Genomic DNA, 115,343 nt, shown 5'->3' with positions numbered 1-115,343 from the left:
GGGTGGCAGCAGCAAGAATGTGGCGGGCTCAGCGCTACAGCAGGTGATCTTGAACTCTGTGGTTACGACTTTGTTGAGATCACTGCTGTTGATGTCGGAGGCACTAGCGGGTGATAATGTACGTGTTTGGCAACCCTCGGCGTTTGCGTCTCCCACTCCGTCTGCCCAGAAGCTGCCAGTGAATCCGTCGACGTTGCGGATCTTGACCTATTGAGGAAGTTGCCTTGCCGGCACTGAACAAGCTCTACGGCTTTGACTTGGCTGCTGCTTTCGCGGATATTGATCGTCCGCTAGGATGGCTTTAGCTGCATGCAACGGAATGCGTCGAATGAACGTTGTCGTCGATGGTCAGTTGTGTAGCTCGTCGGGGGAGGGGGATTCCGCGCACGCCAAGGCGAGGGCGATGATAACCACAAGTACCTCGACTACTCTGGACTATTAGTTCTGCACCAGCTCGTCTCAATTCCGACACATTACGGCCTTTTTGGCATTTGGCATAAGCGTAGGTACGGACGTGGCAATACGGTTATGCACCAATTCCGGGCTAGAGCCTCGAGCTGGTCGATCCAGCGGACGCTACTTGCTGTCGGACGGACCGTCACTCCGCCTCGACCACGTCTTTGATGCGCCGCAGCGTCTTGGTCATATCACGGATGTTGCGGCGCTTCCGCAGAAAACCGCCAAGCAACCAATACACGGTGAGCAGTGGCGAACGGTTGAACCGAAATGACTCGGTCACGTATGTGCCATCGCCAGACGTCACCAATCGGTAGTGCCAATTGTTTACCGGTTTGTTGCCCAACAGGACCGTGAAGCCGAACTCACGGCCGGGTTCGCACGCGGTCACCTTGCATGTTGTCCAATACACGGGTCCGATTTCATTTCGTCGAACATGACCACGGAATTTGGCGTTGAGGGCTGGGCCAGTCACATCGTCCAGCCACTCGGCCTCAAAAGTCTCCGGAGAGAACCGTCCGGTGTTGCGGACGTCCGCGATTAGATTCCAGACCTTGTCCGCGGGTGCCGCCATATGAACGGTCACCGAACCTTCCATGGCTTGATCTAAACACAGTTTTCTGTTCGTTCATAGGCCGTTGAGAGCGATCGCCGCTAGTGTGGTATCGCCCATTTGGATGATGTCGTTGATGATCTGCTTCACGCCCTGTGCGGGATGCGACCACAGCGTGATCGGCAGGTCAGAGGCGGCACCGCATTTCGGCCATGCGTCTAGCCCTTGATCAGCTAAAACTCGGTTGGCCACCGTGATTTGTTGCTCTCTGGACGCGCCGGCAGGATTGCCGACACCGCCGTATCGGGCCCAGATGGTTGGCTTAAATTGCAGTCCACCGTAAAAGCCGTTTCCGGTGTTAGCTCGCCAGTTTCTGCCGGACTCGCACTGCGCGACCGCATCCCAGTTAGGTTCCCTAGGAACGGCGTTCGCCATACCAGTGGATGTGGATAGTGCCATCGACGCCGTAACTATCCCGCTGACCACGGCGGACTTCACGAACAGCTTACAAAGTTTTCTCACGTCCAGCATTTCTCCCGGCATGTCCAAAACGTTACCCCTTTGCAAAGCTTGTGAGATAGCTTATATATCGAACCGGGATCGGCACCGTAAGCAGCTCAACGAGAGGTGGCCCGTGCATCAGGTCAGCGGGGAGCCCTAACAATGCGACTGAGTCGCCAACGAGAGGGTTTGCTGATAGAGGCCGGCGAGTTGGCTATTCCGGATGACGTCGTTTCGAGCGGCATCGAGTTGGATGACGCATGCTGGCGAATACAGCAAGTACCAGTTGAGCGCTATCTGGGTCGGTATTCGTTTCGTTGAAAACATCGATCAACGATCGCGACGTTGAAGGCTCCGGTGACGTGGTTGGCGCACTGGATGGATTGAACTTCTCAATCCATCACCGGCTGTATTCGACGGCCTTGGTAGCGTTGATCTGGTCACCGAAGGTCCGTGCAATGTACTCCGGATCGCTGGCAGTCACGTCTTCGCCGCGCATTTTGGCGAGTACTTGCTGGACGTGGCTTGGATCTTCAATGTCGCCGTGCTTGATCCATTTCAAGGTGGCCGGCCGGCTCGGCGACCACCAACCGCTGTGCGGCGCCGTCGGTCAATTCGATCAGCAGGTTACCGCCACCGGTGCTCGCCTGCGGTGAGTTGGCAATCAGCGTTACGACTAGCACGGCCAGCGTGCCCAAGCACTTCGGGCGAAGTGGCCCAAACGGCGCAGCGTCGATCTCGGTAAATGCGATTACTAGTGCTGCCCATCAGTATCGTTGGCTCCTTGTGATTGTGATTCTGGCCCGGATGGCCAAACTCTGTTGAGCGTGACCCGGGACCGTGCAGGATCCGTTGTAGGAGAGCTAGCTTGACTGACATACGGATATGTAGACACTGCAGTCGCGCCGACATTAACGGCAAACGCGAGCAATGATCCGAACGTGTGAGTGGTACGTCTCTACAGTCCAGTGTCGGAGCATGAACAACCAGCGCCATGCCAACAACACAACCGGATGGATTGATATCACGGGTAAATTCCGGGCGACTAGTTGGGCGGGCGATCGGTGCAAGGACCAACAGACAGGGCCAGGCTAACCGCTGCGGGGTACAGCCATCAAGGTGTTCTGTAGGTCGGGCTTCATGGCGTTGAGCTGGGCTCCCCAGTACTCCCAGCTGTGCGTTCCGTCGGCATTGAGGTTGAACACAGCGTTGTGGCCACCAGCACCGTTGTAGGCGTCCTGGAACTTTAGGTTGCTGCCGTGCACGAAGTTCTCCAGGAATTCCGCGGGTACGTTGGTTCCACCCAACTCTGACGGTGTGCCGTTACCACAGTAAACCCATAGGTGGGTGTTGTTGGCGACCAGCTTCCCAGCCTGCAGAATGGGGTCGTTTCGTTGCCAGGCCGGGTCATTTGGTGGTCCCCACATGTCCGCGGCCTTGTAGCCACCAGCATCACCCATCGCCAAGCCGATTAGCTGGGGTTCTATCCCCTGGGAGGAGTCCATCAGCGCCGACAACGAGCCAGCATAGATGAACTGATCGGGGTGATAAGCTGCCAGTATTAGGGCCGAGGAACCGGCCATCGAGAGGCCGACCACGGCGCTGCCGGTGGATTTGACACTCCTATTGGCGGATAGCCATTTAGGCAGCTCGCTAGTAAGGAATGTTTCCCACTTGTAGGTCGTGCAACCTGCCTTGCCGCACGCTGGGCTGTACCAGTCGCTGTAGAAGCTGGATTGCCCACCGACCGGCATCACGACCGAGAGTCCCGACTGATAGTACCACTCGAATGCGGAGGTGTTGATGTCCCAGCCGTTATAGTCGTCCTGCGCACGCAAACCATCCAGCAGATACACCGCCGGAGAGCCGTTTCCGCCGTTTTGAAACTGCACCTTGATGCTGCGCCCCATCGCCTCCGACGGCACCTGTAGGTACTCGACGGGTAGGCCTGGTCGTGAGAACGCGCTTGCGGTCGCCGCTCCGCCAGCAAGGCTGATTAGGCTCGGCAGAGTCGCAGCTGCACCCACCAAAAGCCAGCGCCCCCAGGCTCGGATCTTCCCGCTCACGTCAATCATAAACCTAATACCCCTTATCGTATGTTGTCGGTGCTCTCGGCAGAATTTACCCTGCGAATAGCCCAGATGTCGATCGAGACGCGAAGCGATCTCAGTTCTGTATCGGTTACCCGTCACGGATACCGCAACCGTTTGGTCGACGCACGGAAGCCGTTCCTACCAGCGGATTCTTGTTCGATGTGGGCCCATTTGCGTCGAACGTGTAGGCGCACATATCGGCTTTGATGGATTGTCATGGCAACTCGAAAAAGCTTTGCTGGTGCCGGTTTTTCCGCGGACCATGGCGCAGGTTACGATCGCACGAGGTGCCGCTCTGGCGGCGGTTCAGAGCATCGAGTTCACCGACGAGCGGCTGGTGGCATCCACCAGCTAACCCACCATGCCGGCACGGCCTCAGCGGTTGTCTTACGCCGGGGCTGTTACCGCTTTGGCCGCCGCCGCGGTTATTTTACGTAACTTTGCTGTACACTAGCAGTGGGCTTGCCAGCTGGCTTCGGGTGCGAATTCCACTGCACCTAAGCACGCGCGATGCGTTAAGTCGCTGCCACAGATTGCAGAAGCTGCTGTGTCTGCCATACCAGCGTTCGCCAGGCGGTGGCGTCCAGCACATCAATCCGTGTCATAGGTGCAGCCGTTGATCAGCCTCGCCTCCGTTGAATCGGGAACAGAACCGTTGAATCGGGAACAGAACCCACTGCGCTGCTGGAACAGCAAAGCGCGTTACTGTGTGATCCCGAACTGGATCCAAATGGTCAGCCACCGTACATAACGAGAGTTCTTAAGCACATCCCCGGTAGTTTACCGCGATCAAGCGACAGACGACCCGACAAAAACCTGTAAGTCTGAGTACAGACTCGAACGGCGGCAAAGCATACCGTCAATTCCTCAGCTATCTGTATTGAGCTCATTAATAACGAATCGGGCTTGATGCTATGGTCGGATTGGCGAACCGTGGACTGGGAGAACATTCGTTATGAGTTGCCGAGCTCTTCTGTGCGCAAATCGGTTACGTGCTCCCGCTATTTCTCCCGCACATACAGTCTCCCGGTGAGACGGTAGCTGTTGCCGATCTTGACAATCTTGTCGCTAGTGGTCAGCAACAAAGCGGATCTGGGGAAAGCGGCCGGCGTTCAGTGACCTCAGCGGTTTGCCCGAACCGGAGCTTTTGCCGGCCCAGACAGCCTTTTGACCCCACCCTGCGCTGTGCAGCATCTCGAACGAATTCGTTTCGACCGTAAGTTCCGCGGCTACCGGTTTGGCACTGGTCCAGTCTACCGTGACCCGCCAGCGCGTCATCGCAATGGTGAGACTATGACCCAGCTGCGCAACTTTTCCGGTGACGCAGGTCCAAACTAGCAATCACCGTCGGATGCGTCCATAATTTACATTACACCGTTAACTCTGTGGGTCACAGACCGGACTGTGTTTGGTATCGCACGAAACTTTAATTCCATGCCCGACACGACGGCGAAATTCATGGCCGCTTTGACATCGCGCGCCGTTCAGGAGGGATGGCCGGTAACGCTGAGCTCCGGCATGATCAGCTACACGGGACTGATCGGCAGCGGGTACATTGTGACATCGATGGCGACGAGTTCGTCTTGGGGTAGTAAGTCGCCGATTGTGTCTGTTATTGCCATGGAATTACCGGCAGTGCCCAACGTTCAGAATTACCGCTGCTTCGCCAAGGTGCGCATGGCTTCGGCGACGTCGTAATGGTGGAGTCGATGTAGTTTATGCGTGCCCAGTTTCCTAGCCTCCACAGCTTTGTCAGCGTCGCGAGCGACCGCAATGGTCTCGAGCCCATTGCCCGGGCAAACTGCACACCAAGATGGTCGAGTACACCAACGTTAAGTATTATAACCCGGCCAACCGGTCAATGCTTTGGTCTTGCGCAGCGCGTAGCAAGTGGTGAAGGCCGGAGTAGCCCATCGGAGTGGCTTCGACAAAGGATCGTTTGGTCGGGATCCGAGCCAGCGCATTGGCGGGTACTGTCACCGACTCCGCATATCCGCCGGGTTCATGCCAGCTAGGTATCTTTATGTTCGCATAGCAGATGCAAATGTCTTTGCGGTAGGGGGGGCAGTGGTTGCAGTGTCCTCCGAGCCAGTCGACAGTGACGTGGTCGCCAACCGTGAAATCTTCTACCACATCGTCGAATTCTTCTATGGTTAAAGCGATTTCGTTCCCGGTGGTTAACGGACACAGATGCTACACACCGAGACAGTTAGCTGAACTTCGTCTCGACCCGGTGACAGCATTTCGACATCAGGCCAACCGCAAGGGCGCGCTAGCAGTCTGTATGTGGACAGCCTTAGAGTTAGCCATCAACTCGCCTGTTTAAGTCTATGTCCTAATGGGCTACAGGGTATTATAGTTTAATCTTGGCTATGGTTTAGTCGACTTGCCAATGCTTGACCCCATTGAGCCAGCCCGACCGCAGCTACTTGGGTTTGCCGGTCGATTACAGATTCGGCATGGACTCGGCGATCGCATGGAACATCCGGTCAATGGTCATACGTGCTAGGTTGATCCCGATGCAGTAATGCACGTTGGTGTCATTAAATCCCGCGTGGGGGTGGGATTACGCATGATGCTACAAGGCAAACGGATCGTCAACACTTTCTCATCGAAGTTGGCTGAGCGGTAAATCACAACCACTCGCTGGCCCTTCTTGATCGATACGCTGGATAACTCGTACTACTTTAGCACCGTTCGCTGGAAAGACATGACCAGGGTGGCCTGTCGGATGATCTTGTCGGCCGTGGTGCCGGGGGCTTTCTTGCTTGTACAGCTCCCACTAATCAGGGAAGTTGGTAAATTGCATCATGCTCTGCATGATGCAATTTCTGGTGTTCTCTTTACCGGCCGCCGTCAGCATAATGACTGAAAGGAGCCAAACTCGTCTTTGGAGAGCTTGTGGCCCTCGATATCGGCCTCAACCAGGTTGGTCACGATGACCTGACCGAGAGGCTTGGCCCTATCGGCGGCGATCTGCATCGCTTACATAATCAATTTCACCGATGTGACCATGGGGTCATTCGTGGCGAACTTGGGATCCTGGGCACCAACTGTCTGGTTTGACCAATGGAATAGTTTCTTGCAGTCTTCCTGGGGTACCACTCGGCAGGCCGGCGATTGCGGCTTGCCGTGACAATTCGCAAGACACATGTTCAACGAAGTCGCCGGAACTCTACAGATGCCGTAGCCGCGACGATGCGGCAGGCCCACTCGAGTCAGGTCATCACGCAGTTGCTCAGCGGCTCAGGGAATGAAACCGGGCGAGATGATTTTGTGCAGCCGAGTGTACTGCGAGGCGTCTATGTTGAGCAGAACCAACTTGCCCCTGCTGATTTGCTCGTCGTTCATGCCTTCTTGGTAGCAGGCCAGGGCGGTCTTTTCCAGGTTGGAGAAGGTGCCGCTGTGACAGTGAAACGTCCTTGTGCTTGGACACCACGTCAATAATCATCGTCATAAAACCCGCTCCTTCCGATTGGCTGCTCGTTTCATTAAATCGTTTCGGCTTGGCACATCTCGGCGGGTTCCTACACCGACAGCTGTTCGGTGTAGATTTCTGGGTCAGGAAAATCGAATCCGGGAGATTAAGTTGAGGAATTGGTTGGGTGGATTACTTGGGTTGATAGTATAGCCCACTTATCGATAGAACAATTCTTATGCCAATAAATCTATTGTTATACCCGGCTGGCAAGCATCAGAGCAAGACTACCAAAGCAAATGACAAGCGTTGCCGGTGATTTTTGGGTACGTCGTCCGTATTCTCCGTATGCATAGAAAAGCTAGTTAACAGCACCACCCCGCCTACCGACGTCGTTGTGCCGGTGACCCGGTTCTACAAGTCGGTCTTGTGGTGTGCGGCGCACTCGATATGCTTGGTGCACGCCACCGCCGGCTTGGTGGGGGTCAGGTGACATTAGTGCGAAGGGTGGAAGCATGATTCGCGAACTACTCGCCATCTCTGCGATCGCGAGTGGCGCGGTCAATTCGGCGCCGCGCGCGGCGGCTAATCCGCATTACGATGGCGACGTACCGGGCATGAGTTATGATGCTTCGCTGAGCGCTCCGTGTTTTAGCTGGGAGCGATATATTTTTGGACGAGGCCCCAGCGGCCAGGCCGAAGCGTGTCATTTCCCTCCTCCCAACCAGTTCCCGCCAGCAAACACCGGATACTGGGTGATTTCATACCCGTTATACGGAGTCCAGCAAGCTGGAGCGCCGTGCCCGAAGACCCAAGCAGCGGCACAGTCAGCTGACGGTCTGCCCATGCTCTGTCTGGGTGGTCAAGGGTGGCAACCGGGCTGGTTCACCGACAAAGGGTTTTTTCCGCCTGCAGGCTAACGACCAGCCTATTTTTGGAGATATGCGCAACGGTTCACCGATCCCGAGATGGCTGCGCTTTGTGCTGGTGTCTGATTGATCTAGTTTGGCGTGGTATGTCGGGGCCATCTTCTTCGTGTCGATGCTTGCCGTGTTGTCCCCATGACCGATCGTCACAGCCACGTTGTGGGGAGTCATTGGGCTGGCAGGGTTATGGTCGAGTTTACTTGGAATCGCCATGGCCGTTCGGGCTGAAACAAATATTGCAAATCTTGCGCTACGGTGCCGAGTATGCCGGAAAAATACTGGCGCAACCTAGCAAACCCACTGATGTCAGCTCCGGACCGCGCCGAAAAACCCAGGTCTTTGCCAAAGCTACAGTCGTACCGAAGATCTTGCAGCCAAAGGAGACGCAGATGACCTTCGATCCTAAAAACGCAGTCAACGCGGCCAGGGACATTGCGACTAATTTCGTCGAGAAGGCTTCGGACATTGTCGAAAACGTTAGTGACATCATCAAAGGTGACATCGCGGGTGGCGCCAACGATATCGTCCAGAACTCTATTGACATCGCCACTCACGCGGTCGACAAGGCGAAAGAAATCTTCATCGGCAAAGGTGAATACGACGAATTAGAGTAGCTGATAGACGGCGGCAGTGGCGACATTGAGTTCGTCCACCCTCATCGTAGTCTACCGGGTACTCCTTAACCCACCGCGTGATGACTGTGGTCGTCTTCTCCACCTTGGTGAATTGTCCGATGACCTGCCTGACTGGCTTGAACGCCACGCCGACGATTTCGTTCGTGTATATTGTGCGTGGTCTTAACGGCCATATCGGAAACCATGCACTGGTAGTGGAATACACGAGCGGCTGCGGGTGTTCCAGGCCTCGGTCCAGTCGTTGAGCAGCATCCGAGTCGGTTTGTCGGTGAAAGAACAGCTGTTGACGGTGTCGTAGCTGGTGGTCTTTATATATTTTTATATTATGCCGTTTGCTGGATTAGGGTGTTCGCGGGTTCCCCAACCATCAGCTACTGTGAGCCCGTCCACGCGTCTTAGGTGCCCTACAGGACCAGGTCCGCAGCGATCTGTTGGCGGCTGTCGATACCACACGCAGCCAACATCGATCTTGAAGCGATCTCCTTGACGACTTGTGGCTACAGCACAATTTGAGTCCACTTCACCGCAGTGTCCAACCCGTCTCGCTGTTCTAGGCGATGATGATGTCGACGTGTTTTTGAGTCTACGTGGGGAAGCCGCATAATGCGGCTACTTTGCGACTAGAGTCGTCAATGTGCTTGATCATGTCGGTGGTTGGGGTACCGGGCGCGTTGGCAACCATCGTCATCTTCGGGTGCCGCAACGTCATTTTTCGACCTGGGGAATGGCGATCGCCTCGGTCCAGCCGAGCAGCTGCAAACTGTCCTTGTCACTATCTTTGACTGGGACACCATGATCTGCGAGCATTTTGCGTGTAAAATCCAAATGTCCTTGCGACATCATCGAGCGCAGCGTTCATTCGGCGAAAGGTGGGAATCCATGCTCTCCTACTTGTTCGGGGTGACGATATCGCGACCCAGTAGGGGATGGTTGCGGACGTGCTCATCAATCCAGTTGAGCTCGGACTTTAGTTGTTCGAGTGTGAAACTGACCGCCCCAAGCATCACGAAACCGTCGACCTTGCTGACAGCGACGACATTGTGGCAGTGGGTGGAGGAGCAAATTCGAAATTCGATACCGAGTTTGTCACCAATGGCAGTGTGCATGCCTGCCCCTGGGGCGTTGGATCGATGCTAACTGAACTGAAACACGTTCTAGTTGAATATGGAGTGTCCTGACGGGGCCAGTGATTTTTGTTCCAGTGTGTCAAGCGCTATGGCCCTAGTCATCTGGGGCTGCGTCAAATCACCGGAGGTATGCTCAAACCGGGTTTGGTCAGGCGGACTGTAGATTGCGGTATCCCGGTCAAACCGGTGGCCTGGATCCTGACCACGAACAGCCTGAACTCCTAAGCAATCTATGATAAAGGACCCTAACGGTGGGGGAAACTTCGTCATCGAGTTGCCGTTATGTATTGGGAGTGCATGAAACTGTCCATCTGCACATCCACGTCCGGCGGAGTCATTCCATAGCTAGTCTGCAGCTCCAGGGTGTTACGAACGGGCTCTACGGCCCATCCGTGCGCAGCCAACCATTGCGCCGAGTCAGTCTTTGGCTCATAGGTGAGAGCGGAGAAGTCTACGTCACCAGAAATATTCACCCCCGGATGGGTCGCTTCCAGCGCGGCGAGTTGTTTGCGGTCTAAACGCGACCCCAAAGCGCCTACGGCAATTCGGCTGCCCGGTGCGCACAACTCGCCGATCCGAGTGAATAGGGCGCTTTGCGCGTCGTTGGTCAAGTAGGGCAACAGCCCCTCGACTGACCAGGCGCTGGATCTTTGCGGATCGAAGCCGGCTGCTTTCAATGCTCTGGGCCAATCGGCGCGCAGGTCGGCTGCTACCTCGCTCCTACCGGCGTTGGGTATAGCGCCTTGCTCGGCTAGCACGCGAGCTTTGAATTCGAGGACTTTCGGTAGATCGATTTCGAAAACCGTTGCACCGTTTGGCCATTTGAGGCGATATGCTCGAGAGTCTAACCCGGCAGCGACGATCACCGCCTGTCGTATACCTGTGTCACCAGCGGAGCTGAAGAAGTCGTCGAAGAACCGAGTTTGCACGCCGTAAAGGCGAGGAAACGCGGTCTCATTGAGGGAAGTTCCCGGGTTGGCCAGCAGATTCATCAAATACGGGTCTCGTGAAGCGGTAATGAAATACTTCGCGTATTCGTCGCGAACCAATGGTTGCGGCCCTACCGCGTGCAGTGCGCGCCAGCCTGCCACCAGTAGAGCGGTGTAACCCACACTGCTGACGATGTCCCAATGGTCGTCGTCGGAACGAAGTGACCCAAATTCAGGTGTGGCTGCCATCAACCCTTGACCACCGGGACAAGTTTCTAGTGTCTAGCAACCTTTGGCCTTCTCTCCACGTATTCACCAACGCCTCCAACGGTAAGGTACGGTCACAGCTCCAGCAACAGGGGGACGGACTGTTGTTGACCAATTCGACCTGCATGTCGGCGCCGAACACACCAATTTCCACCTGAGCACCCAGTGCCCGTAATGTCGCAGCGACAGACGAAATCAATGGCTCAGCGGCAGCACCCAGAGCGGCTGTGTTCCATGACGGCCGACGGCCCTACTACAGTATCAGCGTAGAGGGTGAAGTAACTCACCACCAGGATCGGTGCGTTAACGTCGGCAGCGGACTGTTCGTCAGCGAGAATCCGTGGATTCCAGAGCTTATCTGCCATCCGTAGTCGCCGTGCTGGCGGTCCTGACGATCGCCATCGTCGCTGTGGGTGAAATCCACGAACGTGAAAAGGTTTTGGAGGTCGGGCTGGATAGCTCCGACCACCTGGCAATCGAACTACATCGCTGCTGACGACATGCGTTGTACCAGAACCCACATAGTGCTCGAATACTGCCAGGCCTTCCTCAAGCCGAGTACAGGGTTACTGGGTAGGTCATTAGGTCTCTGTGCTGGCCGTATGATCGAAGGTGATATCTGGGAGCAAGTCATGGGGTGGTGCAGCGTGCGGTGGAGGCCGTGGCTGCTTGTGCACCGCAGTAATCAAGGTCGACCCGCGTCCGGGGTTGCCGAGTGTTATGCCGCAAAAGGTGGATTTCATCGAGCGTTATCTGTCCTAAGTCGTCGGCGATCGACCCGCAACATCCGATCGACGCTATACCCTGTATGACGGCCCGGAACGCCTGCTCAGTTTTGCCACCGTGCATGGTGAACACCATTCCCTGCAGCGAACTGGCCTGATGCTGTCGAACAGCGTTGATCATCAGCCGCCCCGTGTCTTCGAGCGGGAAGCTGCCGACACCAGTGCCAAACGCCACCAGCGCCCGCGAGCGTCAAACGAGCTCATTGGCCCTTGCGCAAGGTCGAACCGGTAGCCCAGGTGATGATTTCGGCTGCGGGCAGACCTCCTACCTCGATCGTCACTGTGTGAATCACGTAGTGTGTCGGCATTTCGCGTGCTGTGGTCTTCACCGCTTTTCCGAGTTCGATCGGCGCCTTCCGAATCGACTCCTGCTGCAGTTACGGCCTGCCGGCGCGAGCGATTGCCGTGGCAACGCCGCCACCGTGGCGCAGCTGGGATTGGCTGCGTTGGCGATCGCATCGAGCTTGCTCACGTTAGCTTGCCGCACCTTACTACTTGATTATCACCACATTGTCTCGCAGACCGGCGCCCGGGATCAGCTTAAGCGGGAGCGAGTGTGGATTAAACGCATACAGCCGCCAAATCAGTTGCCACCGAGGCTACGTACTTCGGCGCCACGATCAGAAAGGATATCCATACTTCCCCTAACTGACCGACCCTCGCACTGTCGCACAACGGTGATCGCTCGGCAGGAAAAAGCGTATCGTTAACCACGCCGCGCACCTCAACTTCGCCTACATGAATAACCATCCGCATCTCGATGTCCAGCACACCGATAGCGTTCACGATTTTGTTTGCTCAGGCGATCGCGGCACTGGTACTAGCGAACCTCGCAACACATCAGTTGCCTCAGTCGCCGGTGGTGTTGACTTCGTGACCGCCGAACCACTGCGATTCGTGTCGCACCATGGATGTTGTGGTTGTCCAGCAGGCCGCGCCACTGATTTATCACCGAGCAGCATGGCGCGTTCAGTGACGCCAACGATGTCGGTGAACACAATGGTGCTCAGTACGCGTTCGACCTCGAATCCGCCCCGCACACCAGTGATGAACTCTTCGATCTCGTCAAGCATCAACGCGGTGTCGCCACCCAAGTATATGAGGGCATCGGCGCCCGGTAGCTTGGACGAAGCGGGATCTAGCAATCTGCTTGGCCAGGTAAAGACCGTGCCCAACGGGAATGCAAGTCGAACCGACACGATGACGGATCAAGATCGGGACGCTAGTGCGCCCGAGGGTTTTCTCGTATGTCACCTTCTGGTCACGATCTTAGGAGACGGCGCTAGCCATGCTAGGTGGCCCCGTACGGTTGCTGGCCAGATCTCACCCAGGCGTGGAGCGCCGTCGTGAGCAAAACTCGGTGCGATGGTCGCCAACATGTCGAAACCCTGTTCCAACGAATCGGGTTCGAGCGCTACCGTCGTGAACGGAGTAGCACGATGCGGCCTGGGCGCCGACCGGGTAGTAAGGCGCCCCCAGTGTGTGCAGCACTGTTGACGACCGCCAAGTTGCGCACCCACTCGTGAGCGTCAGCGTCGAGCACAAGTTCGTTCATCGCAGGGAAACCTCAGCGCGAAGATCGTTGCCTGCTGGCATCCAACTGCGTTCATCACAGCGATCGCGTTCTCGGCCCAAAACGTCGATCTTGACAGGTTCATCGAAGGAAGCCGCGACGAGAGACCGACTCCGCGATGGTTAACTGGATCTGCCTCGCTGAACGAGGCTAGGCGTCGATGTAAAATCATACATTGGCGGCTCATCGTCGACCGAGTCGATCGGGGCGAACGGCTCCGACATGACCAGAAGGTCGGTCGGACCGCCACCAAGGATCTAGTAGGCGGTGTCCATGTCGCCGCACTTTGTCATAGCGAATTCTGTCACTTCGGGGCGCATTCGCCACGGCCCCAGGCTAGTTCATGCGTAGGCTAATGGTGGTGAGCGCACGTGCAGGCATCGTGGTCACTGGAACGGAAATCCTCACCGGCCGTGTCCGAGACAGAAATGGCCCTTGGCTCGCAGATCGGCTACTCGAGCTAGGCGTCAAGCTCGCACACATTACAATCTGTGGTGATTGCCCTGCTGACATCGAGGCGCAGCTGCGCTTCATGGCAGAGGCAGGCGTAGACCTGATCGTTACTAGCGGCGGCCTGGGACCCACCGCCGACGACATGACAGTCGAGGTAGTGGCACGTTTTTGTAATCGTGAGATGGTGTTGGATGTCGAGCTCGAGAACAAAATTGCCGCCATTCTCAATTCACTGATGACGCGCTTCAATCCCGGTGACTTTGAGGCGGTGCGCGCCGCCAACCGCAAGCAGGCGATGATTCCCGCCGGTTCGCAGGTGCTTGACCCGATTGGCACTGCGCCGGGTTTGGTAGTGCCGGGTAAGCCGACGGTGATGGTGCTTCCCGGACCGCCAAGTGAGCTGCAACCGATGTGGCGTCGCGCGGTCATGACCGCAGCCACGCGGGAAGCGATCGCCGACCGAACCATTTACCGGCAGCAGACCCTGCGGATGTTCGGCCTTTCCGAGTCGGGGCTCGCCGAGACGCTGCGTGATGCGCAGGCCTCCATCCCTGGCTTTGATGCGCTCGAGATCACCACCTGCTTGCGGCGCGGGGAGATCGAAATGGTGACGCGCTACGAACCGGACGTCGTCAACGTCTATGTGGAGTTAACGCAGTTATTGCGTGACCGGCACGGACATCAGCTCTATTCCGAAGATGGTGCTCGTGTGGATGATCTGATCGCCCACCTACTGGCCGGCCGGAGGATCGCGACAGCCGAATCATGTACTGCAGGGCTGCTGGCGGCACGGCTGACCGAGCGGCCTGGCTCATCTGACTATGTGGCGGGTGCCTTGGTTGCCTACTCCAATGAGGCCAAAGTTACGTTACTCGGCGTCGACCCGGCGCTGATTGCGGAGCATGGGGAGGTGTCCGAGCCGGTGGTCGAAGCGATGGCGGCGGGTGCGCTGCAGCGCTTCGATGTCGATACGGCCGCCGCGATCAGCGGAATTGCTGGTCCGGGAGGGGGGACTGCGGAAAAGCCAATTGGAACTGTCTGCTTCACCGTGATGCTTGCCGACGGAGGTCCGACGCTCACTCGGACACTACGGCTACCCGGGAACCGGTCCGACATCCGTGAGCGTTCGACGACCGTGGCGATGCATCTCCTGCGCCATGCGCTCAGCGATACCGATTCGGTACCGTGACTTCGGTTGGGACAGAAGTGGTTTTGGCAGTACCAAAGTGGATTCCAGTCGCGTCTTTGCTGGTCAGCGTCAGTATCGCGACGGCAAGTAAAACTGACACTATCGTACCGGTCAACGCGAAAGGGTAGCCGTGGGGCTCGGCCAGGTGTGCCTGGATGGGCAGCTTGAACGCCGCGAGCAAATTGCCGAGCTGGTAGGTGACGCCAGTGTAGAGGGCCACTAATGGCGTCCTGCGACATCTCGGTCAGGTGCGCGGGGATAGACACTCCACGCACCCTGCACACTGACTTGCATCAGGAAGGAGCCGAGGCACAACATCACCACGATCACCGCGGCGTGTAAGTAGGCGAAGAGCGGCACGATAGGCAGTGCTAGCAGCGCGCAGAACACGACGGTATTGCGTCGGCTGAACCGCTGTGACAGCGTGCCGAAGTGTAATCGGCCGATGATGGTGCCGATGTTGTAGACCATCACGATCCACTTGACGGTCGAGCTGGACAGGACGGCACCGTGGTTGGAAGCTGCTACCAAAATGTTGGGTAGATGTACTGGGTGCCGTGGCTCATCCAGGCTGGATGCGATCATCAGCAGCACCAGATAGGTGAACCGGCAGACGATCGCCTCGCAGCGAGGCACGTTACGGATTCTGGTGTTAGTCAGTAGTCAGCTGTATCCGGCCTGGACGGCTTCTCATACCTCGGATTCCTGCACCTGGTAACGGATGACCAGGCTAATCAGGGCCGGGATGATGCTTAGGCCGAACAACCATCGCCATGGTTAAGTGCAATCAATCCATCACCACCAGCGATGCCATACTTACCAGCAAACAGCCAAACGCGCTGTCTTCCTGCAGCAGTCCGGAGAAAAAGCCCCGACGTTCGACGAGAACCTTCTCCATCGCAAGCGCTGCACCCAGCCCCCATTCGCCGCCCATACCAATGCCGTGGAGCAACCGCAGGATCACCAGCACGGTGAAGTTTGGCGAGAACGTGCATAAGAATCTCACCACGGAATAGAACATCACGTCCAACATCAGCGGGAGTTGCCGACCGGTCTGGTCAGCCCAGAGCCCAAACAACAATGCGCCCACCGGACGCATGATCAGGGTGGCCGTGGTAGTGAACGCGACTTCGGCCTTGCTGTGGTAGACATTATTTGCGATGTCGTCATAGACGAACACCACGATGAAGTAATCGAAGCCATCCGTAGCATGGCCCAACATTGCCGCAATGAACGAGTTACGTGGATCACCAGTGATCACGTTGAATTGTCACGGAAGCATCGTTGCGTACACGAAGCGATGGCGCATGCGCGACTTGCCCGAGTACGTTTCGGATACATGAGAATCATGGATGTCGACGGACACGTCGGCCGAGAATTCTTCACTGGTGATTAAGCCATCAAGCGTTGACTTAATAGCGTGAAACCCAGTACCGACAGGCGGCTGCGGTTGACCCTCGAAGGCCGCAACTACCCCTGAAGACCAGAGGCTCCAGCGCTGGTTGCCAGCCCGAGCACGAAATTATCAAGGTACCCGATATCAACTGCAGGTCGGCCGAGGGTGTGCTGAGAGATGTGGACCGCGAGCACATCGACATGATGGTGTTGTATCCCAGCCTCGGGTTCTGCATACTCAGACTCGATGACCCTGATTTCGCTACCAGATTAGCCCGATTCTACAACCAGTGGATCGGGGATTATTGCGCGCCGACAAACGGTTGGTTGCGTGGTGGTGGTGTGACCTCCATGGAACGCGGCCAGGTGGCTATCGACATCACGAACGGGGTCAAGGAACTTGGGATCGCTGTGACTTTGATCCCGCCGGTTCTGAACGCTAGCAACCTCGACCACCCCTACCTCGGCCCGTTTTACGCAGCCACCGTAGAGCGTGGGATGGCGATCAGCATTCACGCCCGGTATCCATTTGCCGCAGATTGGTGTTGACCGATTCAAGAACTACATCTAGGTGCCCTGCATTAGCTTTCCGTTAGACTGGGTGACGGCGATTACTGCGCTCGTCTCAAACGGAGTGGTCGAGCGCCATACGCAGTTGCGAGTCGTTTTCATGGAAGTCGGTGCGGGTTGGTCCCATTCTTCATTGATCGCCTGAACGATCATTACGATGAAGTGGGAAAACTAGGTTGAGAGCGGTTGGCGCTGTGATCCGCGCGGTTATCTGACCGAAGGCAACATCTGGGTTACCTGTGAGCTGAGAGAGCCGATCCTGCCCAGCGTGGTCGACGTGCTCAGTTCCGACTTAATCATGTTCGCCAGCTACTACCCGTATTGGAACTGCGAATGGCCGGAAAGCACCAAGCTGCTGCGTACCCGCACCGAATCAGCTACGAGGCGCGCGTAAAGATTGGCTGGTTGAATGTGCAGCGTTTCTACGCTCTGTATTAGAGCGTTCGATGGCAAGATCTCCCGCCGTGGGTCCTTTTCTTGTTCGCGCTGCGTTGACCAGTTTGGCGTTGTGGGTGGTCACCCAGTTCGTCCACGGCCTGAGCTTTGTCGGTGGCAACACGACCTTGCAGAGAGTAGGCATCATCTTCGTGGTGGCGGTGATCTTCGGTTTGGTCAACGCGATCATTAAGCCAATCGTGCAAATTTTGTCGATCCCGTTGTACATTTTGACCCTCGGCTTGTTTCACGTCGTCGTTAACGCGTTGATGCTGTGGATAACGGCCCGAATCACGGGGAACACCACCCACTGGGGATTGCAAATCGACCACTTCTGGTGGACTGCAATCTGGGCTGCGATCGTGTTGTCAATTGTGAGCTGGGTGCTGTCGATGCTGATTCGAGGTGCTGGGCGCCGCACTTGCGACTGAGAACTCGGGGTCAATGATCAGTCGCTGACAAGGCGCACCACGTCGCGTGCGCACCCCCACGATAAGGTCACGCCGCTGCTGCTGTGGCCGTAGTTGTGGATGTACCGCACGGACCCACTCAGCTCAACCTCCACCCGCGGCGACGGACGGTCTGGCCGCAACCCGGTAATTGTCTCGATCACCGCGGCCTCGCCGAGCCGTGGTTCGATTCTTCGGCAGCGTTGCAGGATTCGGTCAGTCACCGCGGGGTCTGGGGTGGTATCCCAGCGGCCGGGGATACTGATGCCGCCGCACACCACGCGCAGAGGGTGGGGGAAGTAGCAGATCCATTCCGAACCGTTATTGACTTCCAAAAAGAGTTGCTGCAGACCGGGATTTGTGAGGACTACGTGTTGACCAAACAATGGACGCACCGTGTCATCGTTCGCGAGGGCTGCTGCGCCGAGACCAGTGCAGTTAACAATTATCGGTGCAGTGTCTGCGGCCTCAGCTAGCGACCGTACTGAACGAGTTTCGAGTTCGCAGCCGGCTGCCGCCAGTCGCGCTGTCAGGTAATCGAGGTATTGGGGCATATCGATCATTGGCATGGTGCCGAAAAACCCGGCACCGAAGCCGTCAGGGAGATCGGCCAGGTCCGCCGGCCGCAGGTCGGGGATCAGCTTGGCAGCAAGCCCCATCGCGTTCGCCCCGGGTAAATCGCCAACGGTCAACGCTGGCGCCATACGCACCCCGGTGCTGGGGTCGTTAGCCAGTTCACGAAATATCTGCAGTGAGTGTCCTGTCCAAGCCAGCGATGTAGAGGCACGTTCCTCTGGCCGTGGCGGTGCCCATACCGCCCCCGCCACCGCGGAGGTCGTCTGCTGTGGCATTGCGGCAGCCCACAGCTGCACCGGCCATCCCGCTTCGGCCAGACAGACGGCCGATGTTAAGCCACTCACGCCGGCACCAATGACGACAATTTGTTGCCCGTTACTTGCCATGGCAGCACCGTAACCGAGAAACCGGTTCAGTTGTCTGGGTGTGGCCAGTAGCGATCAGGACCGCGGCACTTGCTGGCCGTTTGAGGCGAGCAGCCCATTGAGGATCCCGAGATTGCTTTCCAGTTGGATTCCTGCGATCGGCCCGGGGAGATCCGTTGATACGGTGGTGTTACTCGTTTGCTGCCAGGGCTGGCAGCCGGTGGTCTTGAATGCTTTGTTACTCGCTTCAATCTGCACAATCTTCGGCTTTTTGCTCATGGCGTTATCGATAGGGCCATCGGGGTTGTCGATCCGCTTCCAATAACATGTCCCGTTGCCGACAGGTCCGGCGGAGCTGTACGTGCCGGGCGCGATATCGGTTCCCACCGCATATGTGCCATCGTGGTCGATGGTTGTCTTCGGTGCAGACGGCGACTGCGGATCGGCGCCGGCAACACCCGTCGACGCAGCGCAACTCGCAGCTATCACACTCGCAACGACAAATCTCGCCGCAGCAGGTGCTGCTGTCAACCACATAGCACCCCAGCGTACCTGGTGTGCGGGGGATTTCGAACCGCTGGGACGCCGGGCTCAGTTTGCTGCGGTGCCGTGTGGCCGTCAGGCCAGATCGAACCGGTCAGCATTCATCACCTTGTTGCACGCAGCGATGAAGTCCTGCACACAACTTCTGCTGCGCGTCATCAGCGCCATAGACTTCGGAAATCGCGCGCAACTCTGAATTTCACCCGAATGCCAGGTCCACGCGGCTGCCCGTCAATGCACGTTTCCGTTGGCATCCTTGCTCTCGTAACTTCCGTCGTCGGTTGCCGACGGCGAACACGTCGTGCTCATGTCGAGCAAATTCACGAAGAAGTCGTTGGTCAAGGCGACTTTTGAGGACCCAGAGGTCTTGGTGAACACGTCTAAAGGCGAGTGCTTGTAGTTCGTACCGCGTACGTGCAAAACCCAAAGAACACCGTCATCTCGGGAGTGCTAAGCGTCAAGAGATTAAGATTTAGCCTTGTCGATTAGCATGTGTTCCGCCGGCAACGGGTTACCTTATTCTGAGGTAGTTGTGGAAGTCATTTGCCTTCGGCTCGAGTATGGCAAAGGATTCCACATCGGTCTGTTCTTGCGACGCATCCGCGCGGCTCAGCCGGAAGAGCACCATAAATAACGGGGGTCCAGTGGTTAATGCCACCTTCTTCATTGTGGTGTACCCGCCGAGCACGATAAGGCCAGCGAATAACACCTTGGTATTACCGGTCGCAGAGGAATTGAAAGATTTTTGAATCCCTTACCAGGGTGCGTATCATACGTGCTAGTTTGTCGGGCTCATAGATCTCCCACCCAGCTTGTTGCTGCAGGAGGATACGATCGCCGTTGGCACCGCCGCGGTTATCGCTACTGCGGAACGACGCAGCTGCCCATGTGGTGGAAACCAGTTGCGAAACAATCAAACCCGACGACAGGATCTGGCTCTTTAGGGCGGCTATGTCGGCTGCATAGATGAGGTCGTACATGATGGTAGGGATGGGGTCTTGCCGCAACAGGACTTTCTTGGGAGCTAGCCGGTCTGAGGTAGCGGACGACCGGCCCCATGCCTCGGTGGATCAGCATATGCTAGGTCTTGGCGAACTTGTCGGCCAATTCCTACGATGCTCCAACCAGCAGCGTATAATTCATTCGTAGATCGGGTCGAACCGCATCGACAGGTCGGTCGTCAGCATGGCTGGGGGTACGTTGCCACGCTGCTGGGATGAGTTGAATTAGGTCGGGAATGGTGCCGCACCGGCACCGTCCCTTACGCTGTACTGCCAGGCCCCAGCGTGACTTTTCGTCAACTCCATACTTGTTGCCGTACAAGGATCTAAAGGAAGCTGTTGTCTCACTTCGTCGGAGTGGATGTAACACACTCATCTCGATGCCGCTGGTGATCGCGTCCTTGTTCACACCGGTGCTAAAGGAACTCTTCCAGTTGAGGCCCATCTCCTCCAACGGAGCGGCCTCGGGCTTGGGGCCAACCAGTTTGGCGTCGCCGGCGTCGTGGGTCTTTCCGAACGTGTGGCTTTCGAAGGTCAGCGCAGCCGTTTAGACTTCATTCATCGCAATGCGGCCGAATGTCTCGCGGATACCCACCGCCGCGGCGATCGAGTCCGGATTGTCGTTGGGACCCTTCGGGTTCACGTAAATTAGACTGCGCCGAAAATTAAAGCTCTCTTGAGGCGCATGGATTCCAGTGCGCAGTTGCCGGCTAAGACGATCAGGTCGGCCCACGAGAAGCTTCTTGCTGTATTTTCTTCTTGACCGGCCACAGCAGCCGGCGAGCCTTGTTTAGGCTGGCGTTGTCGGGCCAGCTGTTGAGCCACGCGAACCGCTGCCTACCGGCCCCGGTGCGCCGCGGCCTTAACTTTGATGCGGTAGGTGTCTAAGGTGCGTGTCACGCCATCCGGATGAACAACGCCCATAGGGCCGGCTACGGTGGGATGTTGATGCAGAATCTTGAGAATTGAGCTTGTTCGGCCACCAGTCCTGGTTCCTGTCGCCCTCGACGGGATCTTTATCTTTCTGGACGGGGCATTTGATGTGACCGATAACCGGGGCCGCCGCTCTCAACGTTTTCCGTGTTGGCTTCATTAATGGGCGGGTGTTCCTCGAGTACGGCATTCCTTTCGGGAGTGTCTGATGTCGAACAGTCCGGGCATAGGACCCAGTAGATGACTTCAGCCTCCTTAATAGGGAAGCTGTTAGGGTCTGAGGTAGTCAGAGACACGGCGCCTCACCGGTCGTATAATTAGCGTCTGCGATTGCGCTCTGCAGTATTGGCACACAATGTGATGGTGGTTCTTTCCGGCCTGTAACTCGTAGCAAGCAACCGAACCCGAGGACTGGATTCGCTCCTTACCAGAGATTCGCTCCTTACCAGACTTGTGGTAGTCAGGCCATTGCAGTACGTCGTACACGGTTTGCCGGGACACTGCGGGCAGTTCAACACGGAACGGCATTACGGCTCGTTTTAATGTTGGCGTGCGGGGGCGTGTGCACTGCTTCGGACACGGCGATTTGTGGACGGGTCACACGCAAATAAGCCATGCGCAACTGCTTTGCGTAGTTCGACATCGGGGACAACACGGACCGATATGACTCTAGACTTTTCTGGAGCAGATCAAGAGTTTGGTGTGGACCGTACGCCTAGCACCGGCTGGATACTTCGACCATCGTTGAAGCCCGGTTCCCAGGGCCAGCGACTACGTCTGTAAGTCCACACCAGCTGCAATGCTTTGACTGTGCTGCTGTAAATCACAGTCGCGGTGTCCATGTGCGCGTCGGGATACTCAATCGCGACGACTTCCACCACGGTGCTGACGCTTAACCTTAGTTATTCACCGCGATTCGGTGGGCGAAGAACGGGAGCTGATCGGGCAACGCCGCCCAACATTCGCGCAGTTTGCTGGGGTTAGACGCCAGTCACCAAGAATTCGGGCAACCCATGATGGGTCAGGACGACTATATACGTGTAGAGCACTCGGTCGTTTTCCACGTATTACAACATCGTCCAGTAATTGTCTTTGGTGTTGCCCTGATGGTCACATATCCAGCACATTGTTGTTCCTTTCATGTGGCGGTCATCGTGCTGACACCACCTTGCCTGTAAAATCTGCTATTTCACCGACGACGGTTGCTGCGTACAGCTGTGCGAAGAAACCTGTTGTGAGAACAGGCACAACTAAGACGGCGTGCAGTTCTGACGTCTAGGTCAGCCGCCGCACGTTGCCGGCGTAGCCAAGCCTGCGCTCATAGGTCTCGTTGAAGGTCAGCGTCGTGATGCCGTAGAGCTACTCTTCGAATTGGTAATAGCCCTCCGGCACCGGACAACACTGGCGCGCTGACCGCCACATATCGTGACAGCTTGTTGATCTCCGCTTCAGGAACGAGTTTCCCACGACCGCCTCTTGCCGCCGGACAGCAAGTACTTGGGCATTTCGAAGATGCAAGTGCGGACTAGACCTCACCCGCCTAGTTGCCTTCTTTCAGGATTTTACATGCTCTTATTTGGCCACTTGAGGACCCGTGGCCGTGGTGCGTTTGGCGGCGCCGGTGGACGCAGTACCTGCCCACTTTTCTTCGTGGATGCGTAGATGTGGAATCGCACTGTGCTGGATTGCATCAGCTTTCTATCCAGCTGTCCCAATAGGTGATCCCGCCACGCTCGAACAGCGGATCGGCGTCATGGAAACGGCACTGCAGGCAAGGGATGATGTGTACGGAAACGTGGTCCAGCGTTTTGGTCAGACTCACCATGTTGCTATACTCGCGTCAGGTCTGCTGATCTGAGAAGGTTTTAGCGGTTGTAGTGATGTACTCAGCGTCGACACTGCCCTAGATCTCGGCGATCGCCGCACGTTTGTCGGCATCGGTGATCACCAGCCAGCGCCGATCTTGTGCGTTGCTTGCGGTGGGGGCTTGCATCGCCCGGCGCGCGCACTCGAGGACGACGTTGCGACCGGCTGGGTCGGGTCAAGGCGTTTGCGCACCAACCGTGTGGTGGCTAGCAGTTCGTCGACCGATGGCGATGTTCACGCAATCTATACCGCGACGCACAAGCGTGAGATCGAGAATTTCCTCATTGGAGGACAGGTCCCGTAGACGCACGAAGAACGTTTTGTCCATCGAGGCGACGTTGGCGTAAAGCCCCGCTGAGACATCGGCTGTCCAGTACCAATTGGTCCCGAAAGCTAGAGTACGCGACGCAGTGGTTGATCTGCGCGATTCGCCTTACGGCTAACTCGCGTTCGCCGGCCGGCAGGGCTATTTTGCTGGTATGTGCCGCGGATCATCCGTTCGATCATGCCACCGAGTTGCAGCCGTAGTGTCCAGATCATGACGGCTTCGCCACCGAGGACGTCGGGCACGTCGAGTCGAGCCATGAGGAACGTCTGTTACGTGAAGATTTTTACCTACTTGAGGAAATCAGATTCTCAACGCACCGGTCTAGGTCACCACTGGGCATTGTTGTGCATATGTAGACCCAGCGTTGAAACCAAAAACGGTTGGCATATAACGTCCGTTTGAACGATGGTGTTCTCCGGTTCCAGCGTCAGGGGGTGGGAGGTCACAGCGTGCTGTTCATGCACAAGGTACGGCGGGTGCGCGGAAGGTGAGTTCGAGAACGCATTTCGAGAATGCTGGATGCCTATGTTGGTCGAGGGCGACGAAGCCCGGCTGGTGTGGTACACCAATCAAGCGCACGGCAGCGGCCCCGCCTACACCGTGATCACGGTAACCGTGGTTCGTGACGGAATGGCATGGGAGTGCTTGTACCCGGTGGGTCCAGAAAGGTGATCTCCGGGAGTAGACGCGAGACCTGAACACCCTTCGCCATCAGGTGGAGGCGAAGCTGCTGGTAGCACTTCCGTTGTCGCCACTGTTTGAAATCTGTTCGATGAGATGTCGGTCGATGGACGAGAGCACGAGATAAGTCTTTGCGTGGAAGGCGCCATGTGGCCCTATGAGGACAAGTGCGAGGAATACATGGTCAGATGCGGCGACGTGCACCCACGAGCTTCGAGCTGATGTCCATGCTGACAATGCACGCTGCATTACAGCCCATCCTAGGCAGCTACGTGCCGTTGTGAGGTGATTCTTATTCAGCGCATTTAGTAGGCGACCATCCGGTTGTTGCTAACCTCCGAGTGATTTACCTCTGCATTAAGGTGTTATTGAAGGATACTGTGCCGCAATAAACACGGGAACGGTCCTCGACGCAGCCGCGGCTGGCTATCTCGCCCGGGTCGGGCTAATAATCGACGAGCGGTTGATCAACTATGGCGAGCTAGCGACAGCAGTGCGGCGGTGCGAACTTCGTGAATGAGTCCTATAGTCTCGCCAACTAGTGAAGTGGCGACATCGCAGTCCTGACTCGACGAACGCTTTCTCAAAGGCGCTCACCGTCTCCGGTAGGAACGCCAAACAGTCCATCCTCATTGCCATGCCATGCTTGGATCAACGGGTTAATAACCAGCTGCGCGTAGTAATTTCGGATAAATTCCGTTGCCGCACAATGCCATAGACTCAGGTCCGGGCACTGTCTTCTCTGTTGTCCTGGATAATTGGCTATTGAGCTTGTGGCATAACCGGCGTCTCAGTGCTGGATTATAATCGGCTCCCGACCGGCGTACCATAGTCACCGAAGGTCGGTGCGGTCTTGACGTCACGACCATCGGCGATACCGCCTGTGGCCAACACAAGCGTTTTGGCCGACTGTTAGGCGACGAGGTCGACGACGTCGGGCACCAGGGTGAAGGCTGAACGACCTCCTATTTCATGCCAACCTGTATCGCCGCCTTGGGCTATGACTATGTCCGCTTCGGTGTTCAAAGCGTGCCTGCTTGAGTGTCTGCACTTGGCAGATGAGAGTGGAATATTAGCTTGGTGAATACGGACGGCGAATGCCTCTGGATCAGTGAAAGACAACATGGAGCGTTGCTGGTTGCCGCGCTAGTATCGCGTTTAGCGCTCAGGGTTAAGGGCGAGGCTGCATGTGATGAAATCCGATTTCGACCTTTTCCTGCTGCGCTTCGCCGGATTAGTGCTGCAGCCAGTTTGCGTCGCCGTAGTCTCCGCCGATGAGACCGAGGTCGCCGGCCGCGGTCACGATCGCGGCCAACCGGTCCCCGGACACCTCGGTCATCGGTGCAAGCAGGACGGGGTGTTCGATCTAGAAGAATTGTGTAAGAGGGGTGTTAAGCGGCATCGCTATCCTCACGTCGGCTCTCCGCTGATCCTGGGCTGAGCTAGCCACTCAGGCGCATGAGAGCTGAAAGTTTGAACGCATCAGCGATCAAGAGGATGGTTGCAGCACCACCGATTGCAGAAACTGCTCGACGACCGCGAAGAAGCCGTACGGATCTGACAAGAAAAACATATGGCCAGTCTCGAGGATCTCGAGCCGAGATCTAGCAATCGCGTCATGGGTGGCGCTCCCAGCGCTTAGTGGGATCACGATGTCTTTCTTCCCCCACACGACACGATGAGCGTGGGCGTAGACAGCGCGGGAGTACGACTGCACAGATCGCACTCGGGCGTAGTGAAACTGCACCACAGCAGCGGGATCAGATTCCGTGCCAAGGTTAAACCGTGGTGTCCAACCTAGCGCCGGACGTTGTTCTGACCGAGCTCATCGGTTCCCGAACATGCCTCTGTGGAACTGCTCTTGCATGTGTCCTGCCGTGATCACCGTGCCTCCTTCGTGCAGATCCTCTTGGTCCTGGATGGGTTAACCGAATGCACTCCACTCTCATGAGTTGTTGAATGAGACAGGTATTGACTCCTCCCGGTAAGCACGCCGCAAATGTGTTTGCTTACACTTTCCCACCGAAGCCAGTCGCTAGCAGCACGGAACAACTTAAAAACGATATGAAACAAAGTTTCATCGAAACTGTAGTCAGATTCGTCACCAATTTCAAAGATACCATGTTACGGTACATCACATTTGCTCCTTACCGTATGCAAGCCATGTTATCTGTTTCCACTGGTGATTGCTTGTTATGGTCTATTGCGCCAGAATCTGGTGGTCACTAAAAAATCGCCTTGGCTCCAAAGGCTTCTTTGATCTTCCTATTCCAATGCGCGGCTACCACCTCGGTGGTGAGGGATGCCATGGAGTCCAAGTCACTACCGTCATGCCCGGTCACAACGCCGCCTATTAAGCACTCTATGATCGATTTTAGCATCGACTACGTGTGTGGAGCCACCCTGAGCAGCGAACGCTTCTCGTTCTGCTGTATCGCAGAAATCCCATAACCGACAAGCCTTCCTTCAGCGCGCAGCAGATCCATAAGAATGCCGCAGCGAGGTGTCACCAAGTGCGTCGAGAACAAGATCATAGGGGCTGAGGCCTTTCCATCAAGTCGTTGCGGCGGTAGTTGATGGCGCCCCGGTTCACATCCAACTCAGCAAGTTTCTGGTGCTTTCCTGGCGACGCGGTGCCGTGCACTTCGGCGCTGGCGACCTTAGTGAGTCGAACGGCCACGATGCTGACACTACCCGACGCTGCGTGAAATTAGTACTTGCTCAACGGCACACAGGACTCGTAGCGTTAGCAGCGCTGCTTATGCAGTCGCGTAGTTAACCGGGATCGCTGGCTCCCTATGCGCCAGCTCACCCCGTCGGGGAACACTATCGTGTCGTGTCGCTCGCCGGAACGTTGACGATTTCCGCGTAGCCGACGAATTGTGTACCGGCCAAGACTCTTTCTCCGACAAGGTTTTCATCGACGCCGTCTCTAAATGGCTTACACCGACCTGGCGACTTTGTAACCGACTACTGACGGCAGTTTTGCTGCGTCTGTATATAGGCCGATGCGGATGAGGTTGTTAGCAAAATTTACTCCAGCGGCACGTACAGTGACCCGCGCTGGCCTGTCCCGGCGGGGGGGTGGATTGGGCCGCTGCGGCACCTGTAAGACCGATGAATTGCCGTGCTTGGTGATGGCGACTGCGAGCATCGTTTCCTACCCGGATACTGCTAGCAGGATCACCTGGTGATCGTTGCACACGCGTCGCGTTGTACAGCAAGCAGCGGTCAGTTGATTTTCCAAGTGGCCCTTGCAACGGCCTGCGAAAGCAGCCTCGGCAAGACGGGAGAGGACGACGTCGCGCTACCCAGGGCCCATGCGCTTGAAGGCCGTAGTCATACGTTTGTCATCCAAATCAAAGCCCGTACCGTTTGTTTCAGAAATACTTCTGGTATCAGCACCTTCCGTGGCAAGGTGCCAGGTGAGCGTCTAGGCTTGGAGTGAAAGTGTACACAAAGCGGTGGGGTGGATCCACTTCAAGCACTTTGCTAGGGTTGTTTGCCGTAACCGGTTCTGTCGAGGGTAAATTGGTGGCCAAACGCCGTAGCCACCTCACCCGCTGCCCATCTAGAGTCTCGTAACACCGGTTCGGTTAGCAGCCGCCACGCCTTCGCCAGCGGAGCCGCCATGAATTTGGTCTACTAAGGATCGTAACAGGCTTTGATGTCTCGGTGAGTACATCCAGTCCTGTCTGCCAGAAACTGTTTCTAACAGATGTAACCATTCACCTAGCTCCGTCGACAGTTCAGCGGTCAGCTGGTAGATGTGTTGACGGTTCTGCGGTTCGTCAGCCACCAGCCTCCGTGGACAACGGCTGCCTGGTCAAGATGCCGCGAGATGTGTACACGACGTCGGAAACACCCGACATATCGACTCTTTCCGTCTGCGACATCACAGTCGGGCTGATGCTGTGCGTGCCATGCCGGTGCAGTGCTGGTCGACACGAGCACCACGCTCGCCGAAGCGGCTGCGATCGACACCGACGTTTGGCAGCTTGTCAGCAGTCCGATCTTCCGTGTTGTGTTGACGCACAAGAACTTCGACAACATCCTAGGCGATTCTGTTTGTGTCGGAGTTGAAATGCACTGTGCACCTCAGGTGGGTCGAATACCTGTCGTCGACTACCGACCCGCTATGCGGCGATGCTCCCGCCACACCACGGACTCTACGACGCTGTCATCAATTTCGGCGACCGGAGTGTGACCATTGCTCATCATTGGGGCCGTGGACACACCACTTCGGATCTAGTTGCGGTGGTACCTCGCATGGACGCGGACAGCGGCGCGGTTGTGGTGTTTTACCGGTGATCTGGTCGAGGAGTCCGTCGACCCCGCAGTCGACGCCGATTCCGATGTAGCCGCGTGGCCGGCAACGTTGAACGATTAGTCGTAACTGGTGGCCTCGATTCCATCTACGTACCAGGTCATGGGCATGTCGTCGATGCGGCATTGTCCTTCGCCAGCGGGAGTGGTTGCGGGAACGCGCGGACCGCGGGCCCGGCTAACTGCGGGTGCTTTGTCAAAGCCGCCTGCGGTTGCACTTGTAAGCTAGTAGGGTGCTCCAACGCCGATTTGAGGTAAGGTCGTGACAGCTTCGCTTGTGGAGGACACTAATAATAATCATGAGTCCGTGCGACGTATTCAGCTGGATGTTGCAGGCATGCTGTGCGCGGCATGTGCGAGCCGGGTTGAAACGAAGCTGAACAAGATTCCCGGTGTCCGCGCATCAGTCAACTTCGCTACCCGAGTTGCGACCATCGATGCCGTCGACGTGGCGGTTGATGAGCTGCGTCAGGTGATTGAACAGGCTGGATATCGTGCTACTGCGCACGCGGAGTCTGCCGTCGAAGAAATTGATCCTGACGCCGACTATGCCCGCAACCTGCTGCGGCGGCTCATTGTCGCTGCGCTGCTGTTCGTGCCGTTGGCCGATTTGTCGACCATGTTTGCGATTGTGCCGACGAACAGATTCCCCGGCTGGGGATACCTGCTTACCGCGTTAGCAGCCCCGATCGTGACATGGGCTGCGTGGCCTTTCCACCGTGTTGCGTTGCGCAACGCGCGTTATCGGGCAGCATCCATGGAAACGTTGATTTCGGCTGGTATCCTAGCGGCCACCGGTTGGTCTTTGTCGACGATCTTCGTCGACAAAGAGCCACGGCAGACTCATGGAATTTGGCAGGCTATCCTGCACAGCGACTCGATCTACTTTGAGGTTGCTGCGGGAGTCACCGTCTTTGTTCTTGCGGGTCGGTTCTTTGAGGCTCGCGCCAAGTCCAAGGCTGGTAGTGCATTACGAGCGCTCGCTGCTCGGGGTGCCAAAAATGTGGAGGTCTTGTTGCCCAATGGAGCAGAACTTACTATACCGGCTGGAGAGCTCAAAAAGCAACAGCACTTTCTGGTAAGGCCCGGTGAGACCATTACTGCCGACGGTGTGGTCATCGATGGCACTGCGACGATCGATATGAGCGCTATCACTGGCGAGGCCAGACCAGTACACGCGTCGCCGGCAAGCACCGTGGTGGGCGGCACCACAGTGCTTGACGGCCGCTTAGTGATCGAGGCTACCGCAGTCGGTGGCGATACTCAATTTGCGGCGATGGTCCGTCTCGTCGAGGACGCACAGGTACAGAAGGCCCGTGTGCAGCACCTCGCCGATCGCATCGCGGCCGTGTTCGTGCCGATGGTCTTTGTCATCGCAGGATTGGCGGGTGCCTCTTGGCTGTTGGCTGGAGCCAGCCCAGATCGCGCTTTCTCTGTGGTGCTCGGGGTCTTGGTGATTGCATGTCCATGTACGCTCGGGCTTGCTACCCCCACCGCTATGATGGTTGCCTCCGGCAGAGGCGCTCAATTGGGGATTTTCATCAAGGGTTACCGAGCGCTGGAAACTATCAACGCGATTGACACCGTGGTCTTCGACAAGACCGGCACGTTGACACTTGGGCAGCTGAGCGTTAGCACGGTAACGTCAACCGGCGGGTGGTGTTCTGGGGAAGTTCTGGCGCTCGCCTCCGCAGTCGAAGCGGCCTCTGAACATTCGGTGGCAACGGCTATTGTGGCCGCTTATGCAGATCCACGTCCGGTTGCCGACTTCGTCGCGTTTGCCGGATGCGGTGTATCGGGAGTTGTTGCTGAGCACCATGTCAAAATTGGCAAGCCGTCCTGGGTAACCCGGAATGCGCCATGCGACGTCGTTCTCGAATCCGCACGGAGAGAAGGCGAATCACGGGGAGAGACAGTAGTTTTCGTATCGGTAGATGGTGTTGCATGTGGAGCTGTCGCGATCGCCGACACCGTCAAGGATTCAGCAGCCGACGCCATCTCAGCACTGTGCAGCCGCGGGTTGCACACAATTTTGCTCACCGGTGATAATCAGGCCGCCGCGCGTGCGGTTGCAGCACAGGTAGGAATCGACACCGTTATCGCCGATATGCTGCCCGAAGCTAAGGTCGACGTTATTCAACGACTGCGTGATCAGGGGCACACCGTCGCGATGGTCGGAGACGGCATCAACGACGGCCCCGCTTTGGCATGTGCCGATTTAGGCTTGGCGATGGGGCGCGGTACTGATGTCGCGATCGGCGCCGCCGATCTCATTCTGGTCCGCGACAGCCTGGGTGTTGTTCCGGTGGCATTGGATCTGGCACGTGCTACCATGCGGACAATTCGGATTAATATGATCTGGGCGTTCGGCTACAACGTTGCGGCAATCCCCATCGCCTCCAGTGGTCTGCTCAATCCTTTGATCGCCGGTGCTGCCATGGCGTTTTCGTCGTTTTTCGTGGTGTCAAACAGCTTGCGGCTAAGTAATTTTGGTCTTTCCCAAACGTCAGACTGAACAAACTTCTTTTATCAAGGGATTCCACTGCCAGAGATGCGTAGCCATGCCTTGACCTTCTCGACCATAAGGATTTGCACGAATATCGAGCTAAACAGCAATTTTTCGGTAGTTGGCTAAGGTGGCTAGCTGTAAGGACCGCGTGATCGCTCCTGCAGCGCGGACTCTCCCCACTGCAGGAGGTAGCAATCTTTGCCTTCGTGATGGCCAAAGTGCGAAGTAAAGACTTCGAATATGAGCTTCTGTAATTACTTCGGTCAGGTCATGCCAGGGCATGCTAATTGTCGTTATGCGGTGGAAAGTTTGAAGTCGCTGTTGGTGTGTGAGGATCTGCTGATGGTAACCGGTTTCCATGATGGTTTGGCTGCCAGAATTTTCAGCGGTCCGGTTTTCGGACGGTGCAGGTGCCAGTGATCGCCGATGCTGACATCGGCTACGGCAACCGCAACAATGGTGCGCGTACTGTGCGAGAGTACGGAGCCAGTGGCGTGGCCGTGATCTATCTGGATGATACGGTCTTCTCTAAGTTGCGCGGTGCAATGGGTAGAATCGAATTGACCTCCGCTGAAGATCACGCCACCAAGATTCAAGCCATGACCGCCGCGCGTAGTAGTGCCGAGTTTCTTGATAACTTGGTCGCATTGATGCCTGGTTGAACAGCGGGTTGGACAAGGTTCTGCACTGAGCCCGCTACTACGCCTACGCTGGCGGCTACCTGATTGTGATACGAGATGCTACAAACGCCGGAGGAGATCGAAACCCCGCAGTTCAGGTTATTGATGTGCCCATAACATGTTTTTAACGCAGCTGCCAGAGAAAGACCTTTAGTTAACGTCACGTCAGTTCGCTGACCTCGGCGCCAAAGTGTTAGCCTACCGCCTGGTACCTGCCTTCGATTATACATGTTACCTTGAGGATTTTTCCCACTACTTCGTGGAGGGCAATACGCCTGCAACGTTTTAATCCGCAATCTTGGACCTGACCAGGACAGTCACATCCTCGACAATGACTACCACATGCCTGGGCGTCAGGTCGTATCATCGACAACGGGTGGTCTTGTCTATCGACGCATCCGGGACAACTCTCGTAGCATCGCGTTGTATGCATTTAGGTCGTCATCGGCGTAGGTGCTGTCCGCATGCCGGTCTTCACGGACGGCGACTCTATGGTCCTGGCGTGCCCACTGGGCCATCAGCGCCACTATGACGATGATTACAGGTAATTCCGTTGCGCTCCAGGCGATCGCTCCACCTATATGCTGGTCAGCGTCAATGCTTGCCAGCCAGGGCAGATTGACGGAGCGGTAGAATTCGGCACTGATTGCCGATGTCATTGTCATTAACGCTATCCCGAAGAAGGCGTGGAATGGCATCACTGCAAACAACAATCCAATTCGTGCCAGATAGGGGAGTCGTCGGGGCCCTGGATCGATACCAATTATTGCCCAGTAGAAGATATATCCTACCAGCAAGAAGTGGATGGCCATGAATTCGTGTCCCCAGTGATAGCGAACCAGGGTATCGAACAGCGGTGTGAAGTAAACGATGTACGGCGACCCCACGAACAGGATGAAGTTTGTGACCGGGTGGGAAAGAAAGGCCGTAACGGAGGAGTGCATTAGCCATGTTAGCCATTCACGTGGTCCGGGTTGTTGTCCATCACCAGCCGCGGACAAAGCACGAAGCGCCAAGGTGACCGGACCGCCCAGAACAAGGAGGACCGGGATGAACATATTCAACGTCATATGTTCGGCCATGTGCACGCTGAACATCGCCGAACCGTACGTTCGCACGCCTGAGCTACTGGTGAATACCAGTGCGACACACCCAGTCAACCACGCCACCAGTCTCCCCACTGGCCAAGTGTTGCCGGCACGCCGCACACGGACAAAGCCCGCTACATATCCGATCCCGAGGACGATGGCAGTAGCTCCAATGAGGCTGTCGAACCGCCACACGGTGAAAAACCTAACAATGTTAGGTGGCTGCGGCAGCTCGTAGCCCAGAAAAACGTCCCAGGCTGTGAACCTGTGGGTGAGGAATCGCGGCGCAGTTTGAACAGACATTGCCGCCGTCGCCGCCGTGACGGCCATCATGGCCAGTGCGGTAAGACGTGTCCGGTGATCCGAGTGCGGCCGACCCATGACCAACGCCCAGCAGTCAGAGAAGCACACCAAGGTCACCAGCACTCCGGCCACCAGACCGAGCCGACCGAAGTCCGAATCGATCATCGCCGCGCCCGGGCTAAGTAGATAGACCAGCTCGGCTCCATACGCTAGCGCGAGCACCCCACACACAACTTGCACAATCAGCACAGCGCGGCTTGGCGTCACCTCCGTCAGCGCAGCGGTAATCTTGAGCCCGCTCAATGCGGCAATGGCGAGTGCGAAGACAATCACAGCGCTGGTGGCGTAGTCATGGTCCGGTCCCTGCCCTGCGTTACCGGTCACCGCGGTCGCGATAACACCAATCACTGCGGGGATCAGCAGCACAAAGTGGTCGGAGTATCGGATGATGACTCGCAGCGTCAACGTAACAAGCAACGCACAGATCGTCACAACGATCCAAGCCCGTGAGGTCTCCGAAGTTGTAATGGCATTGAATAGTGCTGCGCCAGTTCGAAGCTCAGCCGGTGTTACACCGGAGTCGTTAGCAGCCTGAACCACCACCATCGTCAGTGCAAACGCCAGCCAGCCGATCGAAACACGCTCTTCAGCAAGGTGAATCCGAAAAGCCTGAGCATCGATCAAGCCGTCTGCTTGCGGCCAGACCATCATCACGAAGTAAATCAATGCTCCAAGACACAGCGCACTTGACAGCGACGCACCGAAGTACCCCACGGGTTCGGCAACGCCGATGAAACTTCCGGGATCCGGATTGCCGACAGCGCCATAACGCTCAGTTCGCGAAAACAGTCCGTAGGCGGCAACGGCGACCACGTTACCCAGCAGGCCAGCCACCATCAGTGTGGTTCTCAAGGAGATCAGCGGGGGAATCCGTATAGCTGACGTCGCTGTTCCGGTCGGCTCGTCAGTCTGCATTGCTTGAGCTTACGGATGCTAACAGCAGACCACGTAGGTGGCCGGCAAGCGTCGGTTGGTCAACGCCAACCTACAGTAGCCAGATGCCTCCCTCCGAGCGGCGACACCTCGCATGATTGATGACTTACTGCTGCGTTGGGTTGTCACCGGGCTGTTCGTGCTGAGCGCTGCCGAATGTGGCTTCGCGTGTTTGGCCTGCCGCCGGCCGTGGACACTGGTTCCGAGCAATGGATTGCATTTTGCGATGGCAATCGCGATGGCAGTGATGGCCTGGCCGCGGGGTGCTCAGCTACCAACGACAGGGACCGTGGTGTTTTGCGGGCTAGTTGGGGCGTGGTTCGTGATCTTGGCCACCGTTTCGTCCCGAAGGATCGCTGAACGGGCGGCATATGCATATCCGGCTCTCATGATGCTGGCTATGGTCTGGATGTACGTCATCATGGACAGTCATCTTCACGACCATTGGGCCACTGGCCATCATACATCGCCCCATACGTCGATGCTGGGCGTGGACATGACTACAACGGTGGTGCCGGCAAGCGGAATACCTGGATGGATCAGTATTATAAACTGGCTCTGGTTCGCGTTCTTCTGTATCGCGACAGTCTTCTGGACGTACCGTTCTTTCGCGACATCGCGAAGGAATGCAGGCTTCAGTCGCTATTGTTCGCTGCATCCCTCAGGTCAGGCTATGATGTCGACCGGGATGGCTATTATGTTCGGTGTTCTGCTGTTTCACGTTTAGCAGTTGCTATCTGCCAGTATATTTCAGTGGCTGTGAACATCCGTGCGCTAGTAGGGCTCGAATCGACTCTGGTGGCGCGGCAAGCTCGGCGACGGACTCGACGCCGAGGGCCATGGTCGGATATTCTGCGTAGGATCGCATCTCGAACATCATACCCAAGGTGAACCACGCATCGATCACCGACCACCTTCGTGGATTTCTCTTCGCCCAGTCGCTTTGATCCAGTCGATACTTCCACTCCGCCATATTGAGTTCATCGCTAGCGAACTCACTGAGAAAATCCGCGTATGCCACCGCCTCGCCACGTACCACGGAAATTCCGCTCCCCAGCTGACCCGATCTAGCTAACGCCGACACCACGCCCAAGATCGCCTTCGCCGCGGCTCGGCCGGTAGTGACTTCTTCCGTCACTGTTGCGGAAGGGTAGGCGCGCAACGCAATACAGGCATCAACAATCGAGAGTAGAATGTCAGAGGAATTGCGTAATTGATAGTCTTCGCCAAGTACCCGGGGCAGGCGCACGATGGTGAAATCGAGCGCAGATGGTGATCCGGCAACGACTAGCTCCGCGAGTGACTTGGATGCCGCATACGGATAAGGCGTTTCACGGGGATCGGTGACCTGAGGCACAGTGACATCCGCATTGACGACGAATGACGACAAATGTACCAACCTGGTACTATAACTCGCGCATATATCGACTATCGCGGAAACCAGCTCTACGTTGGCCAGCCGCAGTTCACGGTATGGCACTAGCATGTTGGTATTGCCGACACCGTTCACCAGGGTTCCGGCGTCAGTGTCACGTATTAGTGCCTCCAGCTCTCCAGGGCCATTCTCAAAAGAGATACGTTCGATCCGAACCCCATCAACGCCTTGCAGCGCTGTCCATGGATCGCCTTCGGGGAGTCTCGCCCTCGTAGCCAAGACCACCTCGGGACACAACACTCCTGACTGTCTTAGATCGAGGACTGCTTGGGCAAAGCCAGTGCCCAAAATTCCCGACGCGCCCAGCACGACGATCGCCTGTTTTTGGTGGCTATTCCGGGTCTGTTTGACGCTGAACTCCGTAGCGTTTCGTTGCCTGCACAGTGAAGCAAGATCACGTTCTATCTCGGCGGCGGTGCCGACGTCCATCCATACATTGGCTGTCTGCGCGGCAGTCAGGTTGGCGGCGTTATCGGCGCTGATTAGATCCAGAAGCGAGAGGTGCCGACCCAGATGTCTACGAGTGTCGGGAAGTATCCTGATGAGATCCACCGAGCCGATCCCCTCATCGAGTAGCGATGAGTCCGGGAGGATAGCCCTGCCTAGGTGCCGACTCCAGATTTCCGCGAGACCGGCTGCCCCCTCACCCGACCCGGCATAGTTTTGTACAGAGTCGACAAGCTGGGGCATCACCAGCAGGTTGTCGCGGTCAATTTTCCCGTTAGGCTTCCGCGGAATACACGGCACGCCTACCACGAAAAACGAGGACACTCCCAAGCTCGCAAGAATTAGCCTGCTCCGTGTCGCTGCCGCAGCATCGTCGACGCCTTCGCGGGTCAGCTTCGTCTCGAACCACACTCCGAGACGACCGTTGTAAACTTCGACAGCAACATCGGAGACGTTAGGGTCCGTGGAGATACGCCGAATTAACTCGGCGGTGTCGACACGCTTGCCGGAGATTTTGACGACGGCGTCTTTGCGTCCGGAGAACACCGGAAAACCCTCGTCATCGAGGATCACACAGTCGGCAGTAGCAAACGCGCGACGGCACGAACCGTCCGTGGTGGTCACAGTGCCGAAGTTGCGGCTATCGATCCCGAGATAGCCAACAGAGACCAAATCACCAACGATAACGAGTTCGCCGAAGGCGATGAACACCGTGTTGGGCACTATCGGCCAGCCCAGCCTGAGGCGAGCGTCACTCTCGACGGTCATCGGAGCGCAGACGATCGGCAAATACGTGACAACGACCGTAGTCTCTGTCGGTCCATAGGTCGACATAAGTGAAATACCTTGTGAAGCACCGGAATCAATCCACTTGTCGACAGCGCAGGGACGAACGGCTTCACCCCCAATGACGATCTGTCGAAGGCAAGAACGGTTGATCTCGTCAATCGCGTCGCTGTGGTCGCACAGCAAATGCCACACTGCGGTCGGTAGGTCGATGACTGTTGCCCTCTGCACGAAGATATCTCGTGCGAGTTCCGCTAGATCACCAGTTTTCATGGCGGTGGATCGGACCAACTTCGATCCACAAATCGCTCCACCAAAGATCTCCTCGACACTGATGTCCGATGTCAATGGCGCGCACTGGAGTATGGTGTCGTGTGCTCCCCACCCATATGCGTTTCTCACCGCGTCACAAAAGAGCGCAAGCGACCCGTGTGAAACTTGGACGAGTTTGGGCTGCCCGGTTGAACCTGATGTCGGCATGATGTACGCGGTTTTGTCTGCTAGTGAAATATCTTGTGCTGCTTGCTTAATAAGCTTGTCAGCGAGCTTGCTTTGCTCGTTATCCGGGGTCACTGCGAGCTGGGTAGCAGCCACATCGATCACGCGGGCAGAGACACCACCACCGTGGTCGGTAATCGCCTTCGCCCGCAAGGGAACCTCGGCTACAGTGTCACAGACACTGTAGCCGCAGCCCGCAAGATGGCACGCGATCAAGAGGTCGATGGTCTTGTCCGTGTTGTCGTCAGTGAACACCAGCACGTCACCTGGCACGACGCTGCCCCTTACCAGCCAGGCAATCCATGGATGGACGTAGCGACGTTTGTCAACAGTCAGGTGAACGCTTCCCCCAGGGTCCAGAAACCATGCCGGAGCCAGTGGTCGCGTTGTCTGGGTAACTTCATTACCTAGGCAGAGGGCACCGTCTGAACTGATCCCAAACCATTCGTTGACAATCATGGCGATCGGCTGATCCCACGCCGCTGCCATCAATTCCAACGCTGCAGCGATTCGTTTTGCGACACGGGTACATGACTTTCCCTGGGGCAGATCTACTCTGTTCCAGATCGACAGATCAAGTGTGCGCTCGTCTTCGTTCAGAACACAAGCCACGGTCATGCCCTCGACCGGACCGATATCCGTCACCGTCGGTACTTCCGACAAGAAAGGGCGAAGGCCGGGCGCGCATGGCTCGCGTATGAAATTGAGCGTCAAAGCCTCAATGTGAGATGTCTGGTTGAGCGCCAAATATATTCGTCGGTAATATTCCTCGCGAAGCCAGCGGAGTCTAATTGCCTTGACGTAGGACCGGTCAAGTGTTCGGACGACATCTTGCACCGACGCAAATGGAGGAAAACGGATCGAGTGTGCAACCGAATTGACCAGGCATGTAGCAACGTCCAGATAGGGATCTCCGAAGCGGTTGTCCACAGCGTGAACCAGCAGGCCCTCGGTGCTCTGCCTAAGGCTAGCGTCCACTGCTACTGCCGCCGTGGCCACCAATATGTTAAGTGGCACCTGTTTAGTCTCTGACAAGGCGATAATATTATCAAATGCCTTACCGCAGATTATCATTGATTCGTGAAGCACTCCCCGGGCAGCGTTCCCGGGGGCGTCGTTTGAGACTTGACCATACCCACCGTTACGCACTTCGTCGGCTAGCTCACGTTGCACGACATTGGCCAGACGCTGTAGCGATTCCTCCACCTTGGTCGCCTCACGACGGTGTGCTTCTGCAAGTTTGTCCAGAGCTTGTCGGATACAAGGGATCTCGAGTCGATTATCGGTGTCAAGGTGATGTGCCAAATTTTCCTCAATGATCCTAATCGCGCCGCCATCAACCAGTATGTGATGGGTGAAGACATCGAGACGTGCCACAAAGCCGTTCTTGTCGGTCCGCACGGTGTACCGCACGAGTGGCTTGGCGAGGATGTCAGGAGACCAGGCGTGCATAAGGTCGTAGTCACGACTGTCTGTCTGCGGCTGTTCGTCGGACCGCACGCGCACGATGTCGCCGAACTGCAGCCTCGGCACGAGATCCGGATAGTCACCCTCTGTCGAGGGCGCCTCAAGAACGCAAAGTTGCCCAGGGTTTTTGAGGATCGTTGCTTCCAGAGCCGCCAGGAACACCGACAGCTCCAGCTGGTGGAATCGATAGCTTTTACCGATAAAATACAAAGCGGGATCGTTGTCCTGCAACATTCCGTTGTAAATGTTCTGCTGAGATCGACTCAAGGGAACACGATCGACGCGACGTGTGTTTGGCGCCGTCACGTAGAACTCTCCAGCTGGCGAACCCAGTTTGCAATCGAAAAATTGTCCATCAATTTGGATTGCATCTCAGCTTCTTGGCTCAGACCGAGTTGCTTCATTAAGAGCGTGAACCGAACAGAGTCTAGCCCGAGGTCGCGAAGATCGGTTTCATCGCCGTCAACCAAATCTGATTCTGCTATGTACAACACCTCACAGACAGCCGTGAGAATCCTTTCCCGTGCTGTCTCAGTCACGAACGACCATTCCGAGTTGCTCTCCGTTCAGCGCTGCTGCTAGTGTTGCACGGATGACTTTGCCGGACTGCGTGCGAGGAATATCCGCAACGATCACGATCTTAGACGGGCGCGCCATCGATTCCGACTCACGCCGATAACGAGCCGCAATCCTTCGTTTGAGCTCGATCGCTGTTGACTCGTTCAGCTCTGCCGATGGGATTACGGCCAAACCGACTAGCGCTCCGAAATGCGCATCGGGTATTTCGTAGCATGCGGCCTCACCAACGCCCGAAACGCTTTCGGCGATGCGATCAACCTCATCGGGCACAATGTTGACTCCACCGGAGACGATCATCTCCGAGGATCTTCCTTTGATATAGAAGAAACCGTCCTCGCGTCGCTCCACAAGGTCGCCGGTGTTCACCCACCCGTCAACTAGAATTTCTCGGGTGCGTTCCGGATTATTCCAGTACCCTAACATGTTTGCTGGTGATTTAATCCACAGCGTGCCGAAGGATGCGGAAGAAGCAGTGTCTGCGACAGTGGGTCCGCCACCATTTGGATCTGCCAGATACACTTCCACACCAGGGTATGGACGTCCAACAGCGCCAGCCTCGATTTTGGAGATTGATCCATTATCGGTTGGTAAACACAAGGCGGTGCAGCCCGTTTCGCTCAAACCGTAGAACTGTGCGGTGCGCACACCCGCAGCTTCAATAAATCGCACATCAGCTGCAATTACCCGCGAACCACCGTAAACAATTAGTCGCAACGGCGGAGTCACCACATCGCCGAACTTCAGTTCGTAAACCAGTTTCGAAAGAAGGGTTGGAACTAGGCATGTTGTTGCGACTTTATTCGCGTTAAGAACCTCCGTTAACGACGACGTGTGCTCACCGCCGGTGATACATAACCCTCCATGCATTAAACAGTTGAGTATCCACCAGAGGCCGCCGATATGCGTCGCCGACAGAGGTGAGTAGGTGGTTTCGTTGACGACCCAATCGATCCAGGCCAGACCTTTTTCCCGTAAAATGTCTGGAATAGCAAAGAAGGTGCGATTGGGTAGCAGCACGGCCTTTGGCTCGCCGGTTGTACCGCTGGTGAAGGTCATCGCCAACGGGTCATCGGTGCCGTAGTTTAGGTTACCGGCTAAATAATCTATATCCAACGAGCAAGCGGAATACGTTGCATCAGCGGTGGTATTGACCGTTATGGCCGGTATTGAGTGTAGTATTTCCGGCAGCGAGGAAGAGTCTATTCTGCACTCTCGCGCGACAAGGACCGCACTGGGGTCACAGATTTCGCTGAAACGACTGATGGTTGCGGGCGGAAGATTGCCGTCCACCATGACTGCGATCGCTCCGAGCTTCGCGCAAGCCAGCACCGACAGGTATGTCTCGGGACCGTTGTCCGAAATGACGAGAACCCGGGATCTTTGAGAAACCGACTGAGCACTAAGATGCGCGGCAAGCCCATTGACTTCGGCAACAAGCTGACCGTACCGCAGCTCGCTTGTCCCGTCGCTGCGACGCAAGGCGATTGCCTCCGGACGCTCGTGTGCCTGCTTCAGTATCCGTTCCAGGACTGTAGGCGGTAAGTGCGACATAGCTGTAAAGCGAATCTCCTACAAGTAAATTACGGGATGTTAAGTATCGCGACCTCGAATTCCCCTATCGCAGACCCTCCGTTATCGTCCCAAAATTCGATGGTGTTCGATAACTGGAGATAGCGCCATGTTCGTTCGACGATGCGGAGATCATATACATGCAAACGTGCAGAAAATTTTTGAGGGTTGATCAGCTTTTTAAATCGCGATGATGTGTTTTTAATCAATATGCCGGAAAGCTGGTTCCTGCAATAATCTGCGATTGACCAACCTCGAAGTGCGGAAATATCCTTGTTGACGACACTTTGAGCGTACGCGCTGTAACCTAACTGATTGAAACACAGCATCAGCTCCACCGCATTGAAGTGGCCTGTACCTCGAATGTAAGCGGACTCTTCAATCCCGAAATTGCCATAAGCGAAGACCGAATCAGGGCTGGCTCTGTACTGTGCGTCAATGAGGTAGCGGCATCCCTTGTAAGAGTAGGGTTCCAGTATGCTGCCAAGCAAATCTTCTGCCATAGGAAAGGTGTTTGTGGATTCCGCCGCGTTCTGCAGAGAAGGGGCCAACTCGGCGCTCATACGGCATATCCCGGTGTCTTGAGGCCATCCAGCAAGGTCAGACGGTACGTGATTAAGGTGCCCGAGACCGTGCCGTGTTTCGCCCGGTGCACAAGAGCCCGGTTATCCCACAAGACGACGTCACCAACCTCGTAGTGTTGAGTATGTATAAGCAGCGATTTGCAGTCGGGGTCAAGCTGGCCCGACGCGGTTAGGAGCTCTTGCAGCACCATCGGGTCAAGTAGATTTCCGTTTTTGTCCTCGACCGAAACGGTGGCTGCTTCGCAAATGTAAAGGATTTCCTGCCCGGTCTTCGGGTGCTTGATCACTGTAGGCCACTTCTGCGGGGGAGTGACCTCTTCGATCTCGGCTAGGACTTCTCCTACAGGTCGGTAAACATCGCTTGGGCGTATTTTGATATAGCGCCGAGGAGAATGATTACTATACGTTCCCCGCACCGAGTCTTTCATAGCGTTGGGAAGCGATTCCCAAACCTGGCTGAGGTCGATAAAATGAGTCCCGCGGTCGTGTCCGGGCATCGCAAGAGGCAGAGTCATAGAAAATGCAAAAGGTTCCGGCATGAATATATAGTCGACATGCCAGAAGGCGCCGGTGTTCGGAACACCCTGCCCTTCCTCGGTAGAAGAAACAAATATTTCAGGATAATCTTTATGGCGATAAATAGGTTCGTAATAAGGAACGATTTCTCCGATTATCCTGCCAAGTTTTATAAATTCTTCTGGAGTTGGGTGGACGTCTTTTAAAACAACAAGCTTATTGACATAAACTATTTTGCGGATTTCGGCGGTGGATATACTGTCTAAGTTTTTGGGGTCAACCCCTGTGACCTGTGCACCAAGTCCATCACCTTTCACATCGAGCGTCATTGATTCTTTTTCTCCTCATTTACTTACTGTTTTTGGTCCACATCTTTGAGCATCTCTCGCCGTCACGATCCATACCTCCTTGATGAAAAATCGGTTGCATTTTGCTCATGCGAAGAGTAAGCAGTCGGACAAGCTAGTGAAAGTTTCTCTATTCGTGTACTGCCGTTTCGCTGGTGCCAGTTATCCAGGTAGTGGGGAGCAGTGGGACGCTACTGCTTGTACTGGCAGCCATTCCGGTGGGAGTGCTGGCGGTTGTCGGCACGGTGCCGGCAAAGCCGATGGGGCCGGCGCTGTGGTTACTTATTGTGTGCGACGTGGGTTCGGAGTGGTCGGGGGCGTCGACAGTATCGGCCATGGTGGCGGTTCCTTCAACGAATTCGTAACGGTAACCGCGTGCGCCACCTCTGGTCTTGTTTCCTCGTTTACGGTGCGCCCGGGCGGAAGGCGAGTTTGTTCTTGCCGCGGCAGTGATCCCGATCGTGTTGGTGGCAGTGTCAGGTGACTTTGTGCCGGCTTTGGGGCCAGAGCTGACCTCTGGTGGCGACAAGCCGGGTATGGCGTATCTGATGCTGGGTGAAGATAGGGGGTTGTCAGTCGTAGCCGATGCGGATGTGCTGGGTGCGGAGTTGCTCGTGTATGAGTTTCCACTGGAAGTAGCCGAGGCAGGTGGCGCGACTCCAACGTGGATGCGTGGGCCAGCGTTATTGTCTGGGTGAGATCCTGCGGGATTGGGAGGCAGTCCGGCTGAAAGCTGTCCGTTCCACAACACGGACAGTGTACCCAGGACGCTCAATGCCGGCGCGAAAAAGGGAAGCAAGAGCATTCCGTACGAGGCATAATAGGGATACCAAAGAAAGTCGTACAATTGCAAAGCAATAATGGCAAGGACAACAGCAATAGCGGGTCTGAATCCCAATCGTTGGAAAAATCTTAGAAAATATTTGTATGGATCTGCGATAAAATCCAAGATGTCCGTCAGTAGTTGAACAATCCAATCCGGTACGGACTGCAGGACGTTTTGGGTTGCGCTGCCCGGCGCAAGGATAGGTGGCGCTACTTGGGTAGGTAGTATTGTTGCCGTCACCGCCTCGCTGATGGCCTGGTAGGTCGCCATAGTGTCGGCGGCTTGCACCCACATCCGAACGTAGTCGGCTTCGTTGAGGGCAATGGGAATGGTATTGATGCCGAAGAAGTTGGTGGCAATCAAGAAACCACGAGTTGCGCGGTTAGCGGTAAGTTCTGCCAACGTGGGCATGGCGGCTAGCGCGCTGCTGTAAGCGATTGCCGCGATTTCATGCTGTTTAGCGGTGATTGCGTTGTTGATTGAAGTTTGTTCGAGCCAGACCAGATAGGCACCATGCGCCGCCACAAACCGTGTGGCGCTGGTTCCCCGCCAGCTGGTGGCCTGAACATGAGTCAGCAGCCGAGTCAGCTCGGCAGCTGCGTAAGTGTATTGTTTGCTAAGCTCCTGCCACTGAGTAGCGGCAACAAGCAATGATTCAGCCCCCTGTCCAGCACTTAACAGAACCGAGTGCACCTCCGGAGGTATGGCCATCCACATCGGGCCTGTCAGAGCTTCACCTCCTTTCATGGGTGTAGAGCGCTCGACTGTATGCACTCAAAGCATGGCTTTGCCGTCACTTCCCGGTGTTGGTCGGCGAAAGCGCGCAAAAAGTTCCCCCTGCCTAGGAATAACGTATGTGATGCCCAGCACTCGATTGTCTGCGGGGGCGCGCTGACACTCGCCATCGACCTATGGCTGCGGCTGATATTGATAACGCTCAGTCGCCGCAGCTGGGCGGGGGCAGCCTGAGGCGCCAGCGCATTCCCGGCCTAAAGTCTTAAAGTAGATCGATGAAAACACCGGCCAGGGTGCGGCTGCACCTGTGCGTCTAGCAACTGGAGTCGGCAGAACTCGTTGGAGACCGTCGCCTCGCGGACGCAACTAACTCCACTTTGGATTGCCATGTTCAACAAATCACTTTGCTCATTTTGCGCGGCCTCGGGCACCCGTTGCTTGAACACCCTACTGGTCTTGATTCTGGTGATGCAGCGTCGACCCTAGGGGTTGCTATCTGCTATCGACCGTGCTACACTACTTCACACGTTAAATCGCATGCCGAGCCACAATTACAGGTGGCACGAATTCAGCGATTGCCGCTTTGTTGTTGAGCGTATTTCTTTTATTTTTTGCTCATTTCTTTGATTCTGCGATTTGCGCTACTGAATTTGATTGTGAAGGACAAACGGCTCAATAGCTTGCTGAGTTTGTGGTGGCAAGCTGTGCTCTTCAAAACCGAGCAGTATAGACGGCAATCATCAATTGGTCGCTGTCACGGCTATAGACCTAAGCTGCTATATGCACGCGGCGAACTCGCAGCAATGTTCGACCGCGACATCCTTTTTCTCGTGGCGTACATTTGGCTCAAGCGATCCGATGTCTCGTTATCTAACTAAGGTGAGCTTGTTAACTTATTCTACCGTGACTGTGAGCACAATCGTCGATCTAATTTTGCAGTGGGATGCGTGATCGTAATGTGGCGTATCCAGCCATCCAGCTAGGCTAGGCCAGAATTCATGTTCCAGTTCATCGGAAGCCACTGTGAAGGCGGCGATCTCCTACAACTCGCTCCTCTGATATTTGTTTTCCGTAATGCTTTTCATTCTATGCATTCGAGAAATATACAGAAATCCGACAGCGATAACTGTCAGCATGACAGTTATCGCTGTCGGATTTCTCGCACAGGCCGCAGCGGTTTCCATTGCTACCAATGTAGTAGCAACCGGACGACACAACACTATTAATTTTAATGTTGACACTGTCGGATTCGTCAACGCATGGAGCTTGCTGTTCTACCCCCCACAGGGGTGGGAGAGTCCATAGTTGTTTCCGCATACACACGGCTACTTGAGGAACTGCTTCTCGACAGATTCTCCCTCCAGCGCCGCAGATTGCTGCCGCTGTGGCGCGATTTGGCGACTGCTTGTTCGGAGATCGTTTATCTGGGAGTATGGCAATCTGGCGAGCAATCGCTCCCGACGTTTACTTGCACCGGACCGTCGTAGCGATTCGCGACTGCATCCTGATTCTGTTCCGCTACGCTGGCCATCAAAACGAAGCTGCTATCCGCGCAGCTGACGGCAATCTGCTGCTTCAACAAATGGTTAGGCTCGCGTTGGTATGGTCAGCGAAAACCACCAGCAACAGCCCATCCGACGATTTGCTGCACAGCAATCCGCAGCCAGAGATCTACTCGACGAAATCCACAAATTACGTAAATTTGTCGACCATTGGAATAAAGCTAAAAATATAGTTGTCGACGTTGCCTATTCAACTGTCGCAACATAATGACCTAACTAGCACAGCACGACCCCAGGTGGAATTGGATCTGGTGCTACCGGCACGATGGTGGTTTTGGCCTATGGATGTGATTACGCTGGTATGGTCGGTGCAATCGCAGTGGATGCGGTGGTGAGCATCAGTCCGGGGTGAGCAGTCACTTCAACCGACGATTCGGGGATTAGGCCGAATGAAATTCGGCGGAACGCTCCTGCCGTCTCATTAGCATCTTGCGCGTCGACATGAGCACCGACAGGACATTCCGTTGGCGTATGCGCGACGATAGGGGTATGGATTGCGAGGTGGCCCGAGAAGCATTGTCGGCCCGACTTGATGGCGAGAGAGAGGCCGTGCCATCGGTGCGTGTCGATGAGCACCTTGGTGAGTGCAGTGCGTGTCGTGCGTGGTTTGATCAGGTAGCTGACCAAGCACGCGACCTGCGTCAGCTGGTCGACTCCCGGCCTGCTATCACACCTGTTGATGCTCTCGGGATCGTGGCGCCGCCGCGGCGGCGACGTCCATTAATGACGTGGCAGCGCTGGGCGTTGCTTTGCGTGGGCATCGCACAAATCGTCCTGGCAACTGTGCAGGGGCTCGGCGTAAGCGTCGGACTGACACACGATCGCGCGATGAGTTTCGGGAGTTACCTGCTCCACGAGTCAACGGCGTGGTCGGCTTCGCTCGGTGTGATCATGATGGCAGCGGTTCTGTGGCCGGGTGTCGCTGCCGGGCTTGCGGGCGTTTTGACGGTGTTCGTCGGTTTGTTGACAGTCTACGTCGTCGTAGATGTAGTCGCCGGTGCCACCATCACGCTGCGAATTCTGATGCATCTGCCGGTGGCGATCGGTGCGGTCCTTGCTATCGCAGTGTGGCGACACAGTTCGACTCCACGGCCGACATTCGATGATGAAGTCGACGTCGATCTCGATATTGTGTTGCCCCGGAACGCCTCTCGTGGGCGACGACGCGGTCATCTATGGCCTACCGATGGGTCGGCGGTTTAACCCCCGTCCTGTGTGCGACGGGTCGCAATGGGGAAGCGTCCACAGGACTACACGCAGTTGAACGGAGCCGAGTGGGCGGTGGACAACGCCATCGTTTGACTGTCCGATGCCGACTAGTGCCGCAGCTCAGTATGGCCCCGAAGTTCCGCAATCGCAGGCTGTTTGAGACGACAAAAAACGATGAGAACGCCATGGCCGCACCGGCTACTAGTGGGTTGAGCAATCCAGCGGCGGCAATTGGTATGGCGGCTATGTTGTAGCCGAATGCCCATACCATGTTGAATTTGATAGTGCGCATCGTTGCAGCGGCCAGGTCGAGTGTTATGGGTACGACGTCGAGATTGTCGCGGACCAAGATGATGTCGGCGGCACCAATCGCGACGTCGGTCCCACGGCCGATGGCCATACCGAGATCGGCGCGTGCGAGTGCAGGCCCGTCGTTGATGCCGTCACCGACCATGGCAACCACGTGCCCGCGGTCGCGCAGCTGCTCAATAACGTCGACCTTGTCTTCGGGTAGGATGTCGGCGATCACCTCGTCGATACCTATACGGGAAGCCACAGCGGCCGCTGATGCTGGATTGTCGCCGGTCAACAACGCGGTCCGAAAACCACGATCGTGGAGTGCGGCGACAGCGTCTGCCGCCGAAGCTTTCACGGCGTCGGCGACCGCGATGACACCGCATTGTTCACCGTCGATTTCGACAAAAACCGCTGTTTCGCCGCGCAATTCGGCGTTACGTCGGGCCGTGACTAGCGTGGTCGAGTTGCACCGCGAAGCGATCCATGATGGTTTGCCAACCCGCACTGCCCGCTCGGCCACGGTGCCGCTGACTCCGTGGCCGGGTACTGCACGGAAGTTGGCGACTGGTTCTCGATGAGTCGTTGACGCGGCGATCGCGAGCGCGACGGCGTGCTCGGACGCCGATTCAACTGTCGCCGCCATTTGGAGGACTTCGTTAGCCTGCCAGCCCGGTGCAGCTGTCACAGCGCTGACCTTCAATTGGCCCGTTGTCAGCGTACCGGTCTTGTCGAACACGACAGTGTCCACAGCGCGGGTGGCCTCGAACGACTCATGGCCCTTGAGTAATATTCCCAGTTGGGCGCCGCGGCCGGAGGCCACCATCATGGCGGTAGGGGTCGCCAGTCCCAGTGCGCACGGGCAAGCGATGACGAGAACGGCAATTGCGGCCGAGAACACTCGGTCGGGTCCGCTCCCGGCGATCAGCCATCCAACAGCGGTCAAGGCCGCGACAGCGAACACGCAGGGTACAAAAACTGAAGCGATGCGGTCAGCCAGCCGCTGGGCGTTGGCATTCTGTTGTTGTGCCTGCTCGACCAGACGGACCATGCCGGCGAGCTGTGTCTCGTCACCTACTGCGGCGGCCTCCACAATCAGCCTCCCATTAAGCACCACGGTGCCACCGATGACTTGTGCGCCTGGGTTCACCCGGACTGGCTTGGCTTCTCCGGTGATCGGGCTCATGCTGACGGTGGCCGACCCGTCGATGACTAGCCCGTCTGCGGCGATCGTTTGCCCGGGGCGCACCACGAAACGCTGCTGCTCATTGAGTTCGTTGGCCGGAATGACCATTTCTGAACCGTCAGGCTGCAGAACAGCGGCGTCCTTGGCGCTCAGCGCTGCCAGGGCCAGCAGCGCAATGCTCGCGTGTGACTTGGCACGAGCCGTATAATACTTACCTGCCAGCACGAATACCGTGATGCCTGCGGCGACTTCGAAGTAGATGGCGTCGCTGCCCAGCAGTGCCCGCCAAACGCCGCGGTGCTCTGTGGACTGGTGATGGCCGAACACGGTGTAGAGCGACCATATCGTGGCGGCGGTGATCCCGGTCGAGATGAGTGTCTCCATGGAAGCACCGTGATAGCGTGCGTTGTGTATCGCTACTCGATGAAATGGCCACGCCGCCCAAGTCACGACCGGAATGGCCAGCGCGGTCAGCATCCATTCCCAGCCGGGGAAGTGGGTGCTGGGCAGCACAGCGAACATCACCGACAGGTGGGCTAGGGGCACGAAGAGTGCGGCAGCGACCGCTAACCGAATCAGTAGATATCGTGCGTTATCGGCGTCGGCTTGCCTGCGTTGCAAGGCCTCACCGCCATCTGTGCACAGTGCTGCTCGACGGACCGCCTCACATACCTCAGCGGTCTGGGTGACCTCGCTGAGGTTAATCGCCGCCACTCGGGTGGCGGAATTAACTAACGTCGAAAAGTCCGACAGCTTGTTGGGCAAGTTATTCCACCCGTTTGGCGCACGCAACTACAGGACATCCCGGTGATGTTCAGCTGTATCCGCTGCACAGGCAAAGGGTTCTCCCCCAATTGCGGTGGTCGTCACCGACATCATAGCTTTTCACCTCCTGCACACTATTTTCCTGGAAGACTCTACCCAGAAATAAGGTCGTCACGACCTATCCACAAGTTTCCGGGACGCGTGGCTTACGCGCTATGCATGTCGATAGATGACGACAATATTACTCGGTTCGCCAAACCCTGCCGGACAGGGCTATCGGGCCACATTGTCATAGCTGATCCCTGCCACACAGCGCGATGTGTGGCGTATGGTGACCAATTTTTACCGATTACGACAGCGCCGATGACCTAACCCAGGAAACGTTTCTGTAGGCATTCTGTTTCCTGCTCCTGTTTCGCAGGACGGTCGACGGCTCGGACAGCTGTTGTCGATTGCCCGCCGCGCAGTCGTTGATCAGATCTGCTACAACGCAAGCAGATCACGAACCGCGCACGTGGCCGATCTCGACGACCCGCTTGGGCTGGGCTGTCACGGGGGTCAGGTCGAGAACACTGCGGAAATCCGCATTCTGCTTGATGGGCTGGGGTGGGAGTGTCGCGAAGCGCTGGTTCTCACGCAGGTGCTGGGTCTGTACCTATACCGAAGCCGGTCGCGGTCTGTGGGTGCCCCGTCGGCGCCATTCACTGCCGGGTGGTCGTTCCTGGGTGGCACGCGTTCGCGATAATCTACTGCCGGCGATCAACTACGAAGTCTACTCCGAGTCAGCGTAGCGCGCGCCCTGCGCCTTGGAAATTTTTTCATTCATGTCACGGCCGATGGCAGGCGCCATCCACATGATGTTCTGGTTCGGCCTGGACAGAGGAAGCCCATGTGTTTATGGTTGCCGAAACCCGTGCTAGAGGAGACTTCCAGACCAGTGTTGCAGCCGACCAACCTCGAAGGTGGATATGGCGCACCGCACCGACTACCGGCCAGCAACATTGCCTGGCGAGAAAAGCAGGGTGCAGCTGGCCGCATGCGCACTGACACCCACTGGAAATCCGTTGTTGCCGTTCAAAATACCAGTTCTCAGACAGTGCGTCTTAGCGCTTGTCGAGTCTATAAACTTTAAGCACTGGAAATTGGGAACCGTTGGTGCATCAACAGTCCGGGTGTCGTTGTCTAGCAACCCGCCTTCCTATCACTCTGGCAACCAACGTGATGGAGTAGTCCGCGGGAATGCCCCCGATGTCGATTGGCAGGCATACCGGCCACGGTCGTCCAGCGATGTAACTCAACTAACCTGGACGATAGACTACACTACTCTCCGTTAGGGGACCGGGCTAAGGAGGAGCGCAATCCCATGGCCATCATGGACACGAACACCGAGGTCCACACACTGTTTACGCAGGAAGTCGCCGCAACGCAGCAATACTTTGACGACCCACGGTTTGCCGGGATTATTCGCCTTTATACAGCCCGCCAGGTCGTAGAACAACGCGGCACCATCCCCACCGATTACACCGTGGCACGAGACGCCGCGACAGCTTTCTACGCTCGCTTGCGCGAGCTATTCGCGGCCGGCAAGAGCGTTACGACGTTCGGCCCCTATTCGCCAGGGCAAGCAGTCAGCCTTAAGCGGATGGGCATCGAGGCGATCTATCTAGGCGGCTGGGCAACCTCAGCTAAGGGTTCCATCACCGAAGATCCCGGTCCTGATCTCGCCAGCTACCCCCTGAGCCAGGTGCCAGATGATGCCGCGGTACTGGTGCGCGCCCTGCTGGCTGCTGACCGCAATCAGCAGTACCTGCGGTTACACATGACTGAACAGCAGCGTGCCGCCACTCCGGCGTATGACTACCGCCCATTCATCATCGCCGACGCCGACACGGGACATGGCGGTGACTCGCACGTACGCAACCTGATCCGCCGATTTGTTGAGATCGGCGTTCCAGGATACCACATCGAGGACCAGCGCCCGGGTACCAAGAAGTGTGGCCATCAGGGCGGGAAGGTTCTAGTGCCTTCGGACGAACAAATCAAGCGCCTCAACGCCGCCCGCTTCCAGCTCGACATTATGCGGGTGCCCGGCATCATCGTCGCGCGTACAGATGCCGAGGCGGCCAACTTGATCGACAGTCGCGCCGATGAGCGAGACCAGCCGTTCTTGCTGGGCGCCACCAATCTGAAGATTCCTTCTTACAAGGCTTGTTTCCTGGCGTTGGTGCGGTGTTTCTACGAGCTGGGAGTTAAGGAACTCCATGGCCATCTCCTCTACGCGTTAGGCGATGGCGAATATGCTGCTGCGAGCGCGTGGCTTGATCGCCAAGGGATTCTGGCCCAGGTCTCCGGTACCGTCAATGCTTGGCAGGAAAACGGAAAGCAATCGATCGACGATCTCTTCGAACAAGTTGAATATCGGTTATTGGCCGCTTGGGAGAAGGACGCCGGGCTGATGACCTACGGCGAAGCCGTGGAAGAAATGCTCCAATTCGGCGAGAGCGAAGGCGAGCTGATCGGCATGAGCCCCGAGGAGTGGCGGCGATTTGTTGGGCGGGCGTCTCTGTACGCTGCACGCGAAAAGGCCAAGGAATTGGGTGTCGACCCCGGTTGGGATTGCGAGCTGGCGAAGACTCCAGAAGGCTACTACCAAATCCGCGGCGGTATTCAGTATGCGATAGCCAAGTCGTTAGCGGCAGCGCCGTTCGCCGACATCCTTTGGATGGAGACCAAGACCGCTGATTTGGCCGACGCCCGGCAGTTCGCCGAGGCGATCCACGCCGAGTTCCCAGAGCAAATGCTGGCTTACAATCTCTCGCCGTCGTTCAACTGGGATACCACCGGTATGAGTGATGAGGAGATGAAGCGCTTTCCCGAAGAGCTTGGGAAAATGGGCTTCGTCTTCAACTTCATTACCTATGGCGGACATCAGATCGACGGCGTCGCTGCCGAGGAGTTCGCCACCGCGCTGCGGCAGGACGGCATGCTGGCGTTGGCTCGGTTGCAACGCAAGATGCGCCTGGTCGAATCGCCCTACCGCACACCGCAGACCCTGGTCGGCGGCCCGCGTAGCGATGCAGCGCTGGCTGCGTCCTCCGGACGTACGGCGACAACCAAGGCCATGGGCAAAGGTTCGACCCAGCACCAGCATCTTGTGCAGACCGAGGTGCCGAAGAAGCTGCTAGAGGAATGGCTGGCATTGTGGAGTGAGCACTACCAGCTTGGCGAGAAACTCCGCGTGCAACTGCGGCCACGCCGCGCCGGCTCGGATGTGCTCGAACTCGGGATCTACGGCAACGGTGACGAGCAGCTGGCCAACGTCATCGTTGATCCGATCAAGGATCGCCGCGGCCGCAGCATCCTTCAAGTGCGCGACCAGAACACCTTCGCCGAAAAGCTTCGCCAGAAGCGACTGATGACCTTGATCCATTTCTGGCTGGTGCACCGCTTCAAGGCTGACACGGTGATTTACGTCACTCCAACCGAGGATAATCTCTATCAGACTTCCAAGATGAAATCTCACGGCATCTTCAGCGAGGTTTATCAGGAGGTGGGCGAGATCATCGTCGCTGAGGTGAACCACCCGCGGCTTGTTGAGCTGCTTACCCCCGATCGCGTCGCGCTGCGGCGGTTGATCACCAAGGAGGGGTAAAGGACACCGCTGACCGCCGGTCGGGGAAGGCCAAGCGGAATATCGGAGAAATATTGAATATTATATTGGAGTATTGGAACTTGCGATAGCGGTGCTAGGTGAGTGATACTAGGTCGCCTCGATTTGAAAAATGCCTATACCAGTTGCTTGTCTTCTGTAGTAGCCCACAATCCGTTTGCTCACGTTCATTATGGGGGTGGGAAAAGCAGGCGGAACGGAAATGGGTTTGGTGGGCACATCAGCCTATGATGGCGTTCGTACTTCTTTCCAGTGTAGTCACGCTCGGTTGGTAGCGGGGTTCTGGATGCGGTGGTGACGGTAATAAGGCGTCAAGCAGCACCACAGCGCCAACAACTACGGCGACGTTTTGTCTTCTAGAGCTGTGCCGACACCATCCACAACGTCAGAAGCTGGTGGCCCCAATGGCGGAGGCTGGGCACCACCCTTGGCGTCGGTGGCGGTCGGTCGCATTGCCAACGTGTGTGACGGCTGGTACATAAGGGTGCGATGTGTCGATATCGTTAGGCATACCCACTCGGCAACTGTTTGCTCGTGGCTGAGCACACCATGAGGTCGGCTGTCGGACTCTAAAGTCTAGCCGTTGCATTGGTCTGGCCGTTGTGTTGGGGTTATGTTTTGTCACTTAGAGTGCGGGGGACCGCAGTGGCCAAGCTCGAGTTTGAATATTTCATCGCCTCATTCCACCGCGCGGGCACAAATCCCACTTTCGCGCTCCAATGTGACTTGGAGTTCATAGAGCGTCTTGCGTCTATCGGCTTCGACGAAGTATTACGGGTGAGCATCACACGGCCGGTAGCGAGATCATTAGTGTACCCGAGGCTTCATCGCTGCCGCTGAGCAACGGGCCAAGCTGGTCCGGCCTGGGTACTGGGGTCATCTCGTTCGTGTACCGTAACCAGTTCTGGGTAGTCGACCGGTTGATACTGCTGGATCGGGTTAACTTCCATTGATAAGCATGAATTTTTCGAAACCAACCAAGGGACATTCTCGTGTGGTCTCCTGGCCGGGGAAACTGTTACTGCCAAGACCGCCACACAATCAGTTATTCGATGCTCAGCTGCAGTTCGCTGCGTACTCCAGCGGCGGGATTCCAGTGGCCGGTTGCTGTAGTCGCCTCACTGACCGGTATGCGGGTGGCGGGCAAGCACGGTATCGGTCTGTTGTCCATCAGAACAACATTGATAATTGAAAGTTTCTACGTGCTCGCCTACCACTGGGGCGTCGTCGAAGAGTGCGCCGCAGCTTTTGGGACGAAAATCGACAGCACGAACTGGTCCTCTAGTCAGTCTTTTTCATATCGCCGAGACGGATGAGTAGGCTCGAGCCTACGTGAAATTCGGCTTCGAGGCGTGGTTTCGGCACTTACAGAATAGTAACTGCATGCCCGCAGATGACTATGTCGGGTGATTAGCTCGACGAAGTGATCGACATCATCAATAATGAATTAATCGGGTAACCGTTGTCATGTACCCTGGGGCGGGTACTTGTGTCGGTACAGCGGCTGTAGGATACAGTCTGGCGGATTCGGTTGTATGCTGTCGATGGCCCACACGCAGCCCATCGACAGCATACAAATGGTCTGTCGAGTTGTTCGCCACTGAAATGATGTCGCACTTTCAGGGCCAGGCTCAACCGGCACGTGATGCCGCTATGCGAGCCAACCAGGCACGGGATAACTGAGCGCAATCGTAGCTACAGGTCATCGAGCACATGACCAAGAAATACCAGTACTAGGTTGGCTGCACGTAACTGCTCAAATGTTGCACCACTGCTGGCGCAATTCCCTCAGATCCCAACGAGCTTGATCGGCGACTGAGCCAAACGAATGTGACGACCTTTTATCTTGGTTACCAAGACTAGCGAAACGAAAAACCTTGATCCTGAAGGTATTAAAGTTACTGAACACCGTCCGACTCGCGTTCAGCCGTCTTTACCAACCGGACCGTTAAACACCGAACCGCACCCTTTAGCGCTGCCCGCATCACCGGCCCTGTTCCAGGAATGTTCTCGGTAAACGAACCACTCCAGTGGATGTTGGTACCACCTGCTGCATTCGGCGCTAAAAGTACCTCGCCGAGGTAGTCCTTGGCTGGGTTCGGAGGTCCGATCAGCTTGTAGAGGTGCCGACGATCCTGCTCGTATTCGACGGTCTCCTCGCGTACCAGTATGGGCCATATCCCTATCTTGCGGACTGCTCCGATGCCGCCTGGTCTCAGATCACCAAGGCGTGCCCAACTTGATTGAAGGACTATCGGCTTGGCCCACTTCGCCCAGTTGGCGCCATCCGTCACAAGTCGGAATAAGACTGCGGCAGAAGCGCTACTAGTACGGGTCACCTCGAATGAGAATTTCCGATTCGACATGTCTTTCTCCCTGGTGAGAAAGCTGAATGGTGTTGCTGGGTAACTTACTTCGGAAATCGTGTGTGAACCTGGCGGGGTTATGCCACGTGCATACTCACCAGGCGAATCACGCTGCCACGGTTGCAATGCTGGCATCACAATGTCGGGACGAATCGTCGGAACATAGCTAGAATTCTACTTAAAACACCACTGCAGTAAGGTAGTTGAACCCTAGATGTAATCTATTCACAGTATGGTGTAGCCGTCTCTCTTCAGCCGTGTGAATAATATTCACATGTTGGCTACGTCGTCCACTGCATCTTCCCGTGCCGCGAACGGTTCACCATTAAATGTCGATGTACGGAGCCAGAGCGCATACGAAGACCACTGCTGCCCATAAATGCCGCTGTGATGAGATAGCTGAAATGGCGCCCACTAGTCGCTTCGCGACCTGGTGGGCGACTAGAGTACCCGATACGAGACCAAGTCCTCGGTTCAGCAAGAAAAGGGCGGCGTTGAGGGCGAAACGCAGGTTAGAGTGCCTTGCACCTAATTCTTAAGTTTACTCCGATATGGACGATGGCGCTACTCAGAACAGGTAGCCTAGGCCAGCGTGTAGCCCAGTCACTAGGACCCGCACCATCTGTAACGTGAAGGTGGAAGATATGCTGCGATCCCCATACTCCGCTGTACCGCGCTTTGAACATGCTGGCGGCCGTCGTGTCTCTGACGAGCGGCGCGGTAAGCATCACCACAATGATGGTAAGGATGGCAGCGAATAAGTACGGATCTGGCATAAAGCGTTTGACGTAGCGGACACATAGCCTGGTGAGGTGCGACATTAGGTCGTGTCGTGTGTACTGTCGGGCCTGTCTCCTCGTCAGGTTGACTACCCTGCCGTCTTTCTTGCGCTATGATGGAGTCTCTGGATGGGTGACATCTTGTCTTAGGGAGATCAACCAACCTACGACATTGGACAAACTGGTAGACGATCAACCACACAAGTGCGGCTGCAATGAGCAACCCGATCAGGATTGCCACGCGGACACGTTGTGATTGCCGGTGGAGCCAGTTACTGCAGCTGGATGAAGCACCAATCCGTCCACGCATAGGCGCGTGACTGAATCAGCTTAGAGTGTAGGAAAGCGAAGCGCCACCAACAGCACCGGTATATGCCTAATTCGGGAAGCAGTACGATCATCGGAATTGAGGCAACGAGCAGCACGTCACCAAGAACGGTGAGGATTGCTTGCACTAGCTTGGACCGATACAGCTCGCGGTAGGTGAGTACCCAAGCCTGCGCGCTTTCGGTGGTCGTGGTTGAGATGTTGTGGTCGTTAGGGTCCACAGATGCTCCTGCTTGGCGTCCATCTGAAGCCGATTTTGTGGTGGGTTTGGCACTGGCTCTGTTCGGCTGGATCTCGAAACTCGAATACACGAAACAAGTTTCAAGTCTGTCGCGTAACAGTTAGCGTCTCATTGGCGGGTTTTATAGTTGCGTCTATAGATTACGGTTACCGGGCAGGACTCCGTGGCTCCAAAAGGCCTGTTAGTGATCGAGGACTGTTTGGATGCCGATGGTAGTGTTGTGTTGGTCGCCTGACACCACGCTGATCTCTCTCATCGAACGCTGAACGTGGCAGATGTAGGTGACGCGACAGCGTATCGGGTACCTGGATTACGTCCGCGCTGATCGGACAGGCCATTGAATTAACTTGGGCCTAATGCGGTGCCCGACTGCAAACCATCGGTGTACATATCCAACAATTCACAGGTCACGACGATCGGGTTATCATCCTGTGCGCCGCAAAGCATCGACTACGTTGCCGGGTTCTACGTAGCGGTCAAGGCGGGCACCATAGTGGTGCCGTTGTTCACGCCAGAGCTGTCTGCGCCACGCTGAACAGTTCGATGCCGTGCTGCGCGATCGCGAGCTCGCCGCTGTACTTACGACCGCAGCAGCCAAAAGACGCGGTTGAAGATTTTTCTGATGAGCCTCCCACACCTACGGAGGCCGTAAATCACCGTAATCAATCAGATGTCAGACTTTACGGGGGAACGCTTCATCCCTGTCAAGCTAGACAGCAACGATATTTCCCACTTGCAAATACATCTCGGGCTCTACCCGATCCTCGGTACGAGTGGATATTACCCATCGAACGGTCTGTGCCGATCTGGTGCAGATGATCCTGTCGATCAACCTACTGACTCGGAATATCCACGTTATCAAGTGGTTATCACTCTACCAGCCAGAGTCCTATCGATGATCGGCTTTCTGCAGTATACAGTGGGCACTCCATGCTGTCACCATCGCCGATAGCCCGATGTTCGGTTTTCTGGCACGAGCTGTCGTGGTTATTGACGCCGACGGCAATATAAAGCGGCGCTGGCCACGCGCCGCACATAGCGCAGTTTTGCGAGCTTGACACAGCTGTCGTTAAACCATCGATAGTCTCGAATAGTGAAGTGTTTTCTGGATTACTCCTCGGCTTGTTCACCCACAGCGAGTGAGCGATAGGCTAGGAAACTCGTGGTTGGCAGGTTTATTACGGGCTGTAAATCGGGACGGATTCTCGTCCGGAGCTAAACCACCTTCTGCTTTTCCGCTACTACACCAAGGGTGTTAACCATCTCTAGGCGCGAAATGAGGATCAACCCTTTCAATTGCTGAAGTTCGTCTGTGCTCATTGGCGCATTCTCTGAGTGCTTGAGCAAGAAGGCACAGAGCTCCTGGCTACCCAGTCATGCGGTCCGGGACCATCATGTTGCGCAACATTTGTGGCCAGTGCGGGATTGGTCACGGCATCTCCTTTGCCATTCGAGTAGCAGAGCAAGCGTAAGAGACGCTTCGGGTCCAGGGATGAGCACATCGGTTGCTACTTCTTGACGGGTGCTTGCCGCCAATGGTTACCGGTGCAACAGTTGCCTATGATGTTGCTTTGAGCGGAGACGTATGAATACGCCGGAACCCCGCCACCGCTGTCGAGTAGGAGCACGGCACCGCCCAGACGATGAAACTTACCGGGCAAGGTTGAGGACGCTGATCATCCCCACCAAATTCTAGCGAGTCTTCCTGTGCAGAAGGCTGATACAGCATGTGACCGTAACCGGCTTCTTCGTCCTCGGGCTCTTCGCTGTCGTCGTAGTCGTCCTGACCTTGGGCGACTACGACGACACTAGCCATGATGTGGAGCTGGCGCTCGCTTGTGTGCTCTGGCCCATCGAGCTCAGTGGGGCAATGTCGGTGCCAAGCGCCGACGGTGCAGCGTTGGTGACTGCAGGGGCAGTCGTTCCTGTTGTCTCCCGGCAACTGGGGTGTCGACCAATTGGCTCATCATCGGTGTCGTGCGTGCCGGAACCTAACTCTTTCGCGCGCATCATATACGCGTCCGTGCTTGCGCCCGATCTATTCGACAAAATCATTCGAGACCGCATGGGTCGCCACGCCGAACGGCAAAGTATCTGTTGCGGTGTCGTCAACCTGCGAAATACGTGCGCGAGATAGTTATCAACACCATGTCGGTTTGCAAGAGTTCTTGTTGCGCAGAGCTATTGGAAGCCAACATCTATGTGGTATCGTTAGATGGGCGCTAGTGCATCCTGCATCGACACTTCTTCACTGCCCGCTGGTATTAGCGAATAACACCGAAGCACCAAGGTCCGGGTCTTGCCCAGCGATGTCGGCTAGTTATGAACTAACCTTTCTAGAGGCCGGATTATGGCCTATGGATTTCATTTATGTACTGCTCTTGCATACTTGCAAGCGTACGTAAAACGTGCGTGCGTTGTCACCTCAACGCACCCTGCACCGTGACGGGTTTACCACCGAGGACTTGAAGTTCAGCTTCGCTGAGCGATGGAGTCAACTCCAGTCGACCAGATTCTAGAAGTCTAACAGAAAACGCCGCAACCGATGAAGCACCTGAAAATGGATCCACGTTCTGTGGTCGATTGGAACATGTAGTCTTACATCCTGGCTGCGCTCTGAGCCGGGTCGCGCCACCGCGGCCCCTAGTGTACGTGAGGTCGACACATCGAACACAGCAGATGGATCGCACGCTGGCATGGCAACATGATGGGTCGTCAAGCTTCCCTGCCTCGTGATCGTCACGTGAGACTCATGTCCGTCCATTCTGATAGGCCACGAACCTGGTCGCTGTTGAGCAAAATGTGCGAAAGTCCGGTTGCGATTCGAGGGCGATTCCGGCTTATGGTGAAGCGGTGCAGTGCCGATCTGAGCTCACAGATGAACCAAAATCCGCTTGACAAACGCCTCGGAATGCTAAATGCCCAAGGACTTCCTCGATGACGTACTTATTTTCGACCATCTGAGCGGCGCCCCGGTGGTCCGTGTGTTTCGGCAATCGGACCACCGAAGCCCGCAAACGCGACCACTGGCAGGGTGATCTGCGCTTTTCAGCGATGTGGTTGAGTATAGGGGAGAGCTTTTGATAGTAGCCGAACGCCGCGTTTACGCTCGCCGGGGTTTTGAGAAACTGGCACGTACGGCGTCAAACTTGATTGGATTCGGGTTCCACCTTGGTGGACCATATCCGATAGGTGGTAGGTAGCACCGCGAAGTCATAGCTCGCGAATAGGTTTGGAGCTACCGGCCGCTGGTATGTCAACGAAAGTGCTGAACACTCCCTAACACTTCATTGGCGAGGGTTTGAGCGCTGCTGGGTGCGGAATGTCGATAACAAAGAGTTTTTTCACTCGATCTCGATCGAGCGTCATGGCGCCGTATCCGGCCGAGGCGCCCCAATCGTGTCCAATGATGGTGACATCGCGGGCGCCGAACGCTTCGATCAAGGCAAGCAGATCGCGCTAGGATATTTTGATTTGTCTCGCGATCAGGGATTTTTGTGGGATGGTGCCCGGCGCACAAACGGGCTGACCGCGCGGGTACCCTTGCGCGGCGATCCGTGGACGAAAATCGTCCCAGGAGTGCGGCCGTTCCGGAAAGCCATGCAGCATGCGCACAAGTTGCCCCCGAGCCTTCCTAGAAATTAGGCGAATCTGAGCCCGTTCGCGTCGACGAAATGTAAGGTGAGATCGATATGAATTTTCACATCAGTGTGCCGGAGGTGACCGATTCAACGCATCCGCACGCTGCGCACCGCCTGCACCCCGGGTTAGGCCGCCAACGCTTACTCGGCGGCGTCGACCATTGGCCGGGTTCATTTCGTCGACCAACCGACAGCACACGTCACGTGCTGCGGTGCTCAGCACGGTCAGGATGGCTACGATGATAACAATGCCGATTATGGGATCGGCCAGTGGAAACTCAAGCACGACAACGCTAGTGGAGAACAGCACCATCAGGGAAGTGAACACTTCGGTGCGGGTATGCCGACCGCCGGCAATCAACGCGGCTGAGCCGATGCGACGCTCGACCCCCCAATGCAGTGCAGTTCACTCATTTGTTGCCAATAAAATCCGATATATCTCTCCAGCGCGACCCAACCGATGTGTTCCATCTATTGAGGATGGTTTAGTCGAAGAACCGCTTCTTAGCCGCGGCAACGATTGCCGACAGTCCGATCAGTGTAACCACAAACAACCTAGCCAGGTTCTTAGCACAGCCGAACCCATAGTTAGGACGGCAATCTACCGCACCAAGCTATGTCGCGGGGTGGGGAATCTACAAGACGGATGTGGATTCACCCGTTGCTGACACGCATCCTATCTGGCGCAACGAGGGTTTTGTCGCGTATATAGTATTTCGTCGCTCTATTGACGCAACAGCGAAGAAGAAAGAGCAATTGACACGCACTCGTGATTCAGCCGTGGCAACGGGTGCCAATCCACCCCGCGGACCGTTTGTAAGTGGTGCGGCGAGACGAGCTGTTCTCTGTCGTGGAGACGATGGATGATAATGCCGAAATCAATTATACCTCAAGAACGATGCAGGCATCACTTGAATCTGTTTAGAAGGCAAAACTGTTACTTCAATCGTTTCGATCACAAGAACAGTATCGCCAGACACGAGCGCCTTAGAATCGCCTTGGCGCCTTTAGCAACAACGAAGCCAGCGATTCGACCGGAAATCTCGGACGCGAGCATAGCGAGCAGGTTGATATATAGAGTCTATCGGGGAGCCGGCTTGCTGCGCTCGATCGCCCGTAAGACAGTGTTGGCCCTCCGCTTGGGTATGCCTATGCTCGGGCGGGGCGAGGAGACGCTATCCGCGAACATCCCGACCTCGAAATCGCGCTAGGAGAAATAACCGAAACGCCGACCACGCCGCCCCACAAGTATTCTCGCAAATTGAGAGCGAATCACCGTAGCCTGAACTTCGTCGCAGCCTATCCGGATGCCCGTAGCATAACGGTTACCACCGAGATCAACAAAATGAACACAAGGTACCCACTATCGAGCCCCTGTCAGCCGAGCAACAGATCACGTGTCATGCGAACCGATGCTTCAAGATTGACACGAAACGTGCGGTTGATCTCGTCGTGCTTGGAACCCTCCAGGAGGCCCGACTTAGGAAAACCGGCATTGGGGACCAACACATCAATATCACCAACCTGCTCGAGCAACTCAAACACCGCGCCTTCCGAGATTAAGTCACAAACTACCTCCTCGTGGGCCACATCCGAGAGCGAGCCTGCGAGTTGATCCAAGTCCTCGGCCTTACACAAGCTGAAGACGAGTTTATCTTCGAGTAATGCTAGTCTTTCGTGATCGCCTGCCCAAAGCTTTCAGTTGCTCCGGTGATGAAGGGGTGTCCTGCCGTGAAAGTCTATTCGGAATATACACCTGCGCAGTGTGTCTGAGGTCCTTTGGCAACCGTCACACCAAATGGCCGCGACCGTCGCAATGATACCAATCACCGCACCATAAAGGCTGCCGTCACAGTGACTGACAAGGACCAGCGGGTCAGGGTCCGCTGGAACTCACCGCGCAGCTGTCCTCCATCCACGGACGTCTTGACAATCAACTTGTCAAGGTATCTTATCGTCGAACAACATGTTGATCGCTGTCGTTAGCTGCTCGAAATCCTCCTAGGGTCGTGAGTTTAGTCCGAGCGATGAGGGTGGTGATCTTGCTGTTGTCTCGGGGCGCGGCCGAAATGGTCAAGGACAATGCCGTCTCGCTATACTCTTCCAGTGCCAGAAGATATTCAATGCTTAACTTTCCTGAATCACGACTATTAGCTCAAAAATTGAGCCACACATTATTTAATATCTATGTAGATTACATTTTAATAGTCATTAAGTTATAGGCAAAATCCTACTCGGCGATGCTCGACTGACGTTGGGTCACTTAATTCCACTGGTTCTGTAATAGTGAAGGTAGGCGACTGCCGGTATGCCGATAAACGTAATCGCAATCAAAGAAATCGAAAAGTAATTAGGGCCTCCGCGCGTGAGAAAAATGGACCGGTAGTCAAACGATACCATCAGCCCGGCCGAGACCACAACTGCAGTGATCGGCAACACCTTGTCAGTAAACACATTTCGCTTCACATATACAGAATTCGTTGTCCGGGAACGTGCCAACGCGAAGAGCGCGATCGGTACGATTATGAATTGGATGAATCGAGCGATCACTGCCAGACCGGTGAGGTTCAGGCTGTCGAATCGAAGCGACAGTGGGAAGGCGAGCGTTAGAAACGCCGTGATTCCAAAGGCAACTATGGGAACGCCGAATCGATTCTTGCTCGACAGCCTTGTTGGCAGAATTCTACCGTCCGACAACGCGGTCCAGAGCCGGGGAGCACCGAACGATGCCGCTACGTTGATGCCAAACATAGATACTAAAGCTCCAACAACGATGATGGTGCGGAAAGTATTGTTTCCGACGGCCGCGGCCAATTTCACGGTGTGGTTAGTAGCGACAATTTTGTCCGATCCCAGCAGCATTGCGACGACTAAGGCGAGTATATAGATGACGCCGACAGTGAGGATTGTCAGTGGTATGGCTTTGGGAAGGGTGCGGTCCGGTGTGTTCATCTCTTCTGCGGCGTTAGCGATAGATTCGAAACCAGTGAATGCGTACAACGCGACGATCGTTGCGAGTGTCATACTCGCTGCGGTGCTCTTACCGATCTCGGTGACACCGAGCAACGAGTACGTTGTGGGTTGGTACGCTGATCGGGACGTCACGTAGTTGTTCACGTGCTGTGTTATGATTGTCCACAATCCTCCGGCGATGAAGACTGATAGCGCGAAAATCTTTCCCAGCGCTGAGATTCCGTTGGCCCACCGGATCACGAGGTTTCCAAATATGTTTATTGCTAATAAAACTGCGATAAAGACGAGGAACGTGAGTGTCTTCACGCTGATAAGTTCGTCGTTATCGGCCCAAATCTTTTCGGGGAAAGCCACTCTCAACAGTGTTGAGACAAACGAGGAAGCCAGAACCCCCCATGCGATAGAGGCGGTAATTGCATGGGTGACACCGACATAGATACCGATTCGGTGCCCAAATGCAGCTGTAGTGTAGGCATAGGAGGAACCGTTCGTCTTGACATACTTGGCCGCTGTCGCAAAGACGATTGCCAGTACGGCTGCGAAAATTCCTGCAAGAGTATATGCGATCGGGGCGAACGGTCCAGCAATCTTGATCACTTCACCGGGAGTCATGAAGATACCCGCTCCGATTATCGAGTTGATACCAAGCATAACAACACTCCAGAAACCAAGCTTGCTAATCGCACGTCCTCCTTGTCCGCGGATCGACCATCTCACAAGGGTGTAGCACTCAAACCTTGAATGTGCTCTAGATTCACTTGCTGAGAATCTCATGAGTGACGAGCAAGTTGAGGTAGCGCGACCACTCTGTCTTCTAGTATGCGGAGCCCAGCGACGGTTTGCCATAATCGGTAGTTGACCATGACTCGTCACAGCCGATTCTGCCTTATTGGCGGCGTTCGTGCAGAAGAGTGCTAACTGTGGTGGTATGCGTCGATCGTTGCGCAGCTCGGAACAATTGATGTCCACAATCTCAATGCAACTGACGTCAGCGCTTAGAAACACCGGGTCAAGGTGACAGAACCATAACGTATGTGGTTAGCTGGTTTCGTGGGCTGCGTCTTTAACAAATACGTTAGATACGTATAGAGCATGTCCGTGGGATAGGCTCCCGGTCCAGTATCGCCGCCACCCGAAACCGGCAACCGCAAGATTCAGCACCGGGAAAACGGTGTAGCCGGGGGGTGTTAAGCGGCCATTTAGTAGAGAGCTTGTCGGTACATCAAAGTATGGTTGTGCGCCGTCAACATGGTCTTTCCAGAAACGGACACCGACCTCATCCAACATGACATCGCCACGTATGCCAGCAGCTGTCCGCTGTTATGTTGCGGGTCTTTCACGCATTGCCGTTTGCTTTTGCGGGGACGATAGTGGCGGAGGGCCGGTTGCTGTTGCTCAAGTATGTCGACTTCGCCCTGATCCTGATTGCTCAGCCAGAAGGTGGACCAACTATCGGCAGTCAGGTATCAAGTTTGATCTGGGCTTTCTAGATGTGGCCGACGCCGCCCCGCCAGTGACTTTGAATCTTGTTGCTGTATTACTCGGGGTCTTCTTTCGCTGCACAGAGTACAAGGTTGGACTTACCGCGTAGGGGAACATATTTAGGCTATCATCACAGGACCGCACGACGTTCTCCGGTCTTTTCCAATATGTCGGGTTCTTAATTTGCGCGCGGGCTCGCGCAACGGTCTACTTCCACGGGTTGGGCGAAGGTAAATCCTGGTTTGATCGGACTGTGCGGCTGGCGGAGGGAGTTGACCTGCCCACGTCTCCTGTCGAGATGGGTGAGCCCAGGCCGCTGAGACAGGGATCGCATGCTGCCTAGGATGCCTGATCCCTGTCGTCAACATCATGCCGAGACGATTCATACCAGGCATAAGGAAAGGATGATGGTTGCCCAGGACGTACAGCATTGAAACGTGACAGCGCGAACGTCTTGATGGTGCCTCACAAGCAATTGACCGTCGCAACGTAGCAGTTCAAGGCTTCCACTGCAACCGACGATCACCATTCCACCCGTAATAGGCACTCTAGCGGTGGGACCGAATCATTTGTATGACCACGGGTGTGCCACTGGACACGCACCTCCGAACCGTTTAGTCGTCTTCTTAGCTTCAGGAGTCATTAGACGTTATTAAATTAAAATGTCGTAGCCATTCCACCCAGCCTGCTTAATACCCTTACTGCATAAGGTTACCGGGCAGATCTATCGCGCTTAGCTTAGTGATTCTTCTCTATTCCGTCTGAGGATGCATGTCACTATTTTAGTGGCACGTATGTCCGGAGTCTTGAGCTTCAAATTTTTTGAATTATCATTCTGGTGAATTTAGTGATTCGTAACTGTCCGATATCCGCTGCGCACAGATCGTCGTTCTCGGGCTGGACCGGTTCGCTGGGCAGGATCCCGATCTGTGGGTTCCTTGATTGGATACAGACTCAGATTCATACCCGGATTCTCCTTCGTTACCAGCCGCTACCGGATCAAAGCTACTATCGACGAGCCTGTGTACGTGCGCGCATAATGCAGGCAGCAATGCTATGACGCAAAATACATTATACACCGGGCACACTACCCACGTTTCCGATACAACTCGCTGGACGGCGTTGTATCGGGCAACCGAGTCGGCACGTCAGGATGGGTTGTTCAGTGATCCGCTCGCCACACGTCTTGCCGGCGAACAGAGACGTGCCATCGTCGCCCGAGTGCCACGGATGAGTCTCAGCGGTTTGGTGGCTCGTCGCATGTACCAAGATCATCGACGACGCCATTGTCGAAGTGATTGCCGGCTGCTGTGACTGAGTGCTTAACCTGTCCGCTGGTTTGGCTACCCGGCCGTATCTTTTGAATCTTTAGGCTGGCTTAACATGGTTGGAGGACGATCTACCGAAGTTGCTTACGGAGAAGAACCACTTGCTTGCCGAGCAGGAACCGCGATGCCAATGTGGTTGACCTGACCGACTCGCACTCCCGCGAAGCGTTCTTCAACGAAGCACTGGGCGGCGCTACGAAAGTGTTGGTGATGATCACCGAGGGTCTGGTTATGTACCTCGATGACCGTGACGTCATCCTTTTATCTGAGGTGATTACACGATCCGAAGTCACCTGGTGGGTGCTCGATTTAGCCGGCCCAGGCCTCAAAAAATGATGAATAAGAAGATGGCTGGCATGTTGCAGAATGCGCCGTTCAAGTTCGCACCCGAAAACGAATTATTATCTTTCGAAGATTTCGGCTGGCACGTCGTAGAGGCGGAATCACTATGTTACAGCTGCTCACAGGTTCCATCGATTACTAACGTTCATGCACCTGCTTGGCTTCCTCAACTGGATCCGCGTCATCCTGGTAGCAGGGCATGGAGTGCGGTTGCCCTCCACCTGTTGAGACGGGATAGCCCACCGTACGTGGATCGCTCATGGTCGAGGAAATCGCGGTCCGCCGGTGATTCGTGGGTGTGCAAACATGCAAGCCACGCCCGACAGGTTCGGGCATAGTCAGTCGCGTCGATCTTTCGTTACTTTCTTCACCTCAAACCATTTCTCGCACGCGGTAGGCAATTCAGGCGCTCTAGTGGTGGGTGGTTTTGAGGCGTTTAGGTGTGGTTGGTTGAGGTAAGTGGGCGGTGTATGTGGTTGCTGTCTTGGAGTTGCGCGATGGCGACCGGGGTCGGCTGGGGTGGTTGACGAGGGTGTTGTGGGTGCTGGTGGGGCAGGTGACACGGGCGTGGATTGTGTGGTTGGTGTCCGATGGAGTGGCTAGATACTGATATCGCGGTTCGGGTACGCCGGGGACGGGACGTGCTTCGGTGATCGATGAGGTCATGGTGCTCGTAGAGACGTTGGTCGGCGATGTTATGCGAATCGGCCGTTCAGCGTCGGAGCGGCCCGTCACCGGAGCAGTTGATGGCTGTGGGGGATTTCGTTTTCCTTGGCCGCGCGGATCTGGCATAAGTGGGGGCATCCAGTCGCATCGCGTGAAGACCTTCAAGTTCGTTACCGACCCCGACGTGGGAGACCAAACGGCGTGATGTGGTCGGGCTCGACCTGGATCCACGTGCGTCACGAAGTGCTGATGATTGGCATGGCAGTGAAGGTGAGAGATCTTCGCCGCCGGGCCTGTCGCAGCAGGAACGGTGAAGCGGGGGCACCTTGGCCTTGGGTGGCGTCGGGAAGGGGAGGAATCGTCCTAGGTCCTGCTTGGGTGTTGTGTGGCCAACACGATTTATCGGGTTGGGGTCATCGTCGGTCGATCGTGGCCGCAGGTTTGATGACCTGTTCAATCTCGTGTGTGACCCGGCGAACATTGTTGGTGGCGTTTGACTGGGTCACGGGCAACTATGGGGCGAATACTGCTGGTGTGGACGCCCGGACCGGAGCCCATGTTGAGGAAATCGTCGAGGTAGCGGGTTGTTGGACAATCTGCGGATCGAGTCGTTCAGGCTGCGTTGAAGCTGGTGTTGGAGCCTGTCGTCGAGGCCGCTTTCGAGCCGATCTCCCCTGGATTCCGCCCCCAAGCGGCGATCTCAGGGACACGATCGCCGAAATTCACCAATACAGCACTACAAGCTATCGGTGGGTGCTGTATGCAGACATTGAGGTGCGCTGTGACTCTATCTCACATTCTGCTCTGTTGGAGCGGATGCTATTGCCAGTCAAGGATAAACGCGTACTTGGTCCTGGTGAAGGCGTTTTCTAAGGCCGGTGTGCTCACCGAGTCTGGTGAGCACCAGAACACTCACACCGGAACGTCTCAGGGCAATATCTTGTCGCCGGTGCTGACCAACATCGCCTTGCCTGGGCTCGATGAGTATCGGATGCAGCCATGGAAACCGTGCGGCTCGATGTCCACTGCTTACCTGCCTAGTCGGCGCCGCGTCACAGGCCTGCTGAGTACAACGCAGTCGTCCCGCGTAGCGGACGACTGCGTTGTACTCAGCACATGGCGACCAGACACGCCAGAGGCCTGCAAAACGAAATAAACTCGATGCTTACGCCTCTAGGTCTGCAGCTGTCGACTGCAAAGACAAAGACCGCGCACTTCGGTAACTGGTATGGACTTTCGCGGCTTCCACACCGGGTGGACACCCAAGAAGGCAACGACCACGTGGGCATGTCTAGGACTTGTATCGCCGACCGGGCACGACGGTCGGTCAAAGCCAAGATCCGTGCCCTGGCAAACAGGAAATCACAGCGCAATCCGGGGGCCGTGCTGGCACAGATCAACCATCGGTGGTTTCGAGCACTGTATCGCCGGAGATGGAAAGACATTCGCCGGCAGTTCACCACCTCCGAAAAACGGTGAAAACCGATTGACGCAGAAGAGACCACCCTATTGAACCCGACCTCGATACCGGTCACCCGGTACCGCTACCAAATCACCACAATACCCAACCCTTGGACCAGTATTCCCACCGCCTAACGGTAGTGACCATGAAAAGCCCGGTGCGCAAAGACGCGCACACCAGGATCGGCGACCAGTCTGGGAAACGGACCGAAAGTAATACACCCACACCGCGCCCCAGGCCTACTCAACCCGCGGCCGCGATTATGCTCTAGCGTCGACAATGAAGCCCCAGACCCAAGCAGCTGGATCACACCCAAACCGATTCTGCCACTACCTTCAAACTCGCCACCAAAACACACCCACACATACAGGCATGCCCCAATCTGCGACAACTACGCCAACCCACAAACCCCCAGCAGCCGATCCTGGCTACAGGATAACCAGCAAGCCACACTGCACTTCACACCGACAAGCTGCTCATAGCTGACACATAACCAAAATCTTCTTCACCACCATCACCCGCCACAACACGTTCACCGATATCAACAACCTCGAAACCGCGATCCCCACCTACAACGAACACACCACACCGTTCACCTGAACCCAGACCGCAGACACCCCCTCAACAAAATCAAACGTTAAAACAATCACCAACACACAACACTAGAACTCCTGTAGTTGAGTCTAATTACCCAGGTGTTCCCGGATCTGAACGGTGTTACGGCCGCAGCTATAGACGCGTTGTTGCAGAAGGCGGGAGCTTACCTGAGGATATACGCCGAACAGTATCAGCAGACTCTGGCTCGATGCATGGCGATTCTTAACCAGTTTTCAGAGGTCTTGGCGATAAACTCCACTGCATATTAAATTGCCTCGGGAAGCCCACGCTGAAACCTTTAGTCTGATCTCACTTAAGGCGATACCTGCACCGCAGACTTCGATACCAGCAGCAGTCGTTACCGGTCGGTAAGGAATAACGAACAAAGAGATGTTTTCGCATTCGAGGCGTTATCGTCGGAGACGACCTGTATACTGGCATGGGGCCTAACAAACTGTTTGCCGTCGACCGAAAAAGGGAAGTAGTTGTTTAACTAGATGGCTCGCACCCCTAAAGTTGTTCAGGAATTGCTCACGAAGCTGAATGCGGGGTGGTCAGGTCAGTCAGCGGACCGGCTGGTCGAGGTGTTTGTGCTTCTATCAGGAATGGTTGTATACGTTCGTCCACGAAAGCTTTCGGACCGCTAAACAAGCCTTCCGCCTGGTGGGCGGCCTGCTTTTTAGCGTGTAAAACTGTGGTGTCTCCAGAGGTGATCGCCTAGTAACCGCGCCAGATTGCAGGGGCTGGTCCAGTCCGACCTGTTCGGAGAGAACGCTTTGGCGATCGTAGCCCGCGAGGCGCAATATACGCAGTTCTGGGCCTGGAATGCTAAGGCAATGGGCACCTATGCAATTGACGTGTTGAATATGTTGTCGAAGGTGACTTCGTGGCCTAAGTCGCCGGAAATCACTATAAGACCGGGTTGGTTCAGGGGTTTGCCGCAGTCTAGCCGGCCAGCCAGGTGATGCCAGTTCGGCTCGTTCATAGACGTGATTTACGCAAACGGAGCAGTTGAGCGCTTACGACTAGTTAAAGTGTTCCTAACTCTTAAGGAGTTCGGGCCCAAGCTGGGCCAGCGATATGCCCAGCTTTTTTCTCGTTAGTGCCCTGATCACAGAGTTGCGCTACGACGTGGAGTGGGCCATGGCCACTCGTTGGCTTTGGGAACACCGCACGGCTACGAGATTGGCTACGACACCCTTTACCGTCAATGGTCGTAGTCTTGGCCATGGCGATCTGATCCGTGTATCAATCAGGACAGCGGGTTCTGATGCACGTGCTCAATGGCAGCGCCACCGAAAACTGCAGTCTTGCCCTGTCTAGGCACACCTTTTACCGTTGCCGTGATAATGACTCGATGGCAACCTGGTGACTAAACCCGTTACGGTGCAAGCGTTGTGGCTGGTCGCTACCGAACGCATCTCCTGCGATCGTGGAAAGGAAATGAGTAATTCCGGTAACTGGATCTTGGGTACCTTTCCGACGAGGATCATCAAGCAGGCATGGGTATTGTCGTCGAATATACTAGTCGTTGCGGCGCCCACGCCCCCAGCCGTTGTCACCACCACCGGACCGTATCGTCCCGCCGATCGATTACGTTATTGACATGCTCATCGAGAAAAGCACCGTCGACAGCAATGAGTTCAACATCTGGACCATCAAAGGCACTCCGTTCGCAATGGATGCTACATCAGTCAGCGCCTGACATTGTGGCTGGCCGACGCTATCGCTTGCGGTTCCGCAACGTTAGTGACCATTTTCGCCCAAGCATTTGCACTATAATTGATTTGATAGCATACTGCTACAGGAACCTCCACTGAGAGCGTCCGCAAGGATGTAGCGATGCTGGCGGCTATCAGACCATGAATGTCGATTTCCTGGCCGTTTAACCCGGGCTGTTAGTATTGCACTATGGCGAGTAACCGGTAATCAAGTTCCGCGCGAATGTCTCTGCGGTTGTAGCGCCACTGCACTTAGGTCACGGTGATGGCCTAGGTGTCGGAAGTGCGCTCAGGTACGAGTGTTCTAAGGAGATTCAACGTTGATGGATGAGAGGTGGACGCTTCGGCTGCTATAATCAGCTTGTCGTCGTGCTTCACGAGGGTAACGGCGATGTTACTCTTGGCCAGTAGCAGTGCTAACAGTGCCCTCGAGCTTGCGTCTACGACAACCGCGTATTGGGTTTATCACAAACCCGCTAATGGTTTTGGGTCATCCAACGTGAGTCAAAGCCACTACACTGCACACGAATTCGACATGTACAACCCCTGCCCAGGGAATTGCTTTCTCAATGTGGTGATAGCATTTCGGGCATGTATCCCACTACCTCCGAAGACGCTAGAATATACTTGAGAGCTAAGTATCGCGCATGGTGGTTATAATGTCATTGGTGTCAAACTGGTAAGGAGAACAAGCAGTCATGCTGGTGGTTCCGTCGACAACGCGGATACTTGAGTTGATTCCACAGCCTTAACTGACCCAGTGTCTTTTCGGTAGCCGGTAGATCGGTGAGTTAATCGGCATGCGAGAACGCGCACGATACTGGTATCGATGCCGTGGTGGTGTAGCCAGGTGAGAACTGTCACGGTGGTTGATACCGTAATTACACCGGTGCACTCTGAAGCGGTGCGGCAGCCGCGCAGGTTGGCATCAAGACTCCGAAGGTCTTATGGTTACCGATGCAGCAAGCCATGAATCGCCTGTGGCATTCTCCCTATGAAAATCATAGGGAGATAAAGAAATTCGGCGACTTAGCAGTCAAGGTGTTGTCGCAGCTCTACATCGTGATACACACACGTGCCGTGTGGTCGAAAAGGCTAATACGTTGTCGCCTAATGCCAGTATAGTTTTCATTCTATTGCTGTGGTTGGCCGGTAGGAACGATTAGCCCCATGTGCGGCTTGCTCTGTTGTTCGTGAATTGGACCTGCATGGACATCGGCTGCCATGGCCGAACTTTTCGGGCATCTTGCGGAGTCGATCTGAAGTGGCTCTCTGAGAGTGTACCCGGGGCACCGCCCTCGTGCCCAGGTAGATCGATAACGGGCACAAATTTGCTCAGGGGCCGGCCGGTTGGTGACCAGGTGGCGAGGTTCGGCAACCGGTGTTAGCGGCAGGTGACTTCGATTTCGAAAGACTTATGGATCTGCTGGCCGGTATTGTCTACACCGCTGGCTGTACCGGTGATTTGGTATGTGTTGCCGTTTTTGGTGGCATTGGCGTTCTCGCTGGGGACGCCCTCGGTGAAGGCTATGACCACACCGTCTATGGTGCCGAGGCCGGCGTTATGGACCACCGATGCGTCCGGCTCCAAGCCAACGATGACTCCGGTGATCATGTCACCGATCGCGATCGAGAACTTGCCGTTTGTAGTTGAGCACACGACCGGGCCACTGACTTTTTGTGGCTGGCCGCCGATGGTGACCTTCGTTTCTCCGGCTGCTGCGTCGGGAATGCTGCTCGCTACGGTTGTGGGGCTGGAGTTTGTGGTTTTGCTCACCGAAGGGGTGGGAGCCTGCGTGCCCCCGCTGCAGCCCGCCGCGCCGGCCATGATCGTGACGGCGTAGATGGCGGCCAATAACTTATGCCTCACCAAAATTCTCCTTATGTCGGTAGTAACTTGTGATGGCCGCGTTGCTATTTGCTGCCGAGGTTGGCGATAAAATTCTGCGTTTCATCCCAGGTCGGCAGTAGTCCAGACGCGCGTATGTCATCAAGATTGGGGGCTGTGGCATCACGCTTGGACAAGTGCGTGTCAACACCGTCGACCACCGGCCAGTCGATTGCCAGGTCCGGATCCGTGGCGCAGATGGCGTGTTCGCGCGCAGGGTTGTATTCAGCAGAGCATAGGTACATAACTGTAGAATTATCTTGCAGTGCAAGGAATCCGTGTGCGAGACTCTCGGAGATATAAATGGTCTTCCGGTTGGAGTCGTTGAGCGTAATTGAGGTCCAACAGCCGAATGTTGGTGATCCTAAACGGATATCGACTACGACATCGAACACCGAACCGGTCACGCAGGTAACATATTTGGCCTGGCTCGGTGGCACTTGAGCGAAATGCAGGCCCCGCAACACACCGGCCGAGGACACCGAGCAGTTGGCTTGCCGGACGTCTAAGCGGTGACCGGTGAATGCGCTGAACCTACTGGCTGTGAGCCATTCGAAAAACATTCCGCGGGAATCGCTATGAATAGTAGGGGTGATCTCCCAGGCGCCCGAGATATCCAGTTCTTTGACGTTCATTTCACCGACCTCGTTCTTCGTAGCGCGCTTCCACGGCGTCCTTCAACGGTCTCCACCACGATTCGTTGTTCCGATACCAGTCAATGGTGGCGCGCAATCCCTCGTCGAAGTTGGCGTGCTTTGGAGCCCAGCATAATTCGTTGTACAGCGGTGTTGGGTCGATCGCGTACCGTAAGTCGTGGCCGACGCGGTCGGTGACATGGTCGAAATCGTTGGGGTCTCGGCCCATCATCTGTAGCAGTGTGCGCAACACGGTCAGGTTGTTATGCCCGTTTTCGGCTCCGATGAGGTAAGTGCGGCCTATCTGGCCTTTCTCGAGGATTTGCCAGACGGCGCTGTTGTGGTCGTCGACGTGGATCCAGTCGCGGACGTTGACGCCGGTGCCGTATAACTTGGGCCGGCGGCCGGTGAGCACATTGGTGATTTGGCGCGGAATGAACTTTTCGACGTGCTGGTATGGTCCGTAGTTGTTGGAGCAGTTGGAAATCGTCGCACGCACGCCGTAGGAGCGCACCCAAGCCCGGACCAACATGTCGCCGGCGGCTTTGGTTGCCGAGTACGGACTCGACGGGTTGTAGGGCGTTGACTCAGTAAACCTTGTTGGTTCGTCGAGCTCTAGGTCGCCATAGACTTCGTCGGTCGAGATGTGGTGCAGCCGCACACTGTGGTGTCGCACTGCCTCCAGGATGGTGAACGTCCCGATGACGTTGGTGCGTAGGAACGGTTCTGGGTCGTCGAGCGCGTTGTCCACATGGGTTTCGGCGGCGAAATGCACAACCACGTCGGACTCGGCGACCAGTCGGAAAACCAGCTTGGTGTCGGTGATATTGCCTTGCACCAGCCTGACAGCATGGTCGACATCGGCCAGCGACTCGTGTCTGCCTGCGTAAGTCATGGCGTCTAGCACCGTCACCGTATCGTCGGGATGGTCGCGCACCGCGTTATGCACAAAATTGGCTCCGATAAAGCCCGCTCCGCCGGTGACCAATAACCGCATGGTCAAACCCTAGCGGAACGTTAACCAGGTAAGGGCCTGGTCACAGGTGAATCAGTCAGAGCGGCCCTGTCAGTTCGGCCAGTGCTGAAGCCAGGTGATCCTCCTTTTAGGTGAGGACTTAAACAGGGACGTGGTCGGCGCTGGTCTCGAAGTGCTGGCGCCGATGCACTGCGATCGCGTACGGAGTGTCATAGGCGACCACGGCGTAGACTAGTATTGTTGGCTTTAACACTGGCACGAGCACGGGTATCTAGAGTCGGTCATGGTGGACACCACCCGACGGCATGCTGCCCTTACTCCGGTCCTATTCCACCCGGTGCCGTGCATTTAGCGACAATTTTGGTGAAGCCGAATGACGGGGTATTGTAGGGCAAACGGTGCTTCATCGCGACGACTTTTTGCGTGTTCAGTTCTGGAATTTCCAGTTATCGGCTCACGTTATAAGTTTTGGAGTGAATGTTGCGCCGATCAGGGTATCCAGACTGGGACGAGCGGGAAGAGTAAGGACAGCCAGTAGGTAATGGCCAAAAAGGATGGTGCTATCGAGGTCGAAGGTCGTGTGGTCGAACCTCTGCCCAATGCGATGTTTCGCATTGAGCTGGAGAACGGTCACAAGGTCCTCGCCCACATCAGCGGTAAAATGCGGCAGCATTACATCCGCATACTGCCTGAGGACCGGGTGGTGGTGGAGTTGTCACCCTATGATTTGTCCCGGGGACGCATTGTGTACCGATACAAGTAAAAAAACATCCAGACCGGAGAAGAGGTATTAGAGACTGCCGTGAAGGTGAACCCGAGTGTAAAGCCCATGTGCGACAAGTGCAGGGTTATCCGTCGGCATAGGCGGGTCATGGTGATTTGCGTGGATCCGCGGCACAAGCAGCGACAAGGGTAGTTTTTAGCGCAAACAACTGAAAGCAGACCTCCCAGTCCTACTGTGCGGCTGGCATCGATCAGATGGTCCGCTCAGCTACGCCCGGACGGAGGCCGGGCCTCGTACCCAAATCTTTTTTGGGCGCAGGGAACGGGCTGGGGACAAACCTTCGTTTGAGATAAAAGGAACTACCACCTATGGCTCGACTAGTCGGCGTCGACCTGCCGCGCGACAAGCGGATGGAGGTCGCCCTGACCTACATCTATGGTATTGGACGCACCCGTGCCAACGAAATTTTAGAGGCCACCGGCATTGAACGGGACCTACGGACCAGGGATCTCACCGATGACCAGCTGACCCACCTGCGCGACTACATCGAAGCTAATCTCAAGGTGGAAGGTGACTTGCGTCGCGAGGTGCAGGCCGATATCCGCCGCAAGATGGAGATCGGCTGTTACCAAGGTTTGCGACACCGCCGCGGCCTGCCGGTGCGTGGCCAGCGGACCAAAACCAACGCGCGGACCCGCAAAGGCCCCAAGCGCACCATTGCAGGCAAGAAGAAGGCCAGGTAACCCATGCCGCCGAAGAAGGCAAACGCAGCGGGTCCCAAGAAGGGACAGAAGACCCGTAAGCGGGAAAAGAAGAATATCCCATACGGTGCTGCGCATATTAAGAGCACCTTCAACAATACGATCGTGACCATTACTGACCAGCAGGGTAACGTCATTGCCTGGGCGTCATCGGGCCACGTTGGCTTCAAAGGATCGCGGAAATCGACTCCGTTCGCCGCGCAGTTGGCTGCTGAGAACGCCGCACGCAAGGCTCAGGAGCACGGGGTGCGCAAGGTCGACGTATTCGTGATGGGCCCGGGCTCGGGCCGGGAGACTGCGATCCGGTCGCTGCAGGCTGCTGGCCTAGAGGTCGGCGCGATCTCTGACGTCACCCCCCAGCCGCACAATGGCTGCCGTCCACCCAAGCGCAGAAGAGTCTAGTATTAGTTTATTTAGGGGGGCTAGGAGATAATCATGGCTCGTTACACTGGACCCATCACCCGCAAATCGCGCCGGCTGCGTATCGACCTCGTCGGCGGCGATCAGGCGTTCGAGAAGCGTCCTTACCCGCCCGGCCAGCACGGCCGCGCGCGGATCAAGGAAAGTGAATATCTGCTGCAGCTGCAGGAGAAGCAGAAGGCCCGCTTCACCTACGGCGTAATGGAAAAGCAGTTCCGCCGTTACTACGAAGAGGCTGTGCGGCAACCTGGTAAGACGGGTGAGGAATTGCTGAAGATCCTGGAAAGTCGGCTCGATAACGTGATCTACCGTGCCGGACTGGCGCGCACCCGCCGGATGGCCCGTCAGCTTGTCAGCCACGGGCACTTCAGCGTCAACGGCGTGCATGTCAATGTCCCCAGCTACCGGGTGTCGCAGTACGACATTATCGATATTCGGGACAAGTCGCTAGATACGGTGCCGTTCCAAATCGCGCGGGAGACAGTGGGTGACCGACCGATCCCGAGCTGGTTGCAGGTCGTTGGTGAGCATCAACGCATCCTGATCCACCAATTGCCCGAGCGTGTGCAGATTGAAGTGCCGCTCATCGAGCAGCTGATCGTCGAGTACTACTCGAAGTAGAGTGCAGACTCCCGCCGCTGCATCCGCACCGGCGGGAAACCTAACGGCATCAAATAGTGGGTGCCGAGAAGGAGAAAGAACCTGATGCTGATTTCACAACGCCCCACCTTGTCCGAGGACATCCTTACCGACAACCGGTCCCAGTTCGTCATCGAACCGTTGGAGCCGGGATTCGGTTATACCCTGGGCAACTCGCTGCGGCGCACGCTGCTGTCGTCGATTCCCGGAGCGGCCGTTACCAGCATTCGTATCGACGGCGTCTTGCACGAGTTCACCACGGTGCCTGGGGTTAAGGAGGATGTCACTGAGATCATCCTGAACCTCAAGGGTCTGGTGGTGTCCTCGGAGGAGGACGAACCGGTCACGATGTACCTGCGCAAGCAGGGTCCTGGTGAGGTCACTGCCGGTGATATCGTGCCGCCGGCCGGCGTCACCCTGCACAATCCTGGTATGCGCATCGCGACGCTAAACGACAAAGGTAAGATCGAAGCGGAGCTCGTTGTCGAGCGTGGCCGCGGTTACGTGCCGGCGGTGCAAAATCGGGCTTTGGGTGCCGAAATCGGACGCATCCCAGTCGATTCCATCTACTCACCGGTGCTGAAGGTAACATACAAGGTGGATGCCACTCGGGTGGAGCAGCGGACCGACTTCGACAAGCTGATCCTCGACGTGGAGACCAAGAGTTCGATCACCCCTCGCGACGCACTAGCGTCAGCGGGTAAGACGCTGGTCGAGTTGTTCGGTCTGGCACGCGAGCTCAATGTCGAGGCCGAAGGAATTGAGATCGGGCCGTCTCCGGCCGAGGCCGACCACATCGCGTCGTTCGCGCTGCCGATCGACGACCTGGATCTAACCGTGCGGTCCTACAACTGCCTCAAGCGCGAGGGTGTGCACACCGTTGGCGAGCTGGTGTCGCGTACCGAGTCCGACCTGCTCGACATCCGCAACTTTGGGCAGAAGTCCATCGACGAGGTGAAGGTCAAACTGCACCAACTGGGTCTGTCGCTCAAGGACAGCCCGGACAGTTTCGACCCGTCCGAGGTCGCCGGATACGACGTCACCACCGGCACGTGGTCCACCGACGGCGCCTACGACAGCCAGGACTACGCCGAAACCGAACAGCTCTAACAGAACAGACAGGAGTGTCAGCAATGCCCAAGCCCACCAAGGGCCCTCGCCTCGGTGGCTCGTCTTCGCACCAAAAGGCCCTTCTGACCAACCTGGCCGCGTCGCTGTTCGAGCACGGCCGGATCAAGACGACCGAGCCAAAGGCTCGTGCGCTGCGGCCGTATGCGGAGAAGCTAATAACGCACGCGAAAAAGGGCACACTGCACAACCGTCGAGAGGTCCTGAAAAAGCTCCCCGACAAGGATGTGGTGCACGCCCTGTTCGCGGAGATCGGGCCATTCTTCTCCGATCGCGATGGCGGATACACCCGTATTATAAAGGTCGAGGCGCGTAAGGGTGACAACGCTCCGATGGCTGTGATCGAACTAGTGCGGGAGAAGACGGTAACGTCCGAGGCCGACCGAGCCCGCCGAGTTGCCGCCGCTTCGGCCAAAGCAGCGCAGGCCCAAGAGAAGCCGGCTCAAGAGGAGGAGGTCGAAGCCACGTCGGACGAGGTGGCCTACACCAGCGAGCCTGACAAGGCCGCCGAACATTAGTGAGGATGTCCGTCTTCGGCTCGACATCGCCTACGACGGAACCGATTTCGCAGGATGGGCGGTCCAAGCGGGACAGCGCACAGTCGCTGGCGTGCTGGATGAAGCTTTCACGACTGTTTTCCGCACACCGGTGCGACTGCGCGCTGCCGGGCGCACCGACACAGGCGTACACGCCACCGGGCAGGTGGCCCATGTAGATATTCCCGGAACTGCCTTGTCGAAAGCCAATCCACGCTCACCACATACCGGTGATCCGGAATTCCTGCCTCTGCTGCGGCGTCTCAGCCGGCTCCTGCCTGTTGACGTCCGAGTTCTCGATATAGCCTGTGCACCAGTAGGATTCGATGCCAGGTTTTCAGCCTTGCGGCGGCATTATCGGTATCGGTTATCGACGGCACCCTACGGAGTTCAGCCGAACCAGGCGCGCTACGTCACTGCTTGGCCTCGTGAACTGGATCTGGATTCTATGTCCGCTGCATCGCGAGATTTGTTGGGGCTACGTGACTTTGCGGTGTTTTGCCGTCATCGCCACGGTGCTACCACCATTCGTGAGTTACAGCGGCTGGAATGGTCGCGAGAAGGATATTTGATCACCGCCCATATCACTGCTGATGCATTTTGCTGGTCGATGGTGCGGTCGCTGATCGGAGCGTTGCTGGCTGTGGGTGATCACCGACGCACCATCGGCTGGTGTGGTGAGTTGCTCACAAAGGCAAGCCGGTCCAGCGACTTCACAACTGCGCCGGCACATGGCTTGACGTTTATTCGCGTGGATTATCCACCTGACGATGAGCTGGCTGAGCGGGCCGTGATTACCCGGGATCTGCGATCATCGTTCTAGGGTGTTGTGGGTGTTTTGTCGGTGGTGGGTGAAATGGCTGTTTTTGCGTTTTATGACTGGCCGATATGTTCGGTAGTCGTGGGGGGCAGCCCGGAATCCTGTTGACGTGTTTTGCTGTGTTGCGGGGTTTTTGTTGGTGGGTGGCTGACTGCCTGCTTTCGATGAGGCTTCGTGTGCTTTGCCGCAGTGGACACGATTAGCGCGGCGCACGTAAGCATGTCGGTGGTGGGTGCTGCTTGGTCTACATGTTGATGATGCCAGGGGCTGGGCACCTGGGCTGTGCTGAAGGCGATATCGATGCAGGCGTGGGTGTGAGGGTAGTTGTTAGCGCCGCGGGGTAGGGGCGTTTTAGTGTGCATGTCATGGCCTTGAGGTGTCGGCGTGGTCAATGTGGCCGCACCTGAACAGGCACGTCCCCGTGCACGGTATAACTATTCGCACCTGATGTTATCCCTTGCACCATTTCTGCCGCTGGTATCGGTGTCGGCGGCTTGTTGACCGGCCCTCAGCCAGCAAGCAGGCATGCCGCCGGGTGCAGCAGTATCGTGTTAGTGAACAGTGCATCGATGATCCGGCCGTCGGCGGCACATACGGCAACCTTCTAGCGCAGATCAACCACCCACACCCCACCAGCCCACCACAACACCACCCAAACCAAACCAGCAAAAAATAACCACCAAATGACCATCACGACGACACCTTGAAGTCTAAACGGACAAGTTACTGGTTACTGGCCGGGCGGGACAACGGAGGTTGCACTGGCCGGTCGCTAAATATGAGGTGATTAACCAACTCGAGCCGCTGACCCGCCTCAGTTTGTTCTTGCGCTACAGCTTGCGCAAGCGTAGCCGGTTAATGGAGTGGTCAGCGTCTTTGCGTAGTACCAGGGTGGCGCGGGGGCGGGTCGGCAGAATGTTCTCTACCAGGTTGGGCCGGTTGATCGACCGCCAGATTTCTCGGGCGGCGATGATTGCCTTCGAATCGGTCAGAGCCGAGTAGTGGTGGAAGTGTGACTCTGGGTCGGCGAATGCCGTACCGCGCATGGCCAAAAACCGCGACACGTACCACTGCTCGATGTCTTGGATCCGGGCGTCCACGTAGAGCGAGAAGTCGAATAAGTCAGACACCATCAGGGTGGGGCCGGTCTGCAATACGTTGAGACCCTCCAAGATCAGGATATCGGGATGGCGGACCACGTGCTTGGCACCGGGGATGGTGTCGTAGCGCAGATGTGAATACACTGGTGCGCACGCGTAATCGGCACCGGACTTCACCGAGGTCACGAACCGCATCAGTGCCCGGCGGTTATAACTTTCTGGAAAACCTTTGCGGTGCATAAGATTGCGCCTACCCAATTCGGCGTTGGGATAGAGAAAACCGTCGGTGGTCACCAGATCGACCCGGGTATGGTGATCCCAGCGAGCCAACAGTGCTTGCAGCACGCGGGCGGTGGTTGATTTGCCGACTGCCACGCTGCCAGCCACCCCGATGATGAACGGCACCGGCCGGCCAGGGTTTTGTTGTGGCTCGCCGAGGAATTCCGCGGTGGCGGCAAACAAGCGCTGGCGGGCGGCTACCTGAAGATGAATCAGCCGGGCTAGTGGTAGGTAAACCTCTTCAACTTCGAGCAGGTCGATCTGTTCACCAAGACCACGTAAGCCGATCAGTTCCTCTTCGGTGAGGGCTAGTGGCGTCGACATGCGAAGCGCGCGCCACTGCTTTCGGTCAAACTCGACATACGGGCTCGGCTCGCTAAGCCGTGGCATAGTGCCAGTCTTGCAGGATAAGGCGTGCGCACGACGGCTGGGCTGGCTAAAAGCTAACACGCGATAGACTGGCGGCTGTGACTGCCGCATCTGATGCTCGTACCATTCTTTTCGGCAACGCCTCTCTGATGGTCGCGCCGCTGGCTGAAGTCGACCCGGATATCGCCGAGCTACTGGGCAAAGAGCTAGGCCGGCAACGGGACACCTTGGAGATGATCGCTTCAGAGAACTTTGTGCCGCGCTCGGTTCTACAGGCCCAAGGCAGCGTGCTGACCAACAAGTACGCTGAGGGGTTGCCCGGCCGACGCTATTACGACGGCTGCGAGCACGTCGACGTCGTGGAGAACATCGCCCGCGACCGGGCCAAGGCGCTGTTCGGTGCCGACTTCGCCAACGTGCAGCCGCACTCGGGGGCCCAGGCCAACGCCGCGGTACTGCACGCGCTGATGTCTCCGGGGGAGCGGCTGCTGGGTCTGGATCTCGCCAATGGCGGTCATCTGACGCATGGCATGCGGCTGAACTTCTCCGGCAAGCTGTATGAAACCGGCTTTTATGGCGTCGACGCGACAACGCATCTCATCGATATGGACGCGGTGCGGGCCAAGGCGCTCGAATTCCGCCCGAAGGTGCTGATCGCTGGCTGGTCGGCCTATCCGCGGATTCTGGACTTCGCTGCTTTTCGGTCGATCGCAGACGAAGTCGGCGCCAAGCTGTGGGTCGACATGGCGCATTTCGCGGGCCTGGTTGCGGTGGGGTTGCACCCGTCTCCAGTGCCGCATGCAGATGTGGTGTCCACGACCGTTCACAAGACTCTTGGCGGGGGCCGTTCCGGTTTGATCCTGGGCAAGCAGGAGTTCGCCACGGCCATCAACTCAGCGGTGTTTCCTGGCCAGCAGGGTGGACCGCTTATGCATGTCATCGCGGGCAAGGCGGTCGCGCTGAAGATTGCTACCACGCCTGAGTTCACCGACCGGCAGCAGCGCACGCTGGCCGGCGCCCGGATTCTCGCCGATCGGCTTACCGCCGCTGATGTCACCAAGGCCGGGGTGTCGGTGGTCAGTGGTGGCACTGACGTCCACCTAGTGCTGGTCGACCTGCGCAACTCCCCGTTCGACGGCCAGGCAGCAGAAGATCTGCTGCACGAGGTCGGCATCACTGTCAACCGCAACGTGGTTCCCAATGACCCCCGGCCGCCGATGGTGACCTCAGGCCTGCGGATAGGAACCCCCGCGCTGGCAACCCGAGGGTTCGGTGAAGCGGAGTTCACCGAGGTCGCGGACATCATCGCGACGGTGCTGACCACTGGTGGCAGTGTCGATGTGGCCGCGCTGCGGCAGCAGGTTACCCGACTTGCCAGGGACTTCCCGCTCTACGGGGGACTTGAGGACTGGAGCTTGGCCGGTCGCTAGGTTACACGTAATCTTCTGATTTAACAAAAACTGTGTAAACGGGTTACAGTTACCTTATGGCACAGAAACCTGTACCTAACGCATTGATCCTTCAGCTTGAGCCTGTGGTGAAAGACAACATGGCTCGACACTTCGCAAACGAGGAACTCTGGTTCGCCCACGACTACGTACCGTTCGACCGGGGTGAAAACTTTGCCTTCCTTGGCGGCCGCGATTGGGATCCGTCCCAGGCGACGTTGGCCAAGGCCGTCACGGACGCCTGCGAGATCCTGCTGATTCTTAAAGACAACCTCGCCGGTTATCACCGCGAACTCGTCGAGCATTTCATTCTCGAAGGTTGGTGGGGTCGTTGGCTCGGCAGGTGGACCGCGGAGGAGCATCTGCATGCCATCGCATTGCGCGAATACTTGGTAGTGACCCGAGAAGTCGATCCGGTAGCCAACGAACAGGTTCGAGTCGAGCACGTGATGAAGGGCTACCGCGTCAACTCGTACACGCAGATCGAAACCTTGGTCTACATGGCGTTCCTGGAGCGCAGTTACGCCTTTTTCTGCGGCAGCTTGGCAGCGCAGATTAAGGAGCCCGCTTTGTTCGGACTGATCAACCAGATCGTCAAAGACGAAGTACGTCACGAGGAGTTCTTCGCCAACCTCGTCGCGCACTGTCTGGAGTGCAATCGCGACGAGACGGTCGCCGCGATTGCCGCTCGTGCAGCCGGTCTAGATGTCCTCGGTGCTGACATTGACGCTTACCACGACAAAGTAGAAAACATCTCCGCTGCTGGTATTTTCGGATCTGTCGAACTGCGGCAAGTGATCTCCGACCGCATCACCGCATGGGGTTTGATAAACGAACCGCAACTGGCGCAATTCGTCACCAGCTAAGTCGCTTTTCCTCCCGACGTACGCTGGGAATCCTCGCCAGTCCGGTCTCGGCGCGCCTGCGCAACGGCAGTGCCGCCACGAGAGTAGCGTTGTATTCGATGGCCAGCTATATGCCCTGCCGCCAGGGCGACACTTCCGGTCACGGCGACACCAGGACCGGGCCCCGGTCCTGGTGTCGCAGCCTTAGCCAAGATGCTTGTGTGGGGCTGCACGGAGTTAGTCTGGCGATGATGTGGGTCGCAAATTTTGGACCGTGCAGACGCTGGGCGATCAAGTCAAGCCCGCCGACGCGGCCCGTGGAATGGGGGCCCCAGTTGAAGAGCGGGACCACTAGCTCGAGGAGCGTTCTGTGACCGATATCCGGACGTACGTGATCGACACCTCTGTGTTGTTGTCTGATCCCTGGGCGTGCAGTCGGTTCGCCGAACACGAAGTGGTGGTGCCGCTGGTGGTAATCAGTGAACTGGAGGCCAAACGCCACCACCATGAACTGGGGTGGTTTGCTCGTCAGGCGTTGCGTCTGTTCGATGATCTTCGACTCGATCACGGACGGCTGGATCAGCCCATACCGGTAGGAATGCAAGGCGGGACGCTGCATGTTGAACTCAACCACTCGGACCCCACGGTGCTGCCTGCCGGCTTTCGCACCGACAGTAACGATTCCCGGATCTTGAGCTGTGCTGCCAACCTGGCCGCCGAAGGTAGGCGCGTCACGCTGGTCAGCAAGGACCTTCCACTTCGGGTCAAGGCCGCTGCGGTCGGACTTGCCGCCGACGAGTACCACGCGCAGGATGTTGTCGCTTCCGGCTGGTCCGGGATGCACGAGATTGAGACTTGCGCTGAAGACATCGACGCACTGTTCGCCGAAGGCAAGATCGACCTGGGCGAAGCCAGAGACCTGCCTTGTCATACTGGGATTCGACTGCTGGGCAGTAACTCCCATGCACTGGGCCGCGTCACTGCTGCCAAACGAGTCCAGCTGGTTCGCGGTGACCGCGAAGTGTTCGGGCTGCGTGGTCGTTCCGCTGAACAACGCGTAGCGCTCGATCTCCTCCTTGATGAATCGGTGGGCATCGTGTCGCTGGGCGGCAAAGCCGGTACCGGCAAGTCGGCGCTGGCACTATGCGCCGGTCTAGAGGCGGTGCTGGAGCGGCGGAGTCACCGCAAGGTAGTGGTCTTCCGCCCGTTATACGCCGTCGGTGGCCAAGAGCTGGGTTATTTGCCCGGCAGTGAGAGCGAGAAGATGGGCCCGTGGGCCCAGGCTGTCTTCGATACTCTCGAGGGTCTGGCTAGTCCCGCGGTGCTTGAGGAGGTTCTCTCCCGGAGCATGCTTGAGGTGTTGCCATTGACCCACATTCGGGGACGTTCATTGCATGATTCGTTCGTCATTGTCGACGAGGCACAGTCACTCGAGCGCAATGTCCTGCTGACGGTGTTGTCTAGGCTGGGCACGGGATCGCGGGTGGTGCTGACCCATGATATCGCTCAGCGCGACAACTTGCGCGTCGGCCGCCACGACGGCGTGGCGGGAGTGATCGAGAAGCTTAAAGGCCATCCTCTGTTTGCTCACGTCACCTTGCAGCGTAGCGAGCGGTCACCCGTTGCGGCGTTGGTCACCGAGATGTTCGAGGAGATCGCCGGTCCGCACTGACGGCTCCCAGATTCCAAACTCACTGGCGGCGCTGCTCTTCGGTAGGCTGCTATCGTGTTGAAACGACCTGACACTCAGGCTTGGCGCTATTCGCGGACCGTCTTCGGCGTCGTCGCGGCCGGGGCAGTGCTGGTGATCGGCGCCCTTACCGGTCACGTGACGCGGGCCGACGACATGAGTTGCGCGCAAGTCAAGTGCATAGCGTTGACGTTCGACGATGGTCCGGGACCGTACACGGACCGGCTTGTGCAAATCCTGAAGGACAACGACGCCAAGGCCACGTTCTTCCTTATCGGCAACAAGGTGGCAACTAACCCGGCGGGAGCCAAGCGCATCGTTGATGCGGGCATGGAGATAGGCAGCCACACGTGGGAACATCCCAATATGACGATGCTCTCGACCGAGGACATCGCCGACCAGTTCTCCAGAGCTAATCACGCTATTACCGTGGCAACCGGCAGGACGCCGACGCTGTGGCGTCCTGCCGGCGGATTGTCCAATGAGGCGGTGCGTCAGGTTGCCGGCCGCTATGGTCAAGCCGAAATCCTTTGGGATGTAATTCCTTTCGACTGGACTAACGACTCCGACACAGTAGCAACGCGTTGTATGTTGATGATGCAGATCAAGCCGGGGTCGGTAGTGTTGTTCCATGACACGTACTCGAGCACCGTCGACCTAGTGTATCAGTTCATCCCGGTGCTCAAGGCCAACGGCTACCGGCTGGTGACAGTTACCGAATTGCTTGGTCCTCGAGCGCCCGGCAGCAGCTACGGTCGTCGGGAGAACGGTCCGCCAGTTAACCAGCTTCATGATATTCCGGCCAACCTGATCCCGGCGTTGCCCAACACCTCGTCGCCCAAGCCGATGCCCAACTTCCCGATAACCGACATTTCTGGCCAGAATTCGGGTGGATCGAATGACGGTGCTTAAGCACGGGCTCGCGATACGTTCGGGTAACTTGTTAGCGTGAGCAACGCGGGGTGTGTTCTGGGTTGGGGTACGCGGCTGCGGTGGAATCTTGCTGCCAGATCCGGCGGGAGGTGCAAAGGCCAGCGAAAGACGGTTGGCGGGCTGTCGATTCAGTGCGCCGTCGACTGCGCCACGGCCTACGTTTGCTGTCATCGATTCGTCTGCCATTTTGATTCCGCTCAGGGGCCACACATACCTCGACTTCGTGCAGAAGAATGCCAACGCTATTGCGGCTCTGCTGGTGCTGGTGGTCATCGGCGTTGCGGGTCGGGGTGCGCTGATCCTGGTTTCCACGCTGGGTTGGTTTGTCGCGGGGGAGGAGCCGACTCTGGATCAACGAGACACCGTCATGAAAATTCCAGGACGCCAGTAGGCAATTCTGTTTGTCACCTTGGGCCTGGTTGGTTGGCGGCTATACTTGATGCTGCTAAATCGTGCTTGCGGGGCTACGCTTCTGCTGCCCATATGGGGCTTGTTGTGTTGCTTGGCAGACCGGCCAGCCAGAAGGCACTGAGTTGACTCCTATAACACATTAAACAACTTACACAACGCACCCTGCGGTCGATCGTGCGGGTCACCACACTCGGGTTCCGAGTCTGCGCCTGGCAATGCCCGGCGTGTTGGTGAAAATGATTCTCCTGTGATTCTTGTGCAGCGTACTTTCTATCGGGGCCACTATGACATTTGTGGTTTTGCGTAAATACGGCTGGCTTATTCAAAAATCTGCGTCATTGGATTGTGCCGCGATTAGTGGTGCCACTAGCAGCGATGGTTGTTGGCTGCCGATCATGATCCTGACGACGAAATCTATATCGGATCCAATTGGCGAGGTCGTCAACGCGATGGTGGAAGTCGAGTGCGGCCCACATGGGAACGTATGTCGGTTCCTACGAGCGCTCCTAAATTGGTCTCCTGCAAACAGGATTCAACCGCATCGTAGCTGGCCTTGCCGAACGTGACCGGTTGCATGGCTTGTTTGGGCGTTATGTTGGGACGGGCGTAGCCCATAGCGCTATCGAGGAGGTGCATGTAGCTGTCAGTGAATCTGTGGTTGAGGTCGCAGTTCTTTTCATCGACCTGGTGGGCTATACGCAGTTGGCGTACAGCCTCCCCCACAAGAAGTTGCTGAGGTGCTCCACGACTTTTCCGGATCGTTGTCGGCGCCGTTGACGATCATCACAGGCTGATAAACAAATTTGCCGACGATGCCGCGCTGGCCGTGTTTGGCGCGCTGATCCAGATCAACGAACCCGCAGCGGCTGCCAAGGCCGCCGCACGTGCCCTCAGTATTCAGCTGCGCTAACTTCCGGTGGACTTCGGTATTGGCCGTATCGACAGGTCGACTCTTTGCGGGCAACATTGGTGCCGGAAACCGCTATGAATACACCGTGATCGGTGATGCGGTCAATGAGGCTGCACGGCTAGCCGACCTGGCCCAAACCGCAGACCACCGGATCTTGATCTTTGTAAGGTAGCCATCGACCGAGCGAGCGAAGTCGAGTACTGGGTCGAACGCTGTTCCATGGTGCTGTGCGGGCGCTCGGAGGCCACGCAGGTAGGTCTTGGCGCCATCTGGCCTCGACTAATTTTCCTCAATTCGGTTAGGAATCCGCTGGCTTGACTTTTGCCATCGCCAGCACATCAAGTCGGCGGTCCAGCTCCTCGAGGGACAGCTTGTCCCCGATCAAGCCGCGGTCGATAACGGTCTGACGGAGGGTCTTGCGTTCCTTGAGTGCTTGTTTGACCACCGCGGCAGCCTCCTCGTATCCGATGGCCGAATTCAAGGGTGTCACGATCGACTGCGACGACTCGGCCAGCTCGCGCAGGTGCTCGATATTGGCGGAAAGCCCTTTAATACAACGCTCCGCAAACAGCCTGGACACGTTGGTTAGCAGCTGGTACGACTCCAAGATGTTGCGGGCCATCATCGGGATATAGACGTTGAGCTCAAAGGCTCCATTTGCACCGCCCCAGGCAACGGCGGCATCATTGCCAATCACCTGCGCGGCAACCTGGGTAACCGCCTCCGGAAGAACCGGATTTACCTTGCCTGGCATGATCGAGCTACCCGGCTGTAAGTCTGGCAGCTGGATCTCCGCCAGGCCGGTCAGCGGACCGGATCCCATCAACCGAATATCGTTGGCAATCTTAGTCAGTGACACCGCGATAGTGCGCAGCGCCCCGGATGCCTCTACAAGCCCGTCTCGGGCGGCCTGTGCCTCGAATGAGTTTGCTGCCGGTCGTAGTTCGGTCAGACCCGTGGTAGCGATCAGTGCCTCGACCACCTTAGCGCCGAAGCCATCGGGAGCGTTGAGGCCGGTGCCTACTGCGGTGCCGCCGATTGCCAGTTCACCAAGCCGTGGCAGCGTGGCGCGTACGCGCTCGATTCCGGCCTCGATTTGGCGAGCGTATCCACCGAACTCCTGGCCGAGTGTTACCGGAACGGCGTCCATCAAGTGCGTGCGACCCGATTTCACCACCGTGTGCCACTCGCTGGACTTGGTCGCCAGTGCGGCGTGCAGCTCTTGCAGCGCCGGAATCAGATGGCGTACCGCGGCTTCGGTGGCTGCGATGTGGGTAGCGGTCGGGAATGTGTCGTTGGATGATTGCGACATGTTGACGTCGTCGTTGGGATGCACCGGTACACCGTTGGCTGCCGCGATGCTGCCGATAACCTCGTTGGTGTTCATGTTGGAGCTGGTGCCGGATCCGGTTTGGAATACGTCAATCGGGAATTGGTCGTCGTGGTAGCCGTCGGCGATTGTGGCCGCCGCGGCAATGATTGCGTTGGCTTTCTCCGAAGCCAACAATCCCAGGTCTTTGTTGACCTGCGCGCAAGCGCCTTTCAGCAGACCCAACGCTCGGATTTGGGTGCGCTCTAAACCTCGACCGGAGATTGGGAAGTTCTCCACCGCGCGCTGGGTTTGCGCGCGCCACAATGCTATTGCCGGTACCCGGACTTCGCCCATGGTGTCGTGCTCGATGCGGTATTCGGCGCTGTCGGCCATGAATTGGGTCCTCTTCATTGCGTGGTTTACGGCAGGGGGTAGGCGGCGTTGTTATCGCCGGTGAAGTCGATGGCGGAGTATTCGTTGAGTTTAGAGAGCCGGTGGTAGGCCTCGATCATCCGAACGGTGCCCGACTTCGAACGCATCACGATTGACTGGGTGGTGCAGCCGCCAGCGTAGTAGCGCACCCCCTTGAGCAGATCGCCGTCGGTGACCCCAGTGGCGCAGAAGAAGACGTTTTCTCCGGAAACCAGATCTTCGGTAGTCAAAATCCGGTCTAGGTTGTAGCCGGCGTCGAGAGCCTTGCGGCGTTCGACGTCATCGCGTGGCGCTAGTTGAGCTTGGATCGCCCCGCCCATGCACCGGATCGCCGCGGCTGCGATGATGCCTTCCGGGGTGCCGCCGATACCAGCCAACATGTCGGTGCCCGATTGGGGGCGGCACGCGGAGATTGCGCCGGCGACGTCGCCGTCGGTGATTAGCCGGATCCTGGCGCCGGTGGCGCGGACGTCGTCGATCAACTGGGCGTGTCGTGGCCGATCCAGTATGCACACGGTCATGTCCCGCACTGATAAGTCTTTGACCTTGGCGACCGCCCGGATGTTCTCGCCGATCGGCGCGGTGATGTCTAGGACGTGCGCGGCGTCAGGACCAACGGTGATCTTGTTCATGTAAAACACTGCCGAAGGGTCGAACATCGCGCCCCGATCGGCGACCGCCAGCACCGAGATGGCGTTGGGCATGCCTTTGCTCATCAGCGTGGTGCCGTCAATCGGATCGACTGCAAAGTCGCAGTCTGGGCCGTCACCGTTGCCGACTTCCTCGCCGTTGTACAGCATCGGCGCATGGTCTTTCTCGCCTTCGCCGATGACAACGACACCGCGCATCGAGACTGTGTTCACCAGTTCCCGTATCGTATCGACGGCCGCGCCGTCACCGCCCTCCTTGTTGCCGCGGCCCACCCACCGGCCGGCGGCCATGGCACCGGCTTCGGTAACCCGGACAAGTTCCATGGCCAGGTTGCGGTCTGGCGCTTCACCACGCCGCTCCGTCGGCGGACCGGGTTTGAACGAGCCGTCGCCCTCAGCTGTCATGGTTAATGATTGTCCCAGAAGTAGATCCGCCACTTGGAGCTGGGCTCTAGCTGTTAACCAGCAGGGCTGGGATACTAGACGGGTGACCTTTGAGTGGCAGCCAAATTCCGAGGTCGCCAATAAGCCGGGTTCGGTGTCATGGTCGGCTAAACCGCGACTGTTGCAGGACGGTCGTGACATGTTCTGGTCGCTGGTGCCGCTGGTGGTTGGGTGCATCCTGCTGGCCGGCATGGCCGGGACGTGTACGTTTGCCCCGGGCGGCACGACCAAGAGCACGGTTTCGTCTTACGACGCGGCAGCGGCCTTGCGGGCAGACGCTCGAGCGTTGGGGTTTCCGGTTCGGTTGCCTGAGTTACCCACGGGCTGGCGGTCTAACTCCGGTAGTCGCGGCAGTATAGAAGATGGGCGTATGGACCTATCCACCGGTAAGCGGCTGCCCGCGGTTACTTCGACCGTGGGATATATCACCCCTACAGGAATGTATCTGAGCCTGACCCAGAGCAATGCCGACGAGGATAGACTGGTCGCCTCGATCCATCCTTCTTCACATCCGACCGGCACTGTCGATGTGGCTGGCACCAAGTGGGTAGTCTATCAAGGCTCGGACCAGAAGAAAGACCACAGCGGTGCGGCCGCCGAGCCAGTATGGACCAGCAGGTTCGCTAGCCCGGTCGGTGCTGCTCAGATCGCGATCACCGGGGCTGGCTGCTCTAGCCAGTTCCGGATGCTGGCGTCGGCGACGCAATCACAGCAGCCGTTGCCGGCGCGTTGAGGTAAAACCAGATTAAGGGGCACCCTGGTGCCTGCACCTCAAGCGGACCTGTCCGAGTGGTCGGTGAAACCGTTTTACCGGAAGCCAGCTACATCCATGACGTCTGCCGCAAAGGCCCCGGCCATTAGCGGTGCTGATTCCCGAGGTGCCCTGTATCCATCCCGGTGTGCCGGTCCTGGGCAATCACCTGGTGGGTAACGGTTTCATCGTAACCATCCCGTCGTTGTTCGGTGAGTCGGGTAAGATGATGTGAGCCGGCTACACCATCGCCTCCACCGTACGGGATTGTTTAGCGAGGGAATTCACGGTATTTGCGACCAATCAACAGCGTCCGGTGGTGCTGTTTCTGCGTGCGTTGACGCGTGACCTTAACGTGTCAACGCCGGGCAAGGGTGTCGGCGTGACCAGCCAGTGTTTAACCGGTGGTTTTGCGCTGGCGACGGTGTTCAGGAAGCCGTCGCTACCAATCCCGCTGCCCACCGCGAGCCGTAGCGATCTCGAATGGAGTCCCTCCGATCTGATTGTTGTCTCCGACCGCTGTGCCAATGAAGGTGTGCCAATGAAGGGTTGTGCGTCATGGGACTGCGGTTCGGTGAGGACAGGATGTTGCCGTGCGAACGGTTTACGATGCTCAAGCAGCGGCTCGGAGACGCCGTTCGAGGGGATCTAGATCGCCTCGAGACCGGGCCACATGGTTTCATCAGGACGGCGCATTTGGTGCTTGACCGATTAGATCCGCCAAGTCGATGGTGAGCCATCCTACGAGGACCGTAAGTGGGTGAATTGAATTCCTCACTCGGACTTTGCCTTAAGCCTAAGTAGAGTATTCGGATTGACGGGGTTGAATTGTACTTTGTGTGCATGTTCTGTTGTGGGGGTGGAGTAAAGGGTGGCGGTGTGTTGCAGTGTTGTGAGTTGATGTGATCGATCGTTAACCGTTCGTTTGGGTTGGGTGGGGGTGGGGATCGTGCGTGAGATCACCAGCAAGGGTGGGGCCCGCGTGTTTGCGGGTTGCTTTGGGGGTTGCACTGATTCGACACCAACTATGCTGGCTAAGACGCTCAATCGGGTTACTGAGCTTGTATTGCTTAGCTATGCAGTGGGCCCAGTGGCTTTAAAGGCCGGCAAGGTGAGCGTTGTGGGCAGCTGCGTACGGAGATAGACATGTGTGCTGGCCAAGAAGTACAGTCCCGAACAAATTGTGGGGGTGTTGGCCCAAAACCTATCCCGACCGGCCCGAAAGATGCAGGTGTCCTATAAAACACTTCAACATCGAGTCCAAGCTCAACCAACATGTGCGCACTGGGTGGATGTTCCGCACGCTGAGGGCACAGCACGCTAAAACCGGGCACCACCATTATTCTCTAGGTATGGCCACCACCAGTGCACGTCCCGCGAAAACTACACGACCGTGTGGTGCTCTAACCTCATAGCATTGGGCGGATGATGTAATCATCGGCAAAAATTAGACCCCCAAATCGGCGCCCTGGCCGAACACAAGTAGCGGATTCGTGCAGCTGCTACACCTATCCAAGGACCACAGCACTGATGTGATCACTGCGGCCATGATCAACCACAAGACAACGCCCTACCACAGAATCGCTGTACAACCCCAGCGTGAGACCAAGACCTCGAAACGACTCTCATACCCGCATCACCACGGCATCGATACCGACCTTTGCGACCTGACGCACCGACCCGCCAATACACTGACCCACCACCCTTTACTCCACCCCCACAACAGAACATGCACACAAAGTACAATTCAACAATCTTGCAGATCCGTCGTGACTTCATTTCCTTTGTGGACAACGTTTTGTGGGCCGTTAGGCCGTGTGGCCGGGTAGACTAGGCACGTATCAGTTATGTAACCGGGTTACGTGCGATCTACCCCGATATTTATCTGCAGGATTGCACCTCGTCATCGCTGCGAACGTGTTCGGTTGGGGCGTGGTTGTGGTTCTGGTCGACGCGACGTCCTGGCCGGTCTTGCCGCGGCGGCGCTGCACGGTTCGGATTGTAATGACGACGATGAGTCCATCGAATTGATCTGGCGTAACCACATCCCCCGATCGGCGTGATCACCCGTAATCAGCGAGTCAAGTCGGACGAGATTACCCGTATCGTCGGTCTGCTGGTGACCACTTGCGCAAAAACGGCGTTTGACTTAGCCGTACAATTGCCCACCGGCAAGGCGGTTACGCGGCTCGACACACTGATGCAGGCAACGCCGTATTCGAGCTAGGACGTGCTGCTAGCCAAGCGATACCCGGGTGCGCGAGCGCCTGCGTAGGTTACACGCGACGGTGCCACTGACCGATCCGGGCGCCGCGTCGCCCAAGGAGATGTAGCTGCGCTTACTGCTGATCGACGCCTATCTGCCCATTCCCACCACGCAAATACCTGTGCAGCCAAACTGGCGACTGATTGTCGTTGTCGACATGGTCTTGTAGAAGTACAAGGTGGTTGTCAAGTATGACGGCTATCACCATCGCACCAACTCGCCGGTCAGTACATCAGCGATCAGGACCAGCGGCGCAAGCTCGAAAAACTCGGCTGTGATCATCATCCGTATGATCATTGAGGGTAAGCCCGAGGACGTAGCGCAACACATTCATGCGTCGGAGCTGCCGCTACACTTAAACGGTTGCACCCACCCGAAAATATTGGCACAGCTTGCAGTTTCAATGCTTGTGCGCCCGCTACTCGGGCCGCGGGGTGGCGGCTATGGATGCCAAATGGGGCTTGGCAGCCACCTTGATTTGTTCGAATAACTCTGTGTAGTAAGGTAGACATTCAGCCATGGCCTGTTCGGTAGTGAACAGCGGCCGATAGCCCAGCTCTTTGTGCGCCTTTTCGATGGAAAAGTAGTTGTCGAGGTAAACTCGTTCTACCGCAAGCGGTTCCATCGGAGGCTTCGGAAGCCCGAAGCCGAAGTGTAGCCGCTGCCACACAGCCATCACGTTGCGCACCAGCCGACCGGAGATCCGCACCCGTGGCCAATTTTCACCACACGCCTTGATGATTGGCCCCATGAAATCGAAGAAGTTGATCGGCTCGCCATCGTTGATGAAGTAGGCTTGTCCAGGTGCGGTGCCGCCTGGGACCAGGTGCTCGGCAGCCAAGATTAAGCCGTGCACCAGGTTGTGCACGTAGGAGTTATCCAGTTTGGCGTTCTTACTCCCGATGAGTACCTTGACGTGACCGGATACGACACTTTCGAATGCCTTACGGAACATTGTCTGGTCGCCGCGACCCCATATGCCACTGGGTCTGATCGAACATGTTAGCATGGTTTCACCATCGGGTACGCCGTTTTGTGAGAGTACGAATTTTTCGGCGACCACTTTGGTTTCGGTGTACAGGTCGTTGAACCGCTTGGTATAGGGCATTGTTTCATCACCCCCGGTGATGGGAGTGCCCCCCATCACCACACTGTTGGATGCGGTGTAGACGAACCGTTTGACTCCGGACTTTTGTCCTGCGCGGAGCAAGTTTTCGGTACCGCCCACGTTGACCGTGTAGCTGCGCTGCCGATACTCGTCGGTCACCGAAGCGCCGCCCATTAGCTCGATGATTGCCGCGGTGTGAAAGACTGTATCGATGCTGTCCATCGCTGTAGTGCAGACCGTAGCGTCGGTGATGTCACCTTGCAGCACCTCCAGCTGCGGGTGCTGCGGCAGCGGCATCGGGGCGCGGTCGAAAGAGCGTACCTGGTATCCGCGTTCCAGCAAGGCGGTCACCAGATTAGCGCCGACGAAGCCCGAACCGCCGGTGACCAAGACGCGTCCGAGCTCGGTCGTCAACGATGCGTTACCCACGCCGCGAAGCATAACTGACACGTGTTTAAGTTAAAGGAAACCGGTCTTTAATTTGATCGGCATTAGGCTTCTTCGACCTGCCTGGCGGAGAGCACATCGGCGACTCGCTGGCGAGCGCCATCTAAGTGCTCTTCACATCTTTTAGCGAGCTGTTCTCCTCTTTCCCAAAGCTTCAGCGACATATCGAGATTTAGCCCACCCTGTTCCAAGAGTCGCACAACTTCGATCAGCTCGTCTCGGCAAGCTTCATAGCCAAGTTGATTAATAGGTGTAGTATTAATAGGAGTAGTGGAGCGCATCGCGGCGGTATCGTCTTCAGGGACCATCGGCCCGTCCTTCACTAACTGCCACTATGGCGCCGTCAGAGACCCGCACCCGCAGTCTGGTGCCTGTGGGTGCATCATCGACTGACCGCAGCACTGCCGCAGTAACGGTTTGCGTCCCGTCTTCCAAGGCTTGCACTATGGCATAGCCGCGCGCCAACGTGGCTGCCGGGCCCAATGTGGCTAGCTGCGTGGCCAGATGACCGACCCGCTCGGTCTCGGTGGTGACCAGCCGAATGATCTCGCGGCGAATCGCCGACTGGGCGCGGTGAATTTCTTCGGAGCGCGTCGTCAGCGTCCGCAGCGGTTCAGCCAGCACTGGGCGACTGCGTAGTTGGACTAGCGTCCGCTGCTCGCGGGATACCCAATTGCGGAGTGCCTGCGCGCTGCGCCGCTGCAAGTCCTCGATCAGTCGCTGCTCGACAGCGGCATCCGGGACCACTTTCTTGGCGGCGTCGGTGGGCGTGGCGGCGCGCAGATCGGCGACCAGATCGCATAGCGGGTTGTCGGGTTCGTGACCGACTGCGCTGATCACCGGCGTGCGGCACGCTGCGATCGCGCGGCACAGCGTTTCATCGGAAAACGTCAGCAGGTCCTCGACGCTGCCACCACCTCGGGCAACCACGATCACCTCGACATCAACGTTGCGATCAAGTTCCCGCAACGCCTCGACAATCTGGCTCACCGCGTTGGGCCCCTGGACAGCGGTGTTGCGGATAGCGAAACGCGCCGCAGGCCAGCGCGCGCTAGCCACGGTTGTTACATCGCGTTCGGCAGCGCTGGCCCGGCCAGTGATGATCCCGATCATGTTGGGCAGGAAGGGTATCGGCCGTTTAAGCCGTGGGTCAAAGAGCCCCTCAGAGTCCAACAGTCGGCGTAGCCGATCGATGCGTACTAGCAGCTCTCCGATGCCGACTGCGCGAATATCGCTGAGGCGCAAAGAAAATGTTCCGCGCCCGATGTAGAATGAGGGTTTGCCGCATACCACTACCTGAATGCCTTCGGCTAGTTTCACCGGCGCGCGTAGCACAAAGTCGCGCGAGCAAGTCACAATCAGCGATATGTCGGCAGCCGGGTCACGTAAGACCATGAACACGGTCTTAGCGTTGGGCCGCATGGTGATTTGCGCCAATTGTCCCTCTACCCAAACAGTGCCCAGCTTGTCGATCCATCCCGCGATCCGGAGCGCCACCGCGCGAACTGGGAACGGGTTCTCGGCCGAATTTACCTGTGAACTGGCTTTCGAGTCGACTGAGTCAGTCGGCACCGCTTCCGTCACTTCGCAGTCGTGCTGGTGATCCTGTTGGCGAGCAGCGTCTGGAACGGAGCACGAGCCTTGGTGGCCTGCTCGTAAACCAGCAGGGCTTCGAGCTCGCCAAGATCCAGCGATTGCAGCTTGCCCCGTAGCTGGGCCAGGGTCAGAGCCGGATAGTCGATATCGTCGGCAACTTCCGGTGCATGAACCATCAGCTTAGCCGCCGCCTTCTTCACGTGCCTGGTGGGCATGGACTGAGTCAACGAATCGGCGTCCTCAGGCTCAGATGTGTCGGACACCGAGTACAAGGCGAATCGTTCCTCGGATCGGCAATCGATCTCGATGACATCACCTACGGGCAATGGGGTGGGGGTTTCGTCGACTGTGTCAGTCAAGTCCTCATCAAACGTGGCCCACTCCGGTTGTTCGCTTTTCGCTGGAAACAGCGTCTCTAGGGTGCCGTCGCCCTTAGTCACCAGCCCAGCCAGGTTCTGCTGGAATCTCATCACAATGTGTGCCACTTGACTGGCCAACGTCATGGGGCACATTAGGACGGTTCGCGGCAACTTCAACGTCTCTTCGACAGCGACTGTCGCAGCGCCGACTAAAAGCCGAACCCCATACGGTGCAGTAGCCATACGTCTAAGACTGCCTTAACCTACGGCCAACTCCAAGTCATTGGTGCCAGCTGACGGCGTTAGTGATGATCGTAAGTGTGCCGGAGCCGGGTGCAGCGGATCGCTACTCAATCAAACCCAGGCGCCGTCTAGGTAGGCAGATAAAGTACTCTATCGACGGGAAGTAACGTGAAGGGCATGCCGCCAACTGTGAACATGGGAATTCCCGGTGCTTCGAGGTCAATAGTTGAAAACCTAAAGCGCAAACGGGTCCTGTTGGCCGAACCGCGTGGCTACTGCGCAGGGGTGGATCGCGCCGTCGAAACGGTCGAGCGGTCGCTGCGGAAGTATGGCCCCCCCGTCTATGTGCGCCATGAGATCGTACATAACCGGCACGTGGTCGAGACCTTGGAAAGGGCCGGTGCGGTTTTTGTCGAGGAGACCGACTACGTTCCCGAGGGCGCCATCGTGATTTTCTCCGCTCACGGGGTCGCACCAACGGTGTATGCGGCCGCGGCCGAGCGGAATCTGCGGACCATTGACGCCACTTGTCCGCTTGTCACCAAGGTGCACAACGAGGTCAAGCGGTTCGCCCGTAACGATTATGACATCCTGCTGATCGGGCATGAGGGCCACGAGGAAGTCATCGCAACCGCCGGAGAGGCGCCCACGCATGTGCAACTTGTCGACGGGCTGGCCGCTGTGCAGCAGGTAGTGGTTCGCGACGAGAACAAGGTGGTCTGGTTGTCACAGACCACGCTGTCGGTGGACGAGACCATGCGGATCGTCGAGCGGTTGCGGCAGCGCTTCCCGAAGTTGCAAGACCCACCTAGCGACGACATTTGCTATGCTACCCAGAACCGGCAGGTCGCGGTCAAGGCGATGGCTCCCGAGTGCGAGCTGGTCATCGTCGTCGGGTCTCGAAATTCCTCGAATTCGGTGCGACTGGTTGAGGTGGCAATGGGTAGCGGCGCTGGTGCCGCGTACCTGGTTGACTGGGCCAAGGATATCGACCCGGCGTGGCTGGCCGGGGTCACGACAGTGGGTGTCACCTCGGGGGCATCTGTTCCCGATATACTAGTGCAAGGCGTACTGAAGTGGTTGGCTGAACGCGGCTACGATGTGGTTCAGTCAGTGACGACTGCCAACGAGGCACTGGTGTTTGCGCTGCCCCGGGAGATCCGGTCTGCGCACTAAGCGACCGGACTCAAACGTCGAATTCCCAGGATTCGGTCACGGGTCGGCGGGGTGTCTGGGATCGTTGTCGGTCGACACGAGGATCGTCTCGGGCGGTTGACCCGCGGTAGCGGACCTGCGAGATCGGGTTGACGCTGCTTGCTCTGGGTGGTGTGGCCCGACGGCGCGGCTGCTTGTAGCGTTCGTAGAGCTGCCCGTGCTCAGTGAAGTGCTCGGGTGGTCCGGGTTGCTTGTACCTTCTGTATGGCTCCAAGTGGCTGCTATGGTTGGTCGGCCACTCGTAGGGACCGCTGCGGTGTCCGTAAGCGTCTCGACGGATTTCTCGTGGTGGCTGGCTACGCAGCTCTGGATCACTCTGCGGCGTAGGTTGGCGACGTGATCGACGAGGTGACTCGCCGGCGTCAAAGTCGCGGGCTTGCTCCGAGGAACGTTGGCTTGAGTGCTGCCAGGGCTCGACCAACGGTTCGCTTGTGTACTCCACCACACGTCGAGCCTGTCCGGAGTGGGTTCGGGCGGAACGATTGTCCCGGGCTGTTTGTCGGGTTCTCAGGGGAGGATCTGAATGCATTAGCTCCGTGTCGGCGGTGTCTTGGTTGGCCCGATGATTCTGGTCGTTGGAATAGATGCAGAGAATCGAGTTCAGTACCGCAGTGATGCCGCTGATCAAAGAGTTTGGCTTGCTAACGGTGTCGTCCTCGCTGTTTGACGATGCGGTTGTCCGGTACATTAGCTGAAAGAACCACCTGACCAGGCCGATCAGCAGCACACTACCGGCGGTACCTAACATAAGCGGGAAACGCTCAATAAGGGGATAGCCGCAGTTGATCAGGAGGTCCTTGAGACTTTTGATCTTGCTGCCGTGGAACAGCCAGTAGGCGGCGGGTACCGCACAGAATAGTATCAGCGGCGGCTGAATGACTGCGGTGAACAGTCCCGATTGCCGCACCGCCAGCACTGCTGCTACGCACCCCGTAATGTAAAAACCGGTGAAGACAGTGGTCAGGTCCGTATTACCCGCGTCGATTGCATATCCGATCGCCGACGCGGTCGTAGCGATAAGCAGGGCTGCCCACCACGGCACACCTGGGATATTCGGGAGGATTGAGCGGTAGGTAGATTCCACTGTTGACCGAGCTTGTTGTTTCGACACATGTTGACCGTACCGGCAATAGGCCGAAAAGCCCGTAAATACTTTATTTAGTATTGACCTCTGGCGTGCCATGTATTCATTCGGGCGTTCCATCCCAGCCGGGGACCGACCATTGTTGAGCTGAACTCTAGACTTGGTTCCCTGTGAGCCTGAGTTTGGGAATCGTGGGTCTACCCAACGTCGGCAAGTCGACATTGTTCAACGCGTTGACCAGGAGCAATGTGGTGGTTGCCAACTATCCGTTTGCAACGATCGAACCGAATGAGGGCGTCGTCTCCCTGCCTGATCCGCGGCTGGCCAAACTAGCCGAGTTGTTCGGATCGGAGCGTATCCTGCCGGCCCAGGTGACCTTCGTTGACATTGCCGGCCTGGTAAAGGGTGCGTCCGAGGGGGCCGGGCTTGGTAACAAGTTTCTGGCCCATATCCGCGAATGCGACGCAATCTGCCAAGTGGTTCGGGTGTTCTCCGGCGACGACATCACACATGTCACAGGACGCGTGGATCCCCAGTCTGATATCGGGATTATCGATACTGAATTGATCCTGGCTGACCTGGACACCCTTGAGCGGGCTCTGCCGCGGCTGGAGAAAGAAGCTCGCAACCACAAGGAACGCAAACCCATCTACGCCGCGGCAATCAACGCACAACAGGTGTTAAACGTCGGGACGACGTTATTCGCCGCCGGTGTAGACGGATCTGCGCTGCGGGAGCTGAATCTGCTGACCAACAAACCGTTCCTCTACGTTTTCAATGCTGACGAGGCAGTGCTGACCGCTGCCGCATGGGTAGCTGAGCTGCGCCAGCTCGTCGCGCCCGCGGATGCGGTGTTCTTGGACGCCGCCATCGAGGCCGAGCTGGCTGAATTGGATGACGAGTCGGCCGCTGAGCTACTCGAGTCAATCGGGCAGACCGAGCGGGGGCTCGATGCCCTGGCTCGCGCCGGTTTCCGCACGCTGGCGCTGCAGACTTTTCTGACGGTGGGACCAAAGGAGGTGCGGGCATGGACCATCCATCAGGGCGATACCGCGTCGAAGGCAGCCGGGGTGATTCACACCGACTTCGAGAAGCGTTTCATTAAAGCCGAGATCGTGTCGTATGACGACCTGATCGCTACCGGGTCAATGTCGGCAGCAAAGGCGGCAGGTAAGGTCCGAACGGAAGGCAAGGACTACGTGATGGCCGACGGCGATGTGGTGGAGTTCCGGCACGGATAAACGTCAAAAAATTTAGTCCGAAGGAACTAACTGGGATTTACCTAGACCGCCATCTCTATCTACTACTTATAACGTAGTAGATTTAAACCTGGAAAGGAAAAATGCTGTGGTGTGGTGTTTAGTCACATTGAGTTTGCAGGATTGCATGACTAGGGGCACCGCATCACTTTCTACGACATGTTGTTCGGCTGGCTTGGGTGTAGTATTTGAATATACAATACCAATATCGGGTTACCTTACGCGCCATTTCAATCCGCATAGCTACATCGGCAACCAGCCTGGAACGGCAGGAAGTTGACGCACGGTAGGATTAACCATATCGTGACTTATTGATCGGTAGGGGCATCTGTTGCACTGAGGAATCAAAACTAAAGCAGTACCCTCGGTGCTGGCCGTGCTACTACTTTGTTGTGTTTTTGAAGACACAATCAACGTGTATCTTTTGGAGTTGGCGTGGGCACCGAGACTTTGAACTACTTCTCGCTAAGGCTGGCCGTTCTACCGTGCACTGTGTGGTTGCGCAACAACCCGGTCAGATTGGCAAACACGGTCCCTGGCGTTGTCCTGTAGGCGAGCCTTGCCACACCGAGCTCGATGCAACTGGCTCACATTTGCCGGGAAACAGCCAGCTGTGTGGATTGTCGCCCAGTACCTGCGTTGAATGCACTCGCTTAGCATCTTGATCAGATCATCGGGCGCCTGTTTCCTTGTGGCTCGCTGCACTTGTCGGTCAATGCGGATCTTTGACTTCGTTCCAGACGTCTGCTGGCTTCTGACACTCGGCAATGGCTGGCCTGGGCAGCGGGCTATCGCGGACTTGTTGTAGCCTGCGCGAGATTGCCTAAGTCGAGTCTTTCATCGCTGACCAGGTTGCTGTTGTTCGCGTTGGCCGAATGTGACTTTGGGTGGGCCGATGTGTGCATCGTGCATCATTGCGGTCCTCGGTTGGGCATGTTTTGGGTGGTTCTGCCTGGTTACGGGCGTTGGACAACAGGCAGTTATTAGCTGCAGTTCGCACTACTGATTGCAGTTGGTGCGCATGGCGCACGCGACCGGATCGCATGTAGTGCAAGTGAACACCGGTGAACATGGGAATAAAGAGATATGGGATTTTGGGGCTTTGTTGCCGGAGGTGCACTCCAGCTGCATGCACGCCTGGGGTCGGGTTCAATGCGGACCATCGCAGTGATCTGTAGAGGGGCTGTCCGCCGGTGGCAGTTTATGGCTGAGACCTATGCATCGGTGGTGTCGGGTTTGCTACCAACTCGCAGTGGTTGGATGCGTAGTCGGCGTCGATGGCGGCTGAGGTTCTTCCCTATGTACAACGGCTGGCCGCAACCGTCGGCCAAGTAAAGTGACGACCCTCCAGGTGACGGCGACAGACAACAGCGTTCATTATGTACGGTGCCTCCTAGTCGTGATCACGACCAATCGTGTCCAGCTGGTGTTCCTGATAGCGACGAACTTTTTTGGCCAGAACATCGCGTGGTGATCCCGAGCACCGATCTCGTTTACGAGGGGATATGGGCTCAGGGCACCATCCGAGTCAGGTACACCACCGAGATAGCCGACTAAGCAGACGCTTCGCCGGGGTTGACGCCATTCGTGTCACTGCAGTAGAACACCAACTCTGACAGTGTGTCCGGCTCAGAGCGCCGCGGTTGTCTAAACCGCCGGCCAGGCTCCAAGGCATCTGGGAATTGCTGCTTGAGTCGATATTGCAAGGGTTGCCCAATTTACTCGATGATTATTTTAGTCCTTAAATGCATCTTGACGGTATATACAATACAAAGATTTCGCAACCAAAACATATTCTCGAGGGGCGCCGAGTTAAAATATTGCCCTTGTGGGCGCGGGAGTGTGTGCAGGCCTGGGGTGAGGTGTTCGCCTCTATTCTGAAGCACGGGTGCGGTCGGACAGATGTTTCGGTGCCGTCCGCTTGGCGGGCACTGAGGGCTGTTATTAATGTCAAGGCATTTGAGGGTACCCCGTTTACTGCATTAGAAGCCGGCGATACGGCTGCTGGGTTGCCTGGGATGTCATCCTCGGGTGCGGGGCGCACCGGTGTGGTGCCCCGATACGGTGTGGAACACAGCATGATGTCATTCCCGTTTGCCGGAGGATAACTGCAGGTACGCTTTACTAACGTGGCGTTGACCGCTGAAGGGGTGATGTCCACGAGGACGATCCGGCGGGTATACCAGCACAATTTGCTTACGTTACAACGGTAATGTGTCTATGAAGTGCGGCAGTCGGGAAGGTCCGGTTCTCAACGAACCAACGACACCACTATCACCTGGTGGCTTGTTGTCAAGCGGCAACGACGCACCTTCGCATTTCATCGCAGACTGGTTTACGTAGGTGAGACGGTAAGGGGCTGACTCGAGCTCTTCCATTGGCTCACCAAGTTCTTCGAGGATCTGGTTGTGGTGGTTGCTCGCCAACAGGTGTCCGATAGCGATAATCAAGGTGACCGGTCAGTCGACGAGTTAGAGTGCGGCCAGCGCGGCCAGGCCGCTGTAGTAGGCCAGTTGTTCGGGCTGCTGTGTCTCGGTATGGCTCAGCAGCTGGAGGTTCACGGCGAAGGTTTCGCTTTCCGCGGGTTTTTTCATAGCTTGACGCTGGGAATATCGTTTGGCGAGAACTTGTTTTCCGCCATTCATTTGCTTTTCAGTGACGAAGATTTGACGGCTCTCCTGATCGTGTGGTTAACGTATCACATATGTTGTAGACGGACGGCCTGGTCGACCCCGTAGTTTCGTCGGTGGGTCGTGTGCTAGAGATGTCGTTGCTGCAACTCTATGCGCTGCTGTAGCGCATCGGAATGGTGAAGATTGTGCGAGACCGATTGGGCGTGGGTCTCGTGGGGGATGATTTGTCCGGATCCAGCAGTACACTGTTTAGAACAGCCATGGCAACTGTGGCCGTTAGCGGCTGTTCCTGGCAGCCTGCGTCTAACCCAGCGGGGTGTAGCTCAGTAGCAGGTTTATTGGGGTAATGCTGATCAACGTCCCCATCGTCGCAAGCGATCCCAGAGTGGTCAGCACAACCAGCCCGGTATCCGAGTCCAGCAGCGTTTGCACCCAACTGGCCGGCGGCCAGCGCTACCGTGGATGCCTGGAGCGGCAGTCCGGTGAAGCTGGCCAAGGTTCACGCCGCGGTGGTCGTCCCGCGGCTGCCGACAGTACGACAGAGGGTGCGTCGATCCGGGCCGCGGGTGTCGGGACTTACCGGGTCGCTGGGCTTGCTGACCGCGAAGACGGTAGTGTGCAGCGTGTCGGTCAGCATGTTCACCAGCAGCAACTGTCGGGTGTTCAATGGCGATATTTCGGTAATTGCGCTGCCAGTGATGGCGCCCTACCTCGTCGGCATTGCTGCCTCACAACACCGATAACGACGGCGGCGTTGGAGCCGTCGCCGACCATCGCGCACGCCCGCCCGCACGCTGCGTTCTAACTTCTGCATGGTCTGCACCTTGTGCTCTGGTGTCATCCGGGCGAAGATGACTCGCTCAGTCCCAGCAAGCTCTTTGTCCTTGCGCGACAAGGCGTCCCACTCGGCACCGCTGATGATCTGGGTGGTGTTCACCGCCATGCCGAATTCTGAAGCGATGTATCCCGCGGTTATTGATTGGATGATCGCCGGTGACCAGCTGCACATCTAGCTCGTGTTCATGAAGATCCTCAAGTAGTTTGGCCTATTCCGCGCGCGGGGTATCGGATAGCTCGAGCAACCCCACTAAGGACAAGCCGTCGCTATAGAAACCGGTAATGTCGGCCGGGTCGTCCCGGATACATTGAACCTGCTACGGGTTCAGTGGACGCCGCGTCACTGTGATCACTCGCAAGCCGCCGGCGGACAGCTAGGCGACCGTGTGTTCCATGTTGTTTGGCGAGTTCGATGCCGCGTACGTGCAGAAGGCCAACACCACTTCCGGTGCACCTTTGACGGTGAGTTCGGTGCCAGACATGGACGCAGAGAACGACCTGCCGGAAAGGAATGGAAGGTGAGCGGTGGGTTCTGTGCTGACGATCGCAGCGGCCTAAACGTGAGCTACGTAGGTGGCATGGATCTGCGGGGCGCCGTTCGATGACGGAGCGGTGTAGGCCGCACAGCGCAGTGCCTCCTTGTATGCGAGCCCGGTAGCTGGGTGCATCTGTGCCACCCGTACACGGTTCTCTCTGAGCGTTCCGGTCTTGGCCGGAACAAGAACAACGTTCTACATGGCCGAGCGTCTCCAATGAACGTAGGACACGGACTAAAGCCCGAATTGGTAAACTCATATGCCTATGCCTGCGTCGTCAACGTAGCTACCAGGGGGCATCCTTTCCGGGACGTTGGCTATCGTAACGGGGATGCCGTTGGCTGTGGCTTGGCGTAAGCCCTGGTGAACCCGAATCGGGTATAGGGTTATAGTTATAGTAGTGTAGGCCGACGTCGGACAGATTGTTTGATAGGAGTTCGGCGGCGCGTCGCTCCTGGGTGTCGGTCCCGATCGCGGTCACCGCCGCGACCAGCTGTTCCCGCCACCATGGTGGTACCGCCGAAACAACATGTAGCGATGTTCGGTCAGGTTGGTGCTCGGAGTGGCTTCGAGCTAGTTGGTCGCGCCGGTAAGCGAGGATTCATCTACTTCGACATCGACCTCTTTGAATCGTTCGGGCATCGGTGGGTATCACCTCGTGGGGCTAGACTTCGATGACATCGCCCGGGGCACAGTTGTTCGGCTATGACATCGGTGTAACACCGGCTAGGCCAGTAGGGACCCGGTCCTGCAGGCTTTTCTAGCCGGCGGCATCTGGGGCAGCCAACCCAGCGGTTGAGCCGGCTTTTGGCGCGCAACCGCTGAGCTGGTCGCGAGAATAGAGTTTCCGGGTCAGGATCGAACTGGCCATAACCGGCGTCTATCGGCGAACCTAGCATCACGATCGCGCTGGCCACTGAGCCGAGGGCCAGAATGGGAGTCAGCGGATCCGACAACTCTGCACGGACGGCTCTTAAGAATTGTCAGACTCGCATGCCTGGGCGGCTCGGTCGACTGCGCGCCACGCTTTGCGGTCGCAAGAGTGCGGGCCACCAAGCGGAAGCACATCTTGCGGATCTGTTCGACTGACATCGTGTGCTACTCGTAGACAGGTGCCGGGTGTGGAGTGGCTGCGCCAACCACCTTACGGGCTAGCAGGTACCTTGACAACACATCTGCCACTGTTACCGTGACAACGGTTCCTGACCTCCGGTTGTGGCCGCCCGCCAGTATCATTTGTAGTTCAAAGCTGTTGCGTTGGTGGATATCTTGATTCCGCGCCGGCTTGCAGCACGGGTTGCTGTAAGTGTGTGCAGCATCCGCCAGACGCCTGCTAGATTGGCCAGCGTGACGTCGGTTACACTAGGGTCGCGAATGCGATCTGAGTGTTGCCATCACGCCCAACGCCATGTCCGGCTGACGCCATCACTTGGGTGCCCGTCACGGACACCACTGCCACCGTGCGGCCCGCCTGCTGCAGGGTTGCTACCACGCTGGCGAGGGGCTTTGTCGATGGAGCTGTCTGCTTCGTCATTGAGAGGTCGGATGTCGTCGAAGGCTGCGCGCAGCTCTTCCAGCGTGTCGACATCGGCGGAGACCAACTCTGCCTCAGCGCGCTGCGCCTCGGCGATCACCGCAGTGGCTAACGGCTGGAGGTTGGGGCGGAACAGCGCCTACACTTCCGCATCCGGCTGGCTGATACTCCGGGCACCCGGTGTTAGCCCGGATGACGGACGAAGGCTATCTTTAGCTGGCATGATCTGGGCACGTTACAGGCCGTGGACCGTTCATCGTCGACACCGCGGATCTGTGCGCCACTCGTAACGAATCGGTGTATAACACCGCGGATCTATGACGACGATCGCGTAGACCCGGTCCAGCCGATTTAGACCCCTAGGCAGAATGAAAAGATATACAGTCCCGAGTGCTGGCCAGGCTAAGCTTTGCCCCAGCGTGGCGGTGAACGCCTTACGGCACGCGACATCCAGCAGGCCTTGGGCATGGCCACCAACGCCGCTGTGCCGGCCAACTTGACCTTGCCGGTAGCGGTTTGTCAATCAACTCGGCGACGAAGGCTTGTATGACTGCGAGCCGATCGGCGGTGTGTTCGAGTGGGCTCCGAGGTAACGACACAGGACGTGCCGGCGGCTGAAATGGTCGAGCGACGTCAAGCTGGCGCCTCGGAAACCGTACAGTGTCTGTATCAGCTGCATCCGTCGTCCAGGATGCCCATAGCAATGTGACAGTTTCCGGGGTGGCAACGGCCAGACCCCAGTATTGTCCTGGCCGACGCCGTTTCCAAACAATCGGGTATATCCGGGGTTGGTAGTCCACGGTGACCCCGTTCACCAGGATACTCAGCGGCAATCCCGGCCAGCGTAACGCTTGGCCGGTGAGTGTGACACCTAACTCGGCAGCGGTGGTGCCTATTGTCAATGGCTCTGGCAGCCAATACTAAGCTGTTACTAGGCAGGCTCGCCGTAAGCGACGGCGGATTTCTTGCATCTTAGCTTGGGTGGCTGTGCTTTTCGGCGTTATCGACCACACGGCACAGGGCGTGCTGAAATGGCGGGATAGCCGATGCCGACGAGGATACACGACAGCAGATAGTTCAAGTTGGCCGACGTGACACCAGTTTGGGCTTGCACTACTTGGAGCACGACCCGGCCGAGTTCATCGTTGCCAGTGTCGTTTAAGGCTGCGTACTTTGACCCAGGAACGGTTCTTGCCGCACCAAGAAACAGCGCCGGATAGAGTATTATCTCTGGTAGAGTGCGGTACTTCACCAGCGTTCCGACGACCGCTGTCGCAGTGGTCATTGAGTCATCGGCAAGCGTGGTGGTTACCTGGAACACCGGCTGCGACAAGGCACACCGGCAAAGACCGTCGTATCGATGCACCAATGCTCAACGGTTACTCAGTTCTAGTTGAAGGTACTGATCAATTGGTGCCCTGCAGTTCAGTGGTGGCCGTGCGGCGGCGAGTCGTTTTCTTGGCCGCCGGTTTGCTGGTACTCTTGCGTTGCGTCGAGTTGGTGGGTACTGGCTTGAGTTTAGCTTTTGCTTCCGGTGCAGCCGGGTCCGGTATTGGGCGCATTTTGCTCAATAACAACGCACCGCCGCCGACAGCCAACAGTATAGGCCACTCGACCAATCCGGCAACGCCAAGCGCGCCCAGGACTAACGCGGCTGTTGATGTCGAGTGCCTGCCTGTTCTGATTCCACGTTTAACACCCTCCGCGGCTCCCGTTACACCGCCGACAATGCTATTCACCGCGGCACCACCCACCGCGCCCGCGGCTGCTGTGGTTGCTATGGCCGCACGACTTACCGCTTTACCTAGACCTCTACCCACGCCGCGGACTGCCCCGCCTACGACGCTCATGATCACTCCCTGGTCTCAGTCGCTCTCGTTGCAAACCTCCGTGGCAACGGTTGTATGCCCGTTGAACGCACAGTGAACAGCAACAATGCAAATTGTTATACGCATCTGACAATCGAAAGCCTGCCATGTTGCAAACGCGCAGACAACGAGCAGCTGGATGCAATTTTTGGTGGCTACCCTGCTGCGCGGTCAACGTTGCGTTCGGCGAACCGCGTTGCACACGCGTCAGGTCAGTGCTTTAGATCGACGAGGACCGGTCGTGGTCTACTGGGCGCCTTGCTCTTGCGCTCCTTGCGGTCGATCTGCACGTCAGTCACCCGGCTAGCTAACGTTGGCTAGGAAGAATAATGAAGTCGATATGCATACTCCGCTTCTTGGGGAACCGCAGTCGGGTGTAGTCCCAGTAGTTGTAGAAGCCGGGTACTGCGATGGAGGTTCATACCACGTCGATGAATAGCGTATCGACGATGGCATTGAAACGCTTTGCGTTCCGGCTCGGAGACATTTGGGTGCAACAGGTAAAGACTTCGGTGCTCCAGATAGCTTTGTCGGTCGGAGCGACATTCTAGTCATCGACCAGCTGTGATCTGCGCGGCAGAATTGTAGCGTAGCCAGTCTTCGTTTTGTATTATTGAACGTGGCAACCCGATCTAGCTTGTATGGTCTGATGGGGGTTGTCTAGCGTGTGGCCGTTAGACAAATATAGACTCAACACGCGCACGCCGGCGCAAGTGCTGCCAGTTTCCGTGGTAACGTCCGCTTCTAGTTTAGCTACTTCAGCTGGGCTGGCCGTCGAAACCGATCTGTACGTCATCGAGGATGATGCGAGAGGCTATCGCGAAGCGATTCCACTGGTTGCAGCCGATGTGGGCGCTCTCGTCGCCAAGTTTGTACAGCAGCAAGAGAGGACCTGGCTATCGGAGCACTTTGTCTCCTGCATGGCCATTACGTCGACGTCGGCGCATATCAGCCAGCTGATGATGCGATCCAGACGGGTGCTAACTGAATTTATGTTACAGGTGGCCAGACGTAGGGTGCCGTCAGGTGTGTCGAGCATAGGCTTTACGCTGCGACAGCAACACTTGGATGGGTGCCGAACACTAGTTCGCAGTGGATGACTGCGTGAACACGTCGACGGACACTGGTAGCAAGCGATCGGGGATAGCTGGCAGTGGTGTCTGGACGCGGCTGCGGGACCACTTGAGAGTTGCTGGAATCGCAGCAGTATAAGCTAAAATGTTTAGTGGCATTGCTAAATTGGCGTCAAATGTGGCTCTGTATCCGGTCTGCAGCAGCCAGCCGTCGGACCAAGTTTATTCGACGCTCGGCCAACTCGCGGCCGCTCCGTGCCCAAGGCACTGGAACTGTGCGGTGTGTACCGGTGAGTCGGTCAGTACTCTCAGTGCCGGCCGCCTCAGCCGGTGCGCACTTGACGACCGCGCCTGTCTTGGATCCCTCGATCCGCACTACTGGATCGATCGCCAGGAAGTGTCTTACGGCACCGGTCAGCGATGGGACCGCACCGGCAGGACGGACGGTACCGGGCCCGTTACCCTGGTTTCGGGGTTCGGTCACGAGACCATTAGGGACCGAATGGGTCGGGCACCTCGCCCGGCATCCACGATAGTCCGGGAACGCCCCAGTGGCGTGACTTGATGGCTCGCTTGGCGCTGCGAGCGTGTCGGCCAATGAGATAGTCCAGGTACAGAAAACCGTCCAGGTGCCCGGTTTCGTGTTGCAGCATCCGTGCAAACAGGCCGGTGCCTTCGGTAGTAACCGGGTTGCCATCGGCGTCGAGGCCAGTAACACGTGCCCACTGTGCACGCCCTATAGGAAATGACTCTCCCGGAACCGATAAGCAACCTTCGTTGTCGGTATCCGGGTCGGGCATTGTTTCGGGTATCTCGGAAGTTTCCAAGATCGGGTTGATGACCACACCGCGCCGGCGGGCGGTCTGTCTACAGTCCTCGGCGCAGTCGTAGACGAACACCCGTAGTCCGTACCCGATCTGGTTAGCGGCCAGGCCGACCCCGTGGGCGGCGTCCATCGTGTCATACATTGTGGAGATCAATCCGTTAAGGTTCGCTGGTAGCGAACCGTCAGCGGCGACTTGCACCGGTGCCGTCGGTGTGTGTAAGACTGGATCTCCCACAATGCGAATGGGTGCGATTGCCATGGTCGGCTAGCTTAAGCCCGCCGACCATGGCAATCGCATAGCGGCGGTGGCGGACGATCTGTTCGAACATTCCAAGCAAGTTGGCCGACTCGCGGGTCTGGGTTACGTGCTAATACTTGCCGGCATGATTAAATGTGCGCCGAGACATGCCTTTATGTGGGTCAAGAGTCATCAAGCAATTTGAGAATCCGCGGGAAAGGTCCAGGGAAACGATATGGACGGCGCCATGGCGCGGGCACATCGAGCGGGAGACGACGTTGAGATCGTCGATGGGCTCACCCGTCGCGAGCATGACATCCTTGCGTTCGAACGTCAGTGGTGGAAATTTGCCGGCGTCAAGGAAGAAGCTATCAAAGAGTTGTTCTCAATGTCAGCGACGCGCTACTATCAAGTGCTCAATGCGTTGGTCGATCGCCCCGAGGCGCTTGCTGTTGACCCTATGCTAGTGAAGCGGCTACGCCGATTGCGAGCTAGCCGTCAAAAGGCGCGTGCAGCGCGTCGTCTCGGCTTCGAGGTAACCTGACAGCCCTGTGGTTTTGCAGGTTTTAACCTATTGGTGGATACAGTGGGCTTGGTGAATAAGTGTGTCCCCGATTCTTCGGGTCTTCCCCTGCGGGCTATGGTTATGGTGCTGTTGTTTCTTGGTGTCATTTTCCTGCTGCTCGGGTGGCAGGCTCTGGGTTCATCCGGAAACTCTGATGATTACTCGGCGTTGCCGATGTCGAGCATGCCCAATACCCCTACCACCCCGGCGGCCACTTCGACAAGCAGCACCTCTGCGGCGAACCAGGCGGAGGTCCGCGTGTACAATATCTCTTCGAAAGAGGGTATCGCTGCGCGCACTCGCGACCAGCTCACCACCGCCGGTTTCAAAGTCACCGAGGTCGATAACCTGGTGGTGTCTGACGTCTCGGCCACCACGGTGTACTACTCGGATGCCGAGGGAGAGTACGCCACCGCTGACGCAGTGGGTCAGAAATTAGGAGCACCTGTTGAGCCGCGAATTGCTGCAATCACCAACCAGCCGCCGGGTGTCATCGTCTTGGTGACGAGCTGAGACCTTATTGAGGGGCTCTTGCGGCCCGCTGCCAATGTCGGGAACGCCAGGCTAGGCTCTCGCTATGTCTAAACTCGCCGGTCACCGCAATGTCGCTGCCGTTACCAGGTCAGCGCTGTCCCTGTCGTTTGTGGCCGCCTGCGTCGCACTGTTGAGCGCGTGTATCCAGAACCAACCCCCAGCGACCTTGCCGGGTACCACTCCAACGGTTTGGACTGGATCACCCGCGCCGTCAGGAATGTTGGGTGCCGAGGCCGAATCGATGGGGCCACCGAACATAATCACTCGTCTGAATGCTCCCGACGGCACCCAGGTCGCTACGGCGAAGTTCGAGTTCAACAACGGATTTGCCACCATCACGATCGCGACGACCGGCGTAGGTCATCTGGCTCCGGGATTCCACGGAGTGCACATTCACAAGGTGGGTAAATGTGAGCCCAGCTCAGCCGGGCCAACCGGTGGCGCGCCCGGCGACTTCTTATCCGCCGGCGGGCATTTCCAGGTGCCTGGACACACCGTCGAGCCTGCCAGCGGCAATCTTACCTCACTTCAAGTGCGTAAAGACGGTATCGGGACGCTGGTGACCACCACGGACGCGTTCACCATGAATGATCTACTAGCCGGCCAGAAAACCGCCATCATCATTCACGCAGGTGCCGACAACTTCGGCAACATTCCGCCGGAGCGCTACAGCCAGGTCAACGGCACACCGGGTCCCGACGCGACGACGATCAGCACTGGTGACGCCGGCAAACGGGTAGCGTGCGGTGTCATCGGCGCCGACTAGCTCACCGGTCAACAGGATGCGTGCCCATATCGACTTCGGTCCGCTCACCGCGGCCGACTATTAGTGTGGAGTCGGAGTTTGCGCTCGTCGATGCGCAGACCCGGGACTTTAGCAACGACGCCACAGCGGTCATTATCGAGATTGGCGAAAACCCGCGCGTGCACAAGGAATTGCTGCGTAACACCGTCGAAATTGTTAGCGGTATTTGTGGATGTTCCGCAGCGGCGATAGAGGATCTGCACAACACCTTGCGCCCCGCCTAAGAGATTGTCCGGGATCGCGGCATGGAATTGTTCTGCGCTGGCCACAAAACCATTTGCCCAGTTATCTAGCCCAGAAGCTCACTGACATGTCGTGCTATGCTGAGCTAATAAAGTGCACTCAGTGGTGGGGCCGCCAGATGCCGATCTGGGGGTGCACCTACATGTCGGTATTACGTTGGCTAACAAGGTGATGCCCATCATGACGGCGTTGCTCAACTACTATCCGCACTTGTTGGCGTTGTCGGTGTTCTCACCTTGGTGACCTTGGTGGGGTAGCGAAGACACCGGCTATGCCAGCAATCTGGCAATGATGTTTCAGCACTTGCCCACCGCCGTGCTTCCGTTTCACGTTCAGACGTGGGCGGAATTCGAAGGTTTTGTCTACGATTAGAAAAAGATCGGAATCATCAACCATATCGACGAAATCCTTTGGGATGTAAAACCATAGCTGCATCTGGACACTCTGGAGGTGAGAATTTGCGACTGTCTTTCCAACCTGCGTGAGCTGGGCGCGTTGACGTATTGCCTTGTTGTCGATCTAGAGCGCAGGCCAGATGCTGGCGAGGCGCTGTCGACAATGTCGCCCTGGCATGTCCAGGAAAATAAGTGGTGCGCTGCCTGCTATGGGTTAGACGCGGTGGTCATCTTGGACGCTGATGGTAACGAGCGACTGCTTATCGAGGACCTTGCTGGTGTCCTGACCCGACTAGAGCCGGTCGCAAAAGCGCTGCATTGTGTCGAGAAGCTGGCGGCGGTCTCCGACATGTCCTGCTACGGTGCTTCATACTAGCGACACCGTCGGGGTCGCCGAAGAATATGTCAATCACCGTGCGAGTCAGCATCGGACGGGGCATTGTTGGGGTGATTGAGGCCTTGGGTGGTGGTGTTGTGGTGGGCTGGTGGGGTGTGGGTGGTTGATCTGCGCTAGAAGGTTGCCGTATGTGCCGCCGACGGCCGGATCATCGATGCACTGTTCACTAACACGATACTGCTGCACCCGGCGGCATGCCTGCTTGCTGGCTGAGGGCCGGTCAACAAGCCGCCGACACCGATACCAGCGGCAGAAATGGTGCAAGGGATAACATCAGGTGCGAATAGTTATACCGTGCACGGGGACGTGCCTGTTCAGGTGCGGCCACATTGACCACGCCGACACCTCAAGGCCATGACATGCACACTAAAACGCCCCTACCCCGCGGCGCTAACAACTATCCTCACACTCACGCCTGCATCGATATCGCCTTCAGCACAGCCCAGGTGCCCAGCCCCTGGCATCATCAACATGTAGACCAAGCAGCATCCACCACCGACATGCTTACGTGCGCCGCGCTAATCGTGTCCACTGCGGCAAAGCACACGAAGCCTCATCGAAAGCAGGCAGTCAGCCACCCACCAACAAAAACCCCGCAACACAGCAAAACACGTCAACAGGATTCCGGGCTGCCCCCCACGACTACCGAACATATCGGCCAGTCATAAAACGCAAAAACAGCCATTTCACCCACCACCTATGAAACACCCACAACACAGCACCAGTACTGCGTGTCGGACATAGAGCAACCGGTCGCTGGCCTCGACCACCAGTGTGTGTTAGCCGATGGTGCCGATGAAGTGTTGGCGAACGTCGTGGTAACGTTACGGTACACGAGCCAGGGTGTTAGGCGCTGAGTGCGACGCCGGCGGTGTTTCGTTATAAAACTCATGAATGAGGTAGCTAGCGCTTAGCAGGCCTTGCTGGATGTGGTTGAACACACCCACTGAGGTGACTGTTAACGGTGTGGACCAGTCCGGTGGGGCCGGGGGGTTGTTGTACGGCAGCGGTGGCGTGGGTGGATTCGGGCCTAACGGCAGTCAAGATTCAAGCCAGCTACGGCGCTCTAGGTCTCCCAGGTTTGACGGGCAGCCTGGGTGCCTCCGGGGCCCCAGCCTACCTGCTCGCAACGGCTCACGATTTAAATTAACGAATGTTGTCCAGTGTTTGTTGATGGATACCAGAATCCTGGTGCGATTCCAGAACGGTCGGGCCACTGTTTAAAGTCAAACCCTATGCCCGTCATGAACACCCAGGCGTGATGCGAGATCCTGAGAAGAAGTGAACTGTGGCCAATTTTCCGACAACTGGCACGCATGTCCGGATCGGTTGATTTGTCGACAGCGAATGCGGTGCTCTGGTTGGCGGCGTCGCCTTCCTAGCGTTATTCGCGCTGTATTTCGTTGGTCTGGATTAAGGTGTGGTGTCGCTGTTTGGAAGCGACTCACATGTGCACGAGCTTGTGCACAACGCAAGGCATCTGTTCGGATTCCTCTGCCACTGACCTGGCGGCAGCGTGGAGAAGTGTCTTATCGCCTGCGGTTTGCTGGTGTATGCGGTCGACGCCTTATTGGCATTTCTATTAACACGACCGGGGTCGAGTTCGCTGAGCGGGCCCAGGTGTGTATGAGCATGGCGTTGAGTTGTTTACTCGCTATTGTGCAGGAGAATACAGGATTGGTTTCGGTATGTTGGTTTTCGGTGTCGCGATGGGTGCACTTTGGCTGTGCTGTTCTGCCTGATATGCGGGGTGTATCTCTGTACCAAAAATTGCGCGTAAAACCCTGGAAGCTAGCTATTTTCTATGCTGTTAGCGACGTGATTTTCGTCGTAGTATACCTGTACCGTTCATGAAATATTCGGCTACTTCTACGACTTTAGGTCAAGCGGACACAATCTCGGTACGTGAACTGGATGGTATCTGGTTGCGGCACTGATCTTGGTGGGGCTTGCTGTCGCCGAGGTATGGCTGGCCCCGGCGGTTCACCGGAAGAGTTGGGTCATGGAACGCCAGGCTGTTTGTGGTAGGAGCGCATATATCGATGATCGCCGGGGTGTTTGTGCTATTGCCCAACTCTTTACGAGATACCTGAACCGATGAGAAACGCCTCGGGTGCGATTGTCTATCCTGGTTTTCTTTCCGAGGTTTCTCTATGAGGTCAGATTAGCTTGCATTAGTTACGCAACTGGTGTTGTGGGTGACTACTGGCTTAGTCGTCGCGACACTCACCGGGCGCTCGCCGACAGTCGCGGTTCGTGAACGGACAGGTATCGATTATTGCGGGGTGTGCGAGGTCGTCCGGCTGACGTTGGTGTCGCACGCGATGAAGGATGCCGTGACCGCCGGAAGGTTTCCTGTCGATGAACCGCTCAACTCCGCCAGACCGAAGCTGTTCGCGATATGTAAAGCCATGGACATCAAATGTTATGCTAACCTGGCCTACCGCGGTGCCAGACCTTATCAGCGTATCATGAATCGCGTAAGTGCTAAATCTACACGTCAGCGCGGAGCCACGGCTGGCCGATCTTGATTACGGCCGGTGCCATGAGCAGGCCATTGAGTACATCAGGCCCGACAACCTAACGGTGTGGCTGACCGATCCAGTTCAGGCGCCGCATGGTGGTGAGTCGATTGTCAACCTGATTGACCGGTTAGAAGGTATATTTGGAGACGTTGACCTGGAATATATTAACAACGGTGATGATGACACACCCAGCGGTGATTCGGATGGGTTCTGTCGGCCTCTTTCACTCACCTGAAACGATTAAAGTGTATCGATGTCGCTCCGGTCAACTGCGCCGTCATGCCTTACCACGGGGACGGTTGAAAGCGTA

General features: G+C 56.8%; 91 protein-coding genes and 29 pseudogenes (1 of these 120 only partly in view). 57 read left to right on the top strand and 63 right to left on the bottom strand.

The window, feature by feature from the left end:
• Positions 1–214, top strand: partial view of a hypothetical protein gene (locus ML_RS10400; RefSeq protein WP_041323123.1) — the 3' portion only. It extends 107 nt beyond the left edge of the window; the window shows 214 of its 321 coding nt (coding positions 108–321); the start codon falls outside the window, past its left edge; its stop codon occupies positions 212–214.
• Positions 215–598: 384 nt separating this feature from the next.
• Here ML_RS10400 and ML_RS10395 read toward each other — a convergent pair whose 3' ends face one another.
• Positions 599–1,072, bottom strand: coding sequence for an SRPBCC family protein (locus tag ML_RS10395; RefSeq protein WP_165443174.1), 474 nt, complete (start codon positions 1,070–1,072; stop codon positions 599–601).
• 12 nt (positions 1,073–1,084) lie between these two features.
• A complete protein-coding gene (rpfC, locus tag ML_RS10390; RefSeq protein WP_049769848.1) occupies positions 1,085–1,552 on the bottom strand; it encodes a resuscitation-promoting factor RpfC in 468 nt (155 codons plus the stop codon).
• A 275-nt stretch (positions 1,553–1,827) separates the two neighbouring features.
• On the opposite strand from rpfC, the gene ML_RS10385 reads away from it, so the two are divergent.
• On the top strand, positions 1,828–2,166 hold the full coding sequence (locus ML_RS10385) for a hypothetical protein (protein WP_145985206.1): 339 nt from the start codon (positions 1,828–1,830) through the stop codon (positions 2,164–2,166).
• Positions 2,167–2,601: 435 nt separating this feature from the next.
• Here the strand turns inward: ML_RS10385 and ag85B are convergent, their stop codons facing one another.
• A complete protein-coding gene (ag85B, locus tag ML_RS10380; RefSeq protein ID WP_010908679.1) occupies positions 2,602–3,585 on the bottom strand; it encodes a diacylglycerol acyltransferase/mycolyltransferase Ag85B in 984 nt (327 codons plus the stop codon).
• An 857-nt stretch (positions 3,586–4,442) separates the two neighbouring features.
• Positions 4,443–4,964 (bottom strand): annotated as a pseudogene (locus tag ML_RS19395) (YceI family protein); the annotation flags it as partial.
• A 73-nt stretch (positions 4,965–5,037) separates the two neighbouring features.
• Here ML_RS19395 and ML_RS10370 point away from each other — a divergent pair.
• Entirely contained in the window at positions 5,038–5,301 is a 264-nt protein-coding gene (locus ML_RS10370) for a hypothetical protein (protein WP_145985205.1), read from the top strand.
• A gap of 141 nt (positions 5,302–5,442) precedes the next feature.
• Here ML_RS10370 and ML_RS19390 read toward each other — a convergent pair whose 3' ends face one another.
• On the bottom strand, positions 5,443–5,793 hold the full coding sequence (locus ML_RS19390) for an alcohol dehydrogenase catalytic domain-containing protein (protein ID WP_081439366.1): 351 nt from the start codon (positions 5,791–5,793) through the stop codon (positions 5,443–5,445).
• Between the two features lie 238 nt (positions 5,794–6,031).
• A pseudogene (locus tag ML_RS10360) lies at positions 6,032–7,201 on the bottom strand (cytochrome P450 family protein); the annotation flags it as partial.
• Between the two features lie 335 nt (positions 7,202–7,536).
• Here ML_RS10360 and ML_RS10355 point away from each other — a divergent pair.
• The 3 genes and pseudogenes from ML_RS10355 (at position 7,537) to ML_RS14400 (ending at position 8,561) form a co-directional block, all read left to right on the top strand.
• Positions 7,537–7,941 (top strand): hypothetical protein, encoded by a 405-nt coding sequence (locus ML_RS10355; protein ID WP_010908678.1) that lies wholly within the window; start codon positions 7,537–7,539, stop codon positions 7,939–7,941.
• Positions 7,942–8,026: 85 nt separating this feature from the next.
• A pseudogene (locus ML_RS16475) lies at positions 8,027–8,244 on the top strand (hypothetical protein); the annotation flags it as partial.
• A 92-nt stretch (positions 8,245–8,336) separates the two neighbouring features.
• Positions 8,337–8,561, top strand: a complete 225-nt coding sequence (locus ML_RS14400; RefSeq protein WP_041323882.1) for an Rv1893 family protein — start codon at positions 8,337–8,339, stop codon at positions 8,559–8,561.
• On the opposite strand, the pseudogene ML_RS10345 reads toward ML_RS14400, so the two are convergent.
• The 7 genes and pseudogenes from ML_RS10345 to ML_RS10315 form a co-directional block, all read right to left on the bottom strand.
• A pseudogene (locus ML_RS10345) lies at positions 8,553–9,688 on the bottom strand (nitronate monooxygenase). The gene ML_RS14400 and the pseudogene ML_RS10345 overlap by 9 nt on opposite strands.
• A 287-nt stretch (positions 9,689–9,975) precedes the next feature.
• A complete protein-coding gene (locus ML_RS10340) occupies positions 9,976–10,887 on the bottom strand; it encodes a class I SAM-dependent methyltransferase (RefSeq protein ID WP_041323116.1) in 912 nt (303 codons plus the stop codon).
• 115 nt (positions 10,888–11,002) lie between these two features.
• A pseudogene (locus ML_RS10335) lies at positions 11,003–11,374 on the bottom strand (D-aminoacyl-tRNA deacylase); the annotation flags it as partial.
• 335 nt (positions 11,375–11,709) lie between these two features.
• A pseudogene (locus ML_RS10330) lies at positions 11,710–12,190 on the bottom strand (macro domain-containing protein); the annotation flags it as partial.
• A gap of 61 nt (positions 12,191–12,251) precedes the next feature.
• Positions 12,252–12,476 (bottom strand): hypothetical protein, encoded by a 225-nt coding sequence (locus tag ML_RS10325; protein WP_049769846.1) that lies wholly within the window; start codon positions 12,474–12,476, stop codon positions 12,252–12,254.
• Positions 12,473–12,835 carry a hypothetical protein gene (locus ML_RS10320; RefSeq protein WP_145985204.1) on the bottom strand — a complete coding sequence of 121 codons (363 nt, stop codon included), beginning with the start codon at positions 12,833–12,835 and terminating at the stop codon, positions 12,473–12,475. Before ML_RS10320 ends, ML_RS10325 begins: the two co-directional genes overlap by 4 nt.
• 269 nt (positions 12,836–13,104) lie before the next feature.
• Positions 13,105–13,245, bottom strand: a complete 141-nt coding sequence (locus ML_RS10315; RefSeq protein ID WP_156511824.1) for a hypothetical protein — start codon at positions 13,243–13,245, stop codon at positions 13,105–13,107.
• Positions 13,246–13,624: 379 nt separating this feature from the next.
• On the opposite strand from ML_RS10315, the gene ML_RS10310 reads away from it, so the two are divergent.
• Positions 13,625–14,905, top strand: coding sequence for a competence/damage-inducible protein A (locus tag ML_RS10310; RefSeq protein ID WP_462138025.1), 1,281 nt, complete (start codon positions 13,625–13,627; stop codon positions 14,903–14,905).
• Here ML_RS10310 and ML_RS10305 read toward each other — a convergent pair.
• Positions 14,880–16,179: pseudogene (locus ML_RS10305) on the bottom strand (MFS transporter). The gene ML_RS10310 and the pseudogene ML_RS10305 overlap by 26 nt on opposite strands.
• 65 nt (positions 16,180–16,244) lie before the next feature.
• Between ML_RS10305 and ML_RS19385 the strand changes: the two are divergent.
• Together ML_RS19385 and ML_RS10295 are read left to right on the top strand one after the other, a co-directional pair.
• Positions 16,245–17,308 (top strand): annotated as a pseudogene (locus ML_RS19385) (amidohydrolase family protein).
• Between the two features lie 26 nt (positions 17,309–17,334).
• Positions 17,335–17,736 (top strand): phage holin family protein, encoded by a 402-nt coding sequence (locus ML_RS10295; protein ID WP_162618277.1) that lies wholly within the window; start codon positions 17,335–17,337, stop codon positions 17,734–17,736.
• 17 nt (positions 17,737–17,753) lie between these two features.
• Here the strand turns inward: ML_RS10295 and ML_RS10290 are convergent, their stop codons facing one another.
• From ML_RS10290 to ML_RS10270, 9 genes and pseudogenes are all read right to left on the bottom strand, one after another.
• A complete protein-coding gene (locus ML_RS10290) occupies positions 17,754–18,716 on the bottom strand; it encodes an FAD-dependent oxidoreductase (RefSeq protein WP_010908672.1) in 963 nt (320 codons plus the stop codon).
• Positions 18,717–18,770: 54 nt separating this feature from the next.
• On the bottom strand, positions 18,771–19,232 hold the full coding sequence (locus tag ML_RS10285) for a lipoprotein (RefSeq protein WP_010908671.1): 462 nt from the start codon (positions 19,230–19,232) through the stop codon (positions 18,771–18,773).
• An 81-nt stretch (positions 19,233–19,313) separates the two neighbouring features.
• Positions 19,314–21,336: pseudogene (locus ML_RS18095) on the bottom strand (peroxidase family protein).
• A 27-nt stretch (positions 21,337–21,363) separates the two neighbouring features.
• Positions 21,364–21,815, bottom strand: a pseudogene (locus ML_RS14075) (Fur family transcriptional regulator); the annotation flags it as partial.
• 46 nt (positions 21,816–21,861) lie between these two features.
• Positions 21,862–22,050: a DUF4262 domain-containing protein gene (locus ML_RS19380; RefSeq protein ID WP_414085564.1), complete on the bottom strand. Its 189-nt coding sequence runs from the start codon at positions 22,048–22,050 to the stop codon at positions 21,862–21,864.
• A gap of 397 nt (positions 22,051–22,447) precedes the next feature.
• A pseudogene (locus tag ML_RS19375) lies at positions 22,448–22,863 on the bottom strand (SRPBCC family protein).
• Entirely contained in the window at positions 22,863–22,997 is a 135-nt protein-coding gene (locus ML_RS18090; protein WP_306455875.1) for a hypothetical protein, read from the bottom strand. The pseudogene ML_RS19375 and the gene ML_RS18090 overlap by 1 nt, the downstream one beginning before the upstream one ends.
• An 81-nt stretch (positions 22,998–23,078) precedes the next feature.
• Positions 23,079–23,251 (bottom strand): annotated as a pseudogene (locus tag ML_RS19370) (nitroreductase family protein); the annotation flags it as partial.
• 180 nt (positions 23,252–23,431) lie between these two features.
• A complete protein-coding gene (locus ML_RS10270) occupies positions 23,432–23,623 on the bottom strand; it encodes a hypothetical protein (RefSeq protein WP_049769841.1) in 192 nt (63 codons plus the stop codon).
• A gap of 268 nt (positions 23,624–23,891) precedes the next feature.
• On the opposite strand from ML_RS10270, the gene ML_RS10265 reads away from it, so the two are divergent.
• Positions 23,892–24,038 (top strand): hypothetical protein, encoded by a 147-nt coding sequence (locus ML_RS10265; protein WP_156511825.1) that lies wholly within the window; start codon positions 23,892–23,894, stop codon positions 24,036–24,038.
• A gap of 921 nt (positions 24,039–24,959) precedes the next feature.
• On the opposite strand, the gene ML_RS16455 is transcribed toward ML_RS10265, so the two are convergent.
• Positions 24,960–25,073 carry a nitronate monooxygenase gene (locus ML_RS16455; RefSeq protein WP_231846603.1) on the bottom strand — a complete coding sequence of 38 codons (114 nt, stop codon included), beginning with the start codon at positions 25,071–25,073 and terminating at the stop codon, positions 24,960–24,962.
• 166 nt (positions 25,074–25,239) lie between these two features.
• On the opposite strand from ML_RS16455, the gene ML_RS10260 reads away from it, so the two are divergent.
• Complete coding sequence (locus ML_RS10260) at positions 25,240–25,488, top strand: hypothetical protein (protein WP_145985203.1); 249 nt, start codon at positions 25,240–25,242, stop codon at positions 25,486–25,488.
• Positions 25,489–25,536: 48 nt separating this feature from the next.
• On the opposite strand, the gene ML_RS10255 is transcribed toward ML_RS10260, so the two are convergent.
• From ML_RS10255 to ML_RS16450, 3 genes and pseudogenes are all read right to left on the bottom strand, one after another.
• Entirely contained in the window at positions 25,537–25,719 is a 183-nt protein-coding gene (locus ML_RS10255) for an alpha/beta fold hydrolase (protein WP_156517097.1), read from the bottom strand.
• Positions 25,720–26,437: 718 nt separating this feature from the next.
• Positions 26,438–27,201: pseudogene (locus ML_RS19365) on the bottom strand (MDR/zinc-dependent alcohol dehydrogenase-like family protein); the annotation flags it as partial.
• A gap of 153 nt (positions 27,202–27,354) precedes the next feature.
• Positions 27,355–27,775: pseudogene (locus ML_RS16450) on the bottom strand (SRPBCC family protein).
• Positions 27,776–27,878: 103 nt separating this feature from the next.
• Here ML_RS16450 and ML_RS18085 point away from each other — a divergent pair.
• The 3 genes and pseudogenes from ML_RS18085 to ML_RS10240 all read left to right on the top strand — a co-directional run bounded on the left by ML_RS18085 (position 27,879) and on the right by ML_RS10240 (position 31,544).
• Positions 27,879–28,555: pseudogene (locus ML_RS18085) on the top strand (MBL fold metallo-hydrolase).
• Positions 28,556–28,635: 80 nt separating this feature from the next.
• The gene (locus tag ML_RS10245) at positions 28,636–30,888 is read left to right on the top strand and encodes a heavy metal translocating P-type ATPase (RefSeq protein ID WP_010908670.1); all 2,253 of its coding nucleotides are present in this window, start codon (positions 28,636–28,638) and stop codon (positions 30,886–30,888) included.
• 398 nt (positions 30,889–31,286) lie between these two features.
• Positions 31,287–31,544: an isocitrate lyase/phosphoenolpyruvate mutase family protein gene (locus ML_RS10240; RefSeq protein WP_041323105.1), complete on the top strand. Its 258-nt coding sequence runs from the start codon at positions 31,287–31,289 to the stop codon at positions 31,542–31,544.
• A gap of 404 nt (positions 31,545–31,948) precedes the next feature.
• Here ML_RS10240 and ML_RS10235 read toward each other — a convergent pair whose 3' ends face one another.
• Complete coding sequence (locus tag ML_RS10235) at positions 31,949–33,928, bottom strand: cytochrome c oxidase assembly protein (protein ID WP_010908669.1); 1,980 nt, start codon at positions 33,926–33,928, stop codon at positions 31,949–31,951.
• A 112-nt stretch (positions 33,929–34,040) separates the two neighbouring features.
• On the opposite strand from ML_RS10235, the gene ML_RS10230 reads away from it, so the two are divergent.
• Positions 34,041–34,673 carry a DUF5134 domain-containing protein gene (locus ML_RS10230; protein WP_010908668.1) on the top strand — a complete coding sequence of 211 codons (633 nt, stop codon included), beginning with the start codon at positions 34,041–34,043 and terminating at the stop codon, positions 34,671–34,673.
• A gap of 6 nt (positions 34,674–34,679) precedes the next feature.
• On the opposite strand, the gene ML_RS10225 is transcribed toward ML_RS10230, so the two are convergent.
• From ML_RS10225 to ML_RS10200, 6 genes are all read right to left on the bottom strand, one after another.
• Positions 34,680–38,885, bottom strand: coding sequence for a thioester reductase domain-containing protein (locus ML_RS10225; RefSeq protein WP_010908667.1), 4,206 nt, complete (start codon positions 38,883–38,885; stop codon positions 34,680–34,682).
• Positions 38,882–39,118 carry an acyl carrier protein gene (locus ML_RS10220; RefSeq protein WP_010908666.1) on the bottom strand — a complete coding sequence of 79 codons (237 nt, stop codon included), beginning with the start codon at positions 39,116–39,118 and terminating at the stop codon, positions 38,882–38,884. The genes ML_RS10225 and ML_RS10220 overlap by 4 nt, the downstream gene beginning before the upstream one ends.
• The gene (gene fadD10, locus ML_RS10215) at positions 39,111–40,709 is read right to left on the bottom strand and encodes a fatty acid--CoA ligase FadD10 (protein WP_010908665.1); all 1,599 of its coding nucleotides are present in this window, start codon (positions 40,707–40,709) and stop codon (positions 39,111–39,113) included. Before fadD10 ends, ML_RS10220 begins: the two co-directional genes overlap by 8 nt.
• A gap of 29 nt (positions 40,710–40,738) precedes the next feature.
• Entirely contained in the window at positions 40,739–41,290 is a 552-nt protein-coding gene (locus ML_RS10210) for an FcoT family thioesterase (RefSeq protein ID WP_010908664.1), read from the bottom strand.
• Positions 41,287–42,156, bottom strand: a complete 870-nt coding sequence (gene scoE / locus ML_RS10205; RefSeq protein ID WP_010908663.1) for a (3R)-3-[(carboxymethyl)amino]fatty acid oxygenase/decarboxylase — start codon at positions 42,154–42,156, stop codon at positions 41,287–41,289. The genes ML_RS10210 and scoE overlap by 4 nt, the downstream gene beginning before the upstream one ends.
• 148 nt (positions 42,157–42,304) lie before the next feature.
• Positions 42,305–43,711 carry a PPE family protein gene (locus tag ML_RS10200; protein ID WP_010908662.1) on the bottom strand — a complete coding sequence of 469 codons (1,407 nt, stop codon included), beginning with the start codon at positions 43,709–43,711 and terminating at the stop codon, positions 42,305–42,307.
• 2,075 nt (positions 43,712–45,786) lie between these two features.
• On the opposite strand from ML_RS10200, the gene ML_RS10185 reads away from it, so the two are divergent.
• Positions 45,787–46,500, top strand: coding sequence for a zf-HC2 domain-containing protein (locus ML_RS10185; RefSeq protein WP_010908659.1), 714 nt, complete (start codon positions 45,787–45,789; stop codon positions 46,498–46,500).
• Between the two features lie 115 nt (positions 46,501–46,615).
• Here the strand turns inward: ML_RS10185 and ML_RS10180 are convergent.
• A pseudogene (locus ML_RS10180) lies at positions 46,616–48,789 on the bottom strand (heavy metal translocating P-type ATPase); the annotation flags it as partial.
• 476 nt (positions 48,790–49,265) lie between these two features.
• On the opposite strand from ML_RS10180, the gene ML_RS16445 reads away from it, so the two are divergent.
• From ML_RS16445 to ML_RS16440, 3 genes and pseudogenes are all read left to right on the top strand, one after another.
• Complete coding sequence (locus ML_RS16445; RefSeq protein WP_231846602.1) at positions 49,266–49,496, top strand: hypothetical protein; 231 nt, start codon at positions 49,266–49,268, stop codon at positions 49,494–49,496.
• A gap of 618 nt (positions 49,497–50,114) precedes the next feature.
• A complete protein-coding gene (gene aceA, locus ML_RS10170; protein WP_041323098.1) occupies positions 50,115–52,403 on the top strand; it encodes an isocitrate lyase ICL2 in 2,289 nt (762 codons plus the stop codon).
• Between the two features lie 663 nt (positions 52,404–53,066).
• Positions 53,067–54,101, top strand: a pseudogene (locus tag ML_RS16440) (LLM class flavin-dependent oxidoreductase); the annotation flags it as partial.
• 218 nt (positions 54,102–54,319) lie between these two features.
• On the opposite strand, the gene ML_RS10160 reads toward ML_RS16440, so the two are convergent.
• From ML_RS10160 to ML_RS10150, 3 genes are all read right to left on the bottom strand, one after another.
• Positions 54,320–54,787, bottom strand: coding sequence for an SRPBCC family protein (locus ML_RS10160; protein WP_010908656.1), 468 nt, complete (start codon positions 54,785–54,787; stop codon positions 54,320–54,322).
• Positions 54,788–55,299: 512 nt separating this feature from the next.
• A complete protein-coding gene (locus ML_RS10155; RefSeq protein ID WP_010908655.1) occupies positions 55,300–55,608 on the bottom strand; it encodes a TIGR00366 family protein in 309 nt (102 codons plus the stop codon).
• Positions 55,609–55,838: 230 nt separating this feature from the next.
• Positions 55,839–56,114 carry a hypothetical protein gene (locus ML_RS10150; protein ID WP_049769840.1) on the bottom strand — a complete coding sequence of 92 codons (276 nt, stop codon included), beginning with the start codon at positions 56,112–56,114 and terminating at the stop codon, positions 55,839–55,841.
• A 381-nt stretch (positions 56,115–56,495) separates the two neighbouring features.
• Between ML_RS10150 and ML_RS10145 the strand changes: the two genes are divergently transcribed.
• The 3 genes from ML_RS10145 to ML_RS10135 all read left to right on the top strand — a co-directional run bounded on the left by ML_RS10145 (position 56,496) and on the right by ML_RS10135 (position 59,779).
• Positions 56,496–56,669: a hypothetical protein gene (locus ML_RS10145; protein WP_156511826.1), complete on the top strand. Its 174-nt coding sequence runs from the start codon at positions 56,496–56,498 to the stop codon at positions 56,667–56,669.
• 1,194 nt (positions 56,670–57,863) lie between these two features.
• A complete protein-coding gene (locus ML_RS10140) occupies positions 57,864–58,271 on the top strand; it encodes a hypothetical protein (protein WP_010908654.1) in 408 nt (135 codons plus the stop codon).
• A gap of 1,178 nt (positions 58,272–59,449) precedes the next feature.
• Positions 59,450–59,779, top strand: a complete 330-nt coding sequence (locus ML_RS10135) for a hypothetical protein (RefSeq protein WP_041323092.1) — start codon at positions 59,450–59,452, stop codon at positions 59,777–59,779.
• 60 nt (positions 59,780–59,839) lie between these two features.
• Here ML_RS10135 and ML_RS10130 read toward each other — a convergent pair whose 3' ends face one another.
• The 4 genes and pseudogenes from ML_RS10130 to ML_RS18080 form a co-directional block, all read right to left on the bottom strand.
• Positions 59,840–60,175, bottom strand: coding sequence for a cation transporter (locus tag ML_RS10130; RefSeq protein WP_081439364.1), 336 nt, complete (start codon positions 60,173–60,175; stop codon positions 59,840–59,842).
• A gap of 977 nt (positions 60,176–61,152) precedes the next feature.
• Positions 61,153–61,413 carry an SDR family NAD(P)-dependent oxidoreductase gene (locus tag ML_RS10120; RefSeq protein ID WP_081439363.1) on the bottom strand — a complete coding sequence of 87 codons (261 nt, stop codon included), beginning with the start codon at positions 61,411–61,413 and terminating at the stop codon, positions 61,153–61,155.
• Between the two features lie 621 nt (positions 61,414–62,034).
• Positions 62,035–63,460: pseudogene (locus ML_RS10115) on the bottom strand (APC family permease).
• 364 nt (positions 63,461–63,824) lie between these two features.
• Positions 63,825–64,625, bottom strand: a pseudogene (locus tag ML_RS18080) (1,3-beta-glucanase); the annotation flags it as partial.
• A gap of 661 nt (positions 64,626–65,286) precedes the next feature.
• On the opposite strand from ML_RS18080, the pseudogene ML_RS14385 reads away from it, so the two are divergent.
• From ML_RS14385 to ML_RS10075, 7 genes and pseudogenes are all read left to right on the top strand, one after another.
• Positions 65,287–66,118, top strand: a pseudogene (locus ML_RS14385) (class I SAM-dependent methyltransferase); the annotation flags it as partial.
• Between the two features lie 248 nt (positions 66,119–66,366).
• Entirely contained in the window at positions 66,367–66,510 is a 144-nt protein-coding gene (locus ML_RS10100) for a hypothetical protein (protein ID WP_156511828.1), read from the top strand.
• 654 nt (positions 66,511–67,164) lie between these two features.
• A pseudogene (locus ML_RS16435) lies at positions 67,165–67,415 on the top strand (RNA-dependent RNA polymerase family protein); the annotation flags it as partial.
• Between the two features lie 7 nt (positions 67,416–67,422).
• The gene (locus tag ML_RS16430) at positions 67,423–67,722 is read left to right on the top strand and encodes an RNA-dependent RNA polymerase family protein (RefSeq protein WP_049769633.1); all 300 of its coding nucleotides are present in this window, start codon (positions 67,423–67,425) and stop codon (positions 67,720–67,722) included.
• Positions 67,723–68,705: 983 nt separating this feature from the next.
• The gene (locus ML_RS10085) at positions 68,706–68,894 is read left to right on the top strand and encodes a PE domain-containing protein (protein WP_041323088.1); all 189 of its coding nucleotides are present in this window, start codon (positions 68,706–68,708) and stop codon (positions 68,892–68,894) included.
• Between the two features lie 462 nt (positions 68,895–69,356).
• A pseudogene (locus ML_RS19360) lies at positions 69,357–69,590 on the top strand (PPE domain-containing protein); the annotation flags it as partial.
• Between the two features lie 403 nt (positions 69,591–69,993).
• Positions 69,994–70,230, top strand: coding sequence for a hypothetical protein (locus ML_RS10075; RefSeq protein ID WP_041323082.1), 237 nt, complete (start codon positions 69,994–69,996; stop codon positions 70,228–70,230).
• 1,500 nt (positions 70,231–71,730) lie between these two features.
• Here the strand turns inward: ML_RS10075 and ML_RS10070 are convergent.
• The 3 genes from ML_RS10070 to rfbB are packed head-to-tail and all read right to left on the bottom strand — an operon-like array spanning position 71,731 to position 73,866.
• A complete protein-coding gene (locus ML_RS10070; RefSeq protein ID WP_010908650.1) occupies positions 71,731–72,216 on the bottom strand; it encodes a lipoprotein LpqH in 486 nt (161 codons plus the stop codon).
• A gap of 44 nt (positions 72,217–72,260) precedes the next feature.
• The gene (rfbC, locus tag ML_RS10065; protein ID WP_010908649.1) at positions 72,261–72,869 is read right to left on the bottom strand and encodes a dTDP-4-dehydrorhamnose 3,5-epimerase; all 609 of its coding nucleotides are present in this window, start codon (positions 72,867–72,869) and stop codon (positions 72,261–72,263) included.
• A 1-nt stretch (position 72,870) separates the two neighbouring features.
• Positions 72,871–73,866, bottom strand: a complete 996-nt coding sequence (rfbB, locus tag ML_RS10060) for a dTDP-glucose 4,6-dehydratase (RefSeq protein WP_041323079.1) — start codon at positions 73,864–73,866, stop codon at positions 72,871–72,873.
• Between the two features lie 520 nt (positions 73,867–74,386).
• Here rfbB and infA point away from each other — a divergent pair.
• The 8 genes from infA (at position 74,387) to truA (ending at position 78,876) form a co-directional block, all read left to right on the top strand.
• Positions 74,387–74,608 carry a translation initiation factor IF-1 gene (gene infA, locus ML_RS10055; protein ID WP_003418601.1) on the top strand — a complete coding sequence of 74 codons (222 nt, stop codon included), beginning with the start codon at positions 74,387–74,389 and terminating at the stop codon, positions 74,606–74,608.
• A 39-nt stretch (positions 74,609–74,647) separates the two neighbouring features.
• The gene (gene rpmJ / locus ML_RS10050; protein WP_010908647.1) at positions 74,648–74,761 is read left to right on the top strand and encodes a 50S ribosomal protein L36; all 114 of its coding nucleotides are present in this window, start codon (positions 74,648–74,650) and stop codon (positions 74,759–74,761) included.
• A 176-nt stretch (positions 74,762–74,937) separates the two neighbouring features.
• Positions 74,938–75,312, top strand: a complete 375-nt coding sequence (rpsM, locus tag ML_RS10045; RefSeq protein ID WP_010908646.1) for a 30S ribosomal protein S13 — start codon at positions 74,938–74,940, stop codon at positions 75,310–75,312.
• A gap of 3 nt (positions 75,313–75,315) precedes the next feature.
• Positions 75,316–75,732 (top strand): 30S ribosomal protein S11, encoded by a 417-nt coding sequence (gene rpsK, locus ML_RS10040; protein ID WP_010908645.1) that lies wholly within the window; start codon positions 75,316–75,318, stop codon positions 75,730–75,732.
• 33 nt (positions 75,733–75,765) lie between these two features.
• Positions 75,766–76,371, top strand: coding sequence for a 30S ribosomal protein S4 (gene rpsD, locus ML_RS10035; RefSeq protein WP_010908644.1), 606 nt, complete (start codon positions 75,766–75,768; stop codon positions 76,369–76,371).
• An 84-nt stretch (positions 76,372–76,455) separates the two neighbouring features.
• Entirely contained in the window at positions 76,456–77,499 is a 1,044-nt protein-coding gene (locus ML_RS10030; protein WP_010908643.1) for a DNA-directed RNA polymerase subunit alpha, read from the top strand.
• 23 nt (positions 77,500–77,522) lie between these two features.
• The gene (gene rplQ / locus ML_RS10025; RefSeq protein WP_010908642.1) at positions 77,523–78,035 is read left to right on the top strand and encodes a 50S ribosomal protein L17; all 513 of its coding nucleotides are present in this window, start codon (positions 77,523–77,525) and stop codon (positions 78,033–78,035) included.
• On the top strand, positions 78,013–78,876 hold the full coding sequence (truA, locus tag ML_RS10020) for a tRNA pseudouridine(38-40) synthase TruA (protein WP_081439398.1): 864 nt from the start codon (positions 78,013–78,015) through the stop codon (positions 78,874–78,876). The genes rplQ and truA overlap by 23 nt, the downstream gene beginning before the upstream one ends.
• A gap of 827 nt (positions 78,877–79,703) precedes the next feature.
• Here truA and coaA read toward each other — a convergent pair.
• Positions 79,704–80,642, bottom strand: coding sequence for a type I pantothenate kinase (gene coaA, locus ML_RS10010; protein WP_010908640.1), 939 nt, complete (start codon positions 80,640–80,642; stop codon positions 79,704–79,706).
• A 128-nt stretch (positions 80,643–80,770) separates the two neighbouring features.
• Between coaA and glyA the strand changes: the two genes are divergently transcribed.
• The 5 genes and pseudogenes from glyA (at position 80,771) to ML_RS18075 (ending at position 87,176) form a co-directional block, all read left to right on the top strand.
• Positions 80,771–82,051: a serine hydroxymethyltransferase gene (glyA, locus tag ML_RS10005; protein WP_010908639.1), complete on the top strand. Its 1,281-nt coding sequence runs from the start codon at positions 80,771–80,773 to the stop codon at positions 82,049–82,051.
• A 56-nt stretch (positions 82,052–82,107) separates the two neighbouring features.
• Entirely contained in the window at positions 82,108–82,935 is an 828-nt protein-coding gene (locus ML_RS10000) for an acyl-ACP desaturase (RefSeq protein ID WP_010908638.1), read from the top strand.
• A 349-nt stretch (positions 82,936–83,284) separates the two neighbouring features.
• Positions 83,285–84,586, top strand: a complete 1,302-nt coding sequence (locus ML_RS09995) for a PhoH family protein (protein ID WP_010908637.1) — start codon at positions 83,285–83,287, stop codon at positions 84,584–84,586.
• A 54-nt stretch (positions 84,587–84,640) separates the two neighbouring features.
• The gene (locus tag ML_RS09990) at positions 84,641–85,516 is read left to right on the top strand and encodes a polysaccharide deacetylase family protein (protein ID WP_010908636.1); all 876 of its coding nucleotides are present in this window, start codon (positions 84,641–84,643) and stop codon (positions 85,514–85,516) included.
• 141 nt (positions 85,517–85,657) lie between these two features.
• Positions 85,658–87,176 (top strand): annotated as a pseudogene (locus tag ML_RS18075) (adenylate/guanylate cyclase domain-containing protein).
• On the opposite strand, the gene ML_RS09975 reads toward ML_RS18075, so the two are convergent.
• Both ML_RS09975 and glpX read right to left on the bottom strand, forming a co-directional pair.
• Positions 87,157–88,563 (bottom strand): class II fumarate hydratase, encoded by a 1,407-nt coding sequence (locus ML_RS09975; RefSeq protein WP_010908634.1) that lies wholly within the window; start codon positions 88,561–88,563, stop codon positions 87,157–87,159. The pseudogene ML_RS18075 and the gene ML_RS09975 overlap by 20 nt on opposite strands.
• 26 nt (positions 88,564–88,589) lie before the next feature.
• The gene (glpX, locus tag ML_RS09970) at positions 88,590–89,657 is read right to left on the bottom strand and encodes a class II fructose-bisphosphatase (RefSeq protein WP_162618274.1); all 1,068 of its coding nucleotides are present in this window, start codon (positions 89,655–89,657) and stop codon (positions 88,590–88,592) included.
• 82 nt (positions 89,658–89,739) lie between these two features.
• On the opposite strand from glpX, the gene ML_RS09965 reads away from it, so the two are divergent.
• The 3 genes and pseudogenes from ML_RS09965 to ML_RS16415 form a co-directional block, all read left to right on the top strand.
• Positions 89,740–90,429 (top strand): DUF4245 domain-containing protein, encoded by a 690-nt coding sequence (locus ML_RS09965; RefSeq protein WP_414085495.1) that lies wholly within the window; start codon positions 89,740–89,742, stop codon positions 90,427–90,429.
• A 27-nt stretch (positions 90,430–90,456) separates the two neighbouring features.
• Positions 90,457–91,241: pseudogene (locus tag ML_RS09960) on the top strand (dienelactone hydrolase family protein).
• A gap of 1,021 nt (positions 91,242–92,262) precedes the next feature.
• Positions 92,263–93,038, top strand: a pseudogene (locus ML_RS16415) (hypothetical protein); the annotation flags it as partial.
• 93 nt (positions 93,039–93,131) lie between these two features.
• Here ML_RS16415 and ML_RS09955 read toward each other — a convergent pair.
• Genes ML_RS09955 through ML_RS09940 form a run of 4 tightly spaced genes read right to left on the bottom strand, consistent with a single transcriptional unit; the run spans position 93,132 to position 96,466 of the window.
• Positions 93,132–94,262 (bottom strand): 3-beta-hydroxysteroid dehydrogenase, encoded by a 1,131-nt coding sequence (locus ML_RS09955; protein WP_010908631.1) that lies wholly within the window; start codon positions 94,260–94,262, stop codon positions 93,132–93,134.
• 50 nt (positions 94,263–94,312) lie between these two features.
• Complete coding sequence (locus ML_RS09950) at positions 94,313–94,549, bottom strand: exodeoxyribonuclease VII small subunit (protein WP_172591971.1); 237 nt, start codon at positions 94,547–94,549, stop codon at positions 94,313–94,315.
• A 16-nt stretch (positions 94,550–94,565) separates the two neighbouring features.
• Positions 94,566–95,852 carry an exodeoxyribonuclease VII large subunit gene (xseA, locus tag ML_RS09945; protein WP_010908629.1) on the bottom strand — a complete coding sequence of 429 codons (1,287 nt, stop codon included), beginning with the start codon at positions 95,850–95,852 and terminating at the stop codon, positions 94,566–94,568.
• Positions 95,849–96,466 (bottom strand): lipid droplet-associated protein, encoded by a 618-nt coding sequence (locus ML_RS09940; protein ID WP_010908628.1) that lies wholly within the window; start codon positions 96,464–96,466, stop codon positions 95,849–95,851. Before ML_RS09940 ends, xseA begins: the two co-directional genes overlap by 4 nt.
• A 177-nt stretch (positions 96,467–96,643) precedes the next feature.
• Between ML_RS09940 and ML_RS09935 the strand changes: the two genes are divergently transcribed.
• A complete protein-coding gene (locus tag ML_RS09935) occupies positions 96,644–97,642 on the top strand; it encodes a 4-hydroxy-3-methylbut-2-enyl diphosphate reductase (RefSeq protein ID WP_041323070.1) in 999 nt (332 codons plus the stop codon).
• 10 nt (positions 97,643–97,652) lie between these two features.
• Here the strand turns inward: ML_RS09935 and ML_RS09930 are convergent, their stop codons facing one another.
• Entirely contained in the window at positions 97,653–98,792 is a 1,140-nt protein-coding gene (locus ML_RS09930; RefSeq protein WP_197492561.1) for a DUF6542 domain-containing protein, read from the bottom strand.
• Between the two features lie 143 nt (positions 98,793–98,935).
• Between ML_RS09930 and ychF the strand changes: the two genes are divergently transcribed.
• The 3 genes from ychF to ML_RS09915 all read left to right on the top strand — a co-directional run bounded on the left by ychF (position 98,936) and on the right by ML_RS09915 (position 102,132).
• A complete protein-coding gene (gene ychF, locus ML_RS09925) occupies positions 98,936–100,006 on the top strand; it encodes a redox-regulated ATPase YchF (protein ID WP_010908625.1) in 1,071 nt (356 codons plus the stop codon).
• 837 nt (positions 100,007–100,843) lie between these two features.
• Positions 100,844–101,011: a hypothetical protein gene (locus ML_RS09920; RefSeq protein ID WP_156517118.1), complete on the top strand. Its 168-nt coding sequence runs from the start codon at positions 100,844–100,846 to the stop codon at positions 101,009–101,011.
• Between the two features lie 839 nt (positions 101,012–101,850).
• A complete protein-coding gene (locus ML_RS09915) occupies positions 101,851–102,132 on the top strand; it encodes a PPE family protein, SVP subgroup (RefSeq protein ID WP_231846599.1) in 282 nt (93 codons plus the stop codon).
• Between the two features lie 261 nt (positions 102,133–102,393).
• Here ML_RS09915 and ML_RS09910 read toward each other — a convergent pair.
• A pseudogene (locus ML_RS09910) lies at positions 102,394–102,669 on the bottom strand (hypothetical protein); the annotation flags it as partial.
• Positions 102,670–102,960: 291 nt separating this feature from the next.
• Positions 102,961–103,089, bottom strand: coding sequence for a hypothetical protein (locus tag ML_RS17515; RefSeq protein WP_269147018.1), 129 nt, complete (start codon positions 103,087–103,089; stop codon positions 102,961–102,963).
• Between the two features lie 26 nt (positions 103,090–103,115).
• Between ML_RS17515 and ML_RS09905 the strand changes: the two genes are divergently transcribed.
• A complete protein-coding gene (locus ML_RS09905; RefSeq protein WP_049769837.1) occupies positions 103,116–103,400 on the top strand; it encodes a hypothetical protein in 285 nt (94 codons plus the stop codon).
• Here the strand turns inward: ML_RS09905 and ML_RS09900 are convergent.
• Positions 103,364–103,666 (bottom strand): hypothetical protein, encoded by a 303-nt coding sequence (locus tag ML_RS09900; RefSeq protein ID WP_145985201.1) that lies wholly within the window; start codon positions 103,664–103,666, stop codon positions 103,364–103,366. The two genes, ML_RS09905 and ML_RS09900, sit on opposite strands and share 37 nt — an antisense overlap.
• A gap of 221 nt (positions 103,667–103,887) precedes the next feature.
• Between ML_RS09900 and ML_RS17510 the strand changes: the two genes are divergently transcribed.
• Positions 103,888–104,016, top strand: coding sequence for a hypothetical protein (locus tag ML_RS17510; RefSeq protein WP_269147017.1), 129 nt, complete (start codon positions 103,888–103,890; stop codon positions 104,014–104,016).
• A gap of 1,408 nt (positions 104,017–105,424) precedes the next feature.
• Here ML_RS17510 and ML_RS09895 read toward each other — a convergent pair.
• The 7 genes and pseudogenes from ML_RS09895 to ML_RS09875 form a co-directional block, all read right to left on the bottom strand.
• Positions 105,425–105,664 carry a hypothetical protein gene (locus ML_RS09895; protein WP_049769836.1) on the bottom strand — a complete coding sequence of 80 codons (240 nt, stop codon included), beginning with the start codon at positions 105,662–105,664 and terminating at the stop codon, positions 105,425–105,427.
• Between the two features lie 900 nt (positions 105,665–106,564).
• Positions 106,565–106,849: a hypothetical protein gene (locus tag ML_RS09890; RefSeq protein ID WP_145985200.1), complete on the bottom strand. Its 285-nt coding sequence runs from the start codon at positions 106,847–106,849 to the stop codon at positions 106,565–106,567.
• Positions 106,850–106,970: 121 nt separating this feature from the next.
• Positions 106,971–107,414, bottom strand: coding sequence for a hypothetical protein (locus tag ML_RS09885; protein ID WP_041323880.1), 444 nt, complete (start codon positions 107,412–107,414; stop codon positions 106,971–106,973).
• 230 nt (positions 107,415–107,644) lie between these two features.
• A pseudogene (locus tag ML_RS19355) lies at positions 107,645–108,471 on the bottom strand (exodeoxyribonuclease III).
• A 43-nt stretch (positions 108,472–108,514) separates the two neighbouring features.
• Entirely contained in the window at positions 108,515–108,706 is a 192-nt protein-coding gene (locus ML_RS19905) for a GNAT family N-acetyltransferase, cg3035/Rv0428c family (RefSeq protein WP_420872436.1), read from the bottom strand.
• Positions 108,678–108,989 (bottom strand): hypothetical protein, encoded by a 312-nt coding sequence (locus tag ML_RS09880; RefSeq protein ID WP_049769833.1) that lies wholly within the window; start codon positions 108,987–108,989, stop codon positions 108,678–108,680. Before ML_RS09880 ends, ML_RS19905 begins: the two co-directional genes overlap by 29 nt.
• A 7-nt stretch (positions 108,990–108,996) precedes the next feature.
• Positions 108,997–109,590 (bottom strand): peptide deformylase, encoded by a 594-nt coding sequence (locus ML_RS09875; RefSeq protein ID WP_010908623.1) that lies wholly within the window; start codon positions 109,588–109,590, stop codon positions 108,997–108,999.
• Positions 109,591–109,804: 214 nt separating this feature from the next.
• On the opposite strand from ML_RS09875, the gene ML_RS09870 reads away from it, so the two are divergent.
• The 6 genes and pseudogenes from ML_RS09870 (at position 109,805) to ML_RS09835 (ending at position 115,268) form a co-directional block, all read left to right on the top strand.
• Positions 109,805–110,113 carry a DUF3263 domain-containing protein gene (locus ML_RS09870; protein WP_010908621.1) on the top strand — a complete coding sequence of 103 codons (309 nt, stop codon included), beginning with the start codon at positions 109,805–109,807 and terminating at the stop codon, positions 110,111–110,113.
• Positions 110,114–110,164: 51 nt separating this feature from the next.
• On the top strand, positions 110,165–110,647 hold the full coding sequence (locus ML_RS09865; RefSeq protein WP_041323879.1) for a LytR C-terminal domain-containing protein: 483 nt from the start codon (positions 110,165–110,167) through the stop codon (positions 110,645–110,647).
• Positions 110,648–110,711: 64 nt separating this feature from the next.
• Positions 110,712–111,434, top strand: coding sequence for a superoxide dismutase[Cu-Zn] (gene sodC / locus ML_RS09860; RefSeq protein WP_010908619.1), 723 nt, complete (start codon positions 110,712–110,714; stop codon positions 111,432–111,434).
• 16 nt (positions 111,435–111,450) lie between these two features.
• Positions 111,451–112,484, top strand: a pseudogene (locus ML_RS09855) (glutamate--cysteine ligase); the annotation flags it as partial.
• Positions 112,485–113,824: 1,340 nt separating this feature from the next.
• A pseudogene (locus ML_RS09845) lies at positions 113,825–114,012 on the top strand (CbtB domain-containing protein).
• A gap of 980 nt (positions 114,013–114,992) precedes the next feature.
• Positions 114,993–115,268, top strand: a complete 276-nt coding sequence (locus ML_RS09835) for a histidine phosphatase family protein (protein ID WP_145985199.1) — start codon at positions 114,993–114,995, stop codon at positions 115,266–115,268.
• Positions 115,269–115,343 lie beyond the last annotated feature (75 nt).

The organism is Mycobacterium leprae TN (genome assembly GCF_000195855.1).
Taxonomy (GTDB): domain Bacteria; phylum Actinomycetota; class Actinomycetes; order Mycobacteriales; family Mycobacteriaceae; genus Mycobacterium; species Mycobacterium leprae.
Note: the sequence above shows the minus strand (reverse complement) of the source record. Positions and strands in the feature narration are given on the sequence as shown.

What these genes read in the sequence shown, in the direction of transcription:
- rpfC (WP_049769848.1), bottom strand. Translation starts at nt 1,552, where the DNA reads ATGCCGGGAGAAATGCTGGACGTGAGAAAACTTTGTAAGCTGTTCGTG.
- ag85B (WP_010908679.1), bottom strand. Translation starts at nt 3,585, where the DNA reads ATGATTGACGTGAGCGGGAAGATCCGAGCCTGGGGGCGCTGGCTTTTG.
- ML_RS10370 (WP_145985205.1), top strand. Translation starts at nt 5,038, where the DNA reads ATGCCCGACACGACGGCGAAATTCATGGCCGCTTTGACATCGCGCGCC.
- ML_RS10355 (WP_010908678.1), top strand. Translation starts at nt 7,537, where the DNA reads ATGATTCGCGAACTACTCGCCATCTCTGCGATCGCGAGTGGCGCGGTC.
- ML_RS14400 (WP_041323882.1), top strand. Translation starts at nt 8,337, where the DNA reads ATGACCTTCGATCCTAAAAACGCAGTCAACGCGGCCAGGGACATTGCG.
- ML_RS10340 (WP_041323116.1), bottom strand. Translation starts at nt 10,887, where the DNA reads ATGGCAGCCACACCTGAATTTGGGTCACTTCGTTCCGACGACGACCAT.
- ML_RS10315 (WP_156511824.1), bottom strand. Translation starts at nt 13,245, where the DNA reads ATGAACGAACTTGTGCTCGACGCTGACGCTCACGAGTGGGTGCGCAAC.
- ML_RS10290 (WP_010908672.1), bottom strand. Translation starts at nt 18,716, where the DNA reads ATGGCAAGTAACGGGCAACAAATTGTCGTCATTGGTGCCGGCGTGAGT.
- ML_RS10285 (WP_010908671.1), bottom strand. Translation starts at nt 19,232, where the DNA reads ATGTGGTTGACAGCAGCACCTGCTGCGGCGAGATTTGTCGTTGCGAGT.
- ML_RS18090 (WP_306455875.1), bottom strand. Translation starts at nt 22,997, where the DNA reads ATGGTGAGTCTGACCAAAACGCTGGACCACGTTTCCGTACACATCATC.
- ML_RS10270 (WP_049769841.1), bottom strand. Translation starts at nt 23,623, where the DNA reads ATGGCTCGACTCGACGTGCCCGACGTCCTCGGTGGCGAAGCCGTCATG.
- ML_RS10265 (WP_156511825.1), top strand. Translation starts at nt 23,892, where the DNA reads ATGTTGGTCGAGGGCGACGAAGCCCGGCTGGTGTGGTACACCAATCAA.
- ML_RS10260 (WP_145985203.1), top strand. Translation starts at nt 25,240, where the DNA reads ATGAAATCCGATTTCGACCTTTTCCTGCTGCGCTTCGCCGGATTAGTG.
- ML_RS10235 (WP_010908669.1), bottom strand. Translation starts at nt 33,928, where the DNA reads ATGCAGACTGACGAGCCGACCGGAACAGCGACGTCAGCTATACGGATT.
- ML_RS10230 (WP_010908668.1), top strand. Translation starts at nt 34,041, where the DNA reads ATGATTGATGACTTACTGCTGCGTTGGGTTGTCACCGGGCTGTTCGTG.
- fadD10 (WP_010908665.1), bottom strand. Translation starts at nt 40,709, where the DNA reads ATGTCGCACTTACCGCCTACAGTCCTGGAACGGATACTGAAGCAGGCA.
- ML_RS10210 (WP_010908664.1), bottom strand. Translation starts at nt 41,290, where the DNA reads ATGAGCGCCGAGTTGGCCCCTTCTCTGCAGAACGCGGCGGAATCCACA.
- scoE (WP_010908663.1), bottom strand. Translation starts at nt 42,156, where the DNA reads ATGACGCTCGATGTGAAAGGTGATGGACTTGGTGCACAGGTCACAGGG.
- ML_RS10200 (WP_010908662.1), bottom strand. Translation starts at nt 43,711, where the DNA reads ATGGCCATACCTCCGGAGGTGCACTCGGTTCTGTTAAGTGCTGGACAG.
- ML_RS10185 (WP_010908659.1), top strand. Translation starts at nt 45,787, where the DNA reads ATGGATTGCGAGGTGGCCCGAGAAGCATTGTCGGCCCGACTTGATGGC.
- aceA (WP_041323098.1), top strand. Translation starts at nt 50,115, where the DNA reads ATGGCCATCATGGACACGAACACCGAGGTCCACACACTGTTTACGCAG.
- ML_RS10160 (WP_010908656.1), bottom strand. Translation starts at nt 54,787, where the DNA reads ATGTCGAATCGGAAATTCTCATTCGAGGTGACCCGTACTAGTAGCGCT.
- ML_RS10155 (WP_010908655.1), bottom strand. Translation starts at nt 55,608, where the DNA reads ATGTCGCACCTCACCAGGCTATGTGTCCGCTACGTCAAACGCTTTATG.
- rfbC (WP_010908649.1), bottom strand. Translation starts at nt 72,869, where the DNA reads ATGAACGTCAAAGAACTGGATATCTCGGGCGCCTGGGAGATCACCCCT.
- rfbB (WP_041323079.1), bottom strand. Translation starts at nt 73,866, where the DNA reads ATGCGGTTATTGGTCACCGGCGGAGCGGGCTTTATCGGAGCCAATTTT.
- infA (WP_003418601.1), top strand. Translation starts at nt 74,387, where the DNA reads ATGGCCAAAAAGGATGGTGCTATCGAGGTCGAAGGTCGTGTGGTCGAA.
- rpsM (WP_010908646.1), top strand. Translation starts at nt 74,938, where the DNA reads ATGGCTCGACTAGTCGGCGTCGACCTGCCGCGCGACAAGCGGATGGAG.
- rpsK (WP_010908645.1), top strand. Translation starts at nt 75,316, where the DNA reads ATGCCGCCGAAGAAGGCAAACGCAGCGGGTCCCAAGAAGGGACAGAAG.
- rpsD (WP_010908644.1), top strand. Translation starts at nt 75,766, where the DNA reads ATGGCTCGTTACACTGGACCCATCACCCGCAAATCGCGCCGGCTGCGT.
- ML_RS10030 (WP_010908643.1), top strand. Translation starts at nt 76,456, where the DNA reads ATGCTGATTTCACAACGCCCCACCTTGTCCGAGGACATCCTTACCGAC.
- rplQ (WP_010908642.1), top strand. Translation starts at nt 77,523, where the DNA reads ATGCCCAAGCCCACCAAGGGCCCTCGCCTCGGTGGCTCGTCTTCGCAC.
- coaA (WP_010908640.1), bottom strand. Translation starts at nt 80,642, where the DNA reads ATGCCACGGCTTAGCGAGCCGAGCCCGTATGTCGAGTTTGACCGAAAG.
- glyA (WP_010908639.1), top strand. Translation starts at nt 80,771, where the DNA reads ATGGTCGCGCCGCTGGCTGAAGTCGACCCGGATATCGCCGAGCTACTG.
- ML_RS10000 (WP_010908638.1), top strand. Translation starts at nt 82,108, where the DNA reads ATGGCACAGAAACCTGTACCTAACGCATTGATCCTTCAGCTTGAGCCT.
- ML_RS09975 (WP_010908634.1), bottom strand. Translation starts at nt 88,563, where the DNA reads ATGGCCGACAGCGCCGAATACCGCATCGAGCACGACACCATGGGCGAA.
- glpX (WP_162618274.1), bottom strand. Translation starts at nt 89,657, where the DNA reads ATGACAGCTGAGGGCGACGGCTCGTTCAAACCCGGTCCGCCGACGGAG.
- ML_RS09955 (WP_010908631.1), bottom strand. Translation starts at nt 94,262, where the DNA reads ATGCTTCGCGGCGTGGGTAACGCATCGTTGACGACCGAGCTCGGACGC.
- ML_RS09950 (WP_172591971.1), bottom strand. Translation starts at nt 94,549, where the DNA reads ATGCGCTCCACTACTCCTATTAATACTACACCTATTAATCAACTTGGC.
- ML_RS09940 (WP_010908628.1), bottom strand. Translation starts at nt 96,466, where the DNA reads ATGGCTACTGCACCGTATGGGGTTCGGCTTTTAGTCGGCGCTGCGACA.
- ML_RS09935 (WP_041323070.1), top strand. Translation starts at nt 96,644, where the DNA reads ATGCCGCCAACTGTGAACATGGGAATTCCCGGTGCTTCGAGGTCAATA.
- ML_RS09900 (WP_145985201.1), bottom strand. Translation starts at nt 103,666, where the DNA reads ATGTGCAGCTGGTCACCGGCGATCATCCAATCAATAACCGCGGGATAC.
- ML_RS17510 (WP_269147017.1), top strand. Translation starts at nt 103,888, where the DNA reads ATGTTGTTTGGCGAGTTCGATGCCGCGTACGTGCAGAAGGCCAACACC.
- ML_RS09890 (WP_145985200.1), bottom strand. Translation starts at nt 106,849, where the DNA reads ATGACCACTGCGACAGCGGTCGTCGGAACGCTGGTGAAGTACCGCACT.
- ML_RS09885 (WP_041323880.1), bottom strand. Translation starts at nt 107,414, where the DNA reads ATGAGCGTCGTAGGCGGGGCAGTCCGCGGCGTGGGTAGAGGTCTAGGT.
- ML_RS09875 (WP_010908623.1), bottom strand. Translation starts at nt 109,590, where the DNA reads ATGGCAATCGCACCCATTCGCATTGTGGGAGATCCAGTCTTACACACA.
- ML_RS09870 (WP_010908621.1), top strand. Translation starts at nt 109,805, where the DNA reads ATGGACGGCGCCATGGCGCGGGCACATCGAGCGGGAGACGACGTTGAG.
- sodC (WP_010908619.1), top strand. Translation starts at nt 110,712, where the DNA reads ATGTCTAAACTCGCCGGTCACCGCAATGTCGCTGCCGTTACCAGGTCA.